The organism is Alkalisalibacterium limincola (assembly GCF_008017755.1).
Classification (GTDB): Bacteria; Pseudomonadota; Gammaproteobacteria; order Xanthomonadales; family Xanthomonadaceae; genus Alkalisalibacterium; species Alkalisalibacterium limincola.
In genome coordinates this window covers 1-112,399 of record NZ_VRTS01000009.1, presented here as the reverse complement: position 1 = coordinate 112,399, position 112,399 = coordinate 1, and the positions used below count along the sequence as shown (strand labels likewise).

The window sequence follows — 112,399 nt, the reverse complement described above, 5'->3', positions numbered from 1 at the left end:
CATGCACCTGCCGTTCAACACCGGCGGCATGTACCGGGGCTGGGTGCGGCCAGACGGCAGCCGCGGGACGGCGATTTTCGCCGACTGAGGGCCCTGGTCCCGGGGTCGGGGCCCGGGCAGCCACCTCTTCCGTGCGGCCGGGCCGGTCACCCAGCGGCCGACCCGGCAGATATGCCAAAATAGGAGGCTGATCCGGCCCCAGCGCCATCACCGCCCAGGAACTTCCCATGCTGATCTTCGAGCAGTCCCAGCCTGGCCGCAGCGCGGCGCCCAGCTCCCCGCCGCCTGCGAAGTGCCCGACGACCTGCCCCGGGCGCTGCGCCGAGACACGCCGGTGGGCCTGCCCGAGGTGTCCGAGCTGCAGGTGGTGCGCCACTACACCCGCCTGAGCCGCAAGAACTTCTCGATCGACACGAACTTCTACCCGCTGGGTTCGTGCACGATGAAGTACAACCCGCGCGCCTGCCATTCGCTGGCGATGCTGCCGGGTTTCCTCAACCGTCATCCGTACGCGCCGGATTCGCTGTCGCAGGGCTTCCTGTCGTGCATGCACGACCTGCAGGAGATCCTCGCCGACGTGACCGGCATGAAGGGCGGCGTGTCGCTGGCGCCGATGGCCGGTGCCCAGGGCGAGTTCGCCGGCGTGGCGATGATCATGGCCTACCACCGCGACCGCGGTGACACCGAGCGCACCGAGATCATCGTCCCCGACGCCGCCCACGGCACCAACCCGGCCACGGCGGTGATGTGCGGTTGCACGGTGCGCGAGATTCCCACCGGCGCCGACGGCGACATCGATGTCGAGGCGCTCAAGAAGGTGCTGGGTCCCAAGACCGCCGGCATCATGCTGACCAACCCGAGCACGATCGGCGTGTTCGAGCGCCGCATCGTCGAGATCGCCAAGCTGGTCCACGAGGCCGGCGGCCTGCTGTACTACGACGGCGCCAACCTCAACGCGATCCTCGGCAAGGTGCGTCCGGGCGACATGGGCTTCGACGCGATCCACATGAACCTGCACAAGACCTTCTCCACCCCGCACGGCGGCGGTGGCCCGGGTGCCGGCGCGGTGGGCGTGTCCGAGCGCCTGCGCCCGTACCTGCCGATCCCGATGATCGGCAAGGCCGACGACGGCAGCTTCCATTTCGTGCGCAAGAAGGACTGCCCGAAGTCGATCGGCCGGCTCTCGGCGTTCGCCGGCAACGCCGGCGTGCTGATCCGCGCCTACGTCTACGCGCGCCTGCTCGGCCGCGAGGGCATGCCGCGGGTGGCCGAGTTCGCCACGCTCAACGCCAACTACCTCGCCGCGCAGCTGCAGAAGAAGGGCTTCACCCTGGGCTACCCGAAGCGCCGCGCCAGCCACGAGTTCATCGTCACCGTGCAGCCGCAGAAGAAGGCGCACGGCATCACCGCGCTGGACTTCTCCAAGGCGCTGCTCGACCACGAGATCCACGCACCGACCAACTACTTCCCGCTGCTGGTTCCGGAATGCCTGCTGATCGAGCCGACCGAGACCGAGAGCCTGGAGACGCTCGACACCTTCATCGATGTCATGGGCCAGCTGCTGGACCAGGCGGCGAACGACACCGAGCGCATGAAGGCGCGCCCTACACCCAGCCGGTGCGTCGCCTGGACGACGTCAAGGCGGCCAAGGAACTCGACGTCGCCTTCAAGCCCGCTGCCTGAGGCGACGGGGCAGGGCACGGGCCATGGCCGACAGCTACGGCAGCATCGTGCCGCGCGGCCCGCGCGGCATGTGGCGTGCGCTGCTGTGGTCGCTCAAGGGCCTGCGCGAGGCCTGGCGGTGTGAATCCTCGTTCCGGCTGGAGGTCTACGCCTTCGTGGTGCTGGCCCCGCTGGGCCTGTGGCTCGGGGCGACGCCGGTGGAGCGGGTGCTGCTGGTCGGCTCCCTGCTGCTGGTGCTCGGCGCCGAACTGCTCAACTCCGCGATCGAGGCCGTGATCGAGCGCTTCGGTGCCGAGATCCACGTGCTGGCCGGTCGTGCCAAGGACATGGGCTCGGCGGCGGTGTTCGTGCTGATGCTCAATGTGCTGCTGGTCTGGGGCCTGCTGCTGGTGCCTCGCTGGCTCTGAGCGGCCTTCCCCGGTACGCCCGAGGGGCCGCAGCGGCTACACTGGCGTTTTGATGCAGGAACTCCCGTGAGCCAGGCCGACTATCCGATCCTCCAGCTCAAGAAGGGCGAAGAGCGCCGTCTGCGCGCTGGCCACCTGTGGGTGTTCTCCAACGAAATCGACGTGGCCGTGACGCCGTTGGGTGCGTTCGCACCCGGCGACCCGGTGATGATCGTCGACAGCCGCGGCCACGCGCTCGGCAGCGGCTACGTGAACCCCTCCACCCTGATCGCCGCGCGCCTGGTGGATCGCCACGCCCACGCGCTGGATCGTTCGCTGATCGTGCACCGCCTCAAGGTGGCGCTGTCGATCCGCGAGCGCCTCCACGAGGAGCCGTACTACCGCCTGGTCTTCGGAGAGTCCGATGGGCTACCCGGCCTGGTCGTGGACCGCTTCGACGACGTCATCGTCTGCCAGGCCAGCACCGCCGGCATGGATCGGCTGCAGGACGAGGTCACCGCCGCGATCGACAAGCTGCTGCAGCCGCGCGTGCTGGTGTGGAAGAACGACGCCGGCTCGCGCGACATCGAGGGCCTGCCTTCACTGGTCGACATCGCGATCGGTTCGCTGGATCGCCCGGTACGCGTGCGCGAGGGCGGCCTGGAGTTCGAGATCGACATCGTCGAGGGGCAGAAGACGGGCTGGTTCTACGACCAGCATGCCAACCGCGATCGCCTGGCGCGCTACGTGAAGGGTGCGCGGGTCCTCGACCTGTTCAGCTACGTCGGGGCCTGGGGCCTGCGCGCGGCCGGGTCCGGCGCCGAATCGGTCGACCTGGTCGACATCTCGCCGGGCGCGGTGGGTGCGATCGAACGCAACATCGCGCTCAACGGATTCGAGGGTCGCGCCACCGCCCACGTCAGCGAAGCGTTCGAGTTCCTCAAGGCGGCCCGGGCCGAGCGCCGTCGCTGGGACGTGGTGATCCTGGACCCGCCGGCCTTCGTGAAGCGCAAGAAGGACCTCAAGGAAGGCTCGCTCGCCTACCGCCGCATCAACGAGGCGGCGATGCAGGTGCTCGAACGCGACGGCATCCTGGTCACCGCTTCGTGCAGCCACCACATGCCGCGCACCGCGCTGCTCGAGGGCGTGCAGGCCGGGTCGCGCCATCTTGATCGCCAGGCGCAGGTGCTCGAAGCGCTGCACCAGTCGCCCGACCACCCGGTGCACCCGGCGATTCCCGAAACCGACTACCTCAAGGGCTACATCCTGAGGATCCTGCCTGCATGAGTTCCAACACCACGCTGCACACGATCGACCCGGTGGCGATCGCGCTGCCGTTCTGGCCACATGCGATCCACTGGTACGGCCTGATGTACCTGTTCGCGTTCGGTATCGCCTGGTGGCTCGGTTCGCGGCGTGCCCGTGCCGGGCGGCTGCCGGGCATGGATGCCGAGGGCTGGAGCGACCTGCTGTTCTACGGAATGCTGGGCGTGGTGATCGGTGGTCGGGTCGGCTACGTGCTGTTCTACGCCTTCGGTGACTTCCTCGCCGATCCGCTGCTGTTGCTGAAGATCAACCAGGGCGGCATGAGCTTCCACGGCGGCATGCTCGGCGTCGGCGTCGCTGCGGCGTGGTGGTCGTATGCGCGCAAGATCCACTTCTTCGACACGGTCGATTTCATCGTCCCTCTGGTGCCACACGGACTGGGCCTGGGGCGGCTGGGTAACTACATCGGCGGCGAGTTGTGGGGCAGGGAGACCGGCGGCGATGGCGGAGTGGTGTTCCCCAACGCGTTGCCGGAAGGATTGCGAGGCGTGGACCCGCAGTCGCTTCGCGAGCTCCACGCCACCGGTGCGCTCGACGAGTTCGCGCGCTACCCCTCCCAGCTCTACCAGGCCGGGCTGGAGGGCCTGGTGCTGTTCGCGATCCTGTTCTGGCACTCGCGCAAGCCACGGCCACGCTACCGGATGATCGGACTGTTCTCGCTGTTCTACGGCATCTTCCGGATCCTGGTGGAATTCGTGCGCGAGCCCGACGAGCACATCGGCTATCTCGCCTGGGACTGGCTGACGATGGGCCAGGTGCTGAGCCTGCCGCTGGTGGCGCTGGGCGTGTTCTGGCTGTGGCTGTCGCTGCGCTCGCCCACCCTTCAGCCGCGCCCGGCCCCCGCCGAGACCGACAAGGCGTGAACACGCCACGGAGTCCGAGACGATGACGCCCTACCTGCAACTGCTGCACCACGCCCTGGAGCACGGCGTCGAAAAGGACGACCGCACCGGCACCGGCACGCGCTCGGTGTTCGGCTGGCAGATGCGGTTCCCGCTGGCGCAGGGTTTCCCGCTGGTGACGACGAAGAAGCTGCACCTGCGCTCGATCGTCCACGAGCTGCTGTGGTTCCTGAAGGGGGAGACGAACATCGCCTACCTGAAGGAGAACAAGGTCAGCATCTGGGACGAGTGGGCCGACGAGGGTGGCGAGCTGGGGCCGGTGTACGGCAAGCAGTGGCGCGACTGGGAGGCCGCCGGCGGGCGCAAGATCGACCAGATGCGCTGGGTCCTGGACGAGATCCGGACCAATCCCGATTCCAGGCGCCTGATCGTGAGCGCGTGGAACGTCGGCGAGCTCGATCGCATGGCGCTGATGCCCTGCCATACCCTGTTCCAGTTCCACGTCGCCCAGGGGCGCTTGAGCTGCCAGCTCTACCAGCGCTCGGGGGACATCTTCCTCGGCGTGCCGTTCAACATCGCCAGCTACGCGCTGCTTACCCACATGGTGGCCCAGGTCAGCGGGCTGGAGGTGGGCGACTTCGTGCATACGCTGGGTGATGCGCACCTTTACAACAACCATGTCGACCAGGCGCGCGAACAGCTGGCGCGGACACCACGGGCGCTGCCCAGGCTCGAGCTCAACCCGGAAGTGCGCGACCTGTTCGCCTTCAGCTACGACGACGTCCGCATCGTCGACTACGATCCGCATCCGGCCATCCGTGCGCCGGTCGCGGTCTGAGGCGTCCCCGATGCCTGACCTCGTGCTCGTCGCAGCGATCGACCGTGCCCGCGCGATCGGAAGGGGCAATGCGTTGCCGTGGCGCCTGCCCGAGGACCTCAAGCGCTTCAAGGCGCTGACCCTGGGCAAGCCGGTGCTGATGGGGCGGAAGACCGCCGAGTCCCTTGGGCGCGCCTTGCCGGGGCGGCGCAATCTCGTGCTGAGCCGCGCCAGGCAGGTCCCGTATCCGGGGATGGAGCCCGTCGGCAGCCTGGACGAGGCGCTGGCGGCCTGCGTCGACGTGCCGGAGCTCATGGTCATTGGCGGGGGCGAGGTGTACGCCCTGTGCCTGCCCGAGGCCCGGCGCATGCACCTGACCCATGTCGATACGGTCGTGGCCGACGCCGACGCGTTCTTCCCCGCCTGGAACGTGGACCAGTGGCGCGTGCTTGAACGCGATCCACGCCCCGCGGACGAGCGCCACGCCTGCGCCTACGAATTCATCGACTACCAGCGGCGAGACTGAAGCGAACCGCGCTCAGGTGCCGCGCGGCTTGGCCGGGAACGCCATGCCGGTGCCCTGGGTGGTACGCCCGGGAACCTGGATCACCTGGGGCAGGTCGCCGTCGAGTCGCAGGGCGGTCAGCGGACCACCCCATACGCAGCCCGTGTCGATCGCGTGCACGCCCAGCCCCTGGAACAAGCCCAGCGTCGACCAGTGGCCACAAACCACGCGCAGGTCGCGCTCGACGCGTCCGGGCACGCTGAACCAGGGATACAGTCCCGGCTTCTGCGTGCCTGGAGCGCCCTTCTCGTCGAAGGCGATACGGCCCGAGGGCGTGCAATAGCGCATGCGGGTGAAGACGTTGATGATCGCCCGGTGCCGGTCGACCCCGGCCAGCTTCGGCGACCATGCCGGCCGGTCGCCGTAGAGGTTGCGCAGCAGCTTGCCGTGGCTGCGGCTGTGCAGGCGTTGCTCGACCTCGTGGGCGCGTGCCTCGGCGATCTTGACCGTCCACTTGGGGGCCAGGCCGGCGTGGACCATGACCCAGCCCAGGCCGCGATCGACATGCAGCAGCTTCCTCGAGCGCAGCCAGTCCAGCAGTTCATCGCGGTCGTCCGCGAACAGCACCGTCTGCAGTTCGGCGTTGACCCGCCTCTGCTCCGCCTCCCTGCGGCCGGCGATCGCCAGCAGCGAAAGGTCGTGGTTGCCCAGTACGACCTCGCTGCAGTGCGAGAGCGATTTCACCAGGCGCAGGGTCTGCAGCGAGTCGCCTCCCCGATTGACCAGGTCGCCACAGAACCACAGGCGGTCCCTGGCGGGATCGAAGCCGGTGGCATCGAGCAGCCGCTTGAGGGGGTCGAGGCAACCCTGCAGGTCGCCGATGGCGTAGGTGGCCAAGCCGTTGTGCGCCTAATGCAGCGTCCGCGGGACGGACAGGGTGAACATGGGGATCGGGGCCTCGAACACGGTGCCGTCGTCGCCGACCAGCTCGTAGCTGCCCTGCATCGTGCCGACGCTGGTCTCGAGCACCGCGCCGGAGGTGTATTCGAAGTTCTCGCCGGGCTGCAGCCAGGGCTGTTCGCCGACCACGCCATCACCGCGCACTTCCTGCACCCGCCCATTGGCGTCGGTGATCACCCAGTGCCGGCGCAGCAGTTGTGCAGCCGTCGCCCCCTCGTTGCGGATGGAGATCGTGTAGGCGAACACGAAGCGGTCTTCCTCGGGAGCCGACTGCTCGTCGAGGTAGCGCGTGGCGACGTGGATGTCGATGGCATGGAGCGTGCTCATGCCTGCATTCTACGGGCTGGGGGCGAGGACGGCACCGCTGTTGGCGAGGTGGTTGGCCAACGCAATGAAATCCTCCACCGCGACCTGCTCGGCGCGTGCCCCCGGCACCAGGCCTGCCGCCTCGATCGCGGTCGCGTCGCACAGCCTTCCCAGCGCATTGCGAAGTGTCTTGCGGCGCTGCCCGAAGGCATCCTGCACGACGCGCGCGAACAGCCGGCGATCGGCGATGTCGATCGATTCCTCCGGCAAGGGCACCAGCCGCACCACGGCGGAGTCCACCTTCGGCGGGGGGTCGAATGCGTCGGGGGGCACCTCGAACAAGGGGGTCACGCGCGCGAAAGCCTGCAACATCACGCTCAGTCGACCGTAGACCTTGCTGCCGGGCCCGGCCGCCATGCGGTCGACCACCTCCTTCTGCAGCATGAAGTGCATGTCGCGGATGCACGCAGCGTGGGCGAGGCAATGGAACAGGATCGGCGAGGAGATGTTGTAGGGCAGGTTGCCGATCATGCGCAGCTGGCCCCCGCCAGCCAACTCGGTGAGGTCCACCGTCAGCACATCGGCACGGATGATCTCGAGTTGGCCATGGGAACGCGCCGCGGCTGCCAGCGGTTCCACCAGGTCGCGGTCGAACTCGATGGCCGTCAGCGCCCCGTGCCGCGCCAACATGGGGAAGGTGAGCGCGCCCGCACCGGGGCCGATCTCGACCACGTGGTTCCCGGGTTCGGGCGCCACCGCCAGCACGATGCGCTCGACCACCGAGCGGTCGCGCAGGAAGTGCTGGCCGAACTGCTTCTTGTGGCGATGGTGTTCAAGCGACATCGGAGTGGGTCCGGAGGGGGGCGTTGCCACGCCGCGCGGCGAGCGTGGCGGCCAGCGACACGGCGGCTTGCAGGCTGGAGGGGTCGGCGATGCCACGGCCGGCCAGGTCCAGCGCCGTGCCATGGTCCACGGCCACGCGCGGGTAGGGCAGGCCCAGGGTGATGTTGACCGCGTGCTCGAATCCGGAATGCTTGAGCACCGGCAGGCCCTGGTCGTGGTACATCGCCAGCACGGCGTCGACCTCGGTGAGCTTGCGGGGAAGGAAGGCGGTGTCGGCCGGCAGCGGCCCGGACAACCGGTGGCCTTGCGCGCGCAGGTGTTCGAGCACCGGGGTGATCACCTCGATCTCCTCGCGTCCCAGCACGCCGTCCTCGCCCGCGTGCGGGTTGAGCCCCAGCACCGCGAGGTGCGGGACGGCGATGCCGAAGTCATCGGTGAGGGCGCGCAGCGTGATGCGGATCGCCCGCTCGAGCGCCTCGGCGGTGATCGCATCGGCCACGTCGCGCAGCGCAAGGTGCGTGGTCACCAGTGCCACGCGCAGGTCGGGATTGGCGAGCATCATCACCACGTCGACCCCGGCCTCGGCGGCCAGCAACTCGGTGGTCCCGGTGTAGGCGATGCCGCCGGCATTGATGCTGGCCTTGTGCACCGGCCCCGTCACCAGCGCCCGGGCCTCGCCCGAGCGGCAGGCGCGAGCCCCGGCCAGCAGCGCGTCGATGACTGCACGGGCATTGGCGGGGTCGGGCTTCCCGGGCTGCTCGATCCGCGCCTGGGGCACCGGATGCACCGGCAGGACGCCCGGGCCGCCAGGCGCGTCGGGGTCGACGAGCCGCAGTGGCAGGCCAAGGCGCGCCGCTGCCCTGGACAGGCAATCGGGATCGGCGAACGCCAGCAGCCCACATTCCGGGGGCTGCTGGGCCACCCTCACGCACAGTTCGGGGCCCACGCCGGCCGGCTCCCCGGGAACCAGGGCAAGCCGGTCGGGCATGGCTCAGGATTCCAGGCGGATGTCGACGTAGGCTTCCGAGCGCAGCTGGCGCACGAAGCGCTCGAGCTCTTCTTCGGACTTGCGGCGGCCAATCATCTCGCGCATCTGGTTGCGGCGGTTGGCGTCGCTCACGTCGGTCTGGCGGGAATCCTCGCGCTTGATCAGGTGCCAGCCGAACTCGGTCTCGAAGGGCTGGGAAAGCTGGCCGTCGCTGAGCTGCTGGATCTGGGCTGCGACGCCACTGCCCCAGTCGTTGAGCTGGAACCAGCCCATGTCGCCGCCCTGGGCGCGGTTCGTGGTGTCGTCGGAATGCTCGCGCGCCAGCGTGGCGAAGTCCTCGCCGGCTTCGATGCGGCTGCGCAGCTCCTCGACACGACGTTGCGCCTGGGCCGAGGTCACCAGCTCGGACTTGCGCACCACGATGCCTCGCGCGCGGTACTCGGTCACCATCTGGCCGTCCTGGCTGCGCCGGTCGGTCAGCTGGATCAACTGGAATCCACTGGGGCCACGAACCGGCTCGCTGATGTCGCCGGGAGCCATCTCACGCACCATCGACGCGAAGACGGTGGGGATCTCGTCGAGGCTGCGCCACTCCAGGTCGCCACCCTGCAGCGCATTGCCCGCGTCGGAGTAGCGGATGGCCGCCGAGGCGAAATCCAGTTCGCCGCGGTCGAGCAGTGCCTTCACGCCGTTGACCTTGGTCTGGGCCAGCTCGATCTGCTCGGGGGTGGCCCCTTCGGGCAGTGCCACGAGGATGTTGGCGAGCCGGTAGAGCACGGACGGTTCGTCGCCCAGCGTCGAAAGGGCCATGTCGACCTCGGACTCGCTGACCGCGACCCGGCTGCGCATCATCCGCTGGTGCAGCTGCTGGACCAGCAGTTCCTCGCGCATCGAGCTGCGGAACTCCTCCCAGGACAGCCCGTCGGCTTCCACGCGCTGGCGCAGCTGCGCCGGGTTCATGCTGTTGCCCTGGGCCACGCTGGCGATCGCCTGCTCGAGCTGGGCGTCGTTGATGCGGATGCCCATCTCGGTGGCGCGGTCCACCTGCACGCGCATGACGATCATCTGTTCCAGCACCTGGCGCTCCAGCACCGAACGCGGCGGCAACTGGTCGGCGCGTGCGGCGTTCTGCGCCATGACGTTGCCGACTGCGGTGTCGAGTTCGCTGCGCAGGATCACGCTCTCGTCGACCACCGCGACGATGCCGTCGATGGGCTGGGTCATGGACTGGGCCTTGAGCTCCGGCACAAGCAGGAGGGCCGCGGCCAGGAACAGCGGAAAAGCAATGGATTTCATAGGGTTGTAACTCCGGCGCGCAGCGTTCGGCGCGGGGCAGGGAGGGTCAGCGATCGTAATCGAGGATAGCACGCTCGAGCAGTTCGCCGGTCCTGCGGCCGAAGCTGCCCAGCCCCTTGAGCTCGATCTCCAGGTACACGGCATTGTTCTTTTCACCTTCGCGGTTGCGAACGTAGTGGCGGCCCAGCAGGCGGACGGCGAGGCAGCAGCCTTCCCATTCGACGCCACCGATGGCCTCGATCGTAGACCGGTCGAGGATCGAGTAGTTCCAGCGTCCGATCAGCCGCCAGTTCTCCCTGATCGGCTGGACGAAGGACAGGTCGGTCTGTTCGAGCTGGTCGCGCCGGTAGCGGTAGCCCAGGTTGACCAGGCCGCCGTTGCCGTAGCGGTACTGTCCCCGGATCGCCGAGAGCGTCCGCGAGGACAGCTCGGGGCTGTAGACCTGGCTGGTACGCACGCTCCAGCGGTCGTTGAACAGCAACTCCGCCTCGACGACGTAGTCCGAACCGCTCCACTCCGGCGCGCCTGGCCGGGCAGCGTGACCCGGGGCGGGGTGAAGTAGCGGATCTGTCCGACGCTGGCGTTGAGCCACTCGCGGCCCGTGCCGGGGTCGAGCAGGCGCGTGGTCACTGCCGCCGTGGCCTGGTTGGCGTCGCCCTGGCGGTCGGCACCGGAGAAGCGGTTGTCACGGAACAGCTGGGCATAGCCGAAGGTCAGCTCGCGGCTGTCGAACACCGGCAGGTTGTCCTGGTCGCGGTAGGGCACGTAGAGGTAGTACAGCCGCGGCTCCAGGGTGTTGATGAATTCACGCCCGAACAGGTTGGCCGGTCGCTCGAAGAACGCCCCCATGTCCAGGCTGGCGATCGGCAGCCCCCTGCTGGGACTGTCGTCGGTGGCGCGGTCGATGTCGTAGGCCGTGTAGCGATAGCCCAGCTCCGGTCGCACGAACCAGGCGTTGCCCTCCAGCGGCGCCGCCATCCAGGGCCGCAGGTCCAGCCGCCGTGCCTCCACCCGCGTCGGGTGCTCGAAGGCGACCGCCTCCGAGCGCACGCCGGCTTCCAGCCACGGCAGCAGCGGGCGCTGGTAGCGGAACGTCACCCGGGGCAGTTGCGCGTATTGCAGCGAGTTCTCGCCCAGCAGCGGGTCGGTGAGCTGGAATTTCGACGCGCTGATGCTGGAGTCCCAGAACTGTCCGCGTCCATGGAAGCCGGCGATGCTCCGGATCTGGCTCTGCGCCCGCAGGTGGCTGCTCTCGCTGAAGTCCTCCAGGTACTCGCGGTCGCTGAAGCGCCACACGTTCGCCTGTCCGAGCCAATGGCGGTTCAGGCGGCTGACGTGGTTGAGCCGCAGCGAAGCGCGGTCCCGGTCGGCGAGGCGGTCGTTGGGCAGCCAGGTCGTCTCCAGCGTGCCGCGGTGGCGGGGGGTGAGGTAGCGGAACTCGGTGCCCAGCATGACGCCGCGTCGCCCGAGGAGGCGCGGGGTCAGCGTCATGTCGTAGTTCGGTGCCAGGTTGAGGTAGTAGGGGATGCTCAGGTCCAGCCCACTCTCGGCGTCGTAGCCCACGGTCGGGTAGAGCAGGCCGGAGCGGCGACGGTCATCGGTCGGGAAGCTCAGCCACGGCGTGTACAGCACCGGCACGCCGCCCAGGTAGATCGTGGCGCCGCGCGCGGTCCCCATCCCCTCGTCCTGGTCCACGCGGATGTCGCTGGCGCGCAGTTCCCAGCTGCGCTTGTCCGGATCGCAGGTGCTGAAGCTGGCCCCCTGCATCTCGCCGATGTTGCCGCGCAAGCGGACCTGGCGGGCCTCGCCGTTGCCGCGCTGGGTGACCAGCTGGTAGCGCACCTCGTCGAGCTCATGGGTGTCGGCCGCCAGGTCACCCTGCATGCGTTGCGCCGTGAAGCGCATCGAGTCGTCCTGGTAGCGCACCTCGCCCTGGGCCTGGTAGCGCTCCACCGCGTGCTCGTACACCAGCACGTCGGTGCCGAGCCACTGGTCGGCCCGCCAAAGTTCCACGTCCCCCGTGAGGACCGTGCGGTTCTCGTCGCTCACGTCGAGCTCCAGCGCCTCGATGTTCACCGGTGCCTCGGCGCGCGGTCGTGCCTCGGGCGGCAGTTCGCGGAAGGCGGGTATCGCATCGGGCGCCCGGCACAGGGTCCAGTCCTGTGCCAGGGAGGGGGTGGCGTGCAGCGCGGCCAGTGCGGCGGCGAGGGCAATCGGTAGCTGTCGCAGGCGAGGCGGCACGCGGTAATCCATCAGGGTGAACGCGAGCTAGAGTGCCGCAGCCGGGGCGTGCCGGCAATGCCGCCGGCTCAAGAGACGTCCAGCGCCCGCACGTGGGCGACGCTGCATTCGCGCAATGCGGCCAGACTGTAGCCGCCCTCGAGCAGCGACACGACCCGGCCACGGGCATGTCGACGCGCCAGCGCCACCAGCTCGCCGGTCAGCCACGCGTAGTCCTCGGCCTCGACGTTGAGGTCGGCCAGCGGGTCCAGGCGGTGTGCATCGAATCCCGCGGAAACCAGCAGCAGCTGGGGCCGGAATGCATCGATGGCCGGAAGCAGCTGCTCGCGCCACGCGGCCCTCAGCGCCTCGCCATCCCCGCCGGGCTGGATGGGTTGGTTGAGCACGTTGCCGACGCCACGCTCCTCGCGGCCACCGGTGCCCGGATACAGCGCCGCCTGGTGCGAGGACACGTACATGATCCGCTCGTCGTGTTCGACGATGGCCTGGGTGCCGTTGCCGTGGTGCACGTCGAAATCGGCGATTGCCACGCGGTCCAGGCCATGGGCCTCGACCGCATGCAGCGCGGCCACCGCCACGGCATTGAACAGGCAGAATCCCATCGCGATGTCCGCCGTGGCGTGGTGCCCGGGCGGGCGTACCGCGCAGAAGGCGCGGGAGGTCTCGCCGCGAAGCACCGCGTCGACCGCTGCCACGCCGGCACCGGCGCAGCGCAGCGCCGCCTCGCGCGAGTGCCGGCTCATGACGGTGTCGGGGTCGAGCCGGTAGGGTTCCTCGCCAACCTCCACATCCAGTACGGCGGCCAGCAGCGTGTCCGAGTGCACCCGGGCCAGCTGGCTGCGCAGGGCCTGCGGGGCTTCACGCCAGGGCACCTCGGGAAGGGCCGCCAGCAGCGCCTGCGCCACCGCCTGCAGGCGCTCGGGCGATTCGGGGTGGCCCGGGCCCGGGCGATGCTCCATGCATGCCGGGTGGCTGAAGATGACCAGGCTCATGTAGTGCCCCTCGGCATCGTGCGGGCTCAGCCGTTGCGGCGTTCGTGCTTCCACAACACTTCGCCGTGGCCACTCTCGCGCGCCAGCACGCGGGCCACCACGAACAGCAGGTCGGAAAGCCGGTTGAGGTAGCGGATTGCCTGCGGTCGCACGGCGTCGTGATGGGACAGCGTGACGACCTCGCGCTCGGCACGGCGGCAGATCGTGCGCGCCAGGTGGCAGTGCGCGGCAGCCAGGCCCCCTCCGGGCAGGATGAAATCCTTCAGCGGCGGCAGGTCGGCATTGAGGCCGTCGAGCGCCTGCTCGAGGCGCTCGATGTCGGCGTCCTGGATCGCGGTGTGCCCCGGGATGCACAGCTCGCCACCGAGATCGAACAACTGGTGCTGTACCCCTACCAGCAGGGCACGTACCGGTTCGGGCAACTCACAGGCCAGGACCAGGCCGATGGCCGAATTCGCTTCGTCGACGGTGCCGTAGGCGGTGACCCGTGCCGAATCCTTGGCCACGCGGCTGCCATCGCCCAGGCCGGTGGTGCCGTCGTCGCCGGTGCGGGTGTAGATCTTCGACAGGCGGTTGCCCACGAGGGCTCAGACCGTCTGCGGGCGCAGCGCCGGCGTACGCCGGCGCAGCAGCTCGAAGCCGCCGAACAGGATCGCCGCGTAGAACAGCGTGCTCAGCACCGACCACTTGAAGAACGGAATCGCGGCGACGTAGCTGGCGCCCAGGCCGGCCATCGTCTGCGGGTACAGCGGCGAGCCGAGCCAGGCGGCGAAGTTCGTGACCAGGAAGAACCCGAGTGCGCCCAGCAGCGACAAGCCCAGCACGCGCGCGCCGGTCACCCGGCCGCGAAGCGCGAAGCCCATGAGGCTCATGCCGATGATGCAGGCGTAGACCAGCCAGAAACCGCTGCCGAACAGATGGCTGGCGTAGAGCCCGCCATGGACTGCGGCCAGGGCCAGGTCGGCCACCAGCATCGCCAGCAGCGGCACCAGCAGCGACAGCCAGCGCGCGGCGAAGTAGGCGCCGCCAAACAGCGCCATGGCCTCGACCGGCGAGAAGTTCGGAGGGGTCGGCAGCAGCCGGGACAGGGCGGCGGCCAGGATCAGGCCGAGCAGGACCAGCGGGCCGGGAGAGAGCATAGCGTTCGGGGTCGATGGCTTCATTGCGATTTCAGCTTCATGGCGGGGCACGGCACAGGCCCGGTAGCATAGCGCAAAGTCTCCATCGACCGGCCCGCCGCCCTGCGCCGGGATGGAGGCGCGGAGCCGGCATGTACGACGTGTTGATCATCGGTGGTGGCCTGGTCGGAAGCAGCCTGGCCTGTGCGCTCGAGCCCCTGGGATTGCGCGTGGGCATGGTCGAGGCGACCCCCGGCACCGGCCACGGCGCTTCGGGTCCGCCCGCCTTCGACGAGCGCAACCTCGCCCTGGCCGCCGCCAGCCTCAATGCGCTCGATGCGCTCGGGGTGCTGTCGCGCCTGGCCACGCCACCCGCGCCCATCCGCCGGATCCACGTCAGTCGCCGCGGCGACCTGGGCGCGGTGCGGCTCGACGCGCGGGAGTTCGGACGCGACGCGTTCGGCGGCGTCGTCGTCGCACGCGACCTGGGTGCGGCGCTGGAGGCGCGCCTGGCTGGCCTGGCCACGCTTCGGCGGCACCGGCCTGCGGTCCTGACCGGCCTGGAGGTGGGCGAGGACCATGTCGAGGTGGCCGTTTCCGGCGTCGGTCCCGACGCGGGAACCGAATCTCGCCTGCATGCCCGCCTGCTGGTGGCGGCTGACGGCACCGCCAGCCCCGTCCGTTCGGCCATGGGCATCGCGACCGACGATCACGACTATGGGCAAACCCTGTTCGTGTGCAGCCTCGCTGCCGCGCGCGCTCCCGATGGAACGGCCTGGGAGCGCTTCAGCGATTCCGGGCCGATTGCCCTGCTCCCGCGGCCCGATGGCCACTACGGCGCGATCATCGGTGTGCCCACCGAAGATGCCGATGCCGTCGCCGAGTTTCCCGACGCGGACTATCTGGCGCTGTTCCAGCAACGCTTCGGCGGACGCGCCGGGCGCTTGATCCGGGCGGCAGGCGCAGCCGCTACCCGATCCGTCGTTGCATTGCCCGGGAGCTCGTGGCGCCGCGCGTGGTGCTGGTCGGAAATGCCGCCCAGACCATGCACCCGATCGGCGCCCAGGGCTTCAACCTCGGTTTGCGCGACGCGCTGACCCTGGCGGAGTTGCTGGCGCGTCCCGGGGCCTCGGCCGATCCCGGCGCGGCGCCGTTGCTGGCGGAATATCCCGCCCTGCGCGCCGCTGATCGCGAGCAGACCCTCGCGTTCAGCGACGGCCTTGCGCGGGTCACGTCCAACCCCGGCATGGGCATGCATGCCCTGCGATCCCTGGGCCTCCTGGCGCTGGAGCGCATGCCGGCCATGAAGGCACGCCTGGCGACCGGGGCCATGGGTTTCCGTGGCCAGGTGCCAGGTCTGGCCCGGGGCCGTGCAGGCGATCACGGGGCCGGTTCATGAGCGCCCCACGCGATCGATTCGACGCGATCGTCGTCGGCGCCGGCGTGGTGGGCGCGATGCTGGCGCTGACGCTGTCGCGCAGCGGTCGCCGGGTGGCGCTGGTGGAGTCGCGCGAGCCGGTTGGATGGGACGGGGGGTCACCGGGCCTCAGGGTGGTGGCGCTGGCGGCGGACGCCGTCGATCAGCTCAAGGCGCTGGAGGTGTGGCCGGCGATCGCCGCCAGGCGGGCCCACCCGTACCGTCGCATGCGTGTCTGGGATGCGGCGGGCGGCGGCGAACTGGACTTCGATGCCGATCGCTTCGGGCAACCGGAACTGGGTTGGATCGTCGAGCTCGACCTGGTTGCCGCCTCGCTATGGGAAGCACTTGGTCGGGAACGCGGCCTGCGGCGGATGTGCCCGGCCCGGGTCGAACACCTGGAGCAGGACGGCGATCGGGCCACGCTGGGCCTCGACGATGGCACCCGCGTGGCCGCGCCACTGGTGGTCGCTGCCGACGGCGCTGGTTCGACACTGCGTGGCCTGGCCGGCATCGAGGTGGACGCACATGCCTACGACCAGCGCGGCCTGGTCGCCTACGTCGGCACCGAGCATCCCCATCAGGACACGGCATGGCAGCGTTTCCTTCCGGGTGGGCCAGTGGCGTTCCTGCCGGTCGCCGATGGCCGCTGCTCGATCGTCTGGTCGCTGCCCGACGCCGAGGCCACGCGGCTGCTCGAGGTCACGGACGAGCAGTTCATGCGCGAACTCGAGCGTGCCTTCGACGGCCGCCTCGGCGCGATCACTTCGGTGTCGCAGCGCGCCGCGTTTCCGCTGCGTCGCCAACTCGCCCGGAGCTACGTGGCGGGTCGCGTGGTGTTGGCCGGCGATGCCGCGCATGCGGTGCATCCGTTGGCAGGGCAGGGCGTGAACCTTGGGCTCCGCGATGCTGCCTGCCTGCAAAGGCTGGTGGAGGCGGCGGGGGCGCGCGACATCGGCGCCGCCCACCGCCTGGCGCGCTACCAGCGCGAGCGCCGCAGCGACAACGTCATCGCGGCCTGGGCCTTCGATGGCATCAATCGTGTCTTCTCCAGCGATGCGCTGGCGCCCACGCTGCTGCGCGGGAAGGCGCTGGGCCTGGCCAACGCCGTGCCGGGCCTGGCACGACGGTTGTGGCGCCACGCCGCAGGGCGCTGAGCGCAGGCACTAGCGGCTGGCGAAGACCGTGATCTCCTCGCGGTCGTGGTAGAGCTGGCGCGCGCGCAGCACCTTCAGCGGTCCCGCCGACTCGCCGAAGTGATCCAGGCAGCGCCGGGTTTCCTGCCAGCGCTTCTTCATCGGCAGCTTCAGATTGAATATCGAATGCCGGCACCAGCCGTGCGCGAACCACTCGGCCATGCGCGAGGCAACGCGGATCGGCTGTTCCACCATGTCGCAGACCATCCAGTCGATCGGCTGCGACGGGTGCCAGCGGAAGCCGTCCGCCCGCAGGTGTTCGATCAGGCCCGTGTCCATCGCGGCATCGGCCATCGGGCCGTTGTCGATCGCCTGCACGCGCAGTTGCCGGCGGGCGAGGATCCAGCTCCAGCCACCCGGTGCGGCGCCGAGGTCGGCGGCGCGCATCCCCGGCTGCAGCCATCGGTCCCGCTCGTCCTCGTCAAGCAGTGTGAGCAGGGCTTCCTCCAGCTTGGCCGCGGAGCGTGACGGCGCTTGTGCAGGCACCCGGAGTCGTGGAATCCCCAGTGGCCAGGGTGATGCGTCGGTCGGATCGGCCTCGGCCACCAGGAGGTGGTCGCCGGCCAGCAACACCACGTGCAGGCGTGGCAGGCGCGGGTCGGTCGTGGCGCTGAGGTGGCCGGCCTTTCGCAGGGCCGGGCGCAATGCATTGGCGAACGCGCGCGCCAGGCCGGACAGCGGCCGGGTCGCATCCGCGTCCGGGTGTTCGACCCACAGCTCGCCCCAGCGGCCCCGCGCCAGCACCGGAAGCAGCGCGGCGATCCGGTCACCGGGGTCGATGCCGGGCAATTCGGCCAGCAGGCGCAGCTTGGTCCGGGCGAACACCAGGTCACGGCAGGGCAAGGCCCGGTCGAGCGCCCGCGGGTCCGGGGTGCCGAGCCATTCGACGTAGGCCGAACCGCGCTCGGTGCGCGCATAGCCGTGGTGGCCCGCCGCGGCCGCCCGCTCGCCGAGCTCGGCGGCCAGGTCGGGTTCGAAGCCGGCGCGACAAAAGCACAGCAGCCCCGTCGCGGCGGGGTGGTCGACCGGGGTGGCCATGTCAGTACGCCTGGCCGGAGAGCTGGCTGTACTGGCGCAGCACGTCGCGGGCATGGTCGCGCAGGATGTCGCGCTCGACGCCGATGCCGCGCCGCTCGAGTTCACCGCTCCAGTCCTCGGGCAGCGGACCTTCGTCGAATTCGGTCAACTCCATGACGTCCTCCGCGCGGGCCCCGATACGCAGCGTGTCGATACCTGCCCAGAAGCTGGCGCCGTAGCACATGCAGCACGGTTGGGCCGACGTGGCGAGTACGATCGTGCCGCCGTCCTCGTTGAGTCGGTGGCGCTGGGTGCGCTGCTGCGCCAGCATGAAGGCCATCATCTCGGCGTGCGCGACCGAACAGTTCTGCGGGACCACCCGGTTCACGCCGATGCCGAGGACCCGTCCCTCGCCGTCGAACACCGCCGCGCCGAACGGGCCGCCGCTGCCATGCTCCACATTGCGGCGCGAGAGCTGGATCGCCAGCGCGACCTGCGATTCGGCGTCCGGGCAACGGCGCTCTGCGTCGACTTCCTCGTGTATCCAGGCCGGCAGCGTCAGGTGGAGCTGCGCGTAGAGCATGTCATTTGATCTCGATGCGGTGCGGCTGGCCTGCGCTGCCGGCAGCCTCGCAACGGTTGTCCACGCACTGGCAGGCGGTGATGTCCGGGAAGCCGCACACGCCCATCATGCCCTCGGCCTCGCAGCGCTCGCGCACCTGCTCGGGGAAGGTCGGGCTGTCGACGTTGACGCAGGCCGGGTAGTAGCCGCAGCAGTTGCCGACGTTCTTCACCGCGCAGTCGGCGTCCACCGTGCAGCTGTAGTCAACGGCATCGTCGACGCGCAGGCCGCCGGTGCCCGTGCCCATCGCCGGGGGCGCCAGGCCGGGGTCGCTGGGAGGTGGGGGCGCCGGGGTCGCGCAGGCGGCCAGGAGCGGCAGAGCGAGCAGCAGGATGAAAAGGTGGATGCGCATGGGCCGTTTCCTTGGTGGGCAGCATCGGTAGTGGAAGCTTAGCCGATGCCGCCGTGCCCCGTGCCCGGCCCGGGCACCCGCGTTCAGCGGGACTTCGCCCAGGTGTCGCGCAGTGCCACGGTCCGGTTGAACACGGGTGCATCGATGCGATGGTCGCGGCGATCGGCCACGAAATAGCCCAGCCGTTCGAACTGCAGGTTCGACTCCGGGCCGACGGCTGCCGCCGCGGGCTCGACATAGCCCTGCACGATGGTCTTCGCGTCGGGGTTGAGGTGGTCGCGGTAGCCCAGCCCGTCGCTGTCGTCGTCCGGGTCGGGCACGGAGAACAGGCGGTCGTAGAGGCGGAACTCGGCGGGCACGGCGTGCCGCGCACTCACCCAGTGGATCGTCCCCTTCACCTTGCGGTTCGCCTCGGGCAGCCCCGGCCGGTCTGCGGGTCGAGCGTGCAACGCAGCTCCGTGAGCGTGTCGCCGTCCTTGACCACCTCGTCGCAGCGGATGATGCCCACGCCGCGCAGCCGCACCTCGCCACCCGGCTTCAGGCGGTGGAAGCCCTTGGGCGGCTCCTCGAAGAAGTCGTCGCGCTCGATCCACACTTCCCTGGAAAACGGCACCTGGCGCGAGCCGAAGGCCTCGTCCTTCGGATGGTTCGGGAACACGAGGTGCTCCTCGTGATCGGCTTCCAGGTTGGTCAGCACCAGCTTCAGTGGCGCCACCACGCCCATGCGCCGCGGCGCCTTCGGGTCCAGGTCGTCGCGCACGCAGCCTTCAAGCACACCGAAGTCGATGAGGCTGTTCTGCTTGGAGATGCCGATGCGCTGGGCGAACAGCTGCAGCGCGCCGGGGGTGAACCCGCGACGGCGCAGGCCCTGGATGGTCGGCATGCGCGGATCGTCCCAGCCGTCCACCAGGCCTTCGTTCACCAGTGCCATCAGCTTGCGCTTGCTGGTCACGGTGTAGTTGATGTTGAGCCTGGAGAACTCGATCTGGCGGGGCTTGGCCGCCTCGTTGGGCAGCCCGCGCGAGGTCAGCGGCGCCAGCAGCCCGGGGTTGCCGGGCAGGTCCACCTTGTCGACGAACCAGTCGTAGAGCGGTCGGTGGTCCTCGAACTCGAGCGTGCACAACGAATGCGTGATGCCCTCGATCGCGTCACCCAGGCAGTGCGCGTAGTCGTACATCGGATAGATGCACCAGGCGTCGCCGGTGTTCTGGTGCGCGACATGCTTGATCCGGTAGATCGCCGGGTCGCGCATGTTGATGTTGCCGCTGGCCATGTCGATCTTCGCCCGCAGCGTCCGCGCACCATCGCCGAACTCGCCGGCACGCATGCGCCGGAACAGGTCGAGGTTCTCCTCGATGCTGCGCTCGCGATAGGGCGAGGGTCGCCCCGGCTCGGTCAGCGTGCCGCGGTAGGCGCGCACCTGCTCGGCGTCGAGGTCGCAAACGAAGGCCTCCCCATCCGTGATCAGCTTCTCGGCTGCGAGGTAGAAGACCTCGAAATAGTCCGAAGCGTGACGCAGTTCCTCCCACGCGAAGCCCAGCCAGCGTACATCGTCCTTGATGGCCTCGACGTACTCGGGGTCCTCACGCGCGGGGTTGGTATCGTCGAAGCGCAGGTTGCAGCGGCCACCGAACTCCGTGGCCACCCCGAAGTTGAGGCAGATCGACTTGGCATGGCCGATGTGCAGGTAGCCGTTGGGTTCGGGCGGAAACCGGGTCCGGACGGCGGTGTGCTTTCCGCTGGCGAGGTCCTGGCGGACGATCTGGCGGATGAAGTCGTTGCGCTCGGCGGGGGTGTCGGCGATGTCGGGTGGCGTGGTCTGGTTCATGCGCTCGGCAGCGGTCGCTCGCGGGGCGCAACAGTGTAGCGGTTGGGGCGTCTTCGCGCGCCTTCCCGGGGCGGGGTATGCTCCGCGATAGTCCACGGGAGGGTGGGCATGCAGGCGGTGTACGAAGCCGAGAACAGCATCGACGCACATCTGGCCAGGGTCTGGCTGGAGCAGGCCGGGCTGTCGCCGTGGATCCGCGGGGAGTTCCTCGGCGGGGCACTGGGCGAGTTGCCGGCCCATGGCGTGCTGGCGGTGTGCGTTCCGGTGCATCAGGTGCCCGCCGCGCGCCAGGCGCTCGAAGAGCTGCAAAGGGTCCGCTGCGGCGAGCAAGCCCCGCAAGCCGCTGTCCAGGACGAGGACGAGGATCCGGGTGCGTCCGAGGATGACGGATGGATGAGGGCGTGAGGCTCGACCCGTCGAGCCAGCGGGCGCGGTCCCCCTGGCTTCGCGGCCTGGTGCCGGTCGTGGCCTGCGTGCTGGTCATTCTCCTGGCCGTGGCGTCCACGCTGACCGGCCCGCCGGACCCATCACCCGGTCCGCGGCTGCTTGTCACCGGCCACCAGGTCGGCGTCGAGGACGTCCTGGCCGGTCGTGCCGGGCAGTTCGTGCCGGCCCGTCGGGCGGCGGTGGCCATCGGAGGGGACCCATCCGCGACATACTGGATTCGCCTCGAGGCGCGGCTTCCGGCCGTGGGCCCGACGGAAGATGCCGGGGACATCGTGTTGTGGACCGAACGCGCTCCGCTGCCGCTGATCCGGCTGCATCAGCCTGGAACCGGCATCGCGCCACTATCGCGTGATTTCTTCGACCCCGACAGTCACGAGCCGCTGCTGTTCGCCGGGCACGTGTTCCCTCTGGCCCCGGCGGGCCAGCAATCACGGGTCCTGCTGCTGGAGGTGCGCTCGCCCACCCGGCAGGCCATCGCGCCGGAGTTGCTCGGGCAAGCGCAGTACGCCGCCCAGGACCGGCTGCGCGCGCTGTTGTTCAGCGCCATCTATGCCGGGCTGCTTGTGCTGGCGCTGCTTTCATTCGCCCTTTGGGTGGCCCTGCGCGACCGCACCTGGCTGCTGTTGGCGGCATTCACGACGGCCACCGGCTTCGCCCTGCTGGCGCTCAATGGCCATGCCTATGCGATGCCTGGGCTGCGCTGGCTGGGGTGGTCCGGGGCGCTGGGCATGATGGGCGTGCTGTGCCTCCTGGCGGCCTGTGCCGTGCTGCTCGCCTGCGAATACTCCGGCCTTCGGCGCCGACGGCCGCGGCAGTGGTGGGCTGCACGCATCGGGGTCGGCGCATTGCTGCTCCTGGCGCTGGCCGGCTGGCCAGCCCGGTGTCCTGGGCACCGTGGCTGCAGTGGGTCATGGTGGGCTCGTGGATCGCCGCGCTGCTGGCCTGCATGGCCTGCTCGCTGCAGGCCTGGGGCGACGGGGAAGCCTCGGGCCGCCCGATGCTGGTGGTCTGGGGCGTGGTTCTCGGCTTCACCCTGACCCGGGTGCTGGTCGACCAGGGCTGGATCGAAGGCAACCCGCTGACGGTTTACGGCATCCAGTATGCGTTGGCTGGCGCGGTGTTCCTGTTCGGCCTGGCCCAGGCCGACCGGATGATGGAGTTCCGGCGCCTTCGCGACCGTGCGCGCCAGGACAAGGCGAGGGTCGATGCCGACCTGGTGGTCGAGCAGGTGCGCCGTCGCCTGATCGAGGAACTGCACGTGGGCATCCGCGGGGCCGACGCCAAGGACGTGGAGTGGCTCGCGTTCCGGCGCCTGCTCGAGGCGGTGCGCTCGCTGGTGCCGCAGCAGGGCTCCTCGGTGATCGCCTTCGGTTACCACGGGCTGGACCTGCTGCTTGCCGAGCCGCTGGGTCTGAAGAAGGAATACACGCGCTTGCTGGCCAGGCGCGGCACGACGATCAAGGGCCTGTGCCGCTCGCGCAAGCCGGTCAACCTGCCGCTCGAGGAAATCGCGCTGCCCGACGGCGGCGTGGTGCCAGGCGGGGTGTTCGCCGTGGTCCCGCTGCAGGTCGCCAAGCCGGGCTGGGGCGTGCTGCTGGTGCGTCGCGAGGAGGGTAGTGCCTTCGAGCCGTTCGAACTGCAGCTGTTGGGCGAGTTCGCCCAGGTGGCGGTGAACGCTGCGGATGAAGCCGCGGCTGCCGTGGACCTCCGGCGTCGCGCCGAGCTCGATCCGCTGACCGGTGCACTGAACCGGCGCGCGATGGAGGGCCGGCTTCAGGCGAGCGTCGAGCGGACCCACGCCGAGCGTCGCCCGCTGGCCCTGCTGTTCGTCGACCTCGACCACTTCAAGCAGGTCAACGACCATCACGGACACGGTGTCGGCGACGACTGCCTGCGCCTGGCCTCGGACTGCATCCGGCGCCACCTTGGCAAGGACGACCTGTTCGGTCGCTACGGCGGAGAGGAGTTCATCATCGTGCTGCCCGACATGCGGCAGGACGCCGCGCGGGAACTGGCCGACCGGATCCGAGAGGCGATCGCCGGGCTGTGCGTGGTCGGGGAGGCCAATGTCACCTTCACCGTGAGCATCGGCCTGGCCAGCCGGCTGCCGGGCGAGAAGTCGCCGCGCAGCATCATCGAGCGCGCCGACAAGGCGCTCTACCAGGCCAAGCGCGGAGGACGCAACCGGGTCCAGGTGGCATCCAGCCATGGCTTCGGCCTCGAGGGTGCGGCGGCGGAATTCCTCTGAGGGCACACTTGTGCGCCCGCACGGCCGGTGGAAGGATGTCGCCTCCCGACTGCCGGTTCTCCTGCCATGCCCACCCTCGTGATCGCCAACAAGAATTATTCCTCGTGGTCGCTGCGCCCGTGGTTGCTGATGAAGGTGCATCGCATCGCGTTCGAGGAGTGCCGCCTGTCACTCGACAGCGAAGGCTTCCGCGCGCGCATCGGTGAGCTTTCCCCCAGCGGCAGGGTGCCCGTGCTGCATCACGACGACCGCGTGATCTGGGAATCGCTGGCGATCTGCGAGTACATCAGCGACATCTGGCTCGACGGGCGTGGCTGGCCCTCCGACGCCGGTCTTCGCGGCATGGCGCGCTCGGCGGCCTGCGAGATGCACTCGGGATTCCAGGCTTTGCGAGCGCAGCTGCCGATGAACTGCGCACGTCGCCCCGATGGCTACCGTTGGGACGAGGCGGCGCAACGCGACATCGCGCGCGTGCTCGCGATCTGGAACGACCTGCTGGCCCGCTCCGGTGGCCCCTGGCTATGTGGTGGATTCGGAATCGTCGACGCGATGTTCGCACCGGTGGTCATCCGTTTCCGGGGCTATGGCGTGGACCTTGACGGGGATGCACGCGAGTACGTCCGCCACATGCTCGCGATGCCGGAGATGCGCGAGTGGATCGCCGCGGGCGTGGCGGAGCCCGAGCGCCTGGAAAAGTACGAGACGCTGGCGTGAGCTCCCCTCGTCCGGCGTTGTGGATGCTCATCGCCGGGGCCGCGTTGATCTCCACCACCGGGGTGCTGGTGCGCTATGCCGACGTGCCCCCGACGGTGTCGGGGTTCTGGCGGATGGCCTTCGGCGGTCTGATGCTGATGGGCTTCCTGGTGCTGAGCCGGCAATGGCGGCCCGCGCGCTGGCGCGATTGGTGGTGGATGCTCTTCCCTGCCGCGTTCTTCGCTGCCGACCTGTTCCTGTGGCACCGCAGCATCCTCAGCGTCGGTCCCGGCCTGGCCACGCTGCTGGCGAATTTCCAGGTGTTCCTCATGGCCCTGGCCGGGGTCTGGCTGCATGGCGAGCGGCTGGGGCCGCGCTACCTCGGAGGCCTGGTGCTCGCCTTCGCGGGCTTGTGGTTGCTGGTGGGGATGGATTGGGGCGCGTTCTCGCCCGAGTATCGGGTCGGCGTGGCGCTGGGGCTGCTCACTGGCGTGGCCTACGCCGCCTACATGCTCAGCTTCCGGCATGCGCAGCGCGAGCGTTCCGCACTGCCTCCGGCCCAGCTGCTGGCGATGTCCTCGCTGCTGTGCGCGGGCGCACTGGGCCTGGTGGCACTGGGCGAGGGCGTTTCGTTCGCCATTCCGGACATGGGCTCCCTGTCGGCCCTGCTTGCGCTGGGCCTGGTGGGCCAGTGCCTGGGGTGGGTGCTGATCGCCCGCGCGATGCCGCAGCTCAAGACTTCCGTCGTGGGCCTGGTGTTGCTGCTGCAGCCCTCGCTGGCCTTCGTCCAGGACGTGGTGCTGTTCCAGCGCAGCACGCTGCCACTGGAATGGCTGGGTGTGGTCGTGTCCCTGGCAGGCATCTTCCTGGGCACGCTCAAGGCCGCCAGCACCACCCGCGAAGTGGTCGTGGAGGCAGGCGTGTCCACGAAGCCTTCAGGGCCGGCTGCCGATACTTCACCGCAACAGCGGCCGGGAGAGTGACATGCTCGGGATAGGTGCTTTCAAACAGCGGATGCCGCTACCGGAGGACGCCCTCCAGGGTCGGCCCGACCCGGTGCCGGTGGCGGCGCGGCACGTGGTGCTCGACGCCCCGCTGGACGCCCCCTTCGAGGGACTCGCACGGATCCATTTCGGCATGGGCTGTTTCTGGGGGGCCGAGCGCCTGTTCTGGTCGATCCCCGGCGTGCGTTCCACGGCCGTGGGATATGCCGGTGGCTATACAGCCAACCCCACCTATCACGAGGTGTGTTCCGGCATGACCGGTCACTCCGAGGTCGTGCGCGTGGTCTACGATCCCGCGCAGGTTCCGGTCGGCAGCCTTCTCAAGGCCTTCTGGGAAGGTCACGACCCGACCCAGGGGATGCGCCAGGGCAACGACGCCGGCACCCAGTACCGCTCGGTCATACACTGCTATGACGCCGACCAGTACGAGGAGGCGCAGGCCAGCCTGCTGGCCTACCAGTCGCAGCTGCAGCGGCGTGGCTTTGGCGGGATCACCACCGAGGTGCGGCACCCGCCGCCGAGCTTCTACTTCGCCGAGGACGAGCACCAGCAATACCTCGCGAAGCACCCCGGTGGCTACTGTGGGCTCGGCGGTACCGGCGTCGCGTGCCCGGTAGGGCTGGGCGCGGCGGATTGATCGATCTGGCCCGTCCCTGGCTGCGGTTTCAGCGGTGCAGCTCGCCGGCGGCCTCGGGCTGGTAGCTGATCGACAGGACCTTGAGCCTGAGTGGCTTGCTGCCGCTGGGGCTGGGCCATTCGATCACCTGGCCCACGCGCAGGCCCAGCAGCGCGGTGCCCACGGGGGCCAGCACCGAAATGCGACCCTTGTCGCGGTCGGCGCGGTCGGGGTAGACCAGTGTCAGCGTGTGGGTGTCGTGGGAAACCTCGTCGACGCACTCCAGCGTCGAGTTCATCGTCACCACGTCAGCCGGCATGTCCTGCGGCCGTACCACGTCGGCACGCTCGATCTCGCCGCGCAGGGCGTCGGCGCCCGGGTCCTTGGCGAACTCGGCGGACTCCAGCAGGTGCTCGAGCCGGTCGAGGTCGAGCGAGGAGATCAGGATGGCGGGACGTTCGGTGGACATGGGGGGCTCCGATGAAAGAAAACGGGCGCCGTGCTTGGCACGCCGCCCGACCGCTTGCAGGTTTCCGGCCAACCATAGCCCGCGGCCATCGGGCGATCAATCGCCGACGCGTCGCCGGTGCATGGCGAGCGCGGAGTTCCTTCCCCCGGTCGAGCCGGGGGGGCGGCGTGTCGTCGGGCGTGAACAGTCCATCGGGAAGCTCACGGAACACGCCGGCGAGCTTCTCCAGGAAGTCCGACATCGCGGAACTTCGCCGCCACACCATCGCGATGTGCCGGCTCGGCGCCCGGCCGTCGAACGGCACCAGGCGGATGTTGGCCGAGGGCGGCACCGGCGGCTTCACCGCCAGCGACGGCAGCAGCGTGATGCCGACATTGGCCGCCACCATCTGTCGCAGGGTTTCCAGGCTCGTGGCGCGGAAGCCGGTCTTCTCGCCGGCTCCGGCCAACTGGCAGACATCCAGGGCCTGGTCGCGCAGGCAATGGCCGTCCTCGAGCAGCAGCAGGCTCTCGTTGGCGAGGTCGCCCAGCCTCAGCGAGGCGTGGTTCGCCAGCGCGTGGTGCTCGGGCACGGCCAGCACGAACGGTTCCTCGAACAAGGGCTCCACGTGCAGCTGGTCGTCGCTGACCGGAAGGGCCAACACGCCCGCGTCCAGGCGCCCCTCGCGCAGCCGCGCCAGGATCACCTCGGTCTTCTCCTCGACCAGCAGCAGCTCCAGGTTGGGGAAGCGATCGCGCAGCAGCGGCACGACGTGCGGCAGCAGGTAGGGCCCCAGCGTCGGGAACAGTCCCAGGCGGACCGTGCCCGCCTCGGGGTCGCGCGAGCGCTGCGCGGCCTGCTTGAGCTGGTCGACCTGGTCGAGGATCCCGCTGGCGCGCTGGGCGATGTCCTTGCCCACCGCGGTGAGCATGACCCGGCGCGGCGCACGCTCAACCAGCGACACGCCAAGTTCCTCTTCGAGTTTCTTTATCTGGGTCGACAGGGTCGGCTGGCTGACGAAGCAGGCTTGCGCCGCATGCCCGAAATGTCGGTGCTCGGCCAGGGCCACGAGGTAGCGCAGGTCGCGGATGTTCATCGCGCCTTCCGATCAGGAGATCGATCGATTATGCGCTGGGCCATTGGCCAGGTCTATCGTCGACTGCGCGCGGTCGCGCGCGCCGGAACGCCCTTGGCAGGGCGCCCGGCGCGGGCGGTTCAGGCGTGGTCAGGCGGTCTCCGCCTCTTCCTCGCGCACCTCGAGCTTCGCCGCGGGCGAGGAGCTGCGGATCAGGTGGTCGAATGCGCTGAGCGCCGCCTTGGAGCCATCGCCCATCGAGATGATGATCTGCTTGTATGGCGTCGTGGTCGCGTCGCCGGCGGCGAACACCCCGGGCACCGAGGTGCGGCCGTGCGCGTCGACCTCGATCTCGCCCCGCGGCGAAAGTGCCACGGAGCCCTTGAGCCACTCGGTGTTGGGCAGCAGGCCGATCTGGACGAAAACGCCCTCCAGCGGCACGCGGCGCGAGTCGCCCGAACTGCGGTCGGTATAGACCAGTCCGTCCACCCGCTGCCCGTCGCCGGTCACCTCGGTGGTCTGCGCGTTCAGCACGACCTCGACGTTCGCCAGGCTGCGCAGCTTGCGCTGCAGCACCTCGTCGGCGCGAAGCTTCGTGTCGAACTCCAGCAGGGTCACGTGGGCGACGATGCCGGCCAGGTCGATGGCCGCCTCGACGCCGGAGTTGCCTCCGCCGACCACGGCCACGCGCTTGCCCTTGAACAGTGGGCCATCGCAGTGCGGGCAGTAGGCCACGCCCTTGTTGCGGTACTGCTCCTCGCCGGGCACGCCCATCTGCCGCCAGCGCGCGCCGGTGGCGAGGATGACGGTCTTCGCCCGGAGTGAACCACCGGACTCGAAGCGCACCTCGTGCAGGCCATCGCTGCCCGGCACCAGGGCCGAGGCACGCTGCAGGTTCATGATGTCCACTTCGTACTGGCGCACGTGCTCCTCGAGCTGGCGCGCCAGCTTCGGGCCCTCGGTCTCCTTGACCGAGATGAAGTTCTCGATGCCCATCGTGTCCAGCACCTGGCCACCGAAGCGCTCGGAAGCCACCCCGGTGCGGATGCCCTTGCGCGCGGCATACACCGCCGCCGCGGCACCGGCCGGGCCACCGCCGATGACCAGCACGTCGAACGCGTCCTTCGTGCCCATCTTCGCGGCCTCGCGCTTCGCGGCGCCCGTGTCGAGCTTGGCGAGGATCTCCTCGACACCCTTGCGGCCCGAGTCGAACAGGTCGTCGTTGAGGTAGATCGACGGCACCGACATGACCTGGCGCGCATCGACCTCGTCCTGGAACAGCGCGCCGTCGATCGACACGTGGCGGATGCGGGGATTGACCACGCTCATCACGTTGAGTGCCTGCACGACGTCCGGACAGTTCTGGCAGGACAGGGAAAAATAGGTTTCAAACCGGTAGTCGCCATCCAGCGCCCGGATCTGCTCGATGACGTCCGGGGCGAGCTTCGGCGGGTGGCCACCACCTGCAGCAGGGCCAGCACCAGGGAGGTGAACTCGTGTCCCATCGGGATGCCGGCGAATCGAACGCCGATGTCGCTGCCGGTGCGGTTGATCGCGAAGGACGGCACGCGCGGGTCGTCGTTGGCGACGCGCAGGGAAATCTTCTCCGACAGCCCGGCGATGTCCTCGAGCAGCGAACGCATCTCGACGGACTTCTCGCCTTCGTCGAGCGAGGCCACCAGCTCGATCGGCTGGACGAGCTTCTCCAGATAGGCCTGCAGTTGCGCCTTGAGATCATTGTCGAGCATGTGGAACTCCTCGGTTTTCGCGGGTTTCGGGCAAAAAGAGGGCGGGTACCTTGTTCACCCCGCCCGGACCCCTTCATGCGAAGGGGTGGGGAGTCGCCCTCCGGAGAGGGCGTGGGAGCGTGGACCCCTTTGAAACGCTTGCTTAGATCTTTAGATCTTGCCGACCAGGTCCAGCGAGGGCTTGAGCGTGGCCGAGCCTTCCTTCCACTTCGCCGGGCACACTTCGCCCGGGTTCGCGGCGATGTACTGGGCAGCCCGGACCTTGCGCAGCAACTCGCCGGCCTCGCGGCCGATGCCGTTGTCGTTGACCTCGGCCACCTTGACCTTGAGCTCGGGATTGATCACGAAGGTGCCGCGCAGTGCCAGGCCCTCTTCCTCGATCATCACGCCGAAGGCGCGGGCCAGTCGGCCGGTCGGGTCGCCCACCAGCGGGTAGTTGACCTTCTTGATCGCCTCGGAGGTGTCGTGCCACGCCTTGTGGGCGAAGTGCGTGTCGGTCGAGATGCCGTAGATCTGCACGCCGAGCTTCTGGAACTCCTCGTAGCGCTCGGCCAGGTCCTCGAGTTCGGTCGGGCAAACGAAGGTGAAGTCAGCCGGGTAGAAGAAGAAGACGGACCACTTGCCCTTCAGGTCGGCGTCGGAAACCTCGACGAACTTGCCATTGTGGAAAGCGGTTGCCTTGAACGGCTGGATTTCGGTGTTGATCAAAGACATCAAATCATCCTTAACGGTTTGGGTGGGAACAGGTGCCATCCTAGGGGGCATGCTGCGATAGCACAATTGAATTGTTCTTATCACAGCAATAGCTTTGGGCTATCGTTATATCGCCGCCCGCGGCCACCTGTGCCCAGAGATATCGATCCGACCGCGCCGAATTCAAGCCGCCGTGGCGCGCAGGCTCAGCGCGGAGTCGGGGTGCGGGCGGGCTGCTCGTGGATGAACGCGGCCGTCGGGTCCAGCACGTCGGCCAAGCGCTCGGTGCGCATGCCTGCCAGCAGGCGGATGTGTCCGATGCCGGCGACCTCGGTGTGCGCGACCGGAACGCCGTTCGCGCGCAGTTCGCTCGCCAGGCTCCGGCTGTTGGCCGGCTTCACCAGCCGGTCGGCGTCGCCATGGATCAGCAGCGCGGGCGGGGTGTCGCGGTCGACGAAGTTGACCGGCTGCGAGCGCGCCTGCTGGTCCGGGTCGCTGCCGAAGATCGCGACCAGTTCCTCGTCGTCGCTGGGCAGGAAGTCGTACGCGCCCGCCAGTCCGATCAGTCCCGCGATCGCGTGCCGCGGCACGCCGTGGGCCTCCAGGTAGCGCGGGTCGGTGGCCAGCAGCGCGGCGATGTGGGCGCCGGCGGAGTGGCCGGCGAGGAAGATCCGCCCGGGGTCCCCGCCGTGTGCCCGGGCGTGGTCGTGCGCCCACGCCACGGCCGCCGCGGCATCGTCCATGAAGTCCGGGAACCGCACCTGCGGGTACTTGCGGTAGTCGGGCACCAGGGCCAGCGCCCCGCGCGCGGCCAGCGCGTCACCGACGAAGCGGTACTCGCCGCGCTCCCCGCCTTGCCAGGTGCCGCCATGGAAGAAGACCACCACTGGCGCAGGCGTGTCGGCGGCTTGCGGCGCGAACACGTCCAGCGCCAGGCCGTGGCCCGCGTCGAAAACGACGGTGGACGGGTCGGGGCCGCCCAGTCCGGTGTTGAGGGCGGAAAAGAACGCGCCACTGCAGCCGGCACAAGCCAGCAGAAGGCAGATCACGGCCGCGAATCGGGAATGGCGTGCGGGACGATGGGGTGGCTCGAGCAGCATGGCGCGTATCATGGCCGCCCGGATGTCTTCGCCATGTCACAGGCTGCCGATGCCCCCCATTCCCGGTTCAGTGTCCCACCATCTGGCTGAGGCGGCCCGCCGCCTGCAGGAAGGCAGCGACAGCGCGCGCCTGGACGCCGAACTGATGCTGTGCCACGTGCTGCGCTGTTCGCGTGCCTGGCTGTTCGCCCACGCCGACGATCCCCTCGAGCCCGGGGCCGCGGGCGAATTCCATCGCCTGCTGCGGCGTCGCCTGCAGGGCGAGCCGATCGCACACATCCTCGGCCGCCGCGGTTTCTGGACCCTGGATCTCGCCGTCGACGCCAGCACGCTGATTCCGCGACCGGAAACCGAGTTGCTGGTGGAAGCAGCACTTGCCCGCATCGGGGAGGGGACGCACCTGCGCGTGCTCGACCTGGGCACCGGGACTGCGGCGGTCGCGCTGGCCATCGCCAGCGAGCGTCCCCGGGCGGAGATCGTCGCGGTGGAGCAATCCCCCGGTGCCATCGACCTCGCGCGCCGCAACGTGGATGCCTCCGGCCTTCGCAACGTGGCCTTGCGGCAGGGCAGCTGGTACGCACCGGTGGCCGGCGAGCGCTTCAGCGTGATCGTTTCCAACCCGCCCTACATCGCCTCGGGCGATCCGCACCTGGACCACGGCGACGTCCGCTTCGAGCCGCGTTCGGCGCTGGTGGCGGGCGTGGATGGCCTCGACGACATCAGGGTGATCGTCGCCGGCGCTGCTGCGCACCTCGAGCCCGGCGGCTGGCTGATGCTCGAGCACGGACACGACCAGGGCGAGGCGGTGCGCACCCTGATGGCCACGGCCGGCATGGGCGAGGTCGGCTCACGCCAGGACCTCGCCGGCCACGAACGCGTCAGCTTCGGGCGGCTCAGCCCGTCGCCACGTCACTCCGGGACGGGGTAAGGGCCGGCCAGCGGGCAAGCAGCGCGCGGCGGATCCCGGCGGCATCCAGTCCGGCCTCCTGCAGCAGCTCCTCGCGGCTGCCGTGGTCCTGGAAGCGGTCGGGCAGGCCAAGGTGCAGCATCGGCATCGACATGCCTTCCCCGGCCAGCAGCTCGGCGACGCCGCTGCCCGCACCACCGGCCACGACGTTGTCCTCGATGGTCACGAAGCCCTCGTGCTTCGCGGCCAGCTCCAGCAGCATGTCGCGGTCGAGCGGCTTCACGAAGCGCATGTTCACCAGCGTCAGCCCGAACTCGGCGGCCACCTTCTCCGCCTCGGCCAGCACCGTGCCGAAGGCCAGCAGCGCCACGGGTCCACCCTCGCGCTCGAGGTTGGCGCGACCGATCTCGAGGGTGTCCAGATCGCCACCCACCATCGCGCCCGGTCCGGTGCCGCGCGGATAGCGCACCGCGGCCGGCCCGGATGCCGGAAGCCGGTGCTCAGCATCCGCCGGCACTCCGCCTCGTCGGCCGGCGCCATCACCACCATCTCCGGCACGCAGCGCAGGAAGCTCAGGTCGAGGTTGCCCGCGTGGGTCGCACCATCGGGCCCGACCACGCCACCGCGATCGATCGCGAAGAGCACGTCGAGCTTCTGGATCGCGACGTCATGCACCAGCTGGTCGTAGCCGCGCTGCAGGAAACTCGAATAGATCGCCACGACCGGCTTGGCGCCCTCGCAAGCCATGCCGGCGGCCAAGGTCACCGCGTGTTGCTCGGCGATCGCCACGTCGAAGTAGCGCTGCGGGAACTCCTTGCTGAAGCGCACCAGCCCCGAGCCTTCGCGCATCGCGGGGGTGATCCCCATCAGGGATTCGTCGGCCGCGGCCATGTCGCACAGCCAGTCGCTGAACACATCGGTGTAGGTCGGCTTCTTCGGGCCGCTCTTGCCTGCCAGGCCAACCTCGGGGTTGAACGGTCCCACGGCGTGGTAGCCGATCTGGTCGCCCTCGGCACGTTCGTAGCCCTTGCCCTTGGTCGTGATCACGTGCAGCAGTTGGGGGCCCTTGAGCCCCTTGAGCGTGGTCAGCGCCGTCATCAGCGCGTCCATGTCGTGTCCGTCGATCGGACCGGTGTAGTGGAAACCCATCTCCTCGAACAGCGTGGAGGGCACGAACATGCCCTTCCAGTGTTCTTCCCAACGGCGGATGAAGCGCGCGGGCGCGCCGTGCTTGCTGCCCAGCAGGCGCTTGCCGCCCTCGCGCACCGCGTTGAGGGTGCGGCTGGCGGTCATGCGACCGAACATCTTGGTCATGCCGCCGACGTTCTCGGAGATCGACATGCGGTTGTCGTTGAGGACCACCAGCACGTTGGGTTCCGGGTCCATGCCGCCGGCATGGTTGAGCGCCTCGTAGGCCATGCCGGCGGTCATCGCGCCGTCGCCGATGATCGCCACGACCCGGCGCGGGTCGCCCTTGCGTTGCAGCGCCACGGCCATGCCCAGTGCCGCGGATATCGATGTGGAACTGTGGCCCACGCCGAAACTGTCGAACTCGCTTTCCGTGCGCTTGGGGAACGGCGCGATGCCGTCGCGCAGCTTCACCGTATGGATGGTGTCGCGGCGACCGGTGAGGATCTTGTGCGGGTAGCACTGGTGCCCGACATCCCAGACCAGGCGGTCGTTCGGGGTGTCGAAGGCGTGATGCAGCGCGACGGTCAGCTCGATCACGCCCAGGCCGGCCCCGAAATGGCCACCGGAGCGGGCCACGGTGTCGATCAGGTAGGCGCGCAGCTCGTCGGCCGCCGCGCGCAGCTTCTCGCGCGGCAGTTGGCGCAGATCGGCCGGATTCTGGATTTCCGAGAGCAGCGGGTAACGCGTGGGATCGATGTTGGGCAAGATCTTGCCGCCATTGAAGGGCAGGACCGTCAATTTTCGTCCACGCAGCGGGCAGGGGCAAGGCACATCGCCTGCCCGACCCCTGCATCGGCCGTCGCGTTCAGTTCCCGCGCAGCCCCTTGAGCCGGTTCAGCAGCCCGCCGCCCTTGGCGGGGGGCTCCTCGGGCGGGGCTTCCTCGACCACGCGTTCGGCCTGGCCGGCGGCGAGGCTGGCATTGAGGAAGTCGATCACCTCGTCCAGCGGTGCCCCGGAGGCCTCGGCGATCTCGCTGGCGGTGGCCGGCCCCTTCATCATCGTCGTCGCGATGCGGAAGTGGCGCGGGAACTCGCGCTCGATCTGCGGCCATTTCAGCAGTCCGAAGCGGTCGTCCAGCGTGTGTCCCGGGGCCAGTTCGCCAGGGGAGCGGTACAGGCCTGAAAGCCAGGCCAGCCGGATCCATGGTTGCGGGGTGCCGTGGCTGCCGGCCAGGGCTGCAAGCTGCTCGGGAGAGACCGGATCCCACTGTTCCGGGGTGATCTCGGCGGCCTGCGCGTAGGCGGCGAACCCCTTGAGCTGGGTCGGGCCGAGGTAGGCGCGGGCTTCGGGATCGACCACCAGTTCGGGCGCGTTCGGGAAGGCCAGGCGCGACGGGCCGGGCAGGCGGCCAGGCACCAGGTAGTCGCCCAGGCGCTTCCGGGCCGGTGGCGCGGGTGGTTTGTTCGCGGGAGGCGGCTCATCCGTTTGCGCCGCGGCTTCGGCCTCCGTTTCCACTTCGGCTTCGGGGCTCGCTTCCGGCTGCAGCGGATGCTCGGGCTCAGCCTGACGGGGACGTTCGGGGAGCGATTCCAGCTCCGATTCCGACTCCGGCTCCGATTCCGGTCGCGGATCGGCTTCGGCGCGCTCGTTCTCCTCCTCCGCAGTGGCGGCGCCGGTATCCGGGAGGCCTGCGGCGATGCTCGCCAGCACTTCGCCGAACGATTCCGCGCTCACCGGACGCACCAGGCAATGATGGGCGTGCGGGGTATGGCGCGAGGATATCGCCACGACGATGCGGTCCGGGTTGTTCTGGACCCGCAGCCAGGTCATGTGGCCGTGGATCGAATCCACGTCGACCACCAGCACGGTGGCGCTGTCCTCGGTTCCAAGCTCGAACGCGCCGCCGGCGGCGGCGTTGGCACGGTCGAACATCGAACGGATTTCTTCTTCGCCGGCGCGGTCCATGCCGGCGAAGGCGATGCTGTTGTCACTCATTGACGCCCCCCAGGGTTACACCGGAAGCAAGGCACGACCGGTACGCCACACCGCCGGACCCCGGGGGGTGGGCCGGGCCGCGTGACCCGGCGAGTCTGTGACACGCGCCCGGATGCGTCAATCGCGCGGCGCTTCGGCGTTTGGAATCTGTGGCCGGCTGCTCAGGCAAGCCGCGGGGTCTTGCGCGGCAGGTGGCTTTTCAGGAACGCCATCTGGTCGGCCAGGATGTGGCGGTTGGACAGGATCAGGTGCTCGACCCAGCTGGTCGGTACGGGATGGCCAGCAGCGGCATGCGGGCCTGCTGCGGATTGCGGTTTCCCTTGCGCGAGTTGCAGGCGATGCAGGCGCTCACCACGTTCTCCCAGATGTCGCGGCCGCCCTTGGAGGTGGGCAGCACGTGGTCGCGGGTCAGGTGGTTGCGGGTGAACTGGTTCCCGCAATACATGCACAGCATCGCGTCGCGGCTGAACAACGCGGTGTTGGTCAGCGGCGGGGTGGGGCTGCGGTGGCGGTGGCGCGCGTGGCCACGGGCGGCGACGATCGGGTGCAGGTCGATCACGCTCTGCTCGCCCGTCAGGCGGCTGGTGCCACCGTGGATGCGCAGGCAGGGGTCGCCCAGGGTCCAGATCACCGCGTCACGCACGTACAGGCAGGTTGCGTCCTGCCAGCTGATCCAGTCCAGGATCTGGCCACCGGCATCCAGCGCCAGCACGCGCGGATGGGCGGCTTCGAAAGAGGCGGCAAGGCCGTCCGGGTCGTGTTCAACCCCGGTGCGGATCACGCTCAAGCGCGGATGGATACCAGCCATGCCTCCGGAGCATAGCCCAACTTGATTGCACAATGGCAAGCCGCAGCGCGGAACGCCCTAGAGCGGCTTGCACATGCGCAGCAGGTCGTAGTCCCAGCCCTCGGCCTCGTAGAGGTCGCGGGCACGCTCGTTGCCGGGGAACACGTTCAGCGTGAGCCGCTCGCAGCGGTGCTCGCGGGCGAACTCGTCGGCGTGCGCCAGGAGGGTCTTCGCGTGCCCCTTGCCCTCGTGCATCGGGTGGACGCCCAGGTCGGCGATATGGCAATTGCGCCGTTCGCTGAAGAAATCGTCGACCAGTTGCAGGTGCATGAAGCCGCAGCAGGCGCCCTCGTCGTTCTCCAGGATGAACCAGAACGAGTTGCCCGGCTGACGGTTGAGGTGGTCGAGGATGTCGCGGCGGATGCCTTCGGTGACCACGTGCCGGGGCCGGCCGGGCGGAAGTTCGAAATCGGTGAAGCGCTCGACGAAACCCAGGATGAAACCATCGTCTTCGGCCGTGGCGGCGCGGATCATGACTGAACCCGTTGGGTTGGCGACTGAGGGCCCAGCCTAGCGCAAGCCGGGCGGCAGGTGAACGGGGCGCGGGCCACGGAGTCCTTGGGTTCGCCGCTCAGGCGTCGAAGTGCGCCGCATCGAGCCGCAGCAGGTTCTCGCCGCCGGAGCGGATCGCTGCGGCATGCGTGAGCCGGCGCGGCAGGATCCGGGCGAAGTAGAAGCGCGCCGTTTCACGCTTGGCCTGGCGGAAGGCGTCGTCGTGGGTGCCGGCCTCGGCGGCGACGACCGATCGGGCCCACCAGTAGCCCAGCATCAGATAACCGGTGCAGAACAGGTAGTCGACCGCCGCGGCACCTATCTCGTCGGGGTTTTCGCCCGCGCGGCCGGCGATCTCGCGGGTCAGCGCTTCGTAATCCTTCGCTGCCTCGGCCAGCGGGGTGATGAACTCCGACATGGCGTCGTTGCCGGCGTGTTCGGCGCAGAAGGACTGCAGCATCGCGGCGGCCTGCTTCAGGCCCACGCCCTGCTGCTGGATCACCTTGCGGCCCAGCAGGTCGAGTGCCTGGATCTGCGTGGTGCCCTCGTAGATCGTGGTGATGCGCGCGTCGCGCGCGAGCTGCTCCATGCCCCATTCGCGCACGTAGCCGTGGCCACCGAAGCACTGCAGCGCGTGGTAGGTGCACTCCACGCTCCACTCGGTCAGGCAGGCCTTCACCACCGGGGTCAGGAAGCTCAGGAACGCGTCGGCATCGCGACGCTCCTGCTCGTCCGTGCTGCGCTCCATCACGTCCACCAGCGTGGCCGCGTGCAGGGCCAGCAGGCGGCTGCCCTCGCCCAAGGCCTTGCAGGTCAGCAGCATGCGGCGCACGTCGGGATGCACGATGATCGGGTCGGCGGGCTTGTCCGGGAACTTCGCCCCCGACATCGATCGCATCTGCAGCCGGTCGCGGCTGTAGGCCAGGGCGTTCTGGAACGCCCGGTCGATCAGGCCCAGGCCCTGAACTCCCACGGCGAGGCGCGCGGTGTTCATCATGGTGAACATCGCATTGAGGCCCTTGTTCGGCTGACCGATCAGCCAGCCTTCGGCGCCATCGAAGTTCATCACGCAGGTCGACGAGCCGTGGATGCCCATCTTGTGTTCGATCGATCCGCAATGGACCGTGTTGGCATCGCCCACGCGGCCTTCCCGATCGACCTTGACCTTGGGCACGATGAACAGCGAGATGCCCTTGGTGCCTGCAGGCGCGTCTGGAAGCCGGGCCAGCACCAGGTGGACGATGTTGTCGGTGAAGTCGTGCTCGCCGGCGGTGATGAAGATCTTGGTGCCGCTGATCGCATGGCTGCCGTCCTCGCGGGGTTCGGCGCGGGTGCGCAGCAGGCCAAGGTCGGAGCCGCAATGCGGCTCGGTCAGGCACATCGTCCCGGTCCACTCGCCCGAGACGATCCTGGTCAGGAACACGTCCTTCTGCCAGTCCTCGCCATGGTGCTTGAGGGCTTCGGTCGCGCCGTGCGACAGCAACGGGTAGTTGCCCCAGGCCAGGTTGGCCGCATCGATCATTTCCTTGAACAGCAGTCCGAAGGATTCCGGCAGTTCCTGGCCACCCACGGCTTCCGGCGCGGTCAGGCCGGCCCAGCCGCCCTCCACGTACTGGCGGTAGGCGTCGGCGAAGCCCTTGGGCGAGGTGACCTTGCCGGTTTCGCGGTCATGCGTGCAGCCCTCGGCATCGCCACTCTGGTTCAGCGGAGCCAGTACGCCCTGGGTGAACTTCGCCGCTTCTTCCAGCACCGCGTCCAGCACGTCGCGCTGGGCGGTGTCGGCGCCGAGCTTCGCGTACAGGGCTTCGGCCTCCAGCACGTCGAACAAGGCGAACTGCATGTCACGGATCGGGGCGGTATAGCTGTTCATCGATGGCGCGTCCTGGATCGGTGGGGTAAGGGAGTCAGCGCAGCACGCCGGGCAGGCCCGGCACGGGGGTCAGCACGCTTTCGAACTCGGTGGCGTGACGTCCGGTGGGGTCGGAGGTGACGATCTGGCCCTGCAGGCGGTAGCGCAGGCCCGAGCGGGTCTGCAGCGCGTCGGCCACCCGTCCGGCGGCGTCGAAGTCCGGTGGCAGCCGCAGGGTCACGATCTCGGTCGACCCGGGCCCGATGCGCAGGCGCGGGGTCAGGGCCAGCTGGCCGGCCGGCTGGCCGGCGATGGCCAGGTCCAGCGTCGCCTGGTCGAAGGTCATCGCCACGTTGGAATAGTTCTGCAGCCGCACGCCGATCCGCCAGGTGCCGTCTTCCTGCACGGCCAGTTCCTGCACGGAGGCCTGCGGCGGCCAGATGCGCTTGGGTGGCCCGCCCGAGGCGCAGGCGGCCAGGAAGGCAACGGCGACGAGCACGGACAGCATTCGGGCGATACGCGGCATGGCTCCATCCGGGGGCGAATGTTGGCTCCCGAGCATAGCAGGCGACGCGCAAAAGAAAGCGCCCGGCGGATGAGGCTCGCCGGGCGTTGCAGAAGACCTCCAATCGACCGTTTCGGTCCCCCGAAACGCAAAACGCCCCGCGGAGCCAAGGGCATCGCGGAGCGCGGGACATCTGGTGGCCAGGGAGGGAATCGAACCCCCGACACGGGGATTTTCAATCCCCTGCTCTACCAACTGAGCTACCTGGCCAAAGTGCAGTCACCATGAGGTGAGCGCGGCATGATAGCGGCACCGTGTGGTGCTGGCAAGGTTTTGCGCTGCCTCGGGCGCCGGCTGCCGATCCGCGGGCTTCATGTGCGCTTGGGCCTCGGGCGCACATACTGTGGCCAGGCCCAAGCCTTTGAGGGGTGCATGCGATGGACACGATGCAGCGTTGGCTCATTCTCGCGGCCCTTGCCGCCATGCTGGCAGGCTGCGCCGGCAACCGCGTCGGCGAGCGCCAGCAGGCGCGCCTGGAACTGGCCGAGTCGCTGGCGGGTGAACCGGTCGACTCGATCTGGTACCAGCGCCTGCAGAACTGGGAGCCGCTGTCCGAGGAGCGGCTGATCATCTGGACCCGGGTCAACGAGGCCTGGTTGCTCGACGTGCAGCGGCCGTGCTCCGAACTTCCCTGGGCGCAGGGCATCTCGATCCCGACGATGTCGCGCCAGATCCGGGCAAACTTCGACAGCGTCCACGTGCGCAACCAGCGCTGCCGGATCACGCGCATTCGTGAAATCGACGCCCGTGAGCTCCGCGAGGGCGGCGACATGCGCCGTATCGAGCAGGCTCAGGACGAGGCTGGCGGTACGTAACCGGCGGGCTTTTCGTAGTCGCCGCCGAACAGGAACTTCTCCATCTGGTCCTCGAGCCAGGCGCGGTGCCTGGGATCGCGTGGCGACAGCCGGTTCTCGTTGATCAGCATCGTCTGGTGGGCCAGCCATTCCTGCCAGGCCGCCTTGGAGATGTGCTCGAACACGCGCTGGCCCAGTTCGCCCGGCCACGGTGCGTAGTCCAGGCCTTCGGCCTCGGCCTTGGTCTTCTCGCAGTAGACGGTTCGCGGCATCAGATCTCTTCCTCGTGAATTCGTTGCAGCAGCCTGGCCACCGGTGCCGGCAGCCCCAGCGTGCCTGCAGCGGCGGGTGGGTGCCAGCGCAGGTCGTCATTGTCGCCCACGCCGATCCGGGCTGCGCTGACCTCGATCAGCAGCGGCTGCACCTGCAGGCGGAAGTGGCTGAACACGTGCTCGAACGTCGGGAGTTCGCGCGTGGATGCGAAGCTTGTCGCATCGGCATGGCGACCTGCGAGCTCGCGCGCGGCGCTCGTATCCACCGCTTCCGGCAGCGACCACAGCCCACCCCAGATCCCGGTTTCCGGGCGCCGCTGCAAAAGCACCCGGCCCTGTGCATCGCGCAACACCAGCATGACCGTCCCGCGGCGTGGCGGCGTGCGCCCCGGTCGGGCGGTGGGCAGATCCCCGGTGCGTTGTTCGCGCCTGGCGATGCAGTCGCCGGCGAGCGGGCAGCGCGCGCAGTCGGGCTTGCTGCGGGTACACAAGGTCGCCCCCAGGTCCATGATCGCCTGGGTGTAGTCGGCCATGCGGGTGTCGGGCAGGTGCGACTCCGACAGCGCCCAAAGACGCTTCTCCACCGCCGTTGCACCGGGCCAGCCTTCCACCCCGTGGAAACGAGCCAGCACCCGCTTCACGTTGCCGTCGAGGATGGCGACACGCAGCCCGTGCGCCTGCGCCAGGATCGCCCCGGCCGTGCTGCGGCCGATACCCGGCAGGGCCTGCAGATCCTCCAGCGATTCCGGCAGCGCTCCACCGTGGTGCTCGACACAGATGGCCGCTGCCTTGTGCAGGTTGCGGGCGCGGGCGTAGTAGCCCAACCCCGCCCAGAGCGCCAGCACCTGGTCGATCTGCGCGGCAGCCAGGTCGCCCAGCTGCGGCAGCGCCTTCGTGAAACGCTCGAAGTAGGGCGCCGCGGTCTGCACCTGGGTCTGCTGCAGCATGATCTCCGACAGCCACACCCGGTAGGGCGTGCGCGGGTCCTGCCAGGGCAGGTCGTGTCGACCATGCCGGTCGAACCAGTCCAGCACCCGAGCGGCCAGCGTGTTCATTCGGGGTCGGTCCCGTCGCGTTCCTGGCCGCCCGCATCCGCGTCCTCGGCGGCACCCGCTTCTTCCGCGTCGTCCACGAGGATGACGACGCCCTCCAGCCGGACGTTGCCGAACGCCAGTGCGCGCGTCCTCAGGCTGCCGCTCAGGGGTGGCAGCGGCGAACCGGTGGCGGGCAGAGACCACGACAGCAGCCTTGGCAGCACTAAGCGCGACTCAAGGGTCGCCAGCTCGTGCACCACCTCCACATCCATCGGGGCACCCAGGTCGAGGGGGCCCTCGTACGCGACTTCAGCCGAAAACGGGCCCGGTACCGATGCGATCGGGGTGGGCAGGGCGGGCCATGCTTCCGGCCAGGCCTCGAGTCGCGCGTCGGCCTCGAACTGCAGGGTGTCGGCAAGCGTGGCCTGCAGATGGCCCTGCATCGGCGGGACCGACCGTCCACCCTGGAGTTCGAACGCACTCCGCCCGATCGAGGTGCGGCCCGCGCCATGGGAGATCTGCAGCGGCTGCAGGTCCAGGCCGATGAAGACATCCGGGGTCGACGGCTCGATTTCCACCCTCGCGTCCGGCGCTTCCAGCCACCAGCGGCCTTGTGCGTGCCCGGCATCGCCGGCGGTCGCGAGCCGATAGCGCGTCGCATCGGCCGCCTCGCCGTCACGGGCTGAAAGTGCCATCGACGACATCGCCAGTCCCAGGCCCGCATCGCTCCAGCGCAGCGACCCGTCGACGTGGGTGTCGAAGGGCAACACGCGCCCGGCGGCGTGGAGCCGCCCCGACGCGTCGATCCTCGTGGGCCGACCCGGCTCGAAGCGAGGCAGGTCGACATCCAGGCCGTCGATGCGCCACTCCCGGTCCACGACCTGCGCATCGACCAGTGACAATCCACGGGTCAGCGTCGGCAGCCGGACCGGGCCTTCGCCGGGTGGCCGCTCCTGCAGCCAGGCCGTCAGTCGAGGCAGGTCCAGCCGGGCCTGCTGCAGGTCCACCCGGCTGATCTCCAGGCCCCGGCCGCGCACTGTCGACCACGGCACCGAAAGCTCGACGTTTTCAACCACCAGCAGGGGGGCATCCTGACCTGGGCGGTGCACGCTCAGGCCCCGCCACAGCAGCCGTGGCTCGGGGCGGAACGCATATTCGCCAGGCTCGCGCACCCTCAACTCCAGGCCCAGCGCCTGCGAAGCCTGGCGCAGGAGCAGCGGCGTGAGTTGTGCGGGTTGCAGTTGCCGCCAGGCCAACGCGGCCAACAGCGCGGCCAGCAGCAGTGCCGCGGCGAGCCCCGCGAGCAGCCAGCGGCCGCGGCGCGACATCACCCGCCGATCGACTCCGGCAGCAGCGCGTCGACGAAGCCATCGGGGTCGAACACGCGCAGGTCCTCGAGCTTCTCGCCCAGGCCGACGAAGCGGATCGGCAGCTGGAATTCACGCGCCAGCGCGAACAGCACGCCACCCTTGGCGGTGCCGTCGAGCTTGGTCACCACCAGCCCGGTCACGCCGGCGGCGGCATGGAACTGGCGCAGCTGGTTGAGTGCGTTCTGTCCCGTGGTGCCGTCGATGACCATCAGTACCTCGTGCGGCGCCTTCGGGTCGAGCTTGCCCAGCACGCGGCGGATCTTGCCCAGTTCGTCCATCAGGCCCGACTGCGTGTGCAGGCGTCCGGCGGTGTCGGCGATAAGCACCTGCGTGCCGCGCGACTTGGCCGACTGCAGCGCGTCGAACGCGACCGATGCGGCGTCGGCATTCTGCCCCTGCGCGATGACCGGCACGTTGTTGCGCTCGCCCCACACCTTGAGCTGCTCCACCGCCGCGGCGCGGAACGTGTCGCCGGCCGCCAGCATCAGGCTGTGGCCCTCGTCCTGGAAGCGCTTGGCCAGCTTGCCGATCGTCGTGGTCTTGCCCACGCCGTTCACGCCGACGGTCAGGATGACGAACGGGCGCGCCTCGGGGTCGATGACCAGCGGCTTGGCGACCGGCACCAGCAGCACCCTGAGCTCCGAGCGCAGCACCGATACGAGGTCGGCGGCGTCGCGGAAGTCGCCCGCCTTCATGCGCCGGCGCAGGTCCTCGATCAGCTGGGTGGTCGCCTTGACCCCGACGTCGGCGGTCAGCAGCACCGTCTCGATCTCGTCGAGCAGGTCTTCGTCGAGCTTGGGCTTGCTGGCGAACAGCGCACCGAAGCTGCGTGCCAGCGAGCTGCCACCGACGGTCTCCTGCATCCGCTCGCGCGTGCGCTGGCGCTCGGCCTCGGCGCGCGCGGCCTTCTCCTCCTGGTGGGCGGTGAAGGCGCGGGTCAGGTCCTCGGGGCTGAAGCCCCCGCCCGTGGCGGGCGGAGTGGCCTTGCCCGAGGCCGGCTTCGGCGGCTCGGCGGGGGTTTTTTTCTTGAGGAAGCTGAACATCGCGGTTCGGATCGCGGACAATGCCGGAATGGTAGCACCGGCCACAGCCACGACCCTGTATGGAACCCGCGCATGACGCGGCGTGACCGCTCCCGCGGGTCGCAGCGCGCACAGCCCGGCGGCCGGCCTGGTGGCGGGCGCAGCGGCGCGCCCCGGGGCGGTGCGCATCATCGGTGGGCGCTGGCGCGGCAGCCGGCTCGATGTCGCCGACGTGGCGGGGCTGCGCCGACCACGACCGCACCCGCGAAACCCTGTTCAACTGGTTGCAGGCGACGGTGGCGCAGGCGCATTGCCTCGACCTGTTCGCCGGAAGCGGGGCGCTGGGCCTGGAAGCGGCGTCGCGCGGGGCGTCCCTGGTGGTGCTCGTCGAGCGCGACCCGGCGCAGGCGGCCAGGCTGCGCGATACCGTGGCACGGCTCGAGCGCACCGGGCCGCAAGGCGTCGTGGATGTCGTCGCAGGCGACGCGCTGGCGTGGCTGGGCGGCTATGTCGGCAAGCCCTTCGACCTCGTCTTCCTCGACCCGCCCTTCAGCAGCGACCCGTGGAAGCGCGTGTTCGAGGCCCTGGTACCACACCTGGCCGCCGGTGCACGCGTCTACGTCGAATCCCCGGTCGACGCGGTGCCCGGGGTGCCGGGCAGTTGGACACTGTTGCGTCGCATGGACAGCCACGAGGTCGAGGTGCGCCTGTACCTCGCTCCGCAGGGCCCGGGTGCGCACCCTGCGGGGGGTGCGGGCGGCAGCCCGGCTGATACACTCGGGGAAAGCACGTCCACCGACCAGGATCGCAACGCCGGATGAGTCATCCCCGACAAAGGGTCGCCGTGTACCCCGGCACCTTCGACCCGATCACCAACGGACACATCGACCTGGTCAGCCGGGCCTCGCCGCTGTTCGAAAAGGTCATCGTCGGCGTGGCCGAAAGCGCCGGCAAGAGCCCGGCCTTCACCCTGGAGGAGCGCGTCAGCCTGGCGCGGCTGGCGCTGGCGGGGTTCGACAACGTCGAGGTGCGCGGCTTCAACTCGCTGCTCGCGCGCTTCGTCACCGAGGTCGGGGGCGGGGTCCTGCTTCGCGGGCTGCGCGCGGTCTCGGATTTCGAGTACGAGTTCCAGCTCGCCAGCATGAACCGCCACCTGATCCCGGACGTCGAGACGTTGTTCCTGACGCCCGCCGAGCAATACAGCTTCATTTCCTCGTCGCTGGTGCGCGAGATCGGGCGGCTCGGAGGAGACGTATCCGGCTTCGTCCATCCGGCGGTGCAGTCGGCATTGAAATCCAAGTGGCAGCGCGGGAAGGTCTCCTGACCCGCTGCCTGGTCCCAGCAGAAGTTGCACAACACATCCACCAACACAGGTATCCGATGATGACCCTTAGCCTCCGAACCCTCATGCTGGCCGTGGCCGTGATGCTGCTTGCCGCGTGCAACCGCGATGCCGACACGCCGGTCGTGGAAACCCCGCCGGTGGCCGCCCCGGGCGCGCAGGACGACCAGATGGCCTGGCGCAACTACCTCACCGACGTGGTGCGCCGCAACGCGCCCGACGACGTGACCCAGACCTACAACTACTTCCTGCCCGCCAGCGACACCGAGGGCTACGAGCAGGTCTACTCGCGCCAGCTGGAGAACGTCGAGACCGCGCTGCTGCGCACGATCCCGCCGGGCAACCTGCTGATCTTCAGCTCGCCGGAGCCCGGCAGGGCCGCCGACATGATGGTCAGTGCGTTCGAACTGGTGCCGCAGAACTCGCTTCCGGGCGTCTACGTGATGCTGATCGGCAACCCGGACGACGAAGCCCGCGTCAAGGGGCCGGTGGAAGAGACCGGCGCCCGCTTCATTTTCGTTGAAATGAAGTAAGTCCCCCGCCACGGCGCGCCGCGCGCCGGGAGCGGTCGAGGAAACACGGACGCCGGCCCCTCGTGGCCGGCGTTCGTCCTTCCCACCAGTGGTGTGTCCAAGATGGCCCTGAAGATCAACGAACTGTGCGTGAACTGCGACGTGTGCGAGCCCGCGTGCCCGAACGCCGCCATCACGCAGGGACCGGAGATCTACGAGATCGACCCCGATCGATGCACCGAGTGCAAGGGCCACTTCGACGAGCCGCAGTGCGTGGTCGTGTGCCCGGTGGAATGCATCGACCCCGACCCGGCATGGCCGGAAAGCGAACCCCAGTTGCTGGCCAAGCTGGCCCGGCTGCAGCAGGAGCAGGAGCAATGATGATTCCGATGCGAGCCTGGAACCGCCGTCTGGGCGTCCTGGTGCTGGCCGTTTGCCTGTTGCCGCTGCCGGCGCTGGCTGGCGCGGACGGACAGGTCGTCCAGCAGCGCCTGCCGGTGGAGCCGGCCGTCGCCAGCGCCAACGCCTACGCACCGACGCCGCGATCGAGATCCTTTCCTCGGGCGGCAATGCCTTCGACGCCGCGGTGGCGGCCAGTGCAATGCTCGGCCTGGTCGAGCCGGAAAGCTCGGGCATCGGAGGCGGTGGCTTCTTCCTCCTGCACCGTGCCAGCGATGGCCTCAACGTGTTCATCGACGCCCGCGAGACCGCGCCCGCCGCGGCCACGCGCGACATGTACCTGGATGCCCAAGGCCAGCCCGACCGCGATCGCGCGATCAATGGGCCCCTGGCCGCCGGCATTCCCGGACTGCCGGCCGCGCTGGTGCACCTGGCCGAGAACTATGGCGAACTGCCCCTGGCCCAGTCGCTGGCCCCGGCCATCACCCGGGCCCGCGAAGGTTGGCGCTTCGGGCGAAAGAACCACGAAATGCTGGCCTGGCGCCGGGACGTGGTGGCCGCCGACCCGGGCGCCGGGCGCTGTTCCTCGTCGACGGCGAGCGCCCGGCGATCGGCACGCTGATGCGCAATCCCGACTACGCGCGGACGCTGGAACGACTGGCGAGCGAGGGGTTCGACGGCTTCTACCGTGGAGACACTGCACGCACGCTGGTCGACGGCGTTCGCGCAGCAGGCGGCATCTGGTCGCTGGATGACCTTTCGGGCTACTCGATCATTGAGCGCGAACCGATCCGCATCTCCCATCGTGGCTACCGCATCGTCACCGCGCCGCCGCCGTCCTCGGGCGGCGTGGCGCTGGCACAGGTGCTGCAGATCATCGCCGGCTTCGACTACGCCGTGCTGCCGCGCGTGGAGCGCGTGCACCTGCTTGCCGAAGCGATGCGCCGCGCCTACCGCGACCGTGCGATCTACCTGGGCGACCCGGAGTTCGTCCCGGTCCCCGTGGCGATGCTGACCAGTGCCGACTACGCGGCCGGCCTGCGCGCCGGCATCCACCCGCGTCGGGCCACGCCGAGCGAACTGCTGCCCGGCGTGGGTGCCTTCGACGGGTCCGAGGACACCACCCACTTCTCGATCATCGACACCCGGGGCAACCTGGTCTCCGCGACGCAGACGCTCAACCTGCCCTACGGCAACGGCTTCGTCGTCGAGGGCACGGGCTTCCTGCTCAACAACGAGATGGACGACTTCTCGGTCAAGCCCGGCGTGCCCAATGCGTTCGGCCTGGTCGGCGAGGATGCCAATGCGATCGAACCGGGCAAGCGACCGCTGTCGTCGATGACGCCAAGTTTCCTGATGGGTGCCGACCGCGTCGCGGTGATCGGCACGCCGGGAGGCAGCCGCATCATCACCATGGTGGCACTGGGGCTGTTGGAGCTCATGCAGGGTGCCAGTGCCGACGAGGTCGTCGCGATGCCTCGCTTCCATCACCAGCACCTGCCCGACCAGCTCTCCGCCGAGCCCGACGCGTTCTCGCCGGAGGAGGCCGGGCGCCTGCGGGAGATGGGACACGAAATCGACGCACGCGAGCGCGGATGGGGCAACATGCAGCTGGTGATCTGGAACCTGGCCAACGGCGAGGTCCAGGCCGGCTCCGACCCGCGCTGGGAAGGCGTGGGCTCGGGGTCCACCGGCGAGCGCGTCGATGCCGAGGCGGTTTTCCGCTGAGGCCCGTGGCAGAGGAGGTGTCGTCATGAAGCTGTGGTCGATCCTGGGCAATTCGCAGCGCCTCGATGGCGGCGCGATGTTCGGCAATGCGCCGCGCGCGATGTGGTCGAAGTGGATCGCGCCCGACGAGGACAACCGCATCCCGCTGGCTTGCCGTGCGCTGCTGGCCTCTCCGCTGAACGGCAAGACCGTGCTGTTCGAAACCGGTATCGGTGCGTTCTTCGAGCCGAAGCTGCGCGAGCGCTACGGCGTCGTGGAAGAGCGCCATGTATTGCTGGAGTCGCTGGCCGAGGCGGGTTTCCGCCACGAGGACATCGATGTCGTCGTGCTCAGCCATCTGCACTTCGACCATGCCGGTGGGTTGCTGGCGGCCTGGGAGGAGGGCGTCGAGCCGCGGCTGCTGTTCCCCAACGCCACGTTCGTCGTCAGCCAGGCGTGCTGGGAGCGTGCCTGCAACCCGCACCCGCGCGACCGCGCCAGCTTCATCCCCGGACTCACCGGCCTGCTGCGCGACAGCGGCCGCCTCGAACTGGTGGATTCCGAACACACGCCCAGCCTCGGCAGGACCGTGCGCTTCCACTACAGCGACGGCCACACGCCGGGGCTCATGCTGGCCGAGATCGTCGGTCACGAACCCGGGCACGGCAGCGGCCATGGCGGACTGGTGTTCTGTGCCGACCTGGTCCCGGGGCGGCCGTGGGTCCACGTGCCGATCACGATGGGCTACGACCGCTCGCCGGAGCTGCTGATCGACGAGAAGCGCGAGTTCCTGCGCGACATGGCTGCGCGCAACGTGCATCTGTACTTCACCCACGACACCGGCTGCGCGCTGGCCCAGGTGGTCTGCGACGACCGGGGCCGCTTCAGCACCACCCACGAGGTCGCGGCGCTTGCCGCCCGCGAGCTTTCCGCCCGAGGAGAAACCGCATGAACAAGTTCCTGGTCCTGGCCCTGGCGGGCCTGCTGAGCCTGCCGGCACTCGCCGGCGAGGCACGCGTGTACGGTGCGCAGATGCCCGTCGGCGACGCCGTCCCGGTGTCCCGGGCCATCGACGACCTGGATGCGCACGCCGGTGCCCCGGGCAAGTTCGCCGGTCGCATTACCCAGGTCTGCCAGAAGATGGGCTGCTGGCTGATCCTGGAAGACGATGGGCACCACGCACGGGTGATGGCGCGCGACCACGCCTACGGCGTGCCGACCGACAGCAGCGGCCGCGTGGAGGTCTACGGCGTGCTGGAAGTGCGCGAGCTCAGCCAGGAGCAGGCCGAGCACTTCGCCGAGGATGCCGGCCAGCAGGGTGAAGTGGACCGGCGTGAATACCGCATCGTCGCCGATTCGATCGCGCTGCTCGACTGATGGCGTCCACGATCCGTTGGGGGTGGGTCGCGACGCTGGCACTGGGAATCGCGCCCTGGGTCGCCGTGACGGCCGGGGAGGCCGGTGCGCCCCAGCCGGTGGCGGGCGTGCCCGAGGTGGCCGAGCCGGTGGCCGACCCCGACTATGGCGTGCAGGTGGATGCGCTGGGCCTGCGCCGAGAAGTGCAGATGTGGCAGTGGCAACGCGAAGACGGCACGTTCCGGGGGACCTGGTCGGCCGAGCAGATCGACGCGTCGGAATTCCCCGCCGACTACGCCAATCCGGGCGAGCCGCCCTACGGCAGTGCGCAGTGGATCGCTGGCCGGGTGCGCCTGGACGGGCGCCGCGTGTCACCGGAGTTGCTCGTCGACCTGCCGGGCTGGGAGCCGGTTCCGGTCGGACAGGCCTCGGCCTCGCTGCCCCCGAACCTCGCCGTGGTCTTCCAGCCCGACGGGGACTGGCTGTCGAGCAGTGCCGACCCCGGGGAGCCGGATGTCGGCGATCTTCGCATCCGCTGGCAGCAGTTGCCTGTCGGGCCGGTGCATGGACAGCTCGTGGCGGACGGCCAGCGCTGGGTCGCGGCGGCACCGGATTCCCGACTGGCCCGCGGTGAACCGGGTGCCGCGCGGACGTCGACGCCGGGGATCGGGTGCCTGGTCTTCCGGGACGAGGCCAGGCAGGCGGTGGCCTGACCTGGCTTGCCTGGGTGCTGCTGGCCTTCATGCTGGTCGGCGGCTTCGTGCTGTACCGGCGCAACCGTTGAGCCTCGTCCCCGCACATCCACAAGGAGTCGCTCCATGCCGTTCCCGCTGATCACCGGCCTGTACGCCGGGCTTTCCCTGCTGCTGGTCCTGGTACTGGCCTACCGCGTGGTCGCGAGTCGCCGCGCCACGCGCACCGGCCTGGGTGCGGGTGGCTCGCTCGCGCTCGAGCAACGCATCCGTGCCCATGGCAACGCCGTGGAGTACCTGCCTATGGGCCTGCTGGGCCTGCTGCTGCTGGAGCTCACCGGCCATTCCGCCTGGCTGGTGCACGCGCTGGGCGCCACGCTGCTGCTGGGGCGCATGCTGCACGCGTGGGGCTTGTCGGTCAGCGCAGGCACCTCGCAGGGGCGCTTGCTGGGCACGCTGCTGACCTGGCTGGCGTTCGTTGCGATGGCCGTGTTGATGGTCTGGCGGTTCTTCCGCTAGCGCGTCTTCAGCGCACGGGGTCAGGCGCCGAGCTCCACGTGCTCGCGCCCAGCAGCCGCTCGACCTCGTCGAGCACGCCGCGCAGCCGCGGCAACGCCTCCGGCGAATACAGCCGCGCGCGCTCGACCTGTTCGACGCGCCCGAAGACCGACTGGCGCAGCATGTCCTCGCTGCGCACGCGGTGCAGCACGTCGTCGAGCAGCTGCGTGAACTCGCTCGGCGTGGGAGCGGCGGCCAGGACCTCGAACAGGCCCGCGAGCGCCTCGAACAGCGCCGTTGCCTCGGGGCCCAGGCCATGGTCGGTGGGGCGGAAATCCTGCCAGGCGCGCTGCGCATCGGTCCACACCCGGAAACTGCAGCGTGCCAGCGAGTGGTACAGCGGCTGCTCCGATAGCAGGACCAGAAGGAAGTTGCGGGCATGGGCCTGCACGGTGCCCAACGCATTGCTCCACTCGCGCGACTCCGCGAAGCGGTGCAGGCGCAGGTGCTCGGCGAACGGGGCCTCGTGCAACTGGTCCAGGATCAGCAGCGTCGGTTCGGCCTCGGAGTAGGCGCAGGCCTCCGTCATCGCCCGCTCGAAGGGCCCAAGCGGCGGCTCGTCCGTGCCCGGGACAGCCGGATCGGCCGGGGCGGCCCTTGGCGCAGGGGCAGGCGCGGCATCGCTGAAGTCGTGGTAGAGCACCTTCGGGTAGGCCAGCGCCGCCCCCAGCGCCTGCGCGAAAGCGGTCTTGCGCCGCCCGGCCAGGCCATCCACGTGCAACACGCGCAGGCGCTCGCCGGGCTGCTCCAGCAGGCAGCGGATCGCGTGCTCGTAGTCGTCGTTGGATTCGAAGCCGTGCTCGGCGAGCTTCCTGCGCAGTGACATCGTTCGCCCCCGGTGGCGGTTCGGTGATGGTCAGACTTTAGTCGAAGCGGTGCAGGAATTGCCCGCAGTGGACGCGGGGCGGGGCGAGAATGCACTCTCGGCTGCTCGACGGGCAGGGCCCGCATGGCGGCATCGACGGATGGGGATCTTCGATGAATGCGATCGTATTGATGCTGGTGGGGCTGGGGGCGCTGGCGGCGGGCTACTTCCTGTACTCGAAGTTCATCGCCGAGCGCATCTACCGCCTTGATCCGGACTTCCGCACCCCGGCACACGAGTTCCGCGACGGCGTGGATTTCGTGCCGACCAACAAGTTCGTGCTCTGGGGACACCACTTCACTTCGGTGGCCGGTGCCGCGCCGATCGTCGGTCCCGCCATCGCCGTCATCTGGGGCTGGGGACCGGCCTTCCTCTGGGTCATCCTCGGCACGATCTTCTTCGCCGGCGTGCACGACTTCGGCGCGCTGTGGGCCAGCGTGCGCAACAAGGGAAAGTCGATCGGCACGCTGACCGGAAACATCATCGGCCCGCGGGCACGCAACCTGTTCCTTGTCGTCATCTTCCTGCTCCTGCTGATGGTCAATGCGGCCTTCGCGGTGGTCATCTCCAACCTGCTGGTCTCGACCCCGACCGCGGTGATCCCGGTCTGGGGCGCGATCCTCGTGGCGTTGCTCATCGGGCAGATGATCTACCGCTGGAAGATGGGCCTGCTGGTGCCATCGATCATCGGCGTGACCTTGCTCTACGGCATGATCCTGCTGGGCAACAACTATCCGGTCGTGCTGCCCGAGACCGTGCTGGGCATGGCCCCTCGCGCCACCTGGATCGTGCTGCTGTTCGCCTATGCCGGCATCGCCTCGCTGCTGCCGGTGTGGGTGCTGCTGCAGCCACGCGACTACATCAACGGCATCCAGCTGTTCATCGGCCTGGGCCTGCTCTACATCGCGGTGCTGATCGCCTCGCCCACGGTCGTGGCACCGGCCTTCAACAGCGAGGTGCCCGCGGGCACGCCCAGCCTGATGCCGTTGCTGTTCGTCACCATCGCCTGCGGTGCCATTTCCGGGTTCCACGGACTGGTGTCCTCGGGCACCAGTTCCAAGCAGCTCGACAAGGAGACCGACGCGCGCTTCGTCGGCTACTTCGGTGCGGTCGGCGAGGGCGCGCTGGCGCTGGCGACGATCATCGCCTGCACCGCCGGCTTCGCCACGCTGGTCGACTGGCAGGCGGTGTACTCCAGCTTCGGCCAGGGCGGCGTCAACGCCTTCATCGCCGGCGGCGATGCGATCCTGGTGGCCGGCCTGGGCATTCCCGCCGACCTAGGCGCCACGATGCTGGCGACGATGGCCATCCTGTTCGCGGCCACCACGATGGACACTGGCCTGCGCCTGCAACGCTTCGTGGTGCAGGAGGTGGCCGAACTTGCCGGCTTCCGCATGGGCACGCTGATGGGCACGGTCATCGCGCTGGCCGCCTGCCTGGCGCTGGCCTTCGGCGCCGGTGCCGACGGCTCCGGCGGCATGGTGATCTGGCCCTTGTTCGGCACCACCAACCAGTTGCTGGCCGGCCTCACGCTGTCGATCATCTCGGTCATCCTGATCCGCCAGGGTCGCCCCGCCTGGTTCACCGCGGTGCCGCTGACCTTCCTGCTGGTCATGACCCTGTGGGCGCTGCAGCAACAGGTGCTGCGCTTCTACAACGACGCCAACTGGCTGCTGTTCACGATGAGCGTGCTGATCGCGGTCGCCGCGGTGTGGGTGGCGGTCGAGGCGGTCATCGCGATGGGGCGTGGCCGCGGCAGTGCCCCCCGGGGTGCCGCGGACAGCGGCGGCTGAGGGTCGCGCGATGCCGTGGCGATTCGACGCGAACGACCTGCTGGCCCGCATCGGCTCGGGGCTCAGGGAGTTCTACATCGCGCCTTACCGCCGCACCTTCGCCCGCGCCGAGCGCGAGGAGGAGGACCTGTTCATGCTGCTGGTGTTCGCCGAGAGCCTCGGCGTGCCCAATCCCGCCGGTTACTACACGCTGGAGCTGATGCCGGTGATGTACGAGCGCTTCCACGACTGGCACCGCCGCATGGGCATCGAGCACTCGCCGCTGGACCACGTGAAGTGCTGCTAGACCTGGCGCGCACACGGCGCATCCTGTTCTTCGGCGGCAAGGGCGGGGTGGGCAAGACCACGGTGTCGGCGGCACTCGCCCTGCGCTGCGCCGATGAAGGGCGGCCGGTGCTGCTGGTCTCGACCGACCCGGCGCACAACCTGGGCCACCTGTTCGAATGCGATATCGGGCCCGAGCCGCGGCGCATCGCGCCGAACCTCGACGTGCTCGAGCTTGATCCCGAGCGCACCGTCGATGCCCACCTGGCCGAGGTCGGTGCGGCGTTGCGCCGGTTGATGCCGGAGCGGCTGGCAGGCGAGGTCGACCGGCACATGGCGCTTTCGCGCGATGCCCCCGGCATGCAGGAAGCGGCGCTGCTCGAGCGCATCGCCGAAGTCGTTGCCGGGGCAGGCAACGCGCACCAGCTGGTCATCTTCGATACCGCGCCATCGGGCCACACAGCGCGGCTGATGGCACTGCCGGAGATGATGGCGGCCTGGACCGAGGGCCTGCTGGCGAGGCGCGAGCAGGCGGACCGCTTCGGCGACATCGTGCGGCGCATGGGCAGCGACACCAGCGTCAGCGACAAGCTGTTCGGCGACTCGCCCGTCGATGGTCCGCGCGACCGCAATGCGCGCATCCGCCATCTGCTGCACCGTCGTCGGCAGCGCTTCGCCGACCTGCGCGAAGCGCTGTCCGACGCCTCGCGCACCGCCTTCGTCATCGTGCTGGCCGCCGAGCGGCTGCCGGTGCGTGAAACGATCGCCTTCCATGCCCAGCTCGAACGCGCCGGCATCGACGTAGGCGGGCTGGTGGTGAACAAGCGTTCGCCGGCCGACGCCGGAGAGTTCCTGGCCCAGCGGCGTCGGCAGGAGCAGGGCTACCTGGACGAGCTCGACCGGGAACTGGGCGACGTCGCTCGCCTGGAGATCCCGCTGGGGCCGGGCGACGTGGTCGGTTTGGCTGCGGTGCGGGCGCTGGGTGGATCCCTGGGTGAGTAGCTGCGGTCCCCAAACGAAGGGACCGGCCATCGGGCCGGTCCCTTTCATGTTGCGCTGCGATTCGCGTCAGGCGGCCTGGGCGGCCTGCTTGCGCGGCCCTTCCTTCAGCGCCCGGCGCACATGGTCGACCAGCAGGTCGGCCTCGTCGTCGCTGATCGCGAAGTGCGGGGTGAAGCGCAGCGAGTTCACGCCGCCGTGGATTACGCCGATGCCGTGCTCGCGCAGCCACTCCTCGGTCGAGCCTTCGCCGTAGCACTTGAACTCGTCGTTGAGCTCGCACGAGAACAGCAGGCCGGTGCCCTGCACCTTGGTGATGAGGCCGCCGAGTTCATCCTTGAGCTTGTCGAGCTTCTCCACGAAACGCTTGCCCTGCACGCGGATGTTTTCGCGCATTTGCGGCGTCAGGCCTTCCAGTACCGCCACGGCGACGTCCATCGCGCGTGGGTTGGAGGTCATCGTGTTGCCGTAGATGCCCTTGCGGTACAGGCCTGCGGCACGCTCGTTGACCGCCAGCACGCTCAAGGGGTACTGGCCGGCGTTGAGCGCCTTGGAGTAGGTCTCCATGTCCGGCGGCGCCAGCTTCTCGAAGCCGGGGTAGTCCACGATCGACAGCACGCCGTGGGCACGCAGGCCGGCCTGGATCGAGTCGACCAGGAACAGCGTGCCGTGCGCCTGGGTCAGCTCGCGAGCGGCGCTGTAGAACTCCGGCGTCACCTGGCGGCCCGGGTCGCCTTCACCCATCACCGGCTCCAGGAACAGCGCCTCGATGTACCAGCCGTGCTGGTCGGCCTCGGCGAACGCCGCGCGCAGCTGCTCGACCGAATACGGCTCGATCGTGATCAGCTGCTGCTCGTGGTGCTTCCAGCTGGCCAGGTGCTTGGCATAGGTCGGGCGGGTGGAATCCGAATACAGCGCCGGCAGTTCGGTGCGGCCATGGAAGGCGCCCTTCACCGCGATGCGCTTGACCCGCTTGCCCGCATGGCGGCCGCCCTCGTCGGTGTGCAGCTTGGTGTTCACGTCGGCGATGCGGCCGGCCAGCGACACCGACTCCGAGCCCGAATTCAGGCACAGGAACTTCGCATACGGGCAGCCGCCGCGGTTCTGGCCGATCTCCGCGCGCAGCGCACGCTCCAGCTTGAGCTGCGACAGGTTCGCCGTCATCACGTTGGCCATGGCCTGGGGCTTCGACATCGCCTCGAGCACGTGGGCCGGCGCGTGTCCCGCGCCGAGCATGCCGTAGCCGCCGGAATCATGGATGACCGCGCCCTTGAGCGTGATGATCCACGGACCGCGTGCGGTCAGCGCGACATAGGGGTTCACGCCGTCGTCGGGATAGAAGTTCACGAAGCCGCCTGGACCATCTCCAGCTGGGTCGCTTCGTCGGCCTTGAGGACCTCGTCGAACTCGCCACCGGCCAGCGCCTGGAATTCCTCGTGCGCGGCGTCGATCGCCGCCACCAGGTCGGGGTGGGTGTTGGCGAAGCGCTCGATCGTGGCGTCGTCCAGGCCGGGGGTACGGGCCGCGCCGCCGTAGGTGCGCAGGGTATTGAGCTTCTCGATCGCCGGATGCGACATGGGTGGATCCTCCTTGTGTCCCGTCAAACGCAAAACGCGCGGGCCAATGCCATCTGGCTCGGGCCGCGCGACGGGTAAGTTGCTGAAAATCAATTACTTATCCGATGGTAGCACGGGCAGGGCACGCGCAGAACCCCCGCGCCTGCCGAAGACCCGCTGACACCTGTCACCCGCAATCGGTGATGCCCGCGACTGCCGCCGCGACCGTGCCCTGGGGACACTGATGGACAAGCCCGGAGCCGACGCTCCGGCCCACCAATGCACGGGAGGAACGGCGATGGGAACCCCCACGCACACGATGGATCACGGCGAAGCGGCCTGCCTGCGCGAAGCCAGCCTCGACTATGGACGCTTGCGCGCACTCGATCGCATCGACCTGGCGGTGACGCGCGGCGAGGTGCTCGCCCTGCTGGGACCCAATGGCGCCGGCAAGTCCTCGGCCATCGCGCTGCTCACGGGTCGGTTGCGACCCTCGACCGGCCTGGCGCGGGTGTTCGGCCATGATCCGTGCGAGGCAAGCGTGCGACGCAGGATGGGCGTGATGCTGCAGTCGGAAGGTCTTCCGGAGATGTTGAAGGTGGGCGAACTGGTTCGCCAGTTCAGTGCCTACTACCCGGCGCCGCGGGCCCTGCACGACACGCTCGTGCTGGCGGGGCTCGAGGGATTGCAGGGGCGGCGCTACGAAGCGCTTTCGGGCGGGCAGCAACGCCGCGTCCAGTTCGCCCTGGCCATTTGCGGCAGGCCGCCGCTGCTTTTCGTCGACGAGCCCAGCACCGGCCTGGACAGCGACGCGCGACGCCTGCTGTGGACGGCGGTCGGCGCGATGCGCGACGAGGGCACGGCGGTCGTGCTCACCACGCACTACCTCGAGGAGGCGGACGCCTTGGCCGACCGGATCATGCTGATCAACCAGGGCCGGGTGGTGGCGCAAGGCACGCCGCAGGCGATCAAGCTGCGGGCCGCCGGGCGCCGGATCCGCTGTCGCACCACGGTCGATGCCGATGTCGTCGCCAGCTGGCCCGGTGTCGATTCGGTCGCCCACGTGCCCTCGCAAACCGGCGTGCTGGAGATCGCCTGTTGTGCTGCGGAGGAAGTGCTGCGGCGACTGCTGGCGCTCGACTCCGGACTGTCTTCGCTGGAAGTCGGTTCCGGCAGCCTTGAGCAGGCGGTGCTGTCGCTGACCCGCGGAGACCCCGAATCCGGACAGGAAAGGGAGGCCGCATGAACGCCACGATCGACATCCAGCCGATGCCAACGGACCGCGTGGTCCGGATCTACCTGCTCGAGGTCTGGTTCGAGCTGCTCAAGCTGTTGCGCACCCCGATGTTCGCCGTGCCGACGCTGCTGTTCCCGCTGAGCTTCTATGTGTTCTTCGGGCTGGTCCTTCCGGGCCAGTGGAGCGGACTGGAAAAGAGCACCTATCTGCTGGCCACGTATGGCGTGTTCGGCGTGATCGGCCCGGCATTGTTCGGCTTCGGTGTGGGCCTTGCGATGGAGCGCGAGAACGGCCTGCTCGAACTCAAGCGTGTCTCGCCGATGCCCACCGGCGCCTACTTCGCCGCCAAGATCGCGATGAGCCTGGTCTTCGCCGCTTCGGTGGTCGTTTTGCTCACGCTGGCCGCGGTCGGTTTCGGCGACGTGCGCATCGCGCCGGCCCGGTGGCTGCTGCTGTTGGCCGTCCTGCTGCTGGGCACCCTGCCGTTCTGCGCGATGGGCCTGTGGATCGGCACGCTGGTCAAGGGACAGGCCGCCGTGGCGATCGTCAACCTGGTCTACCTGCCGATGTCGATGCTATCGGGCCTGTGGGTGCCGCTGATGGTGTTCCCGGAGCTGCTGCAGAAGCTGGCGGTGGTCTGGCCGGCCTGGCATCTGGGGCAAATGGCGCTTGGCGTCGTCGGCCAGGTGCACGGTGTGGCCTACGGCTGGCATGCTGCGGTATTGCTGGCCACCACGACGCTGTTCCTGGCGCTGGCGACGGCGCGCCTGCAACGCATGGGAGGACGCTGATGAACCGCATGAACCTGCTCGGCATCGCCGCCGCCGGGGCGGTGGTCGCACTGCTGGCCTGGGGCGGTCCCGCGCGCCAGGCGTCGCCGGATCGCGCTGCCAATGCCGCGCCGGGAGGGGCCGATGCGGGCTTCGTGATCACGACGCCCGCGTGTTCGATGGCGAACGCGTCCTTGCCGCCGACAGCCTGCGCGTGCGCGATGGCCATGTGGTCGACGTCGGGGAGGGGCTGCAGGCGGCCAACGGCGAGGCCACCATCGATGCGCAGGGAGGCACGGTGCTGCCGGGCTTCATCGACGCCCATACCCACAGCTGGGGCGAGGCACGGACGGATGCGCTGCGCTTTGGCGTTACCACGGTCGTGGACATGTTCACCATGGCATCGATGCTGCCCGAAGCGCGGGAAAGCCGTGAAACGCCCGGTCCCACCCGCCAGGCCGACCTGTTCTCGGCCGGTACGCTGGCCACGGTGAAGGGCGGGCACGGCACCCAGTTCGGGCTGCCGGTGCCGACCGTCGACAGCGACGACGACGTCGTGCCGTGGGTGCGCGCACGCATCGAGGAGGGCTCGGACTTCATCAAGATCGTGCGCGAGGACCTCAGCGCCTACCGCGGGCGTCCCGACATGCCCAGCCTGGAGGCGCCGCGTGCTGCAGCCCTGGTGCAGGCGGCGCACGCCGAGGGCCTCAAGGCGGTGGTGCACGTGGCGGCCTACCAGCACGCAGTGGAGTCGCTCGACGCCGGTGCCGATGGCCTGGTGCACGTGTTCCAGGATGCGGTCGCCGACGATGCCTTCGCGCAGCGCGCGGCGCGGCAGGGCCTGTTCGTGGTACCGACCCTGACCGTGGTCGCCGGCCTCTCCGGCGAGCGCAGTGCGCTGGCCGACGATGCCGAGCTGGGGCCGCGCTTGTCGGGTGGACAGAAACAGACCTTGTCGACCCGCTGGCCATGGCCTGCCAACCCCGGATTGATCGCCAATGCCCGCGCCAACGTGACGAAGCTGCACGCCGCCGGCGTACGGATCCTGGCCGGCACCGACGCACCGAACGCCAACACCGCCCATGGTGCATCGCTGCACGAGGAGCTCGTGCAGCTCGTCGATGCCGGCCTGTCGCCGGTCGAGGCGCTGGCCGCCGCCACCGCGCACCCCGCGGATGCGTTCGGCCTGGACCAGCGCGGCAGGATCGCCCCGGGGATGCGTGCGGACCTGGTGCTGGTGGCCGGACGCCCCGACCAGGACATCCGCGATACGCGGGGCATCCGTGCCATCTGGAAGAACGGCCACCCGGTGCCGCTGGCGTCGATGGAGTTCATGCCGTGAGCGAGGTCGACGAGGGCACCGGCCGGAGCATCTTCGCGTCGGAAACGCCGGCGCAGGACATCCACCAGAACCCGTGGATCGGCCTGGTCTACCTCGTCTTCGTGTTCCTGCCGATGCTGTTTCGCGACAGCGTGCCGGCGCTGGCCATCTGGATCAGCGTGGCGGCGGTGGTGGCGTTCCTTCCGTTGCATTTCCAGGCCGTCAAGGTGGACGCGCGCACCCGTATCGCCCTGGCGCTGGCGATGGCCCTGTTGGCCTACGTGGTGGTGCCGTTCAACGCCGGCGGCCACACCTTCATGCTGTACGCGATGGCGACGCTGGCATGGAGCCTCACGCTGCGCACATGCGTGCTGGCCAGCGTGGTGCTGTTCGTGCCGATGCTGGCGCAGATGCTGTGGTTCTATCCGACCATGGCGCTGGCGCTGGGTACCGCCGGGCTGAGCGCGGTGCTGGGCGCGATGATCGTGGCGTCGATCCAGTTCGAACGCGCGCGAATCCGTCGTGATGCCGAACTGCGCCTGAGCCAGGACGAGGTGCGTCGGCTCGCGCGCCTGGCCGAGCGCGAACGCATCAGCCGCGACTTGCACGACCTGCTCGGGCATACGCTGTCGCTGGTGGCGCTGAAGTCGGAGCTGGCCGGGCGCTGCTGGATCGCGATCCGGAGCAGGCCCGCCGCCACATCGCCGAAGTCGAGCGCGTCGCCCGCCAGGCCCTGGCCGAAGTGCGCGAGGCGGTCAGCGGCATGCGCGCCCCCGAACTCCAGGCCGAACTGGCCGCCGCCAGGCTGTCGCTCGACAGCGTTGGCATCGAGCTGGTGGCGCACATCGACGACGTGCCGCTGGCAGCCGAGTACGAGCAGGCGCTGGCGATGGCCCTGCGCGAGGGCGTCACCAACGTGATCCGTCATGCCGGTGCCCGTCGCGTTGACGTGCGCCTGCACCGGAACGCCGGGGAGACCGTGCTGGAGGTCGCCGACGACGGATGCGGAGGCGTCGATGGCGATGGCAACGGCCTCGCCGGCATGCGCGAACGGCTCGCCGAGTTCGGCGGCAGGCTGGAACTGGGCAGCCCCCGTGGTGCCGGCACCTGCCTGAGGCTTCATCTTCCCGGCGACGGACCACGCAACCGCCCCGTCAGGGGGTCGCCGCATGATTCGTGTGCTCGTCGCGGAGGACCAGGCCATGATCCGCGGCGCGTTGGTGGCCCTGCTCGGCCTGGAGCCGGACATCGAGGTGGTGGCCGAGGCGGGCGATGGCGACGAGGCCTGGTCGGCGCTGCAGGCGCACCAGCCCGACGTGCTGGTGACCGACATCGAGATGCCCGGCATCTCCGGGCTCGAGCTGGCGGGTCGCGTCCAGTCCACCATGCCATCCACGCGGGTGGTGGTGGTGACAACGTTCGGGCGCGCGGGCTACCTGCGGCGGGCGCTGGAGTCCGGCGTCCGTGGCTACCTGCTCAAGGATGCCCCGTCGGGCGAGCTGGCCGACGCCCTGCGCCGCGTGCACGCCGGTGGGCGCGCGATCGACCCGCACCTGGCCGCCGCGGCCTGGGACGAGGCCGATCCGCTCACCGACCGCGAGCGCGCGGTGTTGCGCCTGGCCGGCGAGGGCGCAAGCGCCGGGGACATCGGCGAGCGCCTGCACCTCAGCCCGGGCACGGTGCGCAACTACCTGTCCGAGGCGATCGGCAAGCTGGGCGTGGGCAACCGCATCGAGGCCTACCGGCTGGCGCGCCACAAGGGGTGGCTGTAGGTCGGGCGCAGGCCCCACGGTGCGCTGCCGCAAGGCGGCTGTGGGAGAATACCGGGCTGTCCCCACCGTGCCCGGCCCCCTTGAAGAAGTCGGATTTCAACTACGCGCTGCCCCCGGAGCTCATCGCCCAGGTCCCGCTGGCCGAGCGCTCGGCCAGCCGCATGCTGGTGGTGCCACCGCCGCCGGAAGCGTTTGCCGACGTCCACGTGCGTGATCTCGTCGAGCATCTGCAGCCTGGCGACCTGCTGGTGTTCAACGACACCCGCGTGATCCCGGCGCGGCTGTTCGGGGCCAAGGACAGCGGTGGCCGGGTCGAGATCCTGATCGAGCGCCTGCTGGCCGAGAACGAGGCGCGCGCGCAGCTGGGCGTGAGCAAGAAGCCCAAGCCCGGCGGGCGCATCATGCTCGACGCCGGTGGCGAGGCCGAGGTGCTGGGCCGCGACGGCGAGTTCTTCCACCTGCGCTTCCACCCCTGCGCCGAACACGGCGACGACTCGCTGGAGAAGCTGCTGCTGCGCGCCGGCCGCCTGCCGCTGCCGCCCTACATCCAGCGCGAGCCGGGGGCGGACGACCGCGAACGCTACCAGACCGTGTTCGCACGCGAGACCGGTGCCGTGGCCGCACCGACCGCCGGCCTGCACTTCGACGAGGCGCTGCTGGCGCGCCTCGCCGGCCGGGGCATCGAGTTCGGCCACATCACGCTGCACGTCGGCGCCGGAACCTTCCAGCCGATGCGCGCGGACTCGGTGCACGAGCACCGCATGCACAGCGAATGGCTCAACGTCGGTGCCGGACTGGTCGACAAGGTGCGTCGCACCCGCGCCGCAGGCCATCGCGTCGTGGCGGTGGGCACGACGGTCGTGCGGGCATTGGAAAGCGCGATGCGCGACGGGGAGCTGCAGCCGTTCGCCGGGGAGACGCAGATCTTCATCTTCCCCGGCTACCGCATCCGCTCGGTCGACCTGCTTCTGACCAATTTCCACCTGCCCGAAAGCACGCTGCTGATGCTCGTGTCGGCTTTTGCCGGCCGCGAGCGCATCCTCAAGGCCTACCGCCACGCGGTCGCGCAGCGCTACCGATTCTTCAGCTACGGGGATGCGATGTTGCTGCATCCCGCCAAGGCCTGACATGTCCCGACTGCAGTTCACCCTGACCCACACCGACGGCGTGGCCCGTCGTGGCCGGCTCGAGTTCCCGCGCGGATCCGTGCAGACGCCGGCCTTCATGCCGGTGGGCACCTACGGCTCGGTCAAGGCGATGACCCCGCGCGACCTGCACGAGGTCGGCGCGGAGATGATCCTCGGCAACACCTTCCACCTGTTCCTGCGGCCCGGGCTGGAGGTGATCGGCGCGCACGGCGGCCTGCACCGCTTCAACAACTGGGATGGCCCGATCCTCACCGACTCCGGTGGCTTCCAGGTCTTCTCGCTGGCGCAGCGGCGCAAGATCACCGAGGCCGGTGTCACCTTCGCCTCGCCGGTCGACGGTGCCAAGGTGTTCCTCGGGCCGGAGGAGAGCATGCACATCCAGAAGGTGCTCGATTCCGATGTCGTGATGATCTTCGACGAGTGCACGCCGTATCCGGCCACCGAGGCGGTCGCGCGCGAGTCGATGGAGCTCAGCCTGCGCTGGGCCGAGCGCAGCAGGCGCGCGCATGAAGGCAACGACGCCGCCCTGTTCGGCATCGTCCAGGGCGGTGTGCATCCCGGCCTGCGCACGCGCTCTGCCGGTGCCCTCGTCGACATCGGCTTCGACGGCTATGCCGTGGGTGGCCTGGCCGTGGGCGAGCCCGAGGCCGAGCGCAACGCCACGCTGGAGCACACCTGCCCGCTGCTTCCCGAAGACCGGCCGCGCTACCTGATGGGCGTGGGCCGGCCGGAGGACATCGTCGAGGCGGTCGCGCGCGGCATCGACATGTTCGACTGCGTGATGCCGACCCGGCATGCACGCAACGGCCACTTCTTCACCGCCAACGGGCCGATCAACATCCGCAACGCCCGTTTCCGCGACGACCTCAGGCCCATCGAGCCGGGCTGCGACTGCCACGCCTGCGCCGGTGGCCCGGGCGGGCAGGGCTTCACCCGGTCCTACCTGCGCCACCTGGAGCGCTGCGGCGAGCCGCTGGTCAACATCCTGGCCACCCAGCACAACCTGCGTCACTACCAGCGACTGATGGCCGACATCCGCGCGGCGATCGAGGCCGGCAGCTTCCAGGCCTTCCGCGAGGCCTTCCATGCCCGGCTTGCGCAGGGTGTGCCCGCCTGAGTTCGCGCCACCCGGGCCTTGCGGCCCATGCGGGCGCCCTGGTCGCGTGGCATACTGCCGCACTTCGTTTGCCACCGAATTTCCCGGAAAGAGTGACGCCCATGAATTTCCTCGACCTCCTGATCGCCCCCGCCCACGCCGCCGCTGCGGCCCCGCAGCAGAGCCCGTGGTCGCTGCCGATCATGATGATCCTGTTCTTCGTCGTGTTCTGGTTCTTCCTGATCCGACCGCAGACCAAGCGCGCCAAGGAACACCGCGAAATGGTCTCCAAGCTGGCCAAGGGCGACGAAGTCATCGTCGGCGGCGGCCTGGCCGGTCGCATCGACGAGCTGGGCGACGCGTTCGTCTCCGTCGAAGTGGCCGAAGGCGTGAAGGTGAAGGTGCAGCGTGGCGCGATCCAGACGGTTCTGCCCAAGGGCACGTTGAAGTCCGCCTGATCCGCCCCCACAGCTTGACTCGTCCCTAAACCCACGGCCGTCCGCGGCCGCCAGTGGCTGATTGCCCATGCTCGAATTTCCCCGCTGGAAGTACGCCATCGTTGTCCTGGTGGTGATCTTCGCCTTCATCTACGCCGCGCCGAACCTGTATCCGCAGGATCCCGCGGTCCAGATCAGCGCCAATCGTGGCGGCAGCGTCGATGCCGCACTGGTGCAGCGGGTCGAGGGCGTCCTCGCGGCGGCGGGCCTGCCGTACGAGTCGGTCGAGATCACCGGAGAGCAGGCGCTGGTGCGGCTGGGCCATCCCGACGAGCAGATCCGCGCAGGCGACCTGCTGCGCAGCGAGCTGGGTTCGGCCTACACCACCGCGCTGAACCTGGCCCAGACCACGCCCGGCTGGATGCGCGCGATCCGGGCCACCCCGCTGCAGCTCGGCCTCGACCTGCAGGGCGGCGTGCACTTCCTGATGGAAGTCGACGAGGCGGCGGCGCTGGAGCGTTCCGAGTCCGGTTTCGCCGACCAGATCCGCGACCTGCTGCGCGAGAACGGCATCGCGGTCGCCTCGGTGGCGCGTACCGCCAATGGCATCGACATCCAGGTTCGCGACGCCGCCGACCTGGGTCGCGTGCGCAGCCTGGTCTCGCGCGACATGCCGCAACTGGTGCTCGAGCAGGCCAGCGCCACCGAGGGTGGGCGGCTGATGGCGCGCATGACCGACGCGGAGATGCGCGACATCATCGACCGCGCGCTCGACCAGAACATCGGCACGCTGCGCAACCGCATCGACGAAGTGGGCGTGGCCGAGCCGATCATCACCCGGCAGGGTGCGAACCGCATCGTCGTGCAGCTGCCCGGCGTGCAGGACACTGCGCAGGCCAAGGCGTCCTGGGGCGCACGGCCACGCTGGAGTACCGCGCGGTGGTCGACGGCGACCCGTACGAGGCCGCCCGTACCGGCCGCGTGCCGCCCGATGCGCGTGTGTACTACCGCCGCGAGCTGGGCCCGGACGGCAATCCGGTGCCGGTGCTGCTGAGTCGGCGCGTCATCGCCTCGGGCGACCAGCTGATCGGCGCCACCTCGCGCCTGGACACCGAATCGGGCACGCCGTCGGTGTCGGTCACCCTGGACAGCGCCGGCGCCTCGCGCATGCTCGATTTCACCAGCCAGAACGTCGGCCGGGGCATGGCCGTCGTGTTCATCGAGCGCATTCCCGAGACGAGGATGCAGGACGGCGAGGAGGTGCGCACCACGCGCATCAGCGAGGAGGTCATCTCGGTCGCGAACATCCGGGGCGTCTTCGGCCGCAACTTCCAGACCACCGGCCTGGGCAGCATGCGCGAAGCCGCCGACCTGGCACTGTTCCTGCGCTCCGGCGCACTGGCCGCACCGGTCGACATCGTCGAGGAGCGCGTGGTCGGCCCCAGCCTGGGCCAGGAGAACATCGACGCGGGTATCCGCGCGATCACGATGGGCTTCATCCTCGTGTGCGCGCTGATGATCGTGTACTACAAGATGTTCGGCGTCATCGCGGTCATCGCGCTGTTCACCAACCTGCTGCTGATCGGTGCGGTGCTGTCCGTCGTCGGCGCCACGCTGACCATGCCCGGCATCGCCGGCATCGTGCTGACACTGGGCATGGCGATCGACGGCAACGTTCTGGTGGGCGAGCGCATCCGCGAGGAGCTGCGGTTGGGCAACTCCCCGGTGGCGGCGATCAAGGGTGGCTACGAACGCGCCTGGGTCGTCATCCTCGATTCCAACGTCACCAAGCTGATCGCCGCCATCGCGCTGTTCTCGTTCGGCTCCGGACCGGTCCGTGGCTTCGCCGTGGTGCTGTTCGTCGGCGTGCTGACCTCGATGTTCACCTCGGTAACGCTCAGCCGCGCGCTTATCACGCTGATGTATGGCCGCCGCCGCAAGCTCCAGGCCATCTCGGTCTGACGCGCTGACAGGACACTAGCCACGATGGAATTCTTCAACCCCAACTCCAACGTCGACTTCATGCGGGTACGCCGCGTGACGATGGCGATCGCGGTGTTCCTGATGATCGGCTCGATCATCGCCATCGCCACCAAGGGCCTGAACCTGGCGCTGGACTTCACCGGTGGCACCCTGGTCGAGGTCACCTACGGCGAATCGGTCGAGCAGCCCACCGTGGTCGGCGCGCTGGAAGCCGCGGGCATCCGGGGCGCATTGGTGCAGCGCTTTGATTCCACCAACTTCTCGATCCGCCTCGCGCCGGACCTGGCCGAGGAGGTCGCGGCCGCATCGAGACCGATGCGGAGTCGACGCTGGATGCGCGCAATTCCGCGGTCGGCAACATGGTGCTTGAAGCGTTGCGCGCCGACGGCAGCCAGGTGACCGTCCAGCGCAGCGAGTTCGTCGGGCCACAGGTGGGCCGCGAACTGGCCTACAACGGCATCGTCGCGGTGTTCGTGGTGCTCACCGGCATCATGATCTACATCGCGATGCGCTTCGAATGGAAGTTTTCCGTCGCCACCGTGGTCGGCGAACTGCACGACGTCATCGTCACCCTGGGTGTCTTCGCGATCCTGGGCCTGGACTTCGACCTGGCGGTGCTGGCGGCGATCCTCGCGGTCGACGGCTACTCGGTGAACGACAAGATCGTCGTCTTCGACCGGGTCCGCGAGCTGTTCCGCTCCACGCGCGGCAAGACGCCGGTCGAGGTGCTCAACAAGGCGATCAACACCACCCTGTCGCGCACCATCATGACGTCCTTGACCACCCTGGTGACGGTGACCGCGCTGTACTTCTTCGGCGGCCCGACCCTGCAGGGCTTCGCGCTGGCGCTCATCGTCGGCATCGTGGTCGGCACGCTGTCCACGATCTTCTACGCCACGCCGCTGCTGTTGACGCTGGGCGTCAGCAAGCAGGACCTGATGCCCAAGACCCGCGACGACGAGGAGCTCGCCGCGCGTCCGTAAGCTTCAGTTCCCGCGCAGGAAGAACCGTGGCCCGTCGCCGCCCCGAAGCGGCTGGGCCACGCCGAACTCCAGCTCGACGTTGACGAACCACGGCAGGCGGATTCGCGTGCCCAGGGCGATGCTGGCGTAGGGCCCCCCCGAGCGCGCGTCCTCGACGCTGCCCCCGGTCGCGCCGACCTCGGCCACGGCCAGCAGGCGCCACCAGTCGTGCCCGAACACCGGGCGCAGGTACTCCACGCCGGCATAGGCCATGCGCTGGCCCTGGATGTAGTCCGAGTCATAGCCCCGCAGGCGCGAGGCACCGCCCAGGTCGAATGCATCGCGACGCCGCGGACCGCCGCCCATCCAGCCCACCGAGGTGATGAAGTTGAGGTTCTGGTGCTCGCGCTCGCCGATGGCCAGGCGCTCGACATGGGTCGCGTCGACGCGACGGTAGCCGTAGTCGGAAAGCCAGCCCTCGTGGGCCAGTTCCAGGCGGATGTCGAGGCTGCGGCCTGTCTCGGAGTAGTTGTGGAAGCGCACGTCGTCGTAGCGTCCCCAACCCACCAGCGCGTTGGCCGTGCCGTCGTCTGGCGGGGCATCGGGTCCGCGGGTGCTCTGGCTGCGATGGAACACGCCCGCGCCCCCGACCCAGCCCGCACGCGGTCGGTTGTCGCGGAAATCACGGGTGACCAGCACCTGCACGCGCCGGATCTCCTCGCGATAGTCCCCGGCCTCGACCGGAGCGAGGCGGTCGGACTGCTCCACGCTGGTGTTGAGGCCGTAGTTTCCGAACAGCCACGGGGCATCCCAGGTCAGGCGCATCCGGTCTTCGCGTTGGCGGAGGCGGTCGGCGTCGTAGCGGCCGGTATCGGCCAGCAGGTCGATGCTGTGGTTGAGCCCGAACAGGTTGGCGCGCTTGAGCTGCACGCCGTAGCTGTAGTCGAGTTCATCATCGACATCGACCCGTGGCAGCACCAGCAGGTAGCGCTTCTCGCGCATGCGCACCCGCAGCACCACCCCGCCCGGGGCCTCGACCTGTTCGGCCGACACCTCGCGAAACAGCCCCAGGTCGCGGATCGCCTGCAGCCCGCCCTCGATGCGTTCGGGGTCGGCGCGGTCGCCTGGCGCCAGGTCCAGCTCACGCAGCAGCACCACCTCGCGCGTCACGCGGTTGCCTTCGAACTCGATGCGCTGGATCGCCGGCGCGGGCCCGGCGTGGGGTTCGGGCGACGGGGCGAGGAGGGCGAGTGCCAGCCAGAGCGGTGTGTGCATGCGGCGTCCTGCTTCGGTCCCGGCGGCACCATACCGCACGGGCAAGCGTCATGCCGGTTGCGCGTGCACCGCGGTCAGTCGAAGGCGCGCGTGTACCCCGTGGACACCAGCGACTTTTGCAGTGCCGCGGCGATCTTCAGGTTGCCGGCCACGACCCGTCCACTTTGCATGAAATCGGTGCCGCCGCGGAAGTCGCTGACGGTGCCACCGGCCTCGCGCACCAGCAGCACGCCGGCGGCGATGTCCCAGGGCTGCAGCCCCGCCTCGAAGTAGGCGTCGGCGCGGCCACAGGCCACATAGGCCAGGTCCAGGGCCGCCGAACCGGTGCGGCGGATGTCCTCGGCGGTGTCGAGCAGGCCGCGCAGCGTTTCCAGGTGGGGGCCGACGCGCCGGCGCTCGCGCGGCGCGAAGCCGGTCACCAGCAGGGCGCCTTCCAGGTCCTTGCGCTCGGCCACGCGGATCTTCTTGTCGTTGAGTACCGCGCCGGCGCCCTTGCTGGCGGTGAACAACTCGTTGCGCAGCGGGTCGAACACGACGCCGTGGATCGGCTCCTTGTCCTCGAGCAGCGCGATCGACACGCAGAAGTGCGGCAGGCCGCGAAGGTAGTTCGAGGTGCCGTCGAGCGGGTCGATGACCCAGGTGTAGCGCGAATTGCCCTTCTGCCCGCTCTCCTCGGCCAGGAACGCGTAGTCGGGCGTCGCCCGCTTGAGCTCGCGTATGATTTCCTTCTCCGCAAGCGAGTCGACCTCGCTGGCGTAGTCCTGGCGGGACTTCTCGACGATGTTGAGGCTGTCGAGCTTGCTCATGTGCCGCAGGATCACGTTGCCACCCAGTCGGGCGGCCTTGACCATGAGGTTGACGGCGGGCTTTTGCATGCGCGGCTGTCCAATCGCTTGGCGGGGATAAAGAACGGGCTGCCACCGCTGGCGGCAGCCGCATAGTCTAACAGCCGGAGGGCCCCTGGGCTCGCCGGAAGCGTCGAGGTTATTCATGTCGCAGCTGCGAATCGTCCTGGTCGGCACCCAGCACCCCGGCAACATCGGCTCGGCGGCGCGCGCGATGCGAACGATGGGGCTGTGCGAACTGGCCCTGGTCGCACCGGAAGCCCAGATGCCCCACCCGGAGGCCACGGCCCTGGCTGCCGGGGCCGACGGGTTGCTGGCTTCGGCCAGCATCCACGCCGACGTGGCCTCGGCCGTGGCCGACTGTCGGCTGGTCATGGGCTGCACCGCCCGCAGCCGCAGCGTGCCGATGCCCGAGCTCAGCCCGCGCGCGGCGGCCCTGCAACTGCACCAGGCCAGCCTGGAGGGGCCGGTGGCGCTCCTGTTCGGGCGCGAGCGCACCGGCCTGAGCAACGACGAGCTGCAGTTGTGCCAGGCCGCGGTGCACATTCCCTCGGTGGCGGAGTTCAGTTCGCTAAACCTGGCGGCCTCGGTGCAGGTGCTGGCCTACGAGCTGCGCCTGGCGGCCCTGGAGGCGCAGGGCGGCGCTCTCCGTGCCGCGCCGGTGGCCGCGCCGCCGGGCAGCCACGCTGCCGGGATCGAGCGCGCGGCCCCCCCGGCCACCCACGCCGAGCTCGAGGGCATGTTCGACCACCTGCTGCGGACGCTGGACGACATCGATTTCCACAAGGGCCGTTCGCCCGCCACGGTGATGCGTCGCCTCAGGCGGCTGTTCCTGCGCGCGTCCCCGGACGAGCGTGAGGTCCGCATCATCCGGGGCATCCTGGCCGACATGCAGCGCATCGCGCGCCTCGCCGGCATTCACCGCCCCGGGTGAATCGGGTAGGCTCGCCGGATGGAGGCGGCCAGGGGGGCGGTCGCGCCGTCGCAGGAGCGAGTATGTGGTCGAGGTTTGCCGGCAGCGCGTCCGGCCTATTGCTGGTGATGGTCCTCTCGACCGGCTTGGCCGTGCCTGCGGTTTCGCTGGCCCAGGAGCGCGACGTCCTGGTCCTGGGCCGGATCAGCGACGACCCCAGGCGACATTACGACCAGCTCCAGCCCCTTCTGGACTACCTGGTGCCCCGGCTCCACGACGTGGGCATCCGCGAGGGCCGCATCCTCATGGCGCGCGACGTGCAGCAGATGCAGGCGCACCTGCGCCGCGGCCGGGTGGACTGGGTCACCGAGACCCCGGCGATGGCGGTCACGCTCATCGATCGGGCGAACGCGCGCGTCCTCCTGGCCACCGAGCGCACCGGCGTGGCCAGCTACCGCACGATCTTCCTTGCCCGGCGTGACTCCAACGTGCACGACCTGGGTTCCCTCGCCGGCCGGGCGGTGGCGTTCCAGAGTCCGGCCTCGACCAGTGCCTACACCGTGCCGGCGATGATGCTGCTGGAGGCGGGCCTGCAGCCCGAGGTGATGATCTCGCCGCTGGACACGCCGGCGCGCGACAGCGTGGGCTACGTGTTCGCGCGCACCGAGTTCAACATCGCCACCTGGGTCGAGAAGGGCATCGTCGATGCCGGGGCGGTCAGCAACCTGGACTGGGCGGAGATCCTGGTGCGTGCGCCGGCGCTGGAGGATTCGCTGCACATCGTCGCCGAGTCCGGCCCGGTCCCGCGCGGACTGGAGCTGGTGCGCGAGGGGATCGATCCGCAGGTCGAGCGCCGGCTGCGCGAGCTGCTGCTTGCCGCCGCCGACGACCCGGAGGCCGGGCCCGCCTTGCGCGCCTTCTTCGACACCACGCGCTTCATCGAGGTCGATGCCGAGATCAGGCAACAGCTTGAAGCCCTTCGAGCCGGCATTCAGCGCATCCGCGACGAGATGGAGTAGCGATGAAGATCGGACTCCAGGGACGGTTGATGGTGGTGATCGGAGTGGCGCTGGTGCTCACCGGGCTGATCGTGGCCGGGCTGTGGACCCAGCAGCGCAGCAGCTTCGGTCAGGTCCGCGAGCTGAGCACCGAATCGATGCACGACCTGGTGGTGGATGGACTGCGCGGCCGCGGCTCCGCCCTGGCCCTGCAGCTTTCCGAATCGGTCACCAATTCGCTCTACTATTTCGACCTCGAACGCATCGGCGAGGTCGCTGCATCGGTCCTCACCCAGCCCGACGTGGCCTACGTCCTGGTGTTCGACGAGTTCGGCCAGGTGTTGCACGACGGCTCCGGGGCCATCGCCACCTATGGCCAGCCGATGCAGGACCGGTTCGCCGAGCAGGCGGTGCAGGCGCGGGGGCCGCTCGAGCAGTCCGACGACCAGCTGCTGGACTTCACCCATCCCGTGATGCTGGGCAATGACCGCCTTGGTGGCGTGCGCGTGGGACTGTCGCTCACGGCGCTCCGGGAGCAGAGCGCGGCCGCGCAAGTGCGGCTGGACGAGCGCATGGCCGCGGCGAGCCGACGCCAGGCGCTTGGATTGTTTGGACTCCTGGGTTTGCTGGCGATGCTCGCGCTCGGTCTTTCCCTGCTGGTGTCGCTCGGCCTGGTGCGGCCCATACGGCGGCTGGCCGAGGCGGCGCAGTTCGTCGAGCAGGGGCGCTACGCGGAGGTTTCGCTGGAAAGCGCGCGCAGCGATGAGCTCGGCGATCTCATCCGCGCCTTCGCGCGCATGAGCGACAGCGTCACCCGCCACGACCGCGACATCCGGCGCATGGCCTACGGCGATGCGCTCACCGGCCTGCCCAACCGCCTGGCCCTGCGCGAACTGCTCGACCAGCGCATCCTGTCCCTGCAGGCGACCGGCGGAGAACTCGCGCTGTTGTTCATCGACCTCGACGACTTCAAGCGCGTCAACGACACGCTGGGGCACGATGCCGGCGACATGGTGCTGACCCAGTTCGCGGCCCGGGTGCGCGATGCGGCCGTGCGCATCGGCGGCGGCCAGGCCGAGCTGGCCCGCTTCGGAGGCGACGAGTTCGTCGCGCTGGTGCAGGCCAACGACGTGCGCAGCCTGTCCAGCCGCCTGGCGGACTCGATCATCGCCGACCTCCAGCACCCGGTGCGAATCAACGACCGCGATGTCTTCCTCGGCGTCTCGGTGGGCATCACCCTGTATCCATTCGATGCCACCAGCGCCGCGATGCTGCTCAAGAACGGCGACATCGCGATGTACCAGGCCAAGGTGGCCGGCAAGAACTGCTACCGCTTCTACAGCCGGGCGATGGACCAGGCGGTGGAGCGGCGGGTCCAGATCGAGCACGACCTGCGCGGCGCCTGGGAGCGGGGTGAGATCAGCCTGTGCTACCAGCCCGTCTACGCCCTTGCCGATGGGCGCCTGGTCGGCGCCGAGGCCCTGTTGCGCTGGGCCCATCCGACGCTGGGCAACATCCCCCCGTCGGTGTTCATCGACATCGCCGAACAAAGCGGCATCATCGACCGCCTGGGCAGGCATGCGCTGCAGCGCGCCTGCGAGGACGCCTCGCGCTGGCAGCGCGGCGATGGCAGCGAGCCTCCCTTCGTGTCGGTCAACATTTCCGCACGGCAACTGCGCAGCGGCGACCTGCCCGAGGCGGTTGCCGAGGTGCTGAGTGCATCGGGCCTGCCACCGCAGCGCCTGCACCTGGAGCTCACCGAAACCGCGGTACTGGGCGACGAAGCCCAGGCCAGCGCACTGCTGGCGCGCATCCGCTCGATCGGCCCGAAGGTGTGGCTGGACGACTTCGGCACCGGCTTCTCCGGGCTCAGCCACCTGCGCCGCGTGCCGGTCGACGGCGTCAAGATCGACCGCAGCTTCATCGCCGACATGCTGCGCGACCCCGACGACCTGGCGCTGACCACGGCGATCGTAGCGATGGCCCACTCGCTGGGCATCACCGTCATTGCCGAGGGCGTCGAGCACGAGGGCCAGTACGCGATGCTGCGCGAGCGCGGCTGCGACCTGGCGCAGGGCTATTGGCTGGGCCGCCCGATGCACGGCCACGAGCTGACCCGCCGCCTGAGCACCTGAGCCCGGGGCCCTGGCGGCAGCTTCAGCCGAACACGCCGACCAGGAACTGGTAGAGCTCGTTGGACAGCATCACCGAGGCCACGATCGCCACCAGCGACAACACCCAGGCCACCAGCATCAGCGCGCCATCCTCCTCGATGAGCGCGATCGCGAACAACGCCAGCAGCAGGCCGAACGGATAGTTCGTGAAGGGAATCGGAAGCGCTGCCAGGATCCCCACCGCCACCAGCATCAGGCCGGTGAAGATGCTGGCCGGCCCGCGGTGGATCAGGCCCTGCAGTCGCGGATGGCTGACGCGCTCGAGCCGTGCCAGCCACGGCCCGAGCCGTGTACGCATGCGTTGCAGGCTGTCGTGGCCGATCCGGTGGCGCGCCACGAAGCCCGGCAGCCACGGGTTCGTCAGCAGCAGCATCAGCTGCAGCCCCAGCAGCCCGATGAGCGGACCGGATATCGCCCCCGTGCCGATGGGCAGGGGCACGAACAGCGGCAGCGACGCGACGAGGATGCCGAGGCCGAACGCGCGCTGGCGGAACTCCTCGAGCAGTTCACCCAGCGCCACGCCACCCGGAGGGGCGGTGTCGGCGATCGCGTCCAGCAGACTCTTGGTGGTGATTCGGGAAGGCATGTTCGATGCAGGTTGGCGGCCGTAGCCTTTATGCCCGCTTAGCATCGGCAATGGCGTGATCATTGCACCGCTGACATGGCAGGCGTTTACCCCGATAATGACAGCTTCGTGTCAGCCGGCACGGTCAGTCCATCCAGGGGAAAGCCATCATGGCAGGCAGTTTCGTCGCCAATCTCTTCGGCCGTTCGCCGGTCCGACCGCTGCAGAAGCACTTTCGCGAAGCGGCGGCCTGCGCGCGCGAGCTGGTGCCCTTCATTGAGGCGGTGCTGAAGGGGGACTGGGCGGAAGTCGAGGCCTCGCGCTCGCGCATCGTGGCGAAGGAGCAGTCCGCCGACGACCTGAAGAAGGACGTGCGCCTGAACCTGCCCGACAACCTGTGGATGCCGGTGGCCCGGGCCGACCTGCTCGACCTGCTGATGGTCCAGGACCGTGTCGCGAACACCGCAAAGGATGTCTCCGGCATCGTCATCGGCCGCCGCATGTCGTTTCCGGCCGAGGTGGGCGACGCGTTGATGAAGCTGGTGCGCCGTTGTGTCGACGCTGTCGACCAGGCCGAGCGCAGCGTCAACGAACTCGACGAGCTCTTCGAGACCGGTTTCCGGGGCGCGGAGGTCGAACTGGTCGAGGAGATGATCGACCAGCTCGATGCGATCGAGGATGACACCGACCAGCTGCAGGCCGAGGTGCGCGCCGCGCTCTTCGCCCGCGAGAAGGAGCTGCCGCCGGTGGACGTGGTCTTCATGTACCAGGCCATCGAGTGGATCGGCGAAGTGGGCGACTATGCCCAGCGCGTGGGCAGCCGCCTGCAGCGCATGCTCGCGCGCTGAGGGGCTGACCCATGGAATACATGACCATCTACATCGCGTTGGCCGCAGTCTTCGGCCTGTACATGGCCTGGGCGATCGGTGCCAACGACGTCGCCAACGCCATGGCCACCTCGACCGGTGCCAAGGCGATCAGCTTCAAGCAGGCGGTCATCATCGCGGCGGTGTTCGAGTTCGCCGGCGCGGTGCTGGCCGGCAGCAGCGTCACCTCGACGATCCGCAGCGGCATCGTCGACGCCAGCCTGATGGCCGACACGCCGGAGCTGATGATCTACGGCATGCTGGGATCGCTTCTGGCCGCGGCTGTCTGGCTCAATATCGCCACCCGGATGGGCTGGCCGGTGTCGACCACCCACTCGATCATCGGCGCCATCGTCGGCTTCGCCGCGGTCGGCATCGGCATGGAGGCGGTGAAGTGGGGCCAGGTCGGCACCATCGTCATGAGCTGGGTGGTCTCGCCGCTGGTGGCCGGCACGATGGCCTTCCTGATCTTCCGCACCGTGCAGGCGCTGATCCTGGACCGTCCGGATCCGATCGACCGCGCACGGCGCTATGTCCCGATCTACATGCTGCTCGCCGCGTTCATGATCACCATGATGACGCTGATGAAGGGCCTCAACCACGTCGGCCTGAACCTCAGCACGCAGCAGAACCTGCTCCTCGCCACCGCGATCGCCGTTGCCGTGGCCGTGATCGGCAAGCTGGTGATCAACCGCATCCAGGTCGATCCCAATGCCGACCGCAAGTTCCGCTTCGCCACGGTCGAGAAGATCTTCGGCGTGCTGATGGTCATCACCGCCTGCTCCATGGCCTTCGCGCACGGCTCCAACGACGTGGCCAATGCCGTCGGCCCGGTCGCCGCGGTCATCTCCGTGGCCAGCACCGGCGTTGTCGAGGGCCGCACGGCGGTCTCCCCGTGGGTGCTGCTGCTGGGCGGTGGCGGCATCGTGCTCGGCCTGGCCACCTATGGCCGCAAGGTGATGCGCACCGTCGGCGAGCAGATCACCGCGTTGACCCCGAGCCGCGGCTTCGCGGCGGAAATGGCGGCGGCCTCGACGATCGTCCTGGCCTCCAGCACCGGCCTGCCGATCTCGACCACGCACACCCTGGTCGGTGCGGTGCTGGGCGTGGGCATGGCCCGCGGTATCTCGGCGATCAACCTCACCGTGATCCGCAACATCTTCCTGTCCTGGCTGGTCACCGTGCCCGCCGGCGCGGTGCTGTCGGTGATCTTCTTCTTCATCCTGCGCGCGGTGCTCTAGGGCTGCCGCGGGCGCGGTGGCGCGCCGCCTCAGAGCAGGTCGCCACCGTTTGAGAACACCCGCTCCATGCGGTCGCCCATGCCGCCGATCTCCAGGATCAGCCGGTCCACCTCGGCCGCGCTGAGCCCTTCATAGGGGCGGTTCTCGCACAGTTGCAGGTAGGGCACGTCGTCCAGCGTGCTCATCGCCAGGTAGCCCACGCGGCTTTCCCAGTTGAAGCGCAGCGCCTTCTTCGCATCGATCCCGGTCATCGGGGCGATGACCGTGCTCACGCGCAGGAAGCGGTGGCCGTCCTCGTCCTCGAGTTCGGACAGGAACAGGGCCTGGTGGCGTCGTCCCCGCTCCAGCGACAGTTCCAGGCAGACCACGTAGGGCTCGTTGGCGGTCACCGTATAGCCGTCGCGCACGTAGTCGCGGATCTGTTCGAAGTCGTCCATGGGCTCCTCCTCGGGGGGTGTGGAGCTATGCTAGCCCCGTGACGAGGATAACGCCCGAGTGGCTGGCCGCCGTGCACGCCGTGGTCGCCGCGATACAGCCCGGACACCTGCTCAGCTACGCCCAGGTGGCGCGTCGCGCCGGCCGCCCGGGGCATGCCCGGCAGGTGGCGCGTGCGCTGGCAGCCGGGGACGCACCGGATCTGCCCTGGCACCGCGTGCTGCGTGCCGACGGCCGCATCGGCCTGCCGGCGGGAAGCGCAGGCCACGCCGAGCAGGTTGCGCGGCTGCGCGCCGAAGGCCACGTGGTCGAGGAGGGCAGGGTGCGGCGGCGGGCGCCGCCCACGACCTCGATGAGCTGGTGTGGGGCCCCGCGGCGCGACCCACTTCCGGATGACCCGAAGGGTGGGCAGGGCGGAGCCAGTCGGTATCATGTCCGCTGGAATCGAGGAGCCCGCATGCTCAACAACCTGCCCCCCATCACCCGCACGCTGCTGATCGTCAATGGCCTCGTGTTCCTGCTGCAGCTTGCCCTGGGCAACCCCGCGTTCTACAACTTCATGCTCTGGCCGCTGGGTGACTACGCTGCAGGCGTCGCCGCCGACGGGGCCCGGCTCAGCGTCGGCTTCCTGCCCTGGCAGGTGGTCAGCTACGGCTTCCTGCATGGTGGCTTCGCCCACCTGCTGTTCAACATGCTGGCGCTGTTCATGTTCGGCTCGCGGCTGGAGTACACCTGGGGCCAGCGCCGCTACCTCGTCTACTACTTCACCTGCGTCATTGGTGCTGGCCTGATCCAGTTGCTGGTGGCCACCTATGCGGTCAGCCAGGGTGCCGGCCCGTATCCCACCATCGGCGCTTCGGGCGGCGTGTTCGGCCTGCTCCTGGCCTACGGCATGCTGTTCCCGAACGAGCGCGTGATGCTGCTGTTCCCGCCGATCCCGATGAAGGCCCGCACGCTGGTCATCGTCTTCGGCGCGCTGACCCTGCTGATGGGCATCACCGGTACTGCGGCCGGCATCGCCCACTTCGCCCACCTCGGCGGCATGCTCTTCGGCTTCGGGCTGATCCAGTACTGGCGCGGCCGCTGGCCGTTCCGGCGCCGTGGTGGGGGTTGGCCGCCACGCCGCTGAGCGCGGCGCGGGGGCGGGCCTGCACCGTCTAGCGGCGCAGGCTCAGGAAATCCGGACCGGCCACCAGGCGCAGGCTGTCCAGCCGCACCCGCGAGCGCGGCAGTGCGTCCAGCAGCGCATCCCGCTCCGCTGCAAGGGCCTGGATCTCGGCCGGACCGACCGCCGGGTTGACTCCGGCCAGCGCCTGCAGCCGATCCAGTTCCGCATCGAGTTGCCGCTTCGCCGCCGCACTGGCCTCCGCGGCGCGTTGTGCACCCAGCTGCTCGGCCTGCTTGCGGCAGGCATCCAGCATGGGTGGCACCAGCGCGCCCAGGATCTTGCGTTGTGGCTCCAGGTCGAAGCCGCGCTCGCCCGCACGTCGTAGCGCGCGCTCGCTGGGACGGAACTCCGGGCGGGGCTGCATGCGGGTGTCCACGGCCACCCGCAGCGGCTGTGGCGGCAGGAAGCGCGACGCATCGATGGCCCGCGCCGCGATGCACTCCAGCACGAATACCGCCTCCAGGAACACCGTGCGTGGCGGCAGTTCATCGACCAGGAAGGCCGCGTTGCCGGCTTCGCTCGACAGCATCAGCTCGGCGGCCGAGAGCAGCATCGGATGGTCGGCGCGCAGGTACAGCAGGTCGTCGCGCGCCAGGGCCAGGCTGCGGTCGAAGCAGGCCATGCGCGGCCCGCCCTTGAGCTCCTCGAAGCCCTCGATCGCCTGGTACTCCGGGTCCAGGCGCCAAAGCCCCTGGCCATGGTCCTCGTGGTGGATGCCGAAAGCCTCGAGCAGGCGCAGATGGAAGTCGTCCTCGCGCGCGGCCTCGTCGTCGGCGCGCAGGGCGTCCATCAGCACGTCGCCCCCGGTGCCGCGCTGGCTGGCCAGCTCCAGCAGCCGGTCGCGGCCCTGGGCGATGCGCTCGGCCAGCGCCCGGTGCTCGCTGCGGCTGCGCTGCAGCAGGTCGTCGAGTGCCTCGGGTCGTGGACCTTCGAGCGCCAGGCTGCTGAGTTCGCCGCCGAACCGATGCATCAGCTCGCGACCGTCGGCGACCACGCCGGAAAAGGCACCCAGCGCTTCGGCATACCAGCGCAACAGCGCGTGCTGGGGGCTGCCCTCCAGGGCCGCGGCGTGGATGTTCACGTCGCCGGGCTGTCCGATGCGGTCCAGGCGGCCGATGCGCTGCTCGAGGTGGTCCGGGTCCAGCGGCAGGTCCCACAGCAGCAGGTGCTGGGCGAACTGGAAGTTGCGCCCCTCGGCGCCGATCTCGCTGGCTAGCAACACCCGCGCACCGTCGGGCGCGGCGAACCAGGCAGCGTTGCGATCACGCTGCAGCAGCGTCATGTCCTCGTGGAAGCGCGCCACCTGCACCGGGCTGCGGTGCCGCAGCGCCTCCTCCAGGGCCTGGACCTTCGCGCGGCTGTGGCACAGCACCAGCAGCTTCGCCGGAGCGATCGCATCGAGGGTTTCCAGCAACCATTCCAGCCGCGGGTCACGCAAGTAGTCGTGTTCGGGCTCGTCCTCGCTGCAACCCACGTCGTGGGCGAACTCCGCGGCCAGGCGCCGCTGCAGCACCTCGTCCGCATCGGCAGGCAGGGTCCGCACGTGCGCGACCCGAGCGGGGAAACCGCCGATCGCATCGCGTCGGTTGCGCAGCATGACCCGCCCAGTGCCGTGACGGTCGATCAGGGCATCCACCAGGGCTTGGGCGGCCTCCGGAGTGAGCGCGTCGAACGCGGGCAGTTGCGCTTGGGCTTCCTTCCCCAGCACGGCCAGCAGCGTTTCCCGCTGCGCTGCGTCGGGTGCCTTGCCTTCCAGCAGTGCGTCAACGGTCCGGGACAGCTCCTGGAAGCGCGAAGCCTCGGCCTGGAAGGCTTCCAGGTCATGGTAGCGGTCGGGGTCGAGCAGCCGCAGGCGGGCGAAGTGCCCGGCCATGCCCAGCTGCTCCGGCGTCGCGGTCAGCAGCAGCAGGGAAGGGACCCGCGCGGCGAGCGACTCCACCAGCGCGTAGGCCGGGCTGGCACCGCCGGCACCCGGCGTCCACGCCAGGTGGTGTGCCTCGTCGACCAGCAGCATGTCCCAGCCTGCACCCAGGGCATGTCCGGCACGCGCCTCGTCGCCGGCCAGCCAGTCAGTGCTGGCGATCACCAGCTGGTCTTCCTCGAACGGATTGCGCTCGGGCGCGGCGTGTTCCAGCGCATCGCAGCGTTCGCCATCGTAGATCGCGAACGCCAGGTTGAAGCGTCGCCGAAGCTCGACGAACCACTGGTGCACCAGGCTTTCCGGCGCCAACACCAGCGCGCGCTGCACGCGCCCGGCGGCCAGTTGCTGGGCCAGGATCATGCAGGCTTCGATCGTCTTGCCCAGGCCCACCTCATCGGCCAGCAGCAGCCGCGGGGGGCGCCGTCGCGAAGCGACTTCGGCCACCCGCAACTGATGCGGGATGAGCTCGATCCTGGCACCCAGCACGCCCCAGCCGGGATTGGCCCGGGCCGCGGCCTGGCGCGTCAGCAGGGCCAGGCGCAGCTCGAACTGGTCGCCGCGATCCACCCGCCCCGACAGCAGCCGGCTGTCGGCACGCGACACCGGCTGGTCGGCATCGAGTTCGCCTTCGCGGTGCACGGCCTCGCCGCAGTGGTAGGTCAACAAGCCATCCTCGGCTTCCACCCGGTCCACACGGAGTTCCTGGCCGTCGATCCGTATGCCGTCGCCGGGCCGGAACGCGGCCCGCACCAGTGGGGCGGCCTGGATGGCATAGGCGCGGACCGTGCCGCAGGCGGTGAACACCACCTGCACGCTGCGGCCCTCGGTCCGCATGACCGTGGCCAGCCCCAGCTCGGGCTCGGCCGTGCTGAACCAGCGTTGCCCGGGCCGGAATTCCTGTGCCGCCACTCAGCAATCCTCCGATCCGCGGTGCGCCTGCTCCATTACTGCCACAGCACCACCCGGTCACTGGCTGGGCGCACCATGGCGCTGCCATCGGCGCACGAGAATGCTTCGGCAAACGCCGCCTGGTGCATCAAGGGGCCATTGACGCGGAACTTGGCCGGCGCCTGCGGTTCCGAGGCCAGGCGCATCTTCAGCTCGTCCGGCCGGTAGTTGCGCTGCCACACGCGGGCCTGGGCATGGAAGAAGCGCTGGGCCGGGTTGAGGCCCTCGATGACACCGGCAGCCGTGTCGTGCTTGGCATCGAAGGCCGCCCAGGCCAGTTCCACGCCGCTCAGGTCGGCCACGTTGCCGTCGCGGGTCACGCGTCCGCTGACCATGATCCCGTCGATCGCGTTGAAGCCGTCGTACTGGCCCTCCAGCGGCGCCACGCGCTGCTGGAAACCGGCGCGGTCGGATTCCGACCACCAGCTGTTGAAGCGCCCGGTGCCGTCGATCGTCCGGCCCTTGTCGTCGACCGCATGCGTCAGCTGCTGGCCGGCCAGCGTGCCCAGGGCGCCGAAATCCACCGCCGCGTCGCCGTTGCTGCTCAGCACCGGCTCCTGCAGCAGGGCCGCCGTCACCGTCAACCGGTTCAGCGCCAGGTCGTAGCCGATGTCCGGCAGCTGGGTCGGCACCGGCCAGCGCAGCTCGGTCGTGCCGCCAACACGCGCCAGCTCCTGCTCGTGGCGGAAACGGGCGGCCGCCAGCACATGCGCGGCGTAGCTGTCGCCCGTCAGGGCCAGGCCGCTGAAGTCGGCCCAATGACGGGGCACACCGACCTCCACCCGCAGCGTGGCCAGCTTCTCGGCGGCCGCGGCCTTCGCCTCGGCGCCCAGCCAGGCGGCCGACTGCAGGCCCGCGGCCAGCTGGTCGCGCACCGCCATCACCACGGCCTCGGCGCGCTCGCGGTCGGCATCGTTGAGGTGACGGGCCACGTAGGCCTGCCCCCAGCGCGTCGCCGACGGAGGCGTCGATCGTGCGCAGCACCTCCTCCCAGCGCGGCGCGGGCTCGGACTGACCGGCCAGCAGGCGGCCATAGAGGTCGAAATGCGCGGTGCGGAAGTCCTGGGAAAGGTGCGGTGCCAGCGTATTGGCGGTGTGGAAGCGCAGGTAGGATTTCCAGTGCTCGACGTCGACGCCACCGACCAGCTCGTTGAGCGCCTGGAAGTAGGCCTCGTGCGCCAGCGACACCGATTCCAGGCTGCCGAGGCCCTGGGCCCGGGTGAACTCGCGCAGGCGCAGGTTGCGGTAGCGGCGGTCCAGGTCGCGCAGCGCCTGCTTCTTGTAGCTGTGGTAGGGGTCGCGCAGTTCCACCAGGCCCAGCGAGCCGGCCGCCAGGCGCATCTCGATGCCGACCACGCGGCCGGACTGCTCGGCCAGCTGGTCGGCCGGCACGCCGGTCAGCGCCAGCATGCGCTGCACATGGCCGCGATAGCGTCCCAGCAGGGCGCGGGCCTCGGCGTCCTCGCGCAGGTAGTAGTCGCGATCGGGCAGGCCCAGCCCACCCTGGGTGGCGTAGGCGATGGTCTGCCCGAAATCGGCCAGGTCGATGTCGGCACCGAAGTTGAATGCCACCGGCATGCCTGCCGCATGCAGCGCCGCGATCGTGTCGGCCACGTCGCGCGGGCGTCGCATGCCGTCGATCTTCGCCAGCAGCGGGGCCAGCGGGCGGGCGCCCTGCGCCTCGATTCCGGCCTCGTCCAGGCCGCGCGCCAGAAGGTCGCCAGCATCGCCTCGCTGCCACCGCCGTCCACGGCCATGCCGTCGAGCAGCTCACGCTGCTGCTGCAGGCTGGTGGCCTTGAGCTGGTCGAAGCGACTGATGCTGCCGCGCCCGGCCGGAACCGGGTGGCGGGTGAGCCAGCCGCCATTGGCATGCTGGTAGAAGTCGGTGCAGGCCGCGATGTTTCCGTCGCGATCTGCCGGGTCCAGGGCCAGGGCCGGGGTGGAGAGGGCGCTGGCGGCACCTGCGAGCAGGGCGCAGGCGAGCAGGGGGAGGCTCGGGGACTTCGGCATGGGCGGGTGTTTCCGGGGCTGGGGAATCAGGCCGGAAGTGTAGCAATGCGCACCCGGGTTGGTGTGGCTCGACCGGATGCCGGCAGGACGGCCGCGGCGCGGGCGCCGCGGCGTCGGCCTGCTTACCAGATCACGACACGCTGGTCGCCGTCGCGCACCATCGCATCACCGCTTTCGCAGCCGAACGCCTCGGCGAACGCCGGCATGTTCGACGGTGCACCGATCGCGCGGAACGGGGCCGGTGCATGCGGCCCGGTGGTCAGCGCCACGCGCAGCTGCTCGTCGGTGAAGCCGCGGCGCCACACCACCGCCCAGTTCTTGAAGAAGCGCTGGTCCTGGGTGTAGCCGTCGATCATCGGATCGGCGAAGTCCTCGCCCTGGGCCAGCTTCATCGCGTCATGGGACACGGTCAGTCCGCCGAGGTCGGCGATGTTCTCGCCCAGTGCCAGGGCACCGTTGACGAAGATGCCCGGAAGCGCCTCGTACTCGTTGAACTGCTGCACCAGCAGGGCGGTGCGCTCCTCGAAACGCGCGCGGTCCTCGTCGGTCCACCAGTTGGCGAAGTTGCCCTCGGCATCGAAGCGGCTGCCCTGGTCGTCGTAGCCGTGCAGCATCTCGTGGCCGATCACCGCGCCGATGCCACCGTAGTTGAGCGCGTCATCGGCGTCCGGGTCGAAGAACGGTGGCTGCAGGATCGCCGCCGGGAACACGATCTCGTTGGCCGAGGCGCGGTAGTAGGCGTTGACCGTCTGCGGGCTCATGCCCCATTCCTCGGGGTCGACCGGCTTGCCGATCTTGTCGAGCATGTGGCGGTAGTTGAAGCGGTTGGCCGCCAGCACGTTGCCGACGTAGTTGTCGCCCTCGATCGCCAGGCCGTCCCAGCTGCGCCATTCGTCCGGGTAGCCGATCTTGGGCGTGAAGCTGGCCCACTTCTCGATCGCCTTCTCGCGGGTTTCCTCGCCCATCCAGTCGAGGTTCTGCAACCGCACCTTGAGCGCCTCGCTCAGGTTGCCGACCAGCTCCTCCATGCGCGCCTTGGATTCCGGCGGGAAGGCCACGGCAACGTACAGCTGGCCCAGGGCTTCGCCCATGCCGGCGTTGACGGTGCCCAGGACGCGCTTCCAGCGCTCCTGCTGCTCCTGCTGGCCACGGATCGTGGCGTCGAAGAACGCGAAGTGGCGCTGCTCGAAATCGCTGGAAAGGAACGGCGCGGCGCTGGACACGGTGCGGAAGCGCAGCCACTGCTTCCACGTCTCCAGGTCGGCCTCGGCGATCAGCGAGTCCACGCGCTCGAAGAAGCCGGGCATGCCCAGCGAGAACATCTCCGGGCGATCCACGTCGAGCGCGTCGAAGAACGCGCCCCACTCGAAGTTCGGCGTCAGGGCGTTCGCCTCGTCGATGCTCACCGGGTTGTAGCGGTTCTCCGGGTTGCGCAGCGACACGCGGTCCAGCGACGCCTCGGCGAGCTGGGTTTCGAAGGCCAGGATCTCCTGCGCCGTCGCGGCCACCTCGTCCTCGGCCATGCCCGACAGCGCCAGCACGTCACCCACGTAGTCCACGAACGCGTCGCGGATGCGCACGTAGTCCTCGCGGTCCTCGAGGTAATAGCTGCGCTCGGGCAGCGTCAGCCCGCCCTGGCCCGAGTAGGCGATGACCATCTGCGAATCCTGGAAGTCGGCGCCGGCATAGAAGCCGAAGACACCGCCGCGGGCCTGCGCGTAGGCCTCCCGCAGGTAAGCCACCAGCGCCTCGCGCGAATCGATCGCATCGATCTCGGCCAGGATCGGCTCGATCGGTGAAATGCCCGCGGCCTCGATCGCGTCGGAGTCCATGCCGCTGGCGAAGAAGTCGCCGACCCGGCGCTCGATGCTGCCCGGCTGCGCGTCGCCTTCGGCGGCGGCGCGCACCAGCTCCCGCTGGACCTCCATCGAGCGCTCGCCCAGCAGCTCGAAGCTGCCCCACGAGGTGCGGTCGGACGGCACCGGGTTGGCTTCCAGCCACAGCGAGTTGACGTGGCCGTTGAAGTCGTCGCAGGCGGCGATGTCGTTGTTGATCTCGGCCGGGTCGAGGCGGTTCGGCGCGGTGGTCACGCGGTCCCAGTCGATGGAGGGCGCCGCTGCAACCGCGTCGGCGCCATTGCGGTCGGTCTGCGTCGTGGCAGGCGACGTGCCGCTGTCCGGCGTGCAGGCGGCGAGGGCGAGGACCAGGGCCGCGGCTAGCGGAGTTCGCGAAAAGGGTGCTCGAATCATTTTCTTTCTCTTTCCTGTGTCGATGTGCGGACTGGCTTACTGGCCTCGGCAGGGTAGCGGTTCGCTCGCGAGGCTGCCATGAGCGGGGGCGGGGCCCCGCATCCGTCGGCCCTGATGCGGTGCACCAAAAAAGGACCGCCGCCGGGCTACGGTCCTTCACAGTGCGTACGCCCTCCGGCGCTTCTTTAAACGCTTCTGCGTGTGAAGACAGAATCCGCGCCACGTTTTTTTGTGAAGACGCGTTAACCAGTGGCCATAGTTGTGGTATTACGACAGGGCGCGTTGGATGCGGCCACATGATGGGGGGGGAGGCGCTATCGCCTGTTGGACCCGGTCACGTTGTCCACGCTCTCCTCATGCGCGGGTTTCACGAAGGCCGGTTCCGTGCCGGCCAACTTCCACTTGTTTCACGCTTCAAGAGGACTCTCTCCGAATGGCTCTTCCAACCAATCGCTTGGCGCTCGCGACCAGTATCGCGCTCGCCATGGTTTCCGCCGGCGTCATTGCCAGCGAAACCCATCAGATCAACGACGAGCATTACCTCGGCAAGGCCGTGGGAACAGCTCAAGCCCGCCAGGCTCCAGCAGCCGGCGCCACCCGCCAGGTCCAGACCACCCGGCAGGCCCAGGTGGACTCCGTCGTTCGTGCCTCCCGCGTCAACGCGGGTGGAAGCAGCGAAACCGCGCCTGCGGTCTACGCGCCGGCGATCGACGAAAGTTTCTCGCGTCCCGGCGTTGAGCCTGCGGCAGCCGATCCGGAGTTCGCGGTGACCCAGGAGGCGTACATCAGCGCCAATGTCGATGCGCGCGTTCCCTACATCATCGGTTTCAACGAGGCGCCGCTGGCCCTCTATGACGGTGAGAAGGCGGCCTTCCCGGCGCCTGCGCGGCAATCGAGCGGCCGGTTCGATGTTGCCAGCTCGGAAGCGGTGGCCTACGCGGACGCGCTCGCCAGCCTGCAGTTCGAACGCGAACTGGCGATGTCGGACGCGCTCGGTCGCCCGGTCGATGTGCTGCATCGGATGCAGCATGCGTTCAACGGCATCATCGTCGAGCTCTCCGCCGAGGAAGCCCGGTCGATTTCCAGCATGCGCGACATCGCCCTGATGGAGCCGTACTACGAGTACCCGCTCGATACCGACACCGGCCCGTTGCACATCGGCGCGGATGTGGTCTGGGAGACTGGTACCGGGCGCCCCGGCAGCATTGGTGCGCTGGGTGAAGGCGTGGTCTTCGGCATCATCGATTCGGGTGCCAACGTGGGCAGCCCCTCGTTCGCCGCGGTCGACATGAACGGCTACCAGCACGTGAACCCGCTGGGTGCAGGCAACTACCTCGGCACCTGTGCCGAGGGCGGCATCGACGAGGGTCGCTGCAACGACAAGATGATCGGCGGCTACGAGTTCATCTGTGAACTGACACCGGCCAACTGCGCCGCTCCGAACCGCGAAGTGCCGGGCATGCGCGATGAGAACGGCCACGGCACGCACGTGGGTTCCACCGTGGCGGGCAACTTCCGCACGGCCACCTTCGAAGGCAACGAGCTCGAGATCTCCGGTGTCGCCCCGCGCGGCAACCTGGTCTTCTTCGACGCCTGCTATACCAATAGTGCCGGCCAGGGCCTGTGCCCCAACGTGTCGACGCTGGCTTCCATCAACCAGGCGGTCGCCGACGGCGTGGTCGATGCGCTCAGCTACTCCATCGGCGGCGCGCCCAGCCGTGGACCGAGGCCATCTCGCTGGCCTTCCTGTCCGCGACCCAAGCCGGCATCTTCGTTTCGGCTTCCGGCGGCAACTCCGGCCCGGGTGCGGCCACCGTCGGGCATCGCCAGCCCTGGGTGCACACGATCGCAGCGGCACAGCACGGCCGTGGCGCGTTCGCGAAGTTCCTGACCGTGACCGGACCGGTGGCGCCGCCGCCGATCCTGCAGTCGATCGCGCTGGCTCCGGGACCCAACACGGTGCCGCAGACCGAGGATTTCCCGGCCGACACCCCGTTGGTGGTCAGCCCGGGTATCGACTCCGCCGATGATGGATGTGCGTCCTTCGGCAATCCGGAGTTGTTCGAGGACTCCATCGCGCTCATCCGTCGCGGCACCTGCGCTTTCAGCGACAAGGTGAACAACGCCACGGCTGCGGGTGCCATTGCGGTGGTTATCGCCAACAACCAGGCGGGTGTCATCGCTCCTTCGTCTCCCGGCACCACCATCCCGGTGTTCGGCGCCGAGCAGGCTCCCAGCAATGCGCTGCGCGATTTTGCAGCGAGCAACCCTGGCGTCACGGCCTCGATTCCGGCGGCGGCATCGCCGGTGACCAACACGCCCGATCAGCTGGCGGGCTTCAGCTCGCGCGGCCCGGTGCAGTTCGACCTGATCAAGCCGGACCTCACCGGCCCGGGCGTGTTGATCCTCGCAGCCGATGCAGGTCCGAGCCCGACGGGCTTCGAGGACCTGGTGGGCCTCAAGAGCGGTACCTCCATGTCGCAGCCGCACAACGCCGGTGCTGCCGGCCTGGTGCGCCAGTTGCAGCCGGGCTGGAGCGTGTCCGAGATCAAGTCCGCGCTGATGATGACGGCGGAGAACTCGGTTCTGCTCGAGGACGGTGTCACGCCGGCGAACCCGTTCGCGGGTGGTTCGGGTGCGCTGCGCGTGGATCGGGCCGTTCGTGCCGGTCTGGTGCTCAATGAGACCAGCGAGAACTTCCAGGCGGCCAATCCGGCCCAGGGTGGCAGTCCGTCCAGCCTCAACCTGGCCAGCATGGCCGATGCCACCTGCTTCCAGAGCTGCTCGTTCACGCGCACCTTCCGTGGTGTGAACCACGCCACCGCTGCCCGCATGCGTTCCACGCTCAACAACCGCTACTCGGTGGCACTTGTGGGCCTTGAGGGTGAGGTGAGCCGGACATCGATCGCCGTCGGCGCCAATGCCGAGGTTTCGGTGACGGTGACCATCGACTCGTCCTCGCTGCCGGCAACCGGTACCTTCAACTTCGGCGCCCTGGTACTGACGCCGATCGCTTCGCCGGACAGTCCGGTCCTGCGCCTTCCGATCGCCGTGGCGGTTCCCGCCCCCGTGATCCAGGTCGGTTCGGCTTCGGTTACCGTCGAGGCTGGCGGAACCGGCTCGGCGCAAGCCACGGTGTCGAACGTGGGCGGTGGACCGCTCAACTACACCGTCGCCACCACCGGGTCGGCCACACTGGACTTCCTCGACCAGCCGCGTGCTGGCCTGGGCAACGGTACCCGCAGCGGTCTCATCACCACCACCCCGGAGCAGCGATTCGTCGTGGCCGATGACTTCTCGGTCGGCGGTGAGGCGTCGCTTCGCCTGCTGAGGGCTGAAGGCTTCACCCAGGGCTTGAACATCGGGGCTGGCGCATCGGCGCTCACCTGGTATGTGTATGCCGATGATGGTGGTCGTCCGCTGGGCAGCCCGATAAACACCGTCATTGAGCCGGTGTGGACCTACTCCTCGGCGCCGAACGGCCCGGGCATCAGCACCGTCGACAACACCATCACCCTCGACCTCGCGGCCGCGGGCCAGACGCCGAACCTCGCACCGGGCACCTACTGGGTGGTGATCCAGTCGACGACCGCTACGGTGGCCAACAACTGGATCTGGTTCTTCAGCCCGGCAGCGCAGCAGGGTGCCCGTCCACACAACCTCAACATGTCGACAGGGGCATGGGCGCCAACCACCAGCGCCTTCAACGCGATGACCCTGCGTGTTGGAGGCCAGGTCCAGTGCGGTGCGTCGTGGATCAGCTCCGTCACCCCGTCCTCGGGCACCGTCGCTCCAGGTGGCTCGACGCAGCTCACGGTGGCGGTGAACACCGCAGGGCTTGCTCCAGGAACCTACCGGGCCGTGGCCTGTGTCGGCAGCAACGATCCGCTTCGTCCCCAGGCAGCCGCCAGGGTGACGCTGACGGTGAACTAAGCTCGCCTGCTCCAACGGTGAGTTGAAGCCGGCCCCCATCAGGGGGCGGTTTTTTTTGGTTCGTCACCCCGTCGGGTCGACTTCGCGGCTACCCTCCATCGAAGGGTCGAGGAGGTCGTCATGCGTTTTTGCAGCCTGGGGGCGGTTGGAGAGGTGACCGGTTCATGCCATCTGGTCGAAGCCGGCGGGCACCGGTTCCTGCTCGATTGCGGTATGCACCAGGGCAGTCGAGAAGACGAGGGGCGCAATCGGGACGCGTTCGGCTTCGACGTCAACACGATCGATGCGGTCGTGCTGTCGCATGCGCACATCGATCATTCCGGGCGATTGCCGCTACTGGTCCGACGGGGCTTCCGTGGACCGGTGTGGACCCACCCTGCGACCGAAGGGCTGATCGGGATCATGCTGGAGGACGCCGCCAACCTGGCGGCGATGGACGCAGAGCGTGCTCGCCGGTTTGGAGGTCCCCAGGCCACCCTGGGCCCGCTCTACGATGAGGGCGATGTCCGGCGCACGCTGCGACTCGTACGCGGGGTCGAGTACGGCACCCCACGCCAGCTGGCCCCCGGGGTGACGCTGACGCTGCACGATGCAGGCCATATCCTGGGCTCGGCGATCGTGGAAATCACGGAAGACACTGGCCAGGCTGCACCCCGCACTTTGGTGTTTTCCGGCGACCTTGGCATGAAGGACGCGCCGATCGTGCGCAGCCCGGAGCACCCGGGTCGGGCCGACCGGGTGATCCTGGAGTCGACCTACGGCGACCGCAACCATCGAAGCCGGGCCAACACCGAGCTCGAGTTTCTAGAAATCCTCGAGCAGGCTTGGGAAAGCGGTGGCAACGTCCTCATCCCGGCCTTCGCGGTCGGTCGCACGCAGGAGGTGCTCTACGCGTTCGCCCGGAACTTCGACCGCTGGAACCTGGGCCGCTGGAGGATCTACCTCGACAGCCCGATGGCGATCCGCGTGCTGGAGGTATACGAGAAGAACGTCGACCTGTTCGATCCCGAAGCAGCCAAGGCCTGGCGCGAGTGGCCGCATCCGTTCCGATTGCCGAACCTGCATCTGACCACCGACGTCGCGCAATCCCAGCACATCAACGGGATCCGCTCCGGGGCGATCATCATCGCCGGGTCCGGCATGTGCAATGGCGGTCGCATCCGCCATCACCTCAGGCACCACCTGGGCAGGCCGCAGTCCCACCTCGTCTTCGTGGGCTACCAGGCACGGGACACGCTCGGGCGGCGAATCGTGGACGGCGCCGACAGCGTGCGCATGTTCGGCGAGTCGTTCCCGGTGCGCCTGCAAGTGCACACCGTTGGCGGACTGTCGGCCCACGCCGACCAGTCGGGACTGGTCGAATGGTACGCACGCTTCCCCGGCCACCCTGCGGTCAGCCTGGTTCACGGCGAGCACTCCGCGCGCGAGGCCTTGGCCACCGTCTTGCGGACGCGCCACGGAGCGCCGGCGGAGCTGGCGCGCCTTGGGGAGTGGCAGGACGTGTAGCCGGTGGCTTCGGCGCAAGCCAATGTGCCGCCCGGGTGGCGCCGTGCTAGCCGCGTTGGCCGTCGATCCAGCGCCTGATCTTCGTCTCCAGCACGTCCAGCGGCACCGAGCCGTCCTTGAGCACCTCGCGGTGGAAGCCGCGCACGTCGAAATCCTCGCCCAGCTCGGCCTCGGCCAGGTCGCGAAGCTCGCGGATGCGCAGCTCGCCGATCTTGTAGGCCAGTGCCTGCCCCGGGATCGCCATGAAGCGCTCGGCCTCCGACACGGCCCGCGTGGGCTGCACCGGGGAATTGGCGTACATGTAGTCCAGCACGTCCTGGCGGCTCCAGCCCTTGGCATGCAGGCCGGTGTCGACCACCAGCCGGATCGAGCGCCAAAGTTCGTATTCCAGCGCGCCGAAGAGCATCAGCGGGTCCTGGTAGACGCCCAGCTCCTCGCCCAGCGACTCCGCATACAGCCCCCACCCCTCGATGAAGGCGGTCTCGCCGCCGAAGCGGCGGAAGGCGGGCAGGTCCTCGAGTTCGCGTTGCAGGCCGATCTGGAAGTGGTGTCCGGGCGTGGCCTCGTGCAGGTACAGCGACTCCAGCGAATAGCGCGGGCGTGCCGGAATGTCGTAGGTGTTGACGTAGAACACGCCCGGGCGGCTGCCATCCTGCGAGGGTGCCGAGTACGACGCCGCGGAAGCCGCCTGCGCCCGGAACGCCTCCACCGGCCGGATCTCGAAGTCCGCCTCCGGCTGCAGGTCGAAGAGCTTCGGCAGCAGCGGGTCGACCGTCTCGCGGAAGGCACGGTACTGCCTCAGCAGGTCCTCCTCGTCCTCGAAGCGGGCATCGGGCCGGGCGCGCACGCCGTCGAACAGGATGCCGATGTGGTCGTCCGGCGCCAGCGCCACGCCCAGGTCGTCGGCCAGCCCGCGCATGCGTGTATGGATGCGCTCGACCTCGTCCAGGCCGATGCGGTGGATCTGGGCGGGGGTCAGCTCGGTGGTCGTACTCTGGCGTACCCGGTAGTCGTACCAGGCCGGGCCATCGGGCAGGTCGGCCATGCCCACGCTATCGCGGCTGGCGGGAATGTACTCCTCGGCCACGAAGCGGCGCAGCCCGGCGTAGGCCGGCATCAGCCGGTCCTCGATCAGCACCCGGTAACGCGCCTCCAGCTCCTGGCGTTCACTGGTGGACACGTCGGCGTTGTCCTCCAGCGCCGCCACAGGACGCCAGAACAGCGTCTCTTCGGCGGTATCGGCAATCAATCCGTCGAGCTGCGGCACCACCCGCTCCATCAGCACCCGCGGCTGCACTACGCCCCGGCGCATGCCTTCGCGCATGTTCGCGATCATCTGGTCCACCACGACGGGGATCCGGTCGGCGCGCTGCAGCCAGGCCTCGTGGTCGGCCAGCGTGTTGAACGGCTGCGCGCTGCCGCCCGAACCCAGCGTCGCCCAGGTGCCGGCCAGGTTGGTGAACTGGTTGAGCGGCATCAGGTGGCCCGGGAAGGCGTATCCGGCCAGCTCGTTGCGCAGGTCGGTGGTGAATATCTCGTAGCTCAGCAGGTCCTGGCCCTCCAGCCCGTCGTTGCCGATCGCCTCGGCGCGCGCCAGCCAATGCCGCGCCAGGGCCTCGCTCTCGGCCACGAACTCCGGATCCAGCATGTTCACCAGCAGGTGGTTGTAGCGGTGCTCCCCGACGAAGGTGGCGCGCAGCGGGTTGCGTTCGAGTGCCTGCTCCCAGTAGCTCTCGTAGAGCGCCTGCAGCGCCTGCTCGCGCTCGCCGGCCGGTGCCTGGGCCTGGGTCGTCGCTTCGGATGCCGAAGGGGTGGGGGTGCAGGCCGAAAGGCCCAGCGCCAGCGCAACCGCCAGCGCCATGCGGGCCAGCGGCAGCCGGGTTCGGGGGGTGGATTGGACCATGCGTGGTGGACTCCTGGTTGTCGGATCAACCATGGAGTCTAACCAAGCAGGCGCCCCGGCTGCGCCGCGGGCTTCAGCGGCGCACGCCCTCCGGGTCGGGCGGCAGTGGTGGCTCCGGCGGGTCGAGCGCGGGTCCTGGCTCCGCGGGCGTGCCCGCAGCCGACGTGACCGGGTCGCCGCTGGGGCTCCCCGGGTCCGGCGCGTCCTTGGGCAGCCCGCCCTTGTCCTTGGGCGGCGTGAACGGAATTTCGTCCGGGCTCACCGCGCCTCCGGAGATGATGAAGGCCATCGCCTGGTCGACCGTCCATGGCGTGGGCGTGAGCTGCTCGACCGGCACGATCTCCAGGTAGCCCGAGGTCGGGTTCGGCGTGGTCGGCACGTACACGGCGGCCAGCTCGCGACCGGTACCTTCCTCGTGCAGTATCCGCGTCACGAGGCCCACCACCTTCATGTTCTCCTTCGGGAAGTCGATCAGCACCACGCGCTGCGTGCTCTCGGGCTTCTTCTGCAGCATGGTCAGCAGCTTCTTCGTGCCGCCGTAGATGGTCTGCACCAGCGGGATGCGCTCGAACAGGCTGTCGATGAGGGTGAGCAGTTGCCGGCCCACGACCCGGTTGGCCAGCCAGCCCAGCCCATACAGGAACGCCAGTGTCAGCAGCACCGCCAGCGTGAAGCGGATCCATTCCTGCTGCACGATGTGGCCGCCGGGAATCATCCATGCGAACACCGCCAGCATCGCATCCACGATCGGCTGGCCGAGCCGCGAAAGCTGGCGCAGCACGAACGAGAACACGATCCACGTCAGCCACACCGGGAACACGGTCAGCAGGCCGGTGAGGACGTATCGCTGCAGGTGCGGGATGCGCAGCGCACGTGCGCGACGGTAGAACTCCCGCCAGGGGTCGGATCCGCGACTGCTCATGGTCGAACCCTCACGTTGTCGCCGGGGCGCAGTTCGCGCACCAGCCGGAAACCCACTTCCTGGTGGCCACGTTCGGCCGGGAAGTCCCGAGTCTGCGACGGGCGCTCGCCCGGCGCATCCCGCCAGGACTGCCCACCCACCAGGTGGCGCGAGCAGTCACCCGCACAGTCGCGAAGCCATTCGGCCACGTTGCCGTTGAGGTCCCGCAGGCCCAGGGCGTTGGCTCCGAAGCGGGCCACGCCCAGCGTACCGCGGGTGTCGCCGCAGGCCAGCCGCGCATTGCCGCACTGCCCGGCAGGCATGCCGGCGGTCATGCGCCGCCAGTCCGCCGCGCTGGGCAGCTGCAGCCGCATGCCCGAGCGCGCGCCGAGCCACTGGGCGTAGCTTGCCGCGTCGTCATGGCTCACGCACACCACCGGGTGGTCGGAGGATTGCTCGAACGGCGGATCCCGCCAGGTCTTGCGCGCGAACACGCGCACCAGCGAGGCCGGCAGGTGGCAGTTCGACGAGCCGCGGGAGGTGCCGGTGGCGAAGGCACCGTACTCGCCCTGGGTGACCGGCCGCGGCATCGCCGCCAGCGCCGGCCGGCCCGGTGCACCGGGGGCCACGAACACCAGCGGCACGCCACCCTCCAGTGCCTGCCCCGGGCGCGGCAGGTCCGGCAGTGGATCCATCAGCGGCAGCAGCTCCGGGTGGCCGGGGTCGATCGTCGCCACCAGCTCGCTTGCCGCCACGCCATCGGCGTGGTCGAAATTCGCCGCCGCTGCCCGCAGGCGGGTGGCCAGGGCTTCGCGCACCGTGGCGCGGAACTCCCGCCAGGCCTCGCCGGTGGACAGGCCGGTCGAAGTGGCCAGCTCGCGCGCCCGGGCGAAGCCGGTCTGGGCCTGCCCGGGATTGCGCGCGGCGATGTTGGCGGCCACCCGGGTGGCCAGCGCAGCCAGCGTCCGCTCCAGGCCATCCACCACGGCCGGGTCGTCCGGTGCCTGTCGCCAGGCCTCGGTCCAGGTGTCGGCGGCGTTCGCGTCGCCGGGGGCCAGCAGGTCGCCGGCCGCCAACTGCTCCTCGCCACGATCGATCAGGGCTTGCACCTCGGTACCTCCCGATGCCCCCGCAATGTCGTCTTCCTCCGGGGCGCCGCTGCCCTCTCCGGATTGCACCAGTGCCAGTGTGTCCTCCTCGACCGGCACCGGCTCGCCCCGGGGCAGGAGGGTCCACACCGCCCACACCAGCAACAGCGCCCCGGCCAGGCCGCCGGTGAAATACAGCACCGGACGGGCCCGGTGCAGCTGCAGCCGCGACATGGCCCACAGCCGGGCCCAGCGCTCGGTGCTGGCACTCTCGCGGCGCAGCTCCAGCCGCTCGAGCGCACGCAACATCTGCGAGGCATTGCGGAAACGGTCCTGCGGCGCCTTGGCCATCGCCTTGTCGATGAAGCCCTGCCAGTGCCGCAGTGTCGTCGGCAGCCGCGGAATCGGGTCCTGCGCATGCATCAGCGCCAGCGCCAGCGGCTCGCTGGCGTCGTAGGGCAGCACGCCGACCAGCAGCTCGTAGGCCATGACCCCCAGGGAATACAGGTCCGCGCGCCCGTCCACCTCTTCACCGCGCGCCTGCTCCGGCGACATGTAGCCGCCGCTGCCCAGCGCCAGTCCCGCCGTGGTGATGCGCGCGCTCGTCCGCTTGCTCAGCGCGATGCCGAAGTCGGTCAGGCGCGGCCGGTTGCTGGCGTCGAAAAGCACGTTCTCCGACTTCACGTCGCGATGCACGATCCCGCGCGCATGCGCGTACTCCAGCGCCGACAGCAGCGCCCTGAGGATCTCGAAGATCGCTTCCTCGTCGCCCTGGTAGTCGCGCTGCGACAGCGCACCGCGCGCAAGATAGGGCATCACGTAATAGGGCTGGCCGTCCTCGGTGCGCCCGACCTCGTGGATGCCGACGATCCCCGGATGTTCCAGCCGGGCGATCGTGCGGGCCTCCTGTTCGAAGCGCTTCTTGGCCGATTCATCGGCCAGCGCCTCGTGCGACATCACCTTGATCGCCACCTCGCGGTCCAGCGCTCCTGCACCGCCAGCCAGACGGTGGCCATGCCGCCACTTCCCAGGCGCCGCTGCATCCGGTAACCCGGGATCTCCGGGGCACCTTCTGGTGGCTTCATCACCATCGTGGTGAGGTTGTCTTGGCTGCTCGGACTCATCGTTCCAGCGTCGTCGGACTTGGCCTGCGCATCCACGCAGCCCGCTGCCGGAGCATAAGCCAGCACGGCGACCCAGCATAGGCGGCGCGCTTCGGCATCCGTGAAAGGAGGTTCAGCCCACGCCTCGGGCCCGCGCAGCGCTCAGGCGGCGTCGGGTGCCTTGCGATCGCGCTTGCGGCGCACGTACACCTGCTTTCGCACCCGCGCCACCACGTCCCCGGCCTCGTCCACCACCTCGGTGTCGAACCAGTGCAGCACCGCCCGGCCGTCGGCGGCCTGCTCGCGCAGGCGGCCCACCAGCATGGGGTCGAGCTTGAATTCCGCGTGCACCCGCCCGCGCCCGGGCTTGACGAACTCGATGCTGCCCGCCTTGTCCCACACCAGGTGGGCGGCCCCCAGGTGGCGCATCAGCAACAGCATCCAGAACGGATCGACCATCGCGAACAGGCTGCCGCCGAAGTGCACGTTGACGTAGTTGCGGTTGTACCAGCGCAGCGTCAGTTCCACCCGGACGTGGCTGAAATCGTCGGAGATCTCCCGGACCCGGATGCCCGAGAACAGGAACGGCGGCCACAGGTTCATGACCCAGCGCAGCGGGCGGGCTTTCACGTCCTGGCGTCCGCTCAGAAAAGGATGCTGGACATGCGTCGACGGAACCGGCTGACCAGCGCCGGGTCCTCGATCACCGTGAACGCATCGATCAGCGCCTTGCGCGGCAGGCCTTCGCCATAGTCGCGGTCGGCCTGCAGCAGGGCGATGAGCTGCTCGAGGCCGGCTTCGCTCTCGCCGTCCACGATCAGGCGCAGGCCCAGCAGGTGGCGCGCCTCGTGGTCGGCCGGGTCGGCCGCGACACGAGCGTCGAGTGCCTGGCGCGGGGGCGCGCCCTCCAGCTTCCGGGCAAAGCCCAGGCGCGCCTGGGCTTTGCGCGCCCGGTCGTCGGTGGCCAGGTTGGCCGGCAGGCCATCCAGCAACGCACGGGCCTCTTCGGTGCTGCCACCGGCACGCAGCAGCGCCAGCGCCAGGTCCAGCTTGAGTTCGTCCTTGTCGGGTTCGGCCGCTACTTCCGCGCGCAGACGTTCCACCTCGGCGGCCGGGTCCACCGGCGCCTCGGGCTCGGCTGCGGTCGCGTCCGCGTCCAGCGCCTCGGCGCCGGCGATCTTCACCTCCGGCTCCACACCATGCTGCGCCAGGAAGGCCTTGAGCTGGCCCTCGGGCAGCGCCTGGGCGAAGCCGTCCACCAGCTGACCTTCCTTGACCAGCATCACCGTCGGCACGGAGCGGATCTGCAACGCGGCCGCCAGCTGCTGTTCGGCGTCCACGTCGACCAGCGCCAGCTCGAACGCGCCACCGTAGTCGCGCGCCAGCTTCTCCAGCACCGGCTTGAGCTGCTTGCAGGGCCCGCACCACTCCGCCCAGAACTCAAGCAGCACCGGCACCTTGAGCGAGCGCTGGATCACGTCGCGCTCGAAGGTGGCTGCGGTGGCGGTGAAGACGTGGCTGGGCTGGTTCATCTCAAGGGGCTGTCCAAGACGGGCGATCCTAACGAGTTGGGGTCGCCGGGCCGCGGCTTCAAGCGCCTTCGCCGGTTCCGCCATCCCCGTCGTGGCGCACCACGGCGCCGGACTTCATCACGAAGCGCACCTCGCGCACCGCCTGGATGTCCTCGACCGGATTACCCTCCACGGCAATGATGTCGGCGCGCCGGCCCACCTCGGCGGTGCCGATTTCCTCCGCCAGGCCCAGCACCTGCGCCGCATTGAGCGTGGCGGTCTGCAGCGCCTCGCCGGCGGGCATGCCGGCCTCCACCATGAACACGAACTCCTCGGCATTGTCGCCGTGCAGGCTCACGCCGGCGTCGGTGCCGAAGGCGATCTTGACCCCGGCGCGGTAGGCGCGCGCCAGCGTGTCCTGGATCAGGCCGCCGATCGTGGCTGCCTTGGGCCGCACGATCTCCGGGTAGTACCCATCGATGCGCGACTTCGCCTGCACGAAGCGGCCGGCGCTGATGGTCGGCACGTACCAGGTGCCGTGGCGCTTCATCAGCGCGAAGATCTCGTCGTCCATGTAGGTGCCGTGCTCGATCGACGCCACGCCGCCCTCGATCGCCCGGCGCATGCCTTCCTTGCCATGCGCGTGCGCGGCCACCGTGTAGCCGTAGTCGGCCGCGGTCTCCACCACCGCGCGGATCTCCTCGACGGTGAACTGCGGGCCGTCACCCGAGCGTGCGTAGCTCAGCACGCCGCCGGTGGCGGTGATCTTGATCGTGTCCGACCCGTCCTGGTAGCGCTGGCGCACCGCCTGGCGCGCCTCGTCCACCCCGTTGACCACCCCCTCGGCCGGTCCCGGCGTGCCGACCAGGCTGGAAAAGCGCCGGTTCAGGCCATTGGTCGGGTCGGCGTGGCCGCCGGTGGTGGCGATCGACTTGCCGGCCGCATACACATGCGGACCCACCGTGGTGCCGTCGTTGATCGAGTCGCGCAGCGCCAGCGCCGTCTCGCCACCCAGGTCGCGCACGCTGGTGAAGCCGGCCATCAGCGTGCGCTGGGCGTAGTTCACCGCGCGAAAGGCGAAGTGCTCGGGTTCCAGCCGGAAGCCCTCGGTGTAGCGTCCGGGACCGGATTCGGTGCCCAGGTGGACGTGCAGGTCGATCCAGCCCGGGCTGCAGCTCAGCCCGGACAGGTCCAGCGCGTCCATGCCCTGCGGCGCCTGCAGGCCACGGTTCACGGCGGTGATGCGGTCGCCATCCACCACCAGCGTGTGCGGCCCGACCATGCGGCCCTGGCGCGCGTCGAACAGGTCGCCGCACAGCAAGGCGGTCTGCGCCTGTGCCGCGTGGGGGGGCCACGAGGGCGATCAGGACGGGCAGGGCGGCGGTAAACGGGGTCGGGCGCATGGTGGACCTCCAGCAGGGACTTTGCGGAGTCTAGCCCGCCGCGCGGCACCACGCGGCCCTGCCAATGGTCACGCCGCGTTGCCGCTGCGACGCCGGTTGGGTAGTCTGGCGGCCTTATCCTGCCTGCGCTGCCATGACCTCCAACACCGCCACCACCCCGGCCCCGGAGGCCGGGGCCTACGATCCGCGTCCGATCGAAGCCGCCGCCCGCGAATTCTGGGACCGCACCCGCGCCTTCGAGGTCACCGAGGACGCCGGCCGCGACACCTTCTATTGCCTGTCCATGCTGCCGTACCCGTCGGGCGCGCTGCACATGGGGCACGTGCGCAACTACACCATCGGCGACGTCATCAGCCGCTTCCAGCGCATGCAGGGGCGCAACGTGCTGCAGCCGATGGGCTGGGACGCGTTCGGCCTGCCGGCCGAGAACGCCGCGATCAAGCACAAGACCGCGCCGGCGAAGTGGACCTACGCCAACATCGAGCACATGCGCGGCCAGCTCAAGGCGCTGGGCTACGCGATCGACTGGTCGCGCGAGTTCGCCACCTGCGGCCGGACTACTACCGCTGGGAACAGTTGATGTTCACCCGGCTGATGACCAAGGGCCTGGTCTACCGCAAGGACTCGGTGGTGAACTGGGATCCGGTCGACCAGACCGTGCTGGCCAACGAGCAGGTCGTCGATGGTCGCGGTTGGCGCTCCGGCGCCATCGTCGAGAAGCGCTCGATCCCGCAGTGGTTCCTGAAGATCACCGACTACGCGCAGGAACTGCTCGACGGCCTCGACACGCTCGAAGGCTGGCCCGACGCGGTCAAGACCATGCAGCGCAACTGGATCGGCCGCTCCGAGGGCCTGCAGGTCAGCTTCGAGGTCGAGGCGCTGGCCGAGCCGCTGAGCGTGTTCACCACGCGCCCGGACACGCTGATGGGGGCCACCTACCTGGCCGTGGCCGCCGAGCACCCGCTGGCGAAGTGGGCCGGGGCCGGCAAGCCGGCGGTGCACGAATTCATCGAGGAGTGCCGCCGCGGCGGCACCGCCGAGGCCGACATCGAGACCGGCGAGAAGAAGGGCATCGACACCGGCCTGTTCGCCATCCACCCGATCAGCGGCGACAAGCTGCCGGTGTGGGTCGCCAACTTCGTGCTGATGGGCTACGGCACCGGTGCGGTCATGGCCGTCCCGGGCCACGACGAGCGCGATTTCGAGTTCGCCACCCGCTACGGCCTGCCGATCCGGCAGGTGGTGCAGGCCGGCGATGAAACCTACGACCCGGCCACCTGGCAGGACTGGTACGCCGACAAGACCCGCGATGACCTCAAGCTGGTGAACTCGGGTGAGTTCGACGGACTGGGTTTCCGCGAGGCCTTCGACGCGATCGCCGACGCGCTGGGCAAGCGTGCGCAGCGCCGGGTCAACTTCCGCCTGCGCGACTGGGGCGTCAGCCGCCAGCGCTACTGGGGCTGCCCGATCCCGGTCGTCTACTGCGAGCACTGCGGCGCGCTGCCGGTTCCGGAAGACCAGCTGCCGGTGGTGCTGCCCGAGGACGTCGAGTTCATGGGCACCGGTTCGCCGATCAAGGCCGACCCGGAATGGCGCAAGACCACCTGCCCCAAGTGCGGCGGCCCCGCCGAGCGCGAGACAGACACCTTCGACACCTTCATGGAGTCGAGCTGGTACTACGCGCGCTACACCTCGCCCGGTGCCGACGGCCTGGTGGATTCGCGCGCCAACCACTGGCTGCCGGTCGACCAGTACATCGGTGGGATCGAGCACGCCATCATGCACCTGCTGTACTTCCGCTTCTTCCACAAGCTCATGCGCGACGAGGGCCTGGTGGACAGCGACGAGCCGGCCAAGCGCTGCTGTGCCAGGGCATGGTGATCGCCGAGACCTACTACCGCGACAACGCCGACGGCTCCAAGGAATGGTTCAACCCGGCCGACGTCGAGGTCGAGCGCGACGAGCGTGGCCGCGTGAGCGGCGCGAAGCTGGCCGCCGATGGCCAGCCGGTGCACGTGGGCGGCATCGAGAAGATGTCGAAGTCCAAGAACAACGGCGTCGATCCGCAGTCGATGGTCGACCGCTACGGCGCCGACACCGTGCGCCTGTTCTCGATGTTCGCCGCCCCGCCCGAGCAGAGCCTGGAGTGGAACGAGGCCGGCGTCGAGGGCATGGCGCGCTTACTCAAGCGGCTGTGGAACCTGGTCGACAAGCACGTGGCCGCCGGCACCGCGGCCGGGCAGGGCACGCCACGGGCGTCCACGCCCGAGGCCCGTGCGATCCGCCGCCAGCTGCACGAGACCATCCGCAAGGTCGGCGACGACTACGCACGCCGCTACAGCTTCAACACCGCCATCGCCGCGGTGATGGAGCTGCTCAACGCGCTGGCGAAGTTCGAGCCCGCCGACGCCGACGGCCAGGCCGTGCGGCAGGAGGCGCTGGAAGCGGTGGTGAAGCTGCTCAACCCGATCACCCCGCATGCAAGCCACGCGCTGTGGCAGCGCCTCGGCCACCCGGAGGCGCTGATCGAGGACCTGCCCTGGCCGCAGGTCGACGAGGCCGCGCTGGCGCGCGATTCGCTCACGCTGGCCGTGCAGGTGAACGGCAAGTTGCGTGCGACCATCGACGTGGCGCCCGACGCCGGCAAGGAAGCGGTCGAGGCCCAGGCCATGGCGGATGCAAACGTGCAGAAATTCATCGAGGGCAAGACCGTGCGCAAGGTGATCGTGGTTCCCGGCAAGATCGTCAACATCGTGGTGGCCTGATGGGCATGTCGCGGCTACTCCTCCTCGCCCTGGCGCTGTGCCTTCTGGTGGCCTGCGGTTTCCAGCCGCGTGGCGCGCTGCAGGTGCCGCCCGATGTGGGACCGCTGCGCGTCGATTCGCGCGACCCCTACAACCCGGTGGCCGCCGGCCTGAGCCGGGCGCTGCAGCGCGCGACGTGCTGGCCGCACCGGGCACGACCAGGCCACCGGCACCCTGCGCCTGGTCGATGAGCGCTGGGTCGACGGCCCCTTGCTGGTCGACGACACCGCGCGCGTGCGCGAGTGGGCCACGCGCTACGTCGTCACCTTCGAGCTCAATGCGGCCGATGGCGAGGTCGTGATGCCCCTGCAGGCGGTCGAGCTTTCGCGCGAGTACGCCTACGACGCCACCGCGGCCTTCGGCACCAGCGAGGAACAGGACGTCATCCGCGAGGAACTGCAACGCGACATGGTGGCCGCCATCCTGCGCCGGGTGGACGCAGCGCTGGGCAGCCGCTGATTCCATGGGCGGGCCCTCGCACCAGGAACGCCAGCCGCTCAAGCCGGTCCACCTGGTGGCAGGCAACGAGATCCTGCGGGTCCAGGAACTTGCCGATGCAATCCGTGCCCGCGCTCGGGCCGAGGGGTTCCTCGAGCGCGAGGTCTTCGACATCGACGAGCGCTTCGACTGGGACCAGATCGAGGGCAACCTCAGCGCGCTGAGCCTGTTCTCCACCCGCCGCATCTTCGAGCTGCGCCTGCCGACGGCCAAGCCGGGCAAGGCCGGCGCCGATTTCATCGTCAAGTACTGCGACAACCCGCCACCGGACACGCTGCTGCTGATCATCGGCGGTGAATGGAGCAACAAGCACGGCGGCAAGTGGAGCCAGGCCGTGGCCCGGGTCGGGCATGCCGCCACGCTCACGCCGCTGCGTGGCGACGAACTGCCGAATTGGCTGCGTGCGCGGATGCAGCGCGCCGGGTTGCAGGCCGATGCCGCCGCGGTGTCGGTGCTGGTCGAGCGGGTGGAAGGCAACCTGCTGGCGGCCGCGCAGGAGATCGACAAGTTGGCGCTGCTGCATCCCGGCGCACGCCTGGATGCCGAGTCGATGGCCGCCGCCGTCGCCGATTCGGCCCGCTACAACGTCTTCGGCCTGATGGAGGCCACGCTGGCCGGCGATGCACGCCGCGCCGTGCGGGTGCTCGCCTCGCTGCGCGCCGAGGGCGAGCAGGTTCCCGGCCTCATGGGCTGGGTCGTCACCGAGCTGCGGCGCCTGGCGATGCTGGCCGGCGTGCAGGCTGCCGGGGGCAACATGGCCCAGGCGTTCCGCGCGGCCAACGTGTGGGATTCGCGCAAGGCGGACTACCTCAAGCTGCTGCGCCGCCACCCGCCCGCCGTGTGGGAGCGCTTCGCGATCGAATGCGGCCGCATCGACCGCATGTCCAAGGGGCGCGAGGACGGCGACGCGTGGCTGGCGCTCGAGCGCCTGCTGGTGGCCGTCTCGCAGTCGCGCGCCGCGGGGCTGGTCGGCGCCTGATGGGCGCGCTGCGCATCGTTTTCGGCGGCACCTTCGATCCGGTCCACAACGGCCACCTGGCTGTCGCGCGCGAAGCGGTCCGACACTTCCACGCCGACGTCCACCTGCTGCCTGCCGCCGATCCACCGCACCGCCCGCCACCCCGGGTCGATGCCGCCCAGCGCGTGGCGATGCTCGAGCTGGCCCTGCGCGGCGAGCCGCGGCTGCACCTGGACACACGCGAACTCCGACGTGCCGGCCCGTCCTACAGTGTCGACTCCCTGCTTGAACTGCGCCGGGAACTCGGTCCGAACGCGCCGCTGGCCTGGCTGGTCGGCGAGGACGCGTTCGCCGGCCTGTCGCGGTGGCACCGATGGCGCGAGCTGCTCGGCCTGGCCCATTGGATCATCGCCCAGCGCCCGGACACGAAGGGGCAGGTGAGGGAACACGTCGCGGACATCGAGGCCACCTGGCCCGCCGAGCTTCGCGCACACGCCGGTGGCCACTGGGTCGAGGATCCCGGCCAGCTGCACCAAACCCCGTCCGGGCACCTGGCCCGCCTGCAGCTGCCACCGCGTCCGGAGTCCGCCACGGGCGTGCGCGAGCGCATCGCAGGGGGAGGGGACTGGCAGCAGTGGGTTCCCTCGGCGGTGGCGGCCCATATCCGCCGCCATGGCCTCTACGGCGTTGCCGCGGACCGGCAATAGACCCGTGCCGACGGCCATCGCGACGCCCCGCGCCTGCGGGGGATATAATTACCCCTTCCCCTGTATATGCCCCCTCGAGGTGGTTAGCACTTGAGCACCGAAGCCAAGGTCATCAAGACCAAGATTCCCGATCCAGCCCCGTCCCCCGAAGTCCTCCTGGGCCTTGTCCACGAAGCCCTGGCCGAGATCAAGGCCAAGGACACCTCCGAGATCGACGTCCGCGGCAAGACCAGCGTCTGCGACTACATGCTGATCGCCTCGGGCACCTCCAGCCGTCACGTCAAGTCGATCGCCGATGAAGTGATCCGCTTCGTCAAGAAGGCCGGCATGCAGCCGCTCGGCGTCGAGGGCGAGCGCGAAGCAGAGTGGGTGCTGGTCGACCTCGGCGACGTGCTGGTGCACATCATGCTGCCGCGGGTGCGCGAGTTCTATGCGATCGAGCGCCTGTGGACGGTCGGCGACCAGCCGCCCGGCGAAGGCGACGACGAGCTTGCATCCGAAGACGACGACGTCGACGGCGCACGCCGCGCCTGAAGCGAAGGCGATGCGCCCGGACACCTCATCCGGGCCATCGGCGCGCGTGTCGCGATGAAGGCCCGCCTGATCGCCGTCGGCGAGCGCGCTCCCGACTGGGTCGCCACCGGTTACGCCGAATACGCCAAGCGCCTCTCGCACTGGCTGCCGCTGGAACTGCACGAGGTCACGCCGGGTCGTCGCGGCAAGGGCCTGGATCCGGCGCGCGCGATGGCCGACGAGGGTGCGAGGGTGCTTGCCGCCCTGCCCAAGGGCGCCCTCGTCGTTGCGATGGATGGGCGCGGCAAGGCCTACAGCTCCGAAGCCCTGGCCGAACGCCTGGAGGCCTGGCGCCACCAGGGTCGCGACCTGGCCTTCCTGATCGGTGGCCCCGAGGGCCATGCGCCGGAGATCGAACAGGCCGCCGACGAGCGCTGGTCGCTCGGCCCGCTCACCCTGCCGCACATGCTGGTGCGCCTGCTCGTCGCCGAGCAGCTCTACCGCGCCGCCAGCCTGCTCGCCAACCACCCCTACCACCGCGCCTAGGCGCCGTGGGGTGATTCAATCCGGCAGTTCGCCGGGTCTGAGCAGCCGTGCCGGCACGCCGTTCTCGCAGGCGCCGGCGGCGCACAGCAGCCCGCGCAGCGCCGGCGTTGCCTGCACCATGATGTGGAACAGCACGTGCTGCTCCAGCACGCCGCGTGCCGCGCTGGCACCGGGCCCGCGGGCGTACAGCGGCACGTCCTCGCCGCCGTGGGTCTCGCTGCCCAGCGGCACCATCGCTTCCTGCAGGTAGTCCGGGTCGGTCGTGTCCACCCCGCTCAGGTCCGGTCGGCCGCCACGGCTGGCCTCGAAGTTGCTGCCGGCGTGCAGGAAGCGCTTGGGGCCCTCGGGCTGCGAGGCGCTGGCACCCGCGTAACCCGGGCCATTGGCATAGCTCAGCGTGGTGTAGGGCTGCAGCGTGCCATCGAGCGCCAGGCGCGTGGCGCCCGAACGCGACCCGACTTCCACCTTCCCCAGTATCGGGTTGCCACGGCGGGGGTAGCCGGCGAAGCTCAGCACATGGCTGTGGTCGGCGGTCACCAGGATCAGCGTCTCCCGGGCGTCGGTCATCGCATCGGCCACCGCCACCGCGTCGGAAAACGCCACCGTATCGCTCAGCGCACGGAACGCATTGCCGAAATGATGCGCGTGGTCGATGCGCCCGCCTTCGACCATCAGCACATAGCCGCCCGGTGCGTGTTGCAGCCGGGTGATGGCGGCCGCGGTCATTTCCGCCAGGCTCGGCTCTCCGGCGCGGTCGCGCGGTCGATCGTGCTCGAACTTCATGTGGTCGGGGTCGAACAGGGCCAGGATGGGCCCCGGCGCGGAAAGGTCGAGTGCCTCGAATTGCTCCTGGTTCCACGCCCAGCGGCCGGCCGGATGCCGGTCCCGCCACTCCTCGACCAGGTCGCGCCCGTCGCGGCGCAGGCCGCGGCGCTGCGGGTACTCCGGGTCGGACTGCCCCGCGGGAAGGAACATCAGCCGCCCACCGCCCATCACCACGTCCAGCCGCGAGCCCACGTCGGACTCCACCAGCTGGCGGGCAAGGTCGGAACAGCCCTGCGCGCGGGCGGTTGGCGAAAGCTGCGCGTCGGATTCCCAGCCGCGCTCCGGGCCGTGCGCGAAGACCGCCGCCGGGGTGGCGTGCGTGATGCGCGTATTGGTGACGATGCCGGTGCCCATGCCGGCGCGCTGCGCCAGCGCCATCAGGCTGGGCACTTCGGTGCCGTGTGAATCGGCGCACGCGGCGCGCGGTGCCTCCGAGTCCACGCCGATCACACCGGCCCGCGTCTTCACACCGCTCATCATCGCGGTCATCGTGCCGGCGGAGTCCGGGGTCTGCTGGTCGGTGTTGTAGGTCTTCACCAGCGCGGTGTGGTCGAACGCCTCGAACGCCAGCAGGTGTTCCTCGCCCGGTTGCCCCTGCTGCTGTCCGGCGAAGATGCGCGCCGCCGACACCGTGGCCACCCCCCATGCCGTCACCGATGAAGAGGATGGCGGTTGCGCGCCGCGTGGGTGTCGGCCCCGCGCTGCTGCGCGCCGCCGCGCCGCTGAGGAACCACCACTCCGGGGTCTCCCCCGCGCGCCCGTCGGCGGGCGGCACCTGCAGCGGTGCGGAAGGCGTCGCAGGGGCCGAAGGGGCGCTGGCGCATCCGCCGGCGCACAGCACCAGCAACATCAAGGCGTAGGACTTCATGGGTTCGCGGTTTGCTGGACAACGGGCGATTATGGCCCCTGCACGATGTCAGGTCAGTGACGCAGCCGGCACCGACTGGCGTTGCCTTGCCACGCATTGGCGGCGATAGTCTGCGCTGCCATCTTGCAGGATCGATCGTGCCCGACCTCGACGCCGCAACGCCTGCACCCCTTGATGCCGCGGCACGCGATGCCCTCGCGCGGGCGTTCCTGCCCAGCCGCTGGGACTACCACTACGCGCGCTCGAAACTGTCCTCCGACCCGCTTTACGACGGGGTGGCCGGCGCGCTGGCGGGCTCGCGGGGACCGCTGCTGGACCTGGGTTGCGGCCTGGGCCTGCTGGCGCACCACCTGTCCGCGGTCGGTCTTGATCTGGCCTACTCCGGTGTCGACAACGATGCCGGCAAGATCGCCCGTGCCACGACGGCCGCAGGCAATGCCGGGCTCCGCCAGGCGCACTTCGACTGCATCGATCTTTCGCGCGGCCTGCCCGCGCACAGCGGCAGCGTCACCATCCTGGACGTGTTGCAGTTCCTGCCACCCGAAGCCCAGCAGCCGCTGCTGCGTGAGGCCGCGCGGCGCGTGGCCCCGGGCGGCCGGCTGGTCATCCGCACCGGGCTGGCCGGCACCTGCTGGCGCGCGCGGGTCACTCGGGGCGTGGACGTGCTTTCGCGCGCCATCGGCTGGATGAACGCCGGGCCGCGTCGCTACCCCGAGCGCGCGCAGCTTGAGTCGTTGCTGGCACGCGAAGGACTGTCCACCCGCTTCCAGCCCCTGTGGGGGCGCACCCCGTTCAACAACTGGCTGGTGGTGGCGTCGCGCTGAGCGTCGGCAGCACGCAGCGGTAGCCTCGTTCCGACAGCGCGTCCAGCACGCGCGTGATGATCTCCACACTGCGGCCGTGCGCCGCCCCCTCGTGCAGCAGGATGATCGCGCCGGGCCGCAGGTCGCGCAGGATCCGCCGCACCACCACCTCGGGGTCGGCCGTCGTCGCATCGAAGCCGCGTGCACTCCAGCCCACGCGCACCAGCCCGTGGCGCGCCAGCACCGGCGCCACGAACGGGTTGGCCATGCCGACCACCGCCCGGAACAGCCGGGGCGCCGGACCCAGGGCGGACAGCGTCAGCTGGGCCTGCCCGATCTCCCCGGCGATCGCCGACGGGGGCAGCGCCCAGAACCACGGGGCCGGGTGGGACTGGCTGTGGTTGCCCAGCTGGTGGCCGCGCGCATACAGCGCCGCGACCGCATCCGGGCGGCGGCCTGCGCGTTCGCCCACCACGAACCAGGTGGCCTTCGCCTGGTGCCGGTCCAGCACGTCCAGCAGCGCGGCGGTGTCCGGCGAGGGGCCGTCGTCGATCGTCAGCCACACTTCCCGCGCCTGGGTGTCCAGGCCTGTCGCCACCGCCCCCAGCAGGGGTGACGCCGGTCGCAGCGTGCCCCACAGCAGCGCCAGGTGCGATGCCGCCACCAGCGCCAGCGCGGGCGTCCAGTGTCCGGCCACGGCCATCGCGGCACCCGCCAGGTGTACCAGCACCAGCATGGCCCAGGTCAGCGGTCGCCACGAACGACGGATGCGCAGCCCTGGGCCGGTCATCGACTCACCCCGCCAGGTCGCGCCATAGCGCGGGGAAGGTCGTGCGCATGCGGTCGATGAAGTCGAACACGCTGCGGAAGCGGTGCCTTTCCCCGGGAAAACGGAACCATCGCCACACGTACTCCCCGGCCATGAATCCCACCACCAGCGTGAAGCTCAGGAAGTTCGCCACCAGCGACCACACCGTTCGCGGAACGCTCACCGGCGGAACATAGCCGGCCAGCTCCAGCACGCCGTCGGGCGTGGCCAGAAGGGCCAACGTCGCATTGGTCGTGGCGATGGCAGCCAACAGCAGCGCCCACATCAGCGTCAGCGTCCGGGTATAGGCCGCGATGTCGGCGGGCAGGGCCGGCGGGCGATCGTGGAGGTGCCAGACCAGCCGGCTGATCAGCGGTTGCCTGCCGGGCATCAGCGTGCGGCCGAAGAACCATGCCAGCGCCAAATACAGCACCACCGGCGGCAGGAACAGCAGCATGCCGGCCTCGGCCACCTCGCCGGCACGGCCCAGCAGCGCCAGCGTGAGCAGGGTCGCGGCGCACACCAGCCATGCCCACGCCCGTCCGGCCAGCAGCGGCGCCGACAGCACCAGCAACACCAGCACCGACAGTGCCGCGCAGATCAGCGCCACGCTGCCAAGGTGGACGCCCAGATGGGTCAGGATGGGGTAGGCGAGGGCCAGCGCGGTGACGGCCAGCGCGCGGCCCCGCGGCGGGGTGTCGGTCATGGCGGGCAGTTTATCCCGCCGGCGTCGACCCGAGAGGGTCGTCGTTTCAAAAGACGACCGATGCCAGTTCCCGAGCTGCGTCGTTCGCACCGAGTTGGCCCGAATTTCCGACAACGATGATCAGCACGTCCTCGTCGACGTACATGCGGAAATCCGCCTCGAAGATGCGGTTGAGGCTGCCATCGTGCCCCACCATCCGCGTGCCCCTGCGTGTCGTGGAGATCTCCCACCCGTATCCGTAGGCCGAGGCGATCTGCCCGTCCGCCGGAACGAACGGAGTGGACAGCTTTGCCACCTGAAGCGGGGAAAGCACCACCCCTCCGGTCAATGCCGCATGCCATCCATGCAGATCGTCGATCGTCGAAAGCAGGGCGCCCGAGGCGCGGTTGCACCACAGCGGTCCATGGGCTCCCCAGAACAGCTCGTGGAAGGTTCCCCAGCGGGTCCCGTCCTCGCGATACCCCACGGTCATGGGCTCGCCGTCGGGCCATGTCCGTGTCGAGTATCCAGTGGCGTACATGCCCGATGGGTGGAACAGGACGTCCTTGAGGTAGGTCTCGAAGTCCATGCCCGAGGCGATCTCGATGACCGCCCCCAGCAGTTCGTAGCCTGCGTTCGAGTAGCCGTGTCCCTCGCCTGGCGCGAACAGCAGGTCTGCCCGCATCGCCCGGGAAACGAATTCATCGCGGTCGACGTGCCCGGCCTCCCGACGCGAGCAGGGCACCACCGTCGTCGGGATGCCTGCCGTATGCGTAAGCAGTTGTTGGATGGTGATGCCGGCGTGCGAATCGGGCAGGTCGGGAAAGAACCTGGCGATCGGATCTGACACCGAGAGCTCCCCGTCCTGTTCAAGCCTGAGGATGGCCGCGGCGGTGAACTGCTTCGCGACCGACGCGATCGGAACGACGCTGGTGGGCGTCATCGGGATTCGCCTCTCCCGGTCCGCGAGCCCATAGCCCTTGCGCAACACGGTCTCCTCGCCGACGGCGACCAGCACCGCGCCGGAGAATCCACGCGAAACCAGCGAATCCAGGCGTGCTTCCAGGACGCGCTCCAGTTCCAGCGGGGACTGCGTTGCATGGGACGGCGGGAACGGGTCGGCAAGGTGCGCGCACGAACTCGCCAGAAGGGCGATCGCGATTGCCGACGCAGCCGAGCGCGTTGTGCTCGTGACACGTGCCATGTTGCAGTCGTCCACTACGGCAGGGTGAATTTCCGGGTGGCGCGCAACGGCCAGAGGGTGGTGAAGCGTGCGCCACCCACCAGGCGAAAGGCGGCCGAAACCCCATTCACGACGCCCAGTTCCTCCAGCACGCCCTTGGCACGTCGAAAGGATTGCCGCGGATCGGCCGTCAGCACGAACAGGTTGATCTCCTTGGCGCTGACGTCGTAACCATCCACCACGGCGCCGCCACCCAGCACCGACTTCAGGTCGTCCTCAATGGTTGCAAGGAAGGCCTCGCTGTCCAGCGACTTTCTCCAGAACTTGATGACGAGTTGATAGTCCATCGAATCGGCCAGGCATGAAGTGGGATGCTACAACGGCCTCGCAACGGCGATGTGGCCAACGCGACTGCCCAGGCGGCCCAGGGGGGTGAACTCCTCCAGCTCGAATCCTGCAGACAGGAGCTGCGCCTTGAACTCGGCTTCGTAGGTGACCCGGCCGAAATCGATACTCGTGACCCACTTCAACATGGGCTTGAGGATCTCCATCAAAGGCGCCGATTCCATCTGGACGGTCAAGGTGCAATAGATGCGCCCGTCCGGGCCCAGCAGCGAGCGGCAGTGACGCAGCGCCTCCACGGGATCGGGCAGGAGCATGAAGCTCCCCGAGAAGCACACCGCGTCATACGGACCGCCACGATGATCGTAGATGGATTCCAGGCGCGCTTCGGCGCGATCCTCCAGCGGGGAGCCACGAAGCCTTTCCCGGGCCCTTGCTACGTAGTCGACATCGATGTCGATGCCGGTGATGTGGAAGCGTTTCCGCCTCGCCAGATCGGCATTCGCCACCAGCGCGCCGGCCGTTCCGATGCCCACGTCCAGCAGCTTGGCACCTTCGGGAATCCGGCCCAGCATCTCCGCATACCACCGGGATGTGAGCCTGAGGATTAGCGTGTCGTAAATGAAGCTCCGGATCATCGGCTCACGCTGAACGCAGTCCTGTGCTGTCCTGTCCCGTCACGGGCCAGCTTCCACGAAGAAGCCACGGGCGCTGGTTGTGCTCGAAACCAAGTTTTGCATAGTACTCGTTGGCATTGGGTGCGGCCAACAACGCGGCGGACAAGAACTCAGGCCTCATCGGGCCCCCAGACAGCGAGCTCATTTCCGCCCGGCTCCGTGAAGTGAAACCTGCGCCCACCTGGGAATGAAAAGATTGGCTTGACGATGCGTCCGCCAGCCTCCTGGACCTTTTCGAGCGTGCCTTCGAGGTCATCACTGTAGAACACGAGAAGCGAACCGCCGTTGTCGGTACGCGAGGCCAACCCTGACTTGAAGAAGCCACCGTCAAGGCCCTCGTTGGAGAAAGCCGCGTACTCGGGGCCATAGTCCACGAACGACCATCCGAACGCTCGGTGGAAGAAGGCCTTCGTCGCCGCCAAGTCCTGCGAGGGGAATTCAACGTAATTGATCTTTTCGTGTTGCGGCATCTCAATCTCCTGAGGACTGACACCCAAGTCCAGCGGATACGCCAGCGCCAATTGGCGAATCCGCTGAAACGCGAAGGTAGGGGTCAGCGTGGTCTGTACATGTACTGCCTAACGCTTGTCGTTGTTCCCAGTGGAAGAGCGAGTCGCCACACTGCGCCGCTCCACAGTCTCTATCGCTGTCTGATTCTCAACCTGACGCACTAGCGGAGAATCCCGACTACGCACTGGCCAAACGCAGCTGTCTCCTCGGAGCGATCGACTTCAGTGCCATCGGACACGGACATCTCACCGGACAGGGCCGGGGCTGACCCCGTAGCGTCAATACTGCCGATGATTTCGAACGAGTAGACCTTTCCCGCCGGCAGCAGCGCGGCGCATTGCTCGAGTGTGCGGGGGCTTTCCTGAGAAGCGATGGCCGTTGCCACGGTTGCTGCCACGATGCCGGCAGCAGCGATTGCAGTTGCTACCAAGATGCGCATAGAGCCTCCAAAACAAGAAGTTGCGGTTGAGGTAGGTTGCGGCCTAACACCTGAGTTAAGCCGTGCCGCGAAGCGGCATCGGCTTGAATGAATTGTCAAGGCGGTCCCGACACATCAATGCGATCGCCGGCTGTGGTTGGAGACGAGATGACCAGAAATACTACATCTGCGTCCGAGTAGTTGACGAACCGATGGGGCGTGTTGGGCGGCACGTGGAGCCCTTGATTTGGGCCGAACGTAACCTTTTTGTCTCCGAACTCCATAGTGGCTGTACCAGACAGCACATAGAAGAACTGGCGCGCCCGTACATGAAAGTGCGGAGCTTCTCCGACCGACGGAGGAACCCGCTCTTGGATGACGCTAAGCGCCGGGTCTTTGAGCAAATGCCAGCCATCGCACACACCACCCCACGTGTAGTGCTCCGCTGTGGAAATGTCTGACACGTCTTGAGCCATAAACCGGTTTAACACCCAAGTTAAGCGAATCCCCCGCCGCTAGGCGATGTTTTCCGCTGGAATGCGCAGTTAGGCGTGGCAACAAAAAGGTGCATGGGAATCGCCGTTAGGCTGCACTGCGATTGAAGTGGCCACAAGCATGAAGAATCTCGTGATGCCGCTCAGCGGTTATGCCTTGTCGTTGGTCTTGGGCCAGTTGGTGTTGGTCGGCCGCAGCAAAGTGGAAGCTTGGACGCTGGCCAGTCGCACCGAACCTTGCGAGCACGCTGAGGCCTAAGGTGCCCCCGTATCCCGCGATATTGTTCGCCAACTTTGCAGCAAAGCTGGGCTCCGTCGATAGGTCTTCGAAGAATCCCCGGACGTACCTGTCGTGATCCTCCTGAGAAACCTCGACCCAGACCCCCCAGCAGAATTCGCCTTCCGAGTCTGTGAATGGAAGGGGAGTAACTCCGCGTAGAAAGAAGCGGGACTCGTCAAGCGCGCATAGGTCCGAATTACTCCTGCACCGCAAGTAGCGTTCCAGATAGCTAAGGTCGTAAACCTCATCGGGAAGGCCATACGAGTAGTCGAGCGGAAGCCCGCTGTGTTCTTGTCCGCACGTTGCGCATACGAAAGAGTCTGTCATTGGTCTATTGGCCCAACACCTGAATTGAGCCGCGCCGCGAGGCGGCGTCGGCTTGGACGAAATTGTTAGGTGCCAAACGGCATGGCGCGACGCTGCTCCATGCGACACCTAAAACTCAAGTTCAGCGGAACCGCGCAGCGGCTTCCGCTGAAACGCGAAGTTAGACGCCGTCGGGACCACGAAGAGCTCGCTCTTCGGGTTCGACGGCGGGCTCCGTATCGAACTCGATCGTCTTCACTGATCGCTCCACACAGAGGACGAAATCGTCTAGCGGAAAGAACACATTGCGGCGGGAGTAGAAAAAGCTCGGCCAATCAGTACCCGGTCTTGAAGGCTGGTGACGGACGTCATCTGAACTGCAGCGAAGTCTTTCTGCCTCGTCGGATCCGAGGGCGAGAAACAACCTGGTTGGGCCCTCAAAACACTCCTCCGTCATGAAAAGGGGCACCACAATCCAGTAATTGGTGTGAGAGCTGTGCGTATGTTCGCAACTTCTGGCGTTTGTGGCCTGAGACGAGGCGGCGACTAGAACTCGCTGGCCAATCAACAACGGCTCGAAAGAACAAAGGGAAAAATCTCCTGTTGGGCCGTCCTGGGAAAGTGTCAATTCGGTCGCAAGATCGTAGAGGAACCGGCCGTCTTGCAGCGTCTCTCCGCTCCTGATCGTGGCCACGGCAGCGAAGCTTGAGTCTGCGAATGACTGCGTGTAGTTGGAACTGTTGACCGCCCTCGCAAAAAGTGACGTTGGAAGCCACGCGCTGATGACTAGCAGAAGTATGGTGAAAAGCGTCCTGACACTCATGGGGCTCATGGCTAACACCCAAGTTGAGCGGAACCGCGTAGCGGTTTCCGCCGATACGCGCACTTGGGTAGATCGGCAGCGCCTCTATCCATGGCAGGAGGCCATTGCACGAACGGAGTAGCCCCCCTCGGCGGGGGCGTGTGCAACAACCATAATGATTTCTTCCACATGATCTAGCTCATATGAACCGGAGCACAGGGGTTGGACATGCTGCTCCAACTCTCTTCGAACTCTCTTCAAGCTCTGTCCGCTGCGCCCTACGTGCATCACGCGGAACAGCTGAGGGGACAATTGTTCACTGGAAAAACCGGGAGTCGTCAGGTCGAAGGGTGCGGGGGACAGCATGGGTGCGGTGTGGCAACCCGAAAGCAGAAGCATCAAAACAAAGATTGCCGTCTGAAGCCTCATCTGAGTGCCTAACACCCAGGTACAGATGAATCGCGCAGCGGTTGGGACTTCCTACGCAAAAGTGGACACTCTCGGGTTAGGCGCATTGCTCGTACTCGGCCGGAGATTGGTATCCCAGGGCGGAGTGTAG

99 protein-coding genes, 1 tRNA gene and 16 pseudogenes (1 of these 116 cut by a window edge) are annotated in these 112,399 nt (G+C 69.0%); 59 read left to right on the top strand and 57 right to left on the bottom strand.

Going from position 1 to position 112,399, the window contains the following annotated elements:
• The 7 genes and pseudogenes from FU658_RS12395 to FU658_RS12365 form a co-directional block, all read left to right on the top strand.
• A pseudogene (locus FU658_RS12395) lies at positions 1-88 on the top strand (isoaspartyl peptidase/L-asparaginase family protein); it begins 892 nt to the left of the window's first position.
• Positions 89-292: 204 nt separating this feature from the next.
• Complete coding sequence (gene gcvPB, locus FU658_RS12390) at positions 293-1,807, top strand: aminomethyl-transferring glycine dehydrogenase subunit GcvPB (protein ID WP_255505593.1); 1,515 nt, start codon at positions 293-295, stop codon at positions 1,805-1,807.
• Positions 1,707-2,090: a diacylglycerol kinase gene (locus tag FU658_RS12385; protein WP_147892358.1), complete on the top strand. Its 384-nt coding sequence runs from the start codon at positions 1,707-1,709 to the stop codon at positions 2,088-2,090. The genes gcvPB and FU658_RS12385 overlap by 101 nt, the downstream gene beginning before the upstream one ends.
• A 66-nt stretch (positions 2,091-2,156) precedes the next feature.
• On the top strand, positions 2,157-3,356 hold the full coding sequence (locus FU658_RS12380) for a class I SAM-dependent rRNA methyltransferase (protein ID WP_147892357.1): 1,200 nt from the start codon (positions 2,157-2,159) through the stop codon (positions 3,354-3,356).
• Positions 3,353-4,258 (top strand): prolipoprotein diacylglyceryl transferase, encoded by a 906-nt coding sequence (gene lgt / locus FU658_RS12375; RefSeq protein ID WP_147892356.1) that lies wholly within the window; start codon positions 3,353-3,355, stop codon positions 4,256-4,258. Before FU658_RS12380 ends, lgt begins: the two co-directional genes overlap by 4 nt.
• 22 nt (positions 4,259-4,280) lie before the next feature.
• A complete protein-coding gene (locus FU658_RS12370) occupies positions 4,281-5,075 on the top strand; it encodes a thymidylate synthase (RefSeq protein ID WP_147892355.1) in 795 nt (264 codons plus the stop codon).
• Between the two features lie 10 nt (positions 5,076-5,085).
• Positions 5,086-5,580, top strand: coding sequence for a dihydrofolate reductase (locus FU658_RS12365; protein WP_147892354.1), 495 nt, complete (start codon positions 5,086-5,088; stop codon positions 5,578-5,580).
• Between the two features lie 12 nt (positions 5,581-5,592).
• On the opposite strand, the gene FU658_RS12360 is transcribed toward FU658_RS12365, so the two are convergent.
• The 10 genes and pseudogenes from FU658_RS12360 to FU658_RS12315 form a co-directional block, all read right to left on the bottom strand.
• A complete protein-coding gene (locus tag FU658_RS12360) occupies positions 5,593-6,456 on the bottom strand; it encodes a symmetrical bis(5'-nucleosyl)-tetraphosphatase (RefSeq protein ID WP_147892353.1) in 864 nt (287 codons plus the stop codon).
• A 12-nt stretch (positions 6,457-6,468) separates the two neighbouring features.
• On the bottom strand, positions 6,469-6,846 hold the full coding sequence (gene apaG / locus FU658_RS12355) for a Co2+/Mg2+ efflux protein ApaG (RefSeq protein WP_147892352.1): 378 nt from the start codon (positions 6,844-6,846) through the stop codon (positions 6,469-6,471).
• Between the two features lie 9 nt (positions 6,847-6,855).
• Positions 6,856-7,668, bottom strand: a complete 813-nt coding sequence (gene rsmA / locus FU658_RS12350) for a 16S rRNA (adenine(1518)-N(6)/adenine(1519)-N(6))-dimethyltransferase RsmA (protein ID WP_147892351.1) — start codon at positions 7,666-7,668, stop codon at positions 6,856-6,858.
• Positions 7,658-8,656, bottom strand: a complete 999-nt coding sequence (gene pdxA / locus FU658_RS12345) for a 4-hydroxythreonine-4-phosphate dehydrogenase PdxA (protein WP_147892350.1) — start codon at positions 8,654-8,656, stop codon at positions 7,658-7,660. Before pdxA ends, rsmA begins: the two co-directional genes overlap by 11 nt.
• A 3-nt stretch (positions 8,657-8,659) precedes the next feature.
• On the bottom strand, positions 8,660-9,952 hold the full coding sequence (locus tag FU658_RS12340; RefSeq protein ID WP_187266099.1) for a peptidylprolyl isomerase: 1,293 nt from the start codon (positions 9,950-9,952) through the stop codon (positions 8,660-8,662).
• A 46-nt stretch (positions 9,953-9,998) separates the two neighbouring features.
• Positions 9,999-10,409: a hypothetical protein gene (locus FU658_RS15515; protein WP_255505592.1), complete on the bottom strand. Its 411-nt coding sequence runs from the start codon at positions 10,407-10,409 to the stop codon at positions 9,999-10,001.
• A 74-nt stretch (positions 10,410-10,483) separates the two neighbouring features.
• Positions 10,484-12,205, bottom strand: a pseudogene (gene lptD, locus FU658_RS12330) (LPS assembly protein LptD); the annotation flags it as partial.
• Positions 12,206-12,261: 56 nt separating this feature from the next.
• The gene (locus FU658_RS12325; RefSeq protein ID WP_147892387.1) at positions 12,262-13,179 is read right to left on the bottom strand and encodes a histone deacetylase family protein; all 918 of its coding nucleotides are present in this window, start codon (positions 13,177-13,179) and stop codon (positions 12,262-12,264) included.
• Positions 13,180-13,211: 32 nt separating this feature from the next.
• On the bottom strand, positions 13,212-13,766 hold the full coding sequence (locus FU658_RS12320; RefSeq protein WP_147892346.1) for a cob(I)yrinic acid a,c-diamide adenosyltransferase: 555 nt from the start codon (positions 13,764-13,766) through the stop codon (positions 13,212-13,214).
• 6 nt (positions 13,767-13,772) lie between these two features.
• Positions 13,773-14,348: a DUF6580 family putative transport protein gene (locus tag FU658_RS12315; RefSeq protein ID WP_222708446.1), complete on the bottom strand. Its 576-nt coding sequence runs from the start codon at positions 14,346-14,348 to the stop codon at positions 13,773-13,775.
• Between the two features lie 107 nt (positions 14,349-14,455).
• On the opposite strand from FU658_RS12315, the pseudogene ubiH reads away from it, so the two are divergent.
• A pseudogene (gene ubiH / locus FU658_RS12310) lies at positions 14,456-15,702 on the top strand (2-octaprenyl-6-methoxyphenyl hydroxylase).
• The gene (locus FU658_RS12305; RefSeq protein ID WP_147892345.1) at positions 15,699-16,877 is read left to right on the top strand and encodes an FAD-dependent monooxygenase; all 1,179 of its coding nucleotides are present in this window, start codon (positions 15,699-15,701) and stop codon (positions 16,875-16,877) included. The pseudogene ubiH and the gene FU658_RS12305 overlap by 4 nt, the downstream one beginning before the upstream one ends.
• Positions 16,878-16,886: 9 nt before the next feature.
• Here the strand turns inward: FU658_RS12305 and rlmM are convergent, their stop codons facing one another.
• The 4 genes and pseudogenes from rlmM to FU658_RS12285 form a co-directional block, all read right to left on the bottom strand.
• A complete protein-coding gene (rlmM, locus tag FU658_RS12300) occupies positions 16,887-17,954 on the bottom strand; it encodes a 23S rRNA (cytidine(2498)-2'-O)-methyltransferase RlmM (protein ID WP_147892344.1) in 1,068 nt (355 codons plus the stop codon).
• A 1-nt stretch (position 17,955) separates the two neighbouring features.
• The gene (locus FU658_RS12295; protein WP_147892343.1) at positions 17,956-18,516 is read right to left on the bottom strand and encodes a nucleoside deaminase; all 561 of its coding nucleotides are present in this window, start codon (positions 18,514-18,516) and stop codon (positions 17,956-17,958) included.
• Between the two features lies 1 nt (position 18,517).
• The gene (locus FU658_RS12290) at positions 18,518-18,907 is read right to left on the bottom strand and encodes a hypothetical protein (protein ID WP_425477613.1); all 390 of its coding nucleotides are present in this window, start codon (positions 18,905-18,907) and stop codon (positions 18,518-18,520) included.
• Positions 18,908-18,990: 83 nt separating this feature from the next.
• Positions 18,991-20,735, bottom strand: a pseudogene (locus FU658_RS12285) (glutamine--tRNA ligase/YqeY domain fusion protein).
• Between the two features lie 108 nt (positions 20,736-20,843).
• Between FU658_RS12285 and FU658_RS12280 the strand changes: the two are divergent.
• The 6 genes from FU658_RS12280 (at position 20,844) to msrA (ending at position 25,764) form a co-directional block, all read left to right on the top strand.
• A complete protein-coding gene (locus tag FU658_RS12280) occupies positions 20,844-21,140 on the top strand; it encodes a putative signal transducing protein (protein ID WP_147892342.1) in 297 nt (98 codons plus the stop codon).
• Positions 21,125-22,219 carry a 7TM diverse intracellular signaling domain-containing protein gene (locus FU658_RS15510; protein WP_147892341.1) on the top strand — a complete coding sequence of 365 codons (1,095 nt, stop codon included), beginning with the start codon at positions 21,125-21,127 and terminating at the stop codon, positions 22,217-22,219. Before FU658_RS12280 ends, FU658_RS15510 begins: the two co-directional genes overlap by 16 nt.
• The gene (locus FU658_RS12270) at positions 22,108-23,430 is read left to right on the top strand and encodes a GGDEF domain-containing protein (protein WP_343195878.1); all 1,323 of its coding nucleotides are present in this window, start codon (positions 22,108-22,110) and stop codon (positions 23,428-23,430) included. The genes FU658_RS15510 and FU658_RS12270 overlap by 112 nt, the downstream gene beginning before the upstream one ends.
• A gap of 66 nt (positions 23,431-23,496) precedes the next feature.
• A complete protein-coding gene (locus tag FU658_RS12265; RefSeq protein WP_147892339.1) occupies positions 23,497-24,144 on the top strand; it encodes a glutathione S-transferase family protein in 648 nt (215 codons plus the stop codon).
• Positions 24,141-25,106, top strand: a complete 966-nt coding sequence (locus FU658_RS12260; RefSeq protein ID WP_255505591.1) for a DMT family transporter — start codon at positions 24,141-24,143, stop codon at positions 25,104-25,106. The genes FU658_RS12265 and FU658_RS12260 overlap by 4 nt, the downstream gene beginning before the upstream one ends.
• Before the next feature lies 1 nt (position 25,107).
• Positions 25,108-25,764, top strand: a complete 657-nt coding sequence (gene msrA / locus FU658_RS12255; protein WP_147892338.1) for a peptide-methionine (S)-S-oxide reductase MsrA — start codon at positions 25,108-25,110, stop codon at positions 25,762-25,764.
• A gap of 28 nt (positions 25,765-25,792) precedes the next feature.
• Here the strand turns inward: msrA and rnk are convergent, their stop codons facing one another.
• From rnk to FU658_RS12230, 5 genes and pseudogenes are all read right to left on the bottom strand, one after another.
• A complete protein-coding gene (gene rnk, locus FU658_RS12250; RefSeq protein ID WP_147892337.1) occupies positions 25,793-26,212 on the bottom strand; it encodes a nucleoside diphosphate kinase regulator in 420 nt (139 codons plus the stop codon).
• A gap of 172 nt (positions 26,213-26,384) precedes the next feature.
• Positions 26,385-27,287: pseudogene (locus FU658_RS12245) on the bottom strand (LysR substrate-binding domain-containing protein); the annotation flags it as partial.
• A gap of 129 nt (positions 27,288-27,416) precedes the next feature.
• Positions 27,417-29,014: pseudogene (gene ahpF, locus FU658_RS12240) on the bottom strand (alkyl hydroperoxide reductase subunit F).
• A gap of 150 nt (positions 29,015-29,164) precedes the next feature.
• Positions 29,165-29,728, bottom strand: a complete 564-nt coding sequence (gene ahpC, locus FU658_RS12235) for an alkyl hydroperoxide reductase subunit C (protein WP_147892336.1) — start codon at positions 29,726-29,728, stop codon at positions 29,165-29,167.
• A 185-nt stretch (positions 29,729-29,913) separates the two neighbouring features.
• Positions 29,914-30,756 (bottom strand): alpha/beta hydrolase, encoded by an 843-nt coding sequence (locus FU658_RS12230; RefSeq protein WP_187266096.1) that lies wholly within the window; start codon positions 30,754-30,756, stop codon positions 29,914-29,916.
• A gap of 100 nt (positions 30,757-30,856) precedes the next feature.
• Between FU658_RS12230 and prmC the strand changes: the two genes are divergently transcribed.
• Entirely contained in the window at positions 30,857-31,735 is an 879-nt protein-coding gene (gene prmC, locus FU658_RS12225) for a peptide chain release factor N(5)-glutamine methyltransferase (protein ID WP_147892334.1), read from the top strand.
• Here the strand turns inward: prmC and dxs are convergent.
• The 7 genes and pseudogenes from dxs to FU658_RS12190 form a co-directional block, all read right to left on the bottom strand.
• Positions 31,701-33,601 (bottom strand): annotated as a pseudogene (gene dxs, locus FU658_RS12220) (1-deoxy-D-xylulose-5-phosphate synthase). The gene prmC and the pseudogene dxs sit on opposite strands and share 35 nt — an antisense overlap.
• 109 nt (positions 33,602-33,710) lie before the next feature.
• Entirely contained in the window at positions 33,711-34,841 is a 1,131-nt protein-coding gene (locus FU658_RS12215) for a hypothetical protein (protein WP_147892333.1), read from the bottom strand.
• 161 nt (positions 34,842-35,002) lie between these two features.
• Positions 35,003-35,649 (bottom strand): annotated as a pseudogene (locus FU658_RS12210) (HNH endonuclease).
• A 57-nt stretch (positions 35,650-35,706) separates the two neighbouring features.
• Positions 35,707-36,162: a GNAT family N-acetyltransferase gene (locus tag FU658_RS12205; protein ID WP_147892332.1), complete on the bottom strand. Its 456-nt coding sequence runs from the start codon at positions 36,160-36,162 to the stop codon at positions 35,707-35,709.
• A 97-nt stretch (positions 36,163-36,259) separates the two neighbouring features.
• Positions 36,260-38,050 (bottom strand): acyl-CoA dehydrogenase C-terminal domain-containing protein, encoded by a 1,791-nt coding sequence (locus FU658_RS12200; RefSeq protein ID WP_147892331.1) that lies wholly within the window; start codon positions 38,048-38,050, stop codon positions 36,260-36,262.
• Between the two features lie 34 nt (positions 38,051-38,084).
• Positions 38,085-38,555 (bottom strand): LEA type 2 family protein, encoded by a 471-nt coding sequence (locus tag FU658_RS12195; protein ID WP_187266095.1) that lies wholly within the window; start codon positions 38,553-38,555, stop codon positions 38,085-38,087.
• A gap of 173 nt (positions 38,556-38,728) precedes the next feature.
• Positions 38,729-38,804, bottom strand: a tRNA-Phe gene (locus FU658_RS12190).
• Positions 38,805-38,980: 176 nt separating this feature from the next.
• Here FU658_RS12190 and FU658_RS12185 point away from each other — a divergent pair.
• A complete protein-coding gene (locus tag FU658_RS12185; protein WP_147892329.1) occupies positions 38,981-39,409 on the top strand; it encodes a DUF6491 family protein in 429 nt (142 codons plus the stop codon).
• Here the strand turns inward: FU658_RS12185 and FU658_RS12180 are convergent.
• From FU658_RS12180 to ftsY, 4 genes are read right to left on the bottom strand one after another with little or no spacing between them, the layout of a single operon-like run.
• Positions 39,385-39,660, bottom strand: a complete 276-nt coding sequence (locus FU658_RS12180) for an oxidative damage protection protein (RefSeq protein ID WP_147892328.1) — start codon at positions 39,658-39,660, stop codon at positions 39,385-39,387. The genes FU658_RS12185 and FU658_RS12180 overlap by 25 nt on opposite strands.
• Complete coding sequence (gene mutY, locus FU658_RS12175) at positions 39,660-40,715, bottom strand: A/G-specific adenine glycosylase (protein ID WP_147892327.1); 1,056 nt, start codon at positions 40,713-40,715, stop codon at positions 39,660-39,662. The genes FU658_RS12180 and mutY overlap by 1 nt, the downstream gene beginning before the upstream one ends.
• Entirely contained in the window at positions 40,712-42,022 is a 1,311-nt protein-coding gene (locus tag FU658_RS12170) for an AsmA family protein (protein WP_147892326.1), read from the bottom strand. Before FU658_RS12170 ends, mutY begins: the two co-directional genes overlap by 4 nt.
• Entirely contained in the window at positions 42,022-43,299 is a 1,278-nt protein-coding gene (gene ftsY / locus FU658_RS12165) for a signal recognition particle-docking protein FtsY (protein ID WP_425477616.1), read from the bottom strand. Before ftsY ends, FU658_RS12170 begins: the two co-directional genes overlap by 1 nt.
• On the opposite strand from ftsY, the pseudogene rsmD reads away from it, so the two are divergent.
• The 9 genes and pseudogenes from rsmD (at position 43,238) to FU658_RS12120 (ending at position 49,613) form a co-directional block, all read left to right on the top strand.
• Positions 43,238-43,907: pseudogene (gene rsmD, locus FU658_RS12160) on the top strand (16S rRNA (guanine(966)-N(2))-methyltransferase RsmD). The gene ftsY and the pseudogene rsmD sit on opposite strands and share 62 nt — an antisense overlap.
• Entirely contained in the window at positions 43,904-44,410 is a 507-nt protein-coding gene (gene coaD, locus FU658_RS12155) for a pantetheine-phosphate adenylyltransferase (RefSeq protein ID WP_147892324.1), read from the top strand. The pseudogene rsmD and the gene coaD overlap by 4 nt, the downstream one beginning before the upstream one ends.
• Before the next feature lie 59 nt (positions 44,411-44,469).
• Positions 44,470-44,961 carry a hypothetical protein gene (locus tag FU658_RS12150; RefSeq protein WP_147892323.1) on the top strand — a complete coding sequence of 164 codons (492 nt, stop codon included), beginning with the start codon at positions 44,470-44,472 and terminating at the stop codon, positions 44,959-44,961.
• Positions 44,962-45,063: 102 nt separating this feature from the next.
• Positions 45,064-45,321, top strand: coding sequence for a YfhL family 4Fe-4S dicluster ferredoxin (locus FU658_RS12145; RefSeq protein ID WP_147892322.1), 258 nt, complete (start codon positions 45,064-45,066; stop codon positions 45,319-45,321).
• A 52-nt stretch (positions 45,322-45,373) separates the two neighbouring features.
• Positions 45,374-47,067 (top strand): annotated as a pseudogene (gene ggt, locus FU658_RS15770) (gamma-glutamyltransferase).
• A gap of 25 nt (positions 47,068-47,092) precedes the next feature.
• Positions 47,093-47,998: an MBL fold metallo-hydrolase gene (locus FU658_RS12135; protein WP_147892321.1), complete on the top strand. Its 906-nt coding sequence runs from the start codon at positions 47,093-47,095 to the stop codon at positions 47,996-47,998.
• Entirely contained in the window at positions 47,995-48,423 is a 429-nt protein-coding gene (locus FU658_RS12130) for a DUF4920 domain-containing protein (RefSeq protein ID WP_147892320.1), read from the top strand. The genes FU658_RS12135 and FU658_RS12130 overlap by 4 nt, the downstream gene beginning before the upstream one ends.
• Entirely contained in the window at positions 48,423-49,115 is a 693-nt protein-coding gene (locus tag FU658_RS12125) for a TMEM43 family protein (RefSeq protein WP_147892319.1), read from the top strand. Before FU658_RS12130 ends, FU658_RS12125 begins: the two co-directional genes overlap by 1 nt.
• A 105-nt stretch (positions 49,116-49,220) precedes the next feature.
• Positions 49,221-49,613 (top strand): MAPEG family protein, encoded by a 393-nt coding sequence (locus FU658_RS12120; protein ID WP_147892318.1) that lies wholly within the window; start codon positions 49,221-49,223, stop codon positions 49,611-49,613.
• A 7-nt stretch (positions 49,614-49,620) separates the two neighbouring features.
• On the opposite strand, the gene FU658_RS12115 is transcribed toward FU658_RS12120, so the two are convergent.
• Complete coding sequence (locus FU658_RS12115) at positions 49,621-50,478, bottom strand: hypothetical protein (protein ID WP_147892317.1); 858 nt, start codon at positions 50,476-50,478, stop codon at positions 49,621-49,623.
• A 152-nt stretch (positions 50,479-50,630) separates the two neighbouring features.
• Here FU658_RS12115 and FU658_RS12110 point away from each other — a divergent pair, with 152 nt between their 5' ends.
• From FU658_RS12110 to FU658_RS12100, 3 genes are read left to right on the top strand one after another with little or no spacing between them, the layout of a single operon-like run.
• Positions 50,631-52,310 (top strand): carbon starvation CstA family protein, encoded by a 1,680-nt coding sequence (locus FU658_RS12110; protein ID WP_147892316.1) that lies wholly within the window; start codon positions 50,631-50,633, stop codon positions 52,308-52,310.
• Positions 52,311-52,320: 10 nt separating this feature from the next.
• Positions 52,321-52,596, top strand: coding sequence for a cory-CC-star protein (locus FU658_RS12105; RefSeq protein WP_147892315.1), 276 nt, complete (start codon positions 52,321-52,323; stop codon positions 52,594-52,596).
• Positions 52,587-53,576, top strand: coding sequence for an ArsA family ATPase (locus FU658_RS12100; protein WP_147892314.1), 990 nt, complete (start codon positions 52,587-52,589; stop codon positions 53,574-53,576). The genes FU658_RS12105 and FU658_RS12100 overlap by 10 nt, the downstream gene beginning before the upstream one ends.
• Positions 53,577-53,642: 66 nt before the next feature.
• On the opposite strand, the pseudogene FU658_RS12095 reads toward FU658_RS12100, so the two are convergent.
• Positions 53,643-55,150 (bottom strand): annotated as a pseudogene (locus FU658_RS12095) (aminotransferase class III-fold pyridoxal phosphate-dependent enzyme).
• Positions 55,151-55,427: 277 nt separating this feature from the next.
• Between FU658_RS12095 and FU658_RS12090 the strand changes: the two are divergent.
• From FU658_RS12090 to secF, 12 genes and pseudogenes are all read left to right on the top strand, one after another.
• A complete protein-coding gene (locus FU658_RS12090; RefSeq protein WP_255505586.1) occupies positions 55,428-56,375 on the top strand; it encodes an ABC transporter ATP-binding protein in 948 nt (315 codons plus the stop codon).
• Positions 56,372-57,157 carry an ABC transporter permease gene (locus FU658_RS12085; protein WP_147892313.1) on the top strand — a complete coding sequence of 262 codons (786 nt, stop codon included), beginning with the start codon at positions 56,372-56,374 and terminating at the stop codon, positions 57,155-57,157. Before FU658_RS12090 ends, FU658_RS12085 begins: the two co-directional genes overlap by 4 nt.
• Positions 57,158-57,308: 151 nt before the next feature.
• On the top strand, positions 57,309-58,478 hold the full coding sequence (locus FU658_RS12080) for an amidohydrolase family protein (protein ID WP_187266094.1): 1,170 nt from the start codon (positions 57,309-57,311) through the stop codon (positions 58,476-58,478).
• Between the two features lie 113 nt (positions 58,479-58,591).
• Positions 58,592-59,526 (top strand): annotated as a pseudogene (locus FU658_RS12075) (sensor histidine kinase); the annotation flags it as partial.
• 100 nt (positions 59,527-59,626) lie between these two features.
• The gene (locus FU658_RS15495; RefSeq protein ID WP_255505585.1) at positions 59,627-60,229 is read left to right on the top strand and encodes a response regulator transcription factor; all 603 of its coding nucleotides are present in this window, start codon (positions 59,627-59,629) and stop codon (positions 60,227-60,229) included.
• 80 nt (positions 60,230-60,309) lie between these two features.
• Entirely contained in the window at positions 60,310-61,356 is a 1,047-nt protein-coding gene (gene queA / locus FU658_RS15490) for a tRNA preQ1(34) S-adenosylmethionine ribosyltransferase-isomerase QueA (RefSeq protein WP_255505584.1), read from the top strand.
• Between the two features lies 1 nt (position 61,357).
• Positions 61,358-62,494, top strand: a complete 1,137-nt coding sequence (gene tgt, locus FU658_RS12065; protein ID WP_147892309.1) for a tRNA guanosine(34) transglycosylase Tgt — start codon at positions 61,358-61,360, stop codon at positions 62,492-62,494.
• A 101-nt stretch (positions 62,495-62,595) separates the two neighbouring features.
• Positions 62,596-62,931, top strand: coding sequence for a preprotein translocase subunit YajC (yajC, locus tag FU658_RS12060; protein WP_147892308.1), 336 nt, complete (start codon positions 62,596-62,598; stop codon positions 62,929-62,931).
• A 67-nt stretch (positions 62,932-62,998) separates the two neighbouring features.
• Positions 62,999-63,964 (top strand): preprotein translocase subunit SecD family protein, encoded by a 966-nt coding sequence (gene secD / locus FU658_RS15765; protein ID WP_321167749.1) that lies wholly within the window; start codon positions 62,999-63,001, stop codon positions 63,962-63,964.
• Entirely contained in the window at positions 63,850-64,872 is a 1,023-nt protein-coding gene (gene secD / locus FU658_RS15760) for a protein translocase subunit SecD (RefSeq protein WP_321167748.1), read from the top strand. The genes secD (FU658_RS15765) and secD (FU658_RS15760) overlap by 115 nt, the downstream gene beginning before the upstream one ends.
• A gap of 24 nt (positions 64,873-64,896) precedes the next feature.
• On the top strand, positions 64,897-65,292 hold the full coding sequence (locus FU658_RS15485; RefSeq protein WP_255505583.1) for a hypothetical protein: 396 nt from the start codon (positions 64,897-64,899) through the stop codon (positions 65,290-65,292).
• Entirely contained in the window at positions 65,253-65,876 is a 624-nt protein-coding gene (secF, locus tag FU658_RS15480; RefSeq protein ID WP_255505582.1) for a protein translocase subunit SecF, read from the top strand. Before FU658_RS15485 ends, secF begins: the two co-directional genes overlap by 40 nt.
• A gap of 3 nt (positions 65,877-65,879) precedes the next feature.
• Here secF and FU658_RS12045 read toward each other — a convergent pair whose 3' ends face one another.
• On the bottom strand, positions 65,880-67,130 hold the full coding sequence (locus FU658_RS12045; RefSeq protein WP_147892307.1) for a POTRA domain-containing protein: 1,251 nt from the start codon (positions 67,128-67,130) through the stop codon (positions 65,880-65,882).
• A 74-nt stretch (positions 67,131-67,204) separates the two neighbouring features.
• A complete protein-coding gene (locus tag FU658_RS12040) occupies positions 67,205-68,005 on the bottom strand; it encodes an inositol monophosphatase family protein (protein ID WP_147892306.1) in 801 nt (266 codons plus the stop codon).
• Positions 68,006-68,120: 115 nt separating this feature from the next.
• Here FU658_RS12040 and FU658_RS12035 point away from each other — a divergent pair, with 115 nt between their 5' ends.
• The 3 genes from FU658_RS12035 (at position 68,121) to FU658_RS12025 (ending at position 72,021) form a co-directional block, all read left to right on the top strand.
• Positions 68,121-68,909, top strand: coding sequence for an RNA methyltransferase (locus FU658_RS12035; protein WP_147892305.1), 789 nt, complete (start codon positions 68,121-68,123; stop codon positions 68,907-68,909).
• 62 nt (positions 68,910-68,971) lie between these two features.
• Positions 68,972-69,907: a phosphate/phosphite/phosphonate ABC transporter substrate-binding protein gene (locus tag FU658_RS12030; RefSeq protein WP_147892304.1), complete on the top strand. Its 936-nt coding sequence runs from the start codon at positions 68,972-68,974 to the stop codon at positions 69,905-69,907.
• A gap of 2 nt (positions 69,908-69,909) precedes the next feature.
• Positions 69,910-72,021, top strand: coding sequence for a putative bifunctional diguanylate cyclase/phosphodiesterase (locus FU658_RS12025; RefSeq protein WP_147892303.1), 2,112 nt, complete (start codon positions 69,910-69,912; stop codon positions 72,019-72,021).
• 22 nt (positions 72,022-72,043) lie between these two features.
• On the opposite strand, the gene FU658_RS12020 is transcribed toward FU658_RS12025, so the two are convergent.
• Entirely contained in the window at positions 72,044-72,646 is a 603-nt protein-coding gene (locus FU658_RS12020; protein ID WP_187266093.1) for an exopolysaccharide biosynthesis protein, read from the bottom strand.
• 149 nt (positions 72,647-72,795) lie between these two features.
• On the opposite strand from FU658_RS12020, the gene FU658_RS12015 reads away from it, so the two are divergent.
• Entirely contained in the window at positions 72,796-73,473 is a 678-nt protein-coding gene (locus tag FU658_RS12015; protein WP_147892301.1) for a TIGR00153 family protein, read from the top strand.
• 11 nt (positions 73,474-73,484) lie between these two features.
• The gene (locus FU658_RS12010) at positions 73,485-74,732 is read left to right on the top strand and encodes an inorganic phosphate transporter (protein WP_147892300.1); all 1,248 of its coding nucleotides are present in this window, start codon (positions 73,485-73,487) and stop codon (positions 74,730-74,732) included.
• Positions 74,733-74,761: 29 nt separating this feature from the next.
• Here FU658_RS12010 and FU658_RS12005 read toward each other — a convergent pair whose 3' ends face one another.
• Positions 74,762-75,169: a hypothetical protein gene (locus tag FU658_RS12005; protein WP_147892299.1), complete on the bottom strand. Its 408-nt coding sequence runs from the start codon at positions 75,167-75,169 to the stop codon at positions 74,762-74,764.
• Between the two features lie 62 nt (positions 75,170-75,231).
• Here FU658_RS12005 and FU658_RS14850 point away from each other — a divergent pair.
• Both FU658_RS14850 and FU658_RS14845 read left to right on the top strand, forming a co-directional pair.
• A pseudogene (locus FU658_RS14850) lies at positions 75,232-75,563 on the top strand (MGMT family protein).
• A 61-nt stretch (positions 75,564-75,624) separates the two neighbouring features.
• Positions 75,625-76,296 carry a rhomboid family intramembrane serine protease gene (locus FU658_RS14845; RefSeq protein WP_222708444.1) on the top strand — a complete coding sequence of 224 codons (672 nt, stop codon included), beginning with the start codon at positions 75,625-75,627 and terminating at the stop codon, positions 76,294-76,296.
• Between the two features lie 28 nt (positions 76,297-76,324).
• Here the strand turns inward: FU658_RS14845 and rapA are convergent, their stop codons facing one another.
• From rapA to FU658_RS11975, 4 genes and pseudogenes are all read right to left on the bottom strand, one after another.
• Entirely contained in the window at positions 76,325-79,165 is a 2,841-nt protein-coding gene (gene rapA, locus FU658_RS11995) for an RNA polymerase-associated protein RapA (RefSeq protein ID WP_147892297.1), read from the bottom strand.
• Between the two features lie 35 nt (positions 79,166-79,200).
• Positions 79,201-80,238 carry a M13-type metalloendopeptidase gene (locus FU658_RS11990; protein WP_147892296.1) on the bottom strand — a complete coding sequence of 346 codons (1,038 nt, stop codon included), beginning with the start codon at positions 80,236-80,238 and terminating at the stop codon, positions 79,201-79,203.
• Positions 80,213-81,216 (bottom strand): annotated as a pseudogene (locus FU658_RS16100) (M13 family metallopeptidase); the annotation flags it as partial. The pseudogene FU658_RS16100 and the gene FU658_RS11990, both read right to left, overlap by 26 nt.
• Before the next feature lie 122 nt (positions 81,217-81,338).
• Positions 81,339-83,465 (bottom strand): M13 family metallopeptidase, encoded by a 2,127-nt coding sequence (locus FU658_RS11975; RefSeq protein ID WP_147892294.1) that lies wholly within the window; start codon positions 83,463-83,465, stop codon positions 81,339-81,341.
• 484 nt (positions 83,466-83,949) lie between these two features.
• On the opposite strand from FU658_RS11975, the gene FU658_RS16175 reads away from it, so the two are divergent.
• The 3 genes from FU658_RS16175 to FU658_RS11960 all read left to right on the top strand — a co-directional run bounded on the left by FU658_RS16175 (position 83,950) and on the right by FU658_RS11960 (position 88,904).
• The gene (locus FU658_RS16175) at positions 83,950-85,356 is read left to right on the top strand and encodes a S8 family serine peptidase (protein WP_484476963.1); all 1,407 of its coding nucleotides are present in this window, start codon (positions 83,950-83,952) and stop codon (positions 85,354-85,356) included.
• Positions 85,302-87,398, top strand: coding sequence for a PA domain-containing protein (locus FU658_RS16090; protein WP_187266104.1), 2,097 nt, complete (start codon positions 85,302-85,304; stop codon positions 87,396-87,398). The genes FU658_RS16175 and FU658_RS16090 overlap by 55 nt, the downstream gene beginning before the upstream one ends.
• 120 nt (positions 87,399-87,518) lie before the next feature.
• Positions 87,519-88,904, top strand: coding sequence for an MBL fold metallo-hydrolase RNA specificity domain-containing protein (locus FU658_RS11960; RefSeq protein WP_147892291.1), 1,386 nt, complete (start codon positions 87,519-87,521; stop codon positions 88,902-88,904).
• Between the two features lie 46 nt (positions 88,905-88,950).
• Here the strand turns inward: FU658_RS11960 and FU658_RS11955 are convergent, their stop codons facing one another.
• From FU658_RS11955 to FU658_RS11930, 7 genes are all read right to left on the bottom strand, one after another.
• Positions 88,951-90,780: a DUF885 domain-containing protein gene (locus FU658_RS11955; protein WP_425477615.1), complete on the bottom strand. Its 1,830-nt coding sequence runs from the start codon at positions 90,778-90,780 to the stop codon at positions 88,951-88,953.
• Positions 90,781-90,880: 100 nt separating this feature from the next.
• Complete coding sequence (locus FU658_RS11950; protein WP_321167747.1) at positions 90,881-91,729, bottom strand: DUF502 domain-containing protein; 849 nt, start codon at positions 91,727-91,729, stop codon at positions 90,881-90,883.
• On the bottom strand, positions 91,726-93,768 hold the full coding sequence (locus tag FU658_RS11945) for a bifunctional serine/threonine-protein kinase/formylglycine-generating enzyme family protein (RefSeq protein WP_187266089.1): 2,043 nt from the start codon (positions 93,766-93,768) through the stop codon (positions 91,726-91,728). The genes FU658_RS11950 and FU658_RS11945 overlap by 4 nt, the downstream gene beginning before the upstream one ends.
• Positions 93,753-93,920 (bottom strand): hypothetical protein, encoded by a 168-nt coding sequence (locus FU658_RS14520; protein ID WP_187266088.1) that lies wholly within the window; start codon positions 93,918-93,920, stop codon positions 93,753-93,755. Before FU658_RS14520 ends, FU658_RS11945 begins: the two co-directional genes overlap by 16 nt.
• 141 nt (positions 93,921-94,061) lie before the next feature.
• On the bottom strand, positions 94,062-94,529 hold the full coding sequence (locus FU658_RS11940; RefSeq protein ID WP_255505579.1) for a DUF4442 domain-containing protein: 468 nt from the start codon (positions 94,527-94,529) through the stop codon (positions 94,062-94,064).
• A 14-nt stretch (positions 94,530-94,543) separates the two neighbouring features.
• Positions 94,544-95,431 (bottom strand): tetratricopeptide repeat protein, encoded by an 888-nt coding sequence (locus tag FU658_RS11935; protein WP_147892289.1) that lies wholly within the window; start codon positions 95,429-95,431, stop codon positions 94,544-94,546.
• Positions 95,432-95,489: 58 nt separating this feature from the next.
• Positions 95,490-96,731, bottom strand: a complete 1,242-nt coding sequence (locus FU658_RS11930; RefSeq protein WP_222708443.1) for a metal-dependent hydrolase family protein — start codon at positions 96,729-96,731, stop codon at positions 95,490-95,492.
• 215 nt (positions 96,732-96,946) lie between these two features.
• Between FU658_RS11930 and leuS the strand changes: the two are divergent.
• From leuS to rlmH, 7 genes and pseudogenes are all read left to right on the top strand, one after another.
• Positions 96,947-99,578, top strand: a pseudogene (leuS, locus tag FU658_RS11925) (leucine--tRNA ligase).
• A 5-nt stretch (positions 99,579-99,583) separates the two neighbouring features.
• Positions 99,584-99,808 carry an LPS-assembly lipoprotein LptE gene (locus tag FU658_RS11920; RefSeq protein ID WP_147892288.1) on the top strand — a complete coding sequence of 75 codons (225 nt, stop codon included), beginning with the start codon at positions 99,584-99,586 and terminating at the stop codon, positions 99,806-99,808.
• 19 nt (positions 99,809-99,827) lie between these two features.
• Positions 99,828-100,076: an LPS-assembly lipoprotein LptE gene (locus tag FU658_RS11915; protein ID WP_147892287.1), complete on the top strand. Its 249-nt coding sequence runs from the start codon at positions 99,828-99,830 to the stop codon at positions 100,074-100,076.
• Between the two features lie 4 nt (positions 100,077-100,080).
• Positions 100,081-101,094 (top strand): DNA polymerase III subunit delta, encoded by a 1,014-nt coding sequence (gene holA, locus FU658_RS11910; protein WP_147892286.1) that lies wholly within the window; start codon positions 100,081-100,083, stop codon positions 101,092-101,094.
• Entirely contained in the window at positions 101,094-101,780 is a 687-nt protein-coding gene (nadD, locus tag FU658_RS11905) for a nicotinate-nucleotide adenylyltransferase (RefSeq protein ID WP_147892285.1), read from the top strand. Before holA ends, nadD begins: the two co-directional genes overlap by 1 nt.
• Positions 101,781-101,870: 90 nt before the next feature.
• Positions 101,871-102,314, top strand: coding sequence for a ribosome silencing factor (gene rsfS, locus FU658_RS11900; protein ID WP_147892284.1), 444 nt, complete (start codon positions 101,871-101,873; stop codon positions 102,312-102,314).
• A gap of 54 nt (positions 102,315-102,368) precedes the next feature.
• Complete coding sequence (gene rlmH / locus FU658_RS11895) at positions 102,369-102,839, top strand: 23S rRNA (pseudouridine(1915)-N(3))-methyltransferase RlmH (RefSeq protein WP_147892283.1); 471 nt, start codon at positions 102,369-102,371, stop codon at positions 102,837-102,839.
• Between the two features lie 15 nt (positions 102,840-102,854).
• Here the strand turns inward: rlmH and FU658_RS11890 are convergent.
• A pseudogene (locus FU658_RS11890) lies at positions 102,855-104,532 on the bottom strand (alkaline phosphatase).
• A 137-nt stretch (positions 104,533-104,669) separates the two neighbouring features.
• On the opposite strand from FU658_RS11890, the gene FU658_RS11885 reads away from it, so the two are divergent.
• A complete protein-coding gene (locus FU658_RS11885; protein ID WP_147892282.1) occupies positions 104,670-105,356 on the top strand; it encodes a class I SAM-dependent methyltransferase in 687 nt (228 codons plus the stop codon).
• Here FU658_RS11885 and FU658_RS11880 read toward each other — a convergent pair.
• The 9 genes from FU658_RS11880 to FU658_RS16085 all read right to left on the bottom strand — a co-directional run bounded on the left by FU658_RS11880 (position 105,325) and on the right by FU658_RS16085 (position 111,059).
• Positions 105,325-106,125, bottom strand: a complete 801-nt coding sequence (locus FU658_RS11880) for a polysaccharide deacetylase family protein (RefSeq protein ID WP_147892281.1) — start codon at positions 106,123-106,125, stop codon at positions 105,325-105,327. The two genes, FU658_RS11885 and FU658_RS11880, sit on opposite strands and share 32 nt — an antisense overlap.
• A 4-nt stretch (positions 106,126-106,129) precedes the next feature.
• The gene (locus tag FU658_RS11875) at positions 106,130-106,849 is read right to left on the bottom strand and encodes a COG4648 family protein (protein WP_147892280.1); all 720 of its coding nucleotides are present in this window, start codon (positions 106,847-106,849) and stop codon (positions 106,130-106,132) included.
• Between the two features lie 46 nt (positions 106,850-106,895).
• Positions 106,896-108,032 (bottom strand): serine hydrolase domain-containing protein, encoded by a 1,137-nt coding sequence (locus FU658_RS11870; protein WP_147892279.1) that lies wholly within the window; start codon positions 108,030-108,032, stop codon positions 106,896-106,898.
• A gap of 14 nt (positions 108,033-108,046) precedes the next feature.
• Positions 108,047-108,358: a hypothetical protein gene (locus FU658_RS11865; protein ID WP_147892278.1), complete on the bottom strand. Its 312-nt coding sequence runs from the start codon at positions 108,356-108,358 to the stop codon at positions 108,047-108,049.
• 27 nt (positions 108,359-108,385) lie between these two features.
• On the bottom strand, positions 108,386-108,991 hold the full coding sequence (locus FU658_RS11860; RefSeq protein WP_255505578.1) for a class I SAM-dependent methyltransferase: 606 nt from the start codon (positions 108,989-108,991) through the stop codon (positions 108,386-108,388).
• 149 nt (positions 108,992-109,140) lie between these two features.
• Complete coding sequence (locus FU658_RS11855) at positions 109,141-109,500, bottom strand: VOC family protein (protein WP_147892277.1); 360 nt, start codon at positions 109,498-109,500, stop codon at positions 109,141-109,143.
• Between the two features lie 200 nt (positions 109,501-109,700).
• Positions 109,701-109,979 carry a hypothetical protein gene (locus tag FU658_RS11850; protein ID WP_147892276.1) on the bottom strand — a complete coding sequence of 93 codons (279 nt, stop codon included), beginning with the start codon at positions 109,977-109,979 and terminating at the stop codon, positions 109,701-109,703.
• A gap of 95 nt (positions 109,980-110,074) precedes the next feature.
• Positions 110,075-110,434 (bottom strand): cupin domain-containing protein, encoded by a 360-nt coding sequence (locus tag FU658_RS11845; RefSeq protein WP_147892275.1) that lies wholly within the window; start codon positions 110,432-110,434, stop codon positions 110,075-110,077.
• A 106-nt stretch (positions 110,435-110,540) separates the two neighbouring features.
• Positions 110,541-111,059 (bottom strand): DUF2199 domain-containing protein, encoded by a 519-nt coding sequence (locus tag FU658_RS16085; protein WP_147892274.1) that lies wholly within the window; start codon positions 111,057-111,059, stop codon positions 110,541-110,543.
• Positions 111,060-112,399: the final 1,340 nt, after the last annotated feature.

Excerpts from the sequence above, each read along its gene's own strand:
- FU658_RS12280 (WP_147892342.1), top strand. The coding sequence starts at position 20,844 with ATGCAGGCGGTGTACGAAGCCGAGAACAGCATCGACGCACATCTGGCC.
- FU658_RS14520 (WP_187266088.1), bottom strand. The coding sequence starts at position 93,920 with ATGAGTCCGAGCAGCCAAGACAACCTCACCACGATGGTGATGAAGCCA.
- FU658_RS12385 (WP_147892358.1), top strand. The coding sequence starts at position 1,707 with ATGGCCGACAGCTACGGCAGCATCGTGCCGCGCGGCCCGCGCGGCATG.
- FU658_RS12180 (WP_147892328.1), bottom strand. The coding sequence starts at position 39,660 with ATGCCGCGAACCGTCTACTGCGAGAAGACCAAGGCCGAGGCCGAAGGC.
- FU658_RS11850 (WP_147892276.1), bottom strand. The coding sequence starts at position 109,979 with ATGCGCATCTTGGTAGCAACTGCAATCGCTGCTGCCGGCATCGTGGCA.
- FU658_RS12015 (WP_147892301.1), top strand. The coding sequence starts at position 72,796 with ATGGCAGGCAGTTTCGTCGCCAATCTCTTCGGCCGTTCGCCGGTCCGA.
- ahpC (WP_147892336.1), bottom strand. The coding sequence starts at position 29,728 with ATGTCTTTGATCAACACCGAAATCCAGCCGTTCAAGGCAACCGCTTTC.
- lgt (WP_147892356.1), top strand. The coding sequence starts at position 3,353 with ATGAGTTCCAACACCACGCTGCACACGATCGACCCGGTGGCGATCGCG.
- FU658_RS11935 (WP_147892289.1), bottom strand. The coding sequence starts at position 95,431 with ATGAACCAGCCCAGCCACGTCTTCACCGCCACCGCAGCCACCTTCGAG.
- FU658_RS12365 (WP_147892354.1), top strand. The coding sequence starts at position 5,086 with ATGCCTGACCTCGTGCTCGTCGCAGCGATCGACCGTGCCCGCGCGATC.
- rlmH (WP_147892283.1), top strand. The coding sequence starts at position 102,369 with ATGAAGGCCCGCCTGATCGCCGTCGGCGAGCGCGCTCCCGACTGGGTC.
- rnk (WP_147892337.1), bottom strand. The coding sequence starts at position 26,212 with ATGTCCACCGAACGTCCCGCCATCCTGATCTCCTCGCTCGACCTCGAC.
- FU658_RS12290 (WP_425477613.1), bottom strand. The coding sequence starts at position 18,907 with ATGCGCATCCACCTTTTCATCCTGCTGCTCGCTCTGCCGCTCCTGGCC.
- FU658_RS15485 (WP_255505583.1), top strand. The coding sequence starts at position 64,897 with ATGGAATTCTTCAACCCCAACTCCAACGTCGACTTCATGCGGGTACGC.
- FU658_RS11975 (WP_147892294.1), bottom strand. The coding sequence starts at position 83,465 with ATGATTCGAGCACCCTTTTCGCGAACTCCGCTAGCCGCGGCCCTGGTC.
- FU658_RS12120 (WP_147892318.1), top strand. The coding sequence starts at position 49,221 with ATGCCGTTCCCGCTGATCACCGGCCTGTACGCCGGGCTTTCCCTGCTG.
- FU658_RS12020 (WP_187266093.1), bottom strand. The coding sequence starts at position 72,646 with ATGCCTTCCCGAATCACCACCAAGAGTCTGCTGGACGCGATCGCCGAC.
- FU658_RS12170 (WP_147892326.1), bottom strand. The coding sequence starts at position 42,022 with ATGTCGCGCCGCGGCCGCTGGCTGCTCGCGGGGCTCGCCGCGGCACTG.
- FU658_RS11865 (WP_147892278.1), bottom strand. The coding sequence starts at position 108,358 with ATGGACTATCAACTCGTCATCAAGTTCTGGAGAAAGTCGCTGGACAGC.
- FU658_RS12370 (WP_147892355.1), top strand. The coding sequence starts at position 4,281 with ATGACGCCCTACCTGCAACTGCTGCACCACGCCCTGGAGCACGGCGTC.
- FU658_RS12150 (WP_147892323.1), top strand. The coding sequence starts at position 44,470 with ATGACCCTTAGCCTCCGAACCCTCATGCTGGCCGTGGCCGTGATGCTG.
- pdxA (WP_147892350.1), bottom strand. The coding sequence starts at position 8,656 with ATGCCCGACCGGCTTGCCCTGGTTCCCGGGGAGCCGGCCGGCGTGGGC.
- nadD (WP_147892285.1), top strand. The coding sequence starts at position 101,094 with ATGGGCGCGCTGCGCATCGTTTTCGGCGGCACCTTCGATCCGGTCCAC.
- FU658_RS12265 (WP_147892339.1), top strand. The coding sequence starts at position 23,497 with ATGCCCACCCTCGTGATCGCCAACAAGAATTATTCCTCGTGGTCGCTG.
- FU658_RS16085 (WP_147892274.1), bottom strand. The coding sequence starts at position 111,059 with ATGACAGACTCTTTCGTATGCGCAACGTGCGGACAAGAACACAGCGGG.
- FU658_RS12315 (WP_222708446.1), bottom strand. The coding sequence starts at position 14,348 with ATGAAGCCATCGACCCCGAACGCTATGCTCTCTCCCGGCCCGCTGGTC.
- FU658_RS12045 (WP_147892307.1), bottom strand. The coding sequence starts at position 67,130 with ATGCACACACCGCTCTGGCTGGCACTCGCCCTCCTCGCCCCGTCGCCC.
- tgt (WP_147892309.1), top strand. The coding sequence starts at position 61,358 with ATGTCCCGACTGCAGTTCACCCTGACCCACACCGACGGCGTGGCCCGT.
- FU658_RS11950 (WP_321167747.1), bottom strand. The coding sequence starts at position 91,729 with ATGAGCAGTCGCGGATCCGACCCCTGGCGGGAGTTCTACCGTCGCGCA.
- FU658_RS12295 (WP_147892343.1), bottom strand. The coding sequence starts at position 18,516 with ATGCTCTACGCGCAGCTCCACCTGACGCTGCCGGCCTGGATACACGAG.
- msrA (WP_147892338.1), top strand. The coding sequence starts at position 25,108 with ATGCTCGGGATAGGTGCTTTCAAACAGCGGATGCCGCTACCGGAGGAC.
- FU658_RS11920 (WP_147892288.1), top strand. The coding sequence starts at position 99,584 with ATGTCGCGGCTACTCCTCCTCGCCCTGGCGCTGTGCCTTCTGGTGGCC.
- FU658_RS12135 (WP_147892321.1), top strand. The coding sequence starts at position 47,093 with ATGAAGCTGTGGTCGATCCTGGGCAATTCGCAGCGCCTCGATGGCGGC.
- FU658_RS12215 (WP_147892333.1), bottom strand. The coding sequence starts at position 34,841 with ATGAGTGACAACAGCATCGCCTTCGCCGGCATGGACCGCGCCGGCGAA.
- FU658_RS12115 (WP_147892317.1), bottom strand. The coding sequence starts at position 50,478 with ATGTCACTGCGCAGGAAGCTCGCCGAGCACGGCTTCGAATCCAACGAC.
- secD (WP_321167749.1), top strand. The coding sequence starts at position 62,999 with ATGCTCGAATTTCCCCGCTGGAAGTACGCCATCGTTGTCCTGGTGGTG.
- FU658_RS12305 (WP_147892345.1), top strand. The coding sequence starts at position 15,699 with ATGAGCGCCCCACGCGATCGATTCGACGCGATCGTCGTCGGCGCCGGC.
- FU658_RS11990 (WP_147892296.1), bottom strand. The coding sequence starts at position 80,238 with ATGGCCGCCTGCTGGCCGGTCAGTCCGAGCCCGCGCCGCGCTGGGAGG.
- yajC (WP_147892308.1), top strand. The coding sequence starts at position 62,596 with ATGAATTTCCTCGACCTCCTGATCGCCCCCGCCCACGCCGCCGCTGCG.
- coaD (WP_147892324.1), top strand. The coding sequence starts at position 43,904 with ATGAGTCATCCCCGACAAAGGGTCGCCGTGTACCCCGGCACCTTCGAC.
- FU658_RS11875 (WP_147892280.1), bottom strand. The coding sequence starts at position 106,849 with ATGACCGACACCCCGCCGCGGGGCCGCGCGCTGGCCGTCACCGCGCTG.
- secF (WP_255505582.1), top strand. The coding sequence starts at position 65,253 with ATGGTGCTTGAAGCGTTGCGCGCCGACGGCAGCCAGGTGACCGTCCAG.
- FU658_RS12110 (WP_147892316.1), top strand. The coding sequence starts at position 50,631 with ATGAATGCGATCGTATTGATGCTGGTGGGGCTGGGGGCGCTGGCGGCG.
- mutY (WP_147892327.1), bottom strand. The coding sequence starts at position 40,715 with ATGAACACGCTGGCCGCTCGGGTGCTGGACTGGTTCGACCGGCATGGT.
- FU658_RS11960 (WP_147892291.1), top strand. The coding sequence starts at position 87,519 with ATGCGTTTTTGCAGCCTGGGGGCGGTTGGAGAGGTGACCGGTTCATGC.
- FU658_RS12025 (WP_147892303.1), top strand. The coding sequence starts at position 69,910 with ATGAAGATCGGACTCCAGGGACGGTTGATGGTGGTGATCGGAGTGGCG.
- rlmM (WP_147892344.1), bottom strand. The coding sequence starts at position 17,954 with ATGGCCACCCCGGTCGACCACCCCGCCGCGACGGGGCTGCTGTGCTTT.
- rsmA (WP_147892351.1), bottom strand. The coding sequence starts at position 7,668 with ATGTCGCTTGAACACCATCGCCACAAGAAGCAGTTCGGCCAGCACTTC.
- FU658_RS12185 (WP_147892329.1), top strand. The coding sequence starts at position 38,981 with ATGCAGCGTTGGCTCATTCTCGCGGCCCTTGCCGCCATGCTGGCAGGC.
- holA (WP_147892286.1), top strand. The coding sequence starts at position 100,081 with ATGGGCGGGCCCTCGCACCAGGAACGCCAGCCGCTCAAGCCGGTCCAC.
- FU658_RS12200 (WP_147892331.1), bottom strand. The coding sequence starts at position 38,050 with ATGAACAGCTATACCGCCCCGATCCGTGACATGCAGTTCGCCTTGTTC.
- FU658_RS16175 (WP_484476963.1), top strand. The coding sequence starts at position 83,950 with ATGGTTTCCGCCGGCGTCATTGCCAGCGAAACCCATCAGATCAACGAC.
- FU658_RS12090 (WP_255505586.1), top strand. The coding sequence starts at position 55,428 with ATGGGAACCCCCACGCACACGATGGATCACGGCGAAGCGGCCTGCCTG.
- apaG (WP_147892352.1), bottom strand. The coding sequence starts at position 6,846 with ATGAGCACGCTCCATGCCATCGACATCCACGTCGCCACGCGCTACCTC.
- FU658_RS11860 (WP_255505578.1), bottom strand. The coding sequence starts at position 108,991 with ATGATCCGGAGCTTCATTTACGACACGCTAATCCTCAGGCTCACATCC.
- FU658_RS11870 (WP_147892279.1), bottom strand. The coding sequence starts at position 108,032 with ATGGCACGTGTCACGAGCACAACGCGCTCGGCTGCGTCGGCAATCGCG.
- FU658_RS12130 (WP_147892320.1), top strand. The coding sequence starts at position 47,995 with ATGAACAAGTTCCTGGTCCTGGCCCTGGCGGGCCTGCTGAGCCTGCCG.
- FU658_RS15510 (WP_147892341.1), top strand. The coding sequence starts at position 21,125 with ATGGATGAGGGCGTGAGGCTCGACCCGTCGAGCCAGCGGGCGCGGTCC.
- FU658_RS12005 (WP_147892299.1), bottom strand. The coding sequence starts at position 75,169 with ATGGACGACTTCGAACAGATCCGCGACTACGTGCGCGACGGCTATACG.
- FU658_RS12125 (WP_147892319.1), top strand. The coding sequence starts at position 48,423 with ATGGCGTCCACGATCCGTTGGGGGTGGGTCGCGACGCTGGCACTGGGA.
- FU658_RS12205 (WP_147892332.1), bottom strand. The coding sequence starts at position 36,162 with ATGATCCGCGCCGCCACGGCCGAAGACGATGGTTTCATCCTGGGTTTC.
- FU658_RS12035 (WP_147892305.1), top strand. The coding sequence starts at position 68,121 with ATGTCGCAGCTGCGAATCGTCCTGGTCGGCACCCAGCACCCCGGCAAC.
- FU658_RS12030 (WP_147892304.1), top strand. The coding sequence starts at position 68,972 with ATGTGGTCGAGGTTTGCCGGCAGCGCGTCCGGCCTATTGCTGGTGATG.
- FU658_RS11880 (WP_147892281.1), bottom strand. The coding sequence starts at position 106,125 with ATGACCGGCCCAGGGCTGCGCATCCGTCGTTCGTGGCGACCGCTGACC.
- FU658_RS15495 (WP_255505585.1), top strand. The coding sequence starts at position 59,627 with ATGATTCGTGTGCTCGTCGCGGAGGACCAGGCCATGATCCGCGGCGCG.
- FU658_RS12105 (WP_147892315.1), top strand. The coding sequence starts at position 52,321 with ATGCCGTGGCGATTCGACGCGAACGACCTGCTGGCCCGCATCGGCTCG.
- FU658_RS11845 (WP_147892275.1), bottom strand. The coding sequence starts at position 110,434 with ATGGCTCAAGACGTGTCAGACATTTCCACAGCGGAGCACTACACGTGG.
- FU658_RS12195 (WP_187266095.1), bottom strand. The coding sequence starts at position 38,555 with ATGCCGCGTATCGCCCGAATGCTGTCCGTGCTCGTCGCCGTTGCCTTC.
- FU658_RS12085 (WP_147892313.1), top strand. The coding sequence starts at position 56,372 with ATGAACGCCACGATCGACATCCAGCCGATGCCAACGGACCGCGTGGTC.
- prmC (WP_147892334.1), top strand. The coding sequence starts at position 30,857 with ATGCCCCCCATTCCCGGTTCAGTGTCCCACCATCTGGCTGAGGCGGCC.
- FU658_RS14845 (WP_222708444.1), top strand. The coding sequence starts at position 75,625 with ATGCTCAACAACCTGCCCCCCATCACCCGCACGCTGCTGATCGTCAAT.
- FU658_RS11855 (WP_147892277.1), bottom strand. The coding sequence starts at position 109,500 with ATGCCGCAACACGAAAAGATCAATTACGTTGAATTCCCCTCGCAGGAC.
- FU658_RS12145 (WP_147892322.1), top strand. The coding sequence starts at position 45,064 with ATGGCCCTGAAGATCAACGAACTGTGCGTGAACTGCGACGTGTGCGAG.
- FU658_RS12010 (WP_147892300.1), top strand. The coding sequence starts at position 73,485 with ATGGAATACATGACCATCTACATCGCGTTGGCCGCAGTCTTCGGCCTG.
- FU658_RS12040 (WP_147892306.1), bottom strand. The coding sequence starts at position 68,005 with ATGCAAAAGCCCGCCGTCAACCTCATGGTCAAGGCCGCCCGACTGGGT.
- FU658_RS12340 (WP_187266099.1), bottom strand. The coding sequence starts at position 9,952 with ATGAAATCCATTGCTTTTCCGCTGTTCCTGGCCGCGGCCCTCCTGCTT.